This window comes from Bradyrhizobium sp. RP6 (genome assembly GCF_003837805.1).
GTDB lineage: Bacteria > Pseudomonadota > Alphaproteobacteria > Rhizobiales > Xanthobacteraceae > Bradyrhizobium.
In genome coordinates this window covers 55,984-169,567 of record NZ_RQIT01000016.1, presented here as the reverse complement: position 1 = coordinate 169,567, position 113,584 = coordinate 55,984, and the positions used below count along the sequence as shown (strand labels likewise).

The window sequence follows — 113,584 nt, the reverse complement described above, 5'->3', positions numbered from 1 at the left end:
CGTACTTTCACCTGTTTAAACGACAATTTCGGTTATCTGATCCACGACGTGGAAACCAAGGCGACCGCGTCGGTCGACGCGCCGGAGGCCGGCCCCATCCTTAAGGCCCTGGAGCGCGAGGGCTGGCAGCTCACCGACATCCTGATCACCCACCATCATGGCGATCATGTCGGCGGGGTTGCCGAACTCAAGCAGAAATACAATTGCCGCGTCGTGGCGCCGCACGACAAGACGACGAAGATCGCGAATGTCGACCTGCGCGTCGCCAACGCCGACGTGGTGAAGATCGGCAATTTGCTGGCGCGCGTCGTGGAGACGCCCGGCCACACGCTCGACCACATCTCCTACGTGTTCGACACCGAGAAGACGGTCTTCGCCGCCGACACGCTGTTCTCGATCGGCTGCGGCCGCGTCTTTGAGGGCACCTACCCGATGATGTGGGATTCGCTTCTGAAGCTGCGGGCGCTACCCGACGACTTCAAGCTCTATTGCGGCCACGAATACACCGCGTCCAACGTCAAGTTCGCGCTCACCATCGAGCCGGACAATGCGGCGCTCCAGGCCCGCGCCGCGGAAGTGACGAAGCTCCGGGCCGAGAACAAGCCGACCATCCCCTCGCTGCTTGGTGACGAGAAGCGCGCAAACGTATTCCTTCGCGCCGATGAACCGGCGGTCGCGGCCAAGCTGCACATGAAGGGCGCGGATCCGGCTGCCGTGTTCGGCGAGCTGCGCGAGCGCAAGAATAAATCCTGAAGCACAAGTCCCGAAGAACAAGTCCTGACGGGGATCGATGCCGACCGCAGCCGAGATCATCGCGCGCCTCGAACTCCGACCGCATCCCGAAGGCGGGCATTACCGCGAAACGTTTCGCGATCTGGCCACGGACGCCAACGGGCGCTCGCGCTCGACGCTGATCTATTTCCTGCTTGCGCGCGGCGAGCGTTCGCACTGGCATCGCGTCGATGCGGTCGAGACGTGGCACTATTACGCCGGCAGCCCCTTGTTGCTGCGCATCGCCCATGACGGCTGCTCACAGCACGAGGTACGGCTGGGCAACGACCTCGTCGGCGGCGAGCGGCCGCAGGCGATCGTGCCGGCGCAGGCCTGGCAGATGGCGGAAACCACGGGCGAATGGACGCTGGTCGGCTGCACCGTGGCGCCCGCGTTCGACTTCGCAGGCTTCGAGCTCGCACCAAAGGACTGGGAGCCTTAGCTTCCCACGTCACTCCTCCCGGCTCGCAAGCGGCGAACCCGGAATGACAATCATCGCTTCCGCAGCACCATGTCCTTCGCCGCGATCAGGCCGCCACCGGCGATCAGGATCGCGGCGAAGGCGATGCTGGCGCTGGCCTTGGCAAAACCGGCGGCGATGAGGAAGCCTGTCGAGAGCAGCGGCGTCGCATAGGAGGCGGCGCCGAGCACGCGGATGTCGCCGCGCTTCATGCCGATGTCCCAGGCGTAGAAGGCGGCGCCGACTGGGCCGATGCCGAGTGCAATCACGGAAAGCCATTGCAGCGTGCTCTCCGGCCACACGGTGGTCTCCAGCGCGACATGCATCACTGCGGCGAGCACGGCGGTGGCGAGGCAGAAGCCGGCGACCGCGTCGGTCGGCACCGCTTTCAACCGGCGTGACAGCACCGAATAGGTTGCCCAGACGAAAGCGGCGATGAACGCCGCGATCAGTCCCGGCACCGCGCCCGGCGCGAAGCCGGAGGTGTTGCCGGCGAACAGCAGCACTGTGCCGACGAGGCCGAGCACGGCGCCGATGATGTGGTGCAGGGCCAGCCGCTCGCCGGGCAGGAATGATGAGAACAGCACGATCAGCAGCGGCCATAGGTAATTCAGAAGGCCGGCTTCGGCCGGCGGCGCGAAGCGCAGCGCGAGAAAATACAGCGCATGGTAGCCGAACAGGCCACCGACGCCGACGACCCAAACGGCGAGCGGCTGGCGCAGGCTTTTCGCCGCCTCGCTCCGCCCGATCCAGGTGAGCAACCCGACGACACCGCCGATCGCAAACGTCATCGCGGCGAGCTGGAACGCCGGGATCTTTCCGGTCGCCACCGTCATCACCGACAGCAGCGACCACATCAGGATCGCGGTCAATCCGATCAGCGTCGCGGTACGGGGAGTCATTCCAGGGCCTCGTCGTTCCGGGGCGGCTCGAAGAGCCGAACCCGGAACCTCGAGATTCTCAGGTGCGCAATTGCGCACCATAGTTCGCCGCTATCTCAGCGCCCCGGCATGACAGTGCATAGACAGGTGCCCGGGACAAGCCCGGGCATGACGACGTGGAAAATATCAGTCCGCGTGATGCGATCGCATCACACCATGTACTGGCCGCCGTTGACGGTCAGCGTCGACCCGGTGATGAAACCGGACTCGTCGGCCGCGAGGAACACGACCGCGCGCGCAATCTCTTCGGGCTCGCCGAGCCGGCTGACCGGGATCTGCGGGATCACGTTCTTCTCCAGGACGTCCTTCGGCACCGCCTGCACCATTTCGGTGTTGATGTAGCCCGGGCAGATCGCATTGACGGTAATGCCGCCCTTGGCGTTCTCGAGCGCGAGCGCCTTGGTGAAGCCGATGTCGCCGGCCTTTGCCGCGGAATAGTTGACCTGACCGAACTGCCCCTTCTGGCCGTTGATCGACGAGATCGAGATGACGCGACCGAACTTGCGCGCGCGCATGCCCTCGATGACCTGGCGCGTCATGTTGAACAGCGAGCCCAGATTGGTGTTGATGACGGCGGTCCACTGCTCGAGCGTCATCTTGTGGAAGGCGGTATCGCGGGTAATGCCGGCATTGTTGACGAGCACTTCGATCGGCCCGAGATCGGCCTCGACCTTCTTCACGCCCGCCGCGCAGGCGTCGAAGCTGCTGACGTCCCATTTGTAGATCGGGATGCCGGTCTCGGTCTTGAACTTCTCCGCCGCCGCATCGTTGCCGGCATAGTTGGCCGCGACCTTGTAGCCAGCGGCCTTTAGCGCCTTGCTGATCGCAGCCCCGATGCCCCGCGTACCACCCGTGACCAATGCAACACGTGCCATGTCGTAATCCTTCCCTTGGGCTCTTCGGACGCTTTTGAGTGACCGTTTTTAGCGATGGATTATGCGATTGGTTTGACGGACATCAAGAACAAAACGCCCGGCGTCGAGCCGGGCGTTTCTCTTTAGTCGAGGCTTACGTGGTTGCGAAGAATATTTGATTTGCAACCGCTGCCTTTTTAGTCGCGTGCAACGCACGCGCTGACGTGTGCGGCGCACACGTCAGCTGCGTGCAAGATCGGCGTCAGTCGCGCGCCAGGCACATCGCGATGCCCATGCCGCCGCCGATACACAGCGTGACCAGGCCCTTCTTCGAATCACGCTTCTGCATCTCGTGCAGCAGCGTCACCAGCACGCGTGCGCCGGACGCGCCGACCGGATGGCCGATCGCGATCGCGCCGCCGTTGACGTTGACCTTGGAGGTGTCCCAGCCGAGATCCTTGTTGACGGCGCAGGCCTGCGCCGCGAAGGCCTCGTTGGCCTCGATCAGGTCGAGATCGCCGACGCTCCAGCCGGCCTTCTTCAGCGCGGCGCGCGAGGCCGGGATCGGGCCCGAGCCCATGATCTTCGGATCGACGCCGGCCTGCGCCCAGGACACGATGCGCGCCAGCGGCTTCTTGCCTTCCTTGGCCGCCTGCTTGGCGGTCATCAGCACCACGGCGGCAGCGCCGTCGTTGATGCCCGAGGCCGAGCCCGCGGTCACCGTGCCGTCCTTCTCGAAGGCGGGCTTGAGCTTGGCCATCGCGTCGAGCGTTGCGCCATGACGCGGATATTCGTCGGCGCTGACCACGACGTCGCCCTTGCGGGTCTTGATGGTGACGGGGACGATCTCGTCGTTGAACTTGCCGGCCTTCTGCGCCGCCTCGGCCTTCTGCTGCGAGGCGACCGCGAACTCGTCCTGCTGGGCGCGGGTGATCTGCCACTGCCGCGCGACGTTCTCGGCGGTGTTGCCCATGTGGTAGCCGTTGAAGGCATCCCACAGGCCGTCCTTGATCATGGTGTCGACCAGTTCGAGGCCGCCCATCTTGACGCCGCCGCGCAGATGCTGGGCGTGCGGGGCCATGCTCATGGATTCCTGGCCGCCGGCGACCACGATCTCGGAATCGCCGTTGAGCAGCGCCTGGTAGCCGAGTGCGACCGTGCGCAGGCCCGAGCCGCAAAGCTGGTTGACGCCCCAGGCCGGGCTCTCCACCGGGATGCCGGCGCCAATCGAGGCCTGACGGGCCGGGTTCTGGCCCTGGGCCGCGGTCAGGATCTGCCCCATGATGACTTCCGAGACCCGGCCGGGCTCGATGCCACCACGCTCCAGCGCGGCTTTGATGGCGATGGCGCCGAGATCATGGGCGGGAAGGGTTGCGAACGCTCCGTTGAAGCTTCCGACCGGGGTGCGGGCGGCGCTGACGATGACGACATCGTCTGACATGGGCATCTCCTGGGTTTGAAGGGGGCAGGCGGGGCTGGGGAAAAGGGCTCGCCAGTCTCGGACGGCATCCTGTTAACGTCGTTGAGGCATGTCAATCGGACGGTCTCCGAATTCATGCCGCATCGCATTCAAAATAGCGTTCTTGGCGTTTTCGCAAGCAGGATTTTGCTCTGCAATTAACCGTGCCGCACAAAACGGTAGCGTGAGCCCTTTGAAAATGCTTACTTTGTTGCGCTGCGTACTCTTCCCGCCCTGCGGCATTGCCCGACAGGTTCCCGTTCTCCGCGTTTTGCAAGTGAGAGCCCATGGCGAAATCAGACCAACCCACCACCATCAAGAAATACGCTAACCGCCGGCTCTATAACACCGGAACGAGTACCTACGTGACGCTGGAAGATCTCGCCGCCATGGTCAAGGACGGCGAAGATTTCCTGGTCTATGACGCCAAGACCGGCGACGACATCACCCGCTCCGTGCTCGCCCAGATCATCTTCGAGCAGGAGAACAAGGCCGGCCAGAACCTGCTGCCGACCACCTTCCTCCGCCAGCTCATCCGCTTCTATGGCGACAGCATGCAGATGGTGGTGCCGAAATATCTGGAGCAGTCGATTGCGACGCTGACCCAGGAGCAAGAGAAGTTCCGCAAGCAGATTGCCAATACGCTCTCCGGCACTCCTTTTGCTCCGTTGGAGGAGCAAGTCCGCCGCAACATGGAGCTGTTCCAGCAGACCTTCTCGATGTTCAAGCCGTTCGCTGCGCCCCGTCCGACCACCACTCCCGAGCCGGAGGCCAGTGCAAATACCGAGGAGCCGAAGGACAGCAACATCGATGATCTGCGCCAGCAGATGAAGGAAATGCAGGAACGCCTCGAGCGGATGTCGAAGAAGGACGAGTAGTCTCTCATTTGCACCGGCTCCCCAGCGGGCCGGGGGACGAGCCATGTCTGACCGAGCCACCCATTGGGACCATGTCTACGCCACCAAGGGCGAAGCCGAGGTCAGCTGGTTTCAGGACAGCCCTTCGACCTCGCTCGACCTGATCCGCGCGGCCAATCCGGATCATGGCGCAGCCATCATCGATATCGGCGGCGGCGCCTCGCGGCTGGTCGATGCGCTGCTGCAGGACGGGTATCGCAACGTCGCCGTGCTGGATCTCGCTGCCAACGCGCTTGATGCTGCGAAGAAGCGAATCGGCGGAGCCGCTTCGATCGTCGACTGGATCGTTGCCGACGCCACGACGTGGCGGCCGGCGAAGTCCTACGACGTCTGGCACGATCGCGCCGCGTTTCATTTCCTGACCGACCCGCGCGACAGGGCGGCCTATGTCGAGCGCCTGCGGTCGGCGCTTACCCCCGGCGGACAAGTCGTCATCGGCACGTTCGCGCCCGATGGTCCGGAGAAATGCAGCGGCCTGCCGGTTCAGCGACACGACAGCGCGAGCCTTGCAGCGGAGCTCGGGCCTGAGTTTGAGCTGGTCGAGACGCGCAGCGAAACGCATCGCACGCCATGGGATTCAACGCAGGCGTTTCAGTTCAGCCGGTTTCGGAGGAGCGGCTAACGCCTCTCAAGCCGCGAGCTTCACGGCGTGCGCAAAATCCCAATAGAGCTTTCGCGCGCGCGTGTAGAACGGGCCGGGCTTCAGCTCGCGCTCGTCGATGCGGATCACGGGCGCGACCTTGGCGAAATTGCCGGATGAAAAGATTTCGTCGGCGGCCAGGAAATCGGCATAGCACAGCGTCTTCTCGACCACGGTGACGCCGTCGGCGCGAAGCAGGCTGATGACGCGCTGGCGCGTGATGCCGTTCAGGAAAGTGCCGTTCGGCACCGGCGTGAACACCACGCCATCCCTCGCCATGAACACGTTGGAATTGCCGAACTCGGCGACGTTGCCCAGCATGTCGAGCATCAGCGCGTTGTTGAAGCCGCGCGCGGCGGCCTCGGCGAGCGCGCGCGAATTGTTCGGATAGAGGCAGGCCGCCTTGGCCTCGACCGGCGCGCATTCGGCGGTGGGCCTGCGGAACGGCGACAGCGTGATCGCGTTGCCGACAGGTCTTGGCATCGGCGCCTCGTAGATACACAGGCACCAATTGGTGGTCTCGGGGTCGAACAGCACGCCGCCGCCGCTCCCGTTCTGCGCCCAGTACATCGGACGAATATAGAGCTCGGCATCCCTCCCAAATCGGGCAATGCCCTCGTTTGCGAGCGCAAGCCAGGCGCCGGTATCGACCACCGGCTTCAGGCCAAAATTGATCGCTGACTGATTGACGCGGGCGACGTGCCGGTCAAGATCGGGCGCAACACCCTCGAACGCGCGTGCGCCGTCGAACACGATCGAGCCGAGCCAGGCCGCATGCGTGCGCGAGCCCATGATCGGCACATTGCCGTCGTGCCATTTGCCCTCGAAGAAGGTCCAGCTCGGCGAATAGTCGATGGGCTTTTTGATCTCGGCCATGACCGGCCTCCCCTTGGAAATATCCGGGCACTATTGCCCCAATTTCTAAAAGATTCCCTGCGGGGACTTGGTGAGTTACCCTCCTCTTCGTGGGAGAAAGGAAAGATCCATGCCGCTCGATCCGCTCGCCAAGCGTTTGTTGACCATGATGGCTGCGGCTGCGCCGCAGGCGCGGAGCCGGCCCAGCGTGGAGGCGCGACGGCAATCGCTGGAAAAGCTGATGCAGTTCGCGCGTGCCGAGGCGCCGGATGTGGCGACCTCCGATGGCACGCTGACCGGCCGCGCCGGCGAACTGCCTTTTCGGCTCTACACGCCGGCAAGCGCCGAGGAACTCGCACCGGGGTTCGTGTTCTTTCACGGCGGCGGGCTCGTCGCCGGCAGCATTGCCACGCATGACCGCATTGCGGCCGCGCTGGCGCATGCCACCGGCTGCCGCCTCGTGTCGGTCGACTACCGGCTCGCGCCCGAGCACAGATTCCCCGCCGCCGTCGACGACGCGATCGCTGCCACCGAATGGGTGGGGCGCGAGGCGGCATCGCTCGGCATCGACGCGGACCGTCTGGTGATCGGCGGCGATTCCGCCGGCGCCACGCTGGCTGCGATCGTGTGCCAAGAGGCGGCGCAGACTGCCGGCCTCTCCATTGCCGCGCAATGCCTGATCTGTCCGGTGCTGGATTTCGAGGAGACCTCGCCCTCGCGCGAGGCCTTTGCCGAGGGCCACCTGATCGACCGCGCCACGATCGAAGCCGATCTTTCCGACTATCTGCCCGAGGGCATCGACACGGCCGATCCCCGCGTCTCTCCGCTGCGCGCGACACGGCTGACGGGCTTGCCGACTGCGATCATCCACACCGCCGAATACGACCCGATGCGCGACGAAGGTAATGCCTATGCTCGCAAGCTGCTCGCCGCGGGCGTCGCCGTCGAGCATGTCTGCCACGACGGCATGGTCCACAATTTTCACGCCATGGGCGCAATCCTGCCGCAGGCCCGGCTCGTGTTGTCGCAGATCGGCGAACAGGTGCGAAGGGCGGTGAAGAAGTCTGAGTGAGAATCAGACCCTTGCGTCGAGAACGGCTCTGGCTGCCACGAGATATTCAGGCCAATGCGTATCCGCATAACGCTCCGCCTGCCGCGCGCAAGCGACGTCGGGCGCATGCGCGGCGGCGATCATGCGCGCAAAGCGTTCTTCGGCAACCGTCACATCGTCGACCACTGGCGCCGGCGCGGCCGCCACGGCGGTCGGAGCGAGGGCGAACCCCGCCATTCCGGCGAGCAGGATGCGGCGTGACGTGTTCATGGCTATCGTCCTCCGTTGTCCGGCCTGCACTCTAGCAGGCGAGAGTGTCGGTGCAGTCACGACAGGGTAGCCGCGCGCGTCGATACAGTCCATCGTTTGCGGATAGCGCTTGACCGCGGGAACGATCACGTTCCATCTAGCATGCGTTTTCCGCCACCAGAGCCTCACGCGTCGGATTGTCACGTGTCAACTCGCAACCCACCGCCTCGTCCGGCTTTGCGCGCGATCGCGCTGGGGCTGGCCTGCCTGACGGTTTCAGCGACCGCTGCCTTCGCCGCAGAGGCGGACGAGGACGCACCGGCAAAGCCGGCTGTTCCGAACATCTACCTCGATCTCCGCACCAGCTACGCGACGATCCCCGCAGGCACGCTCGGGCTCGGCTTCGGCACCACCTCGCTGTCGGCCGCGCTCCAAGCCCTGGCGGCGCGACGAAGCACGACCCTGCCGAACGGTTTGCCGGCGGCGAAGGCGATCGCCGTTGACCTGCCGCTGACCGTCGACGTCACCGACCGTGTCTCGCTCTATGGCGGCGTGTCCGGATCGACGACGGATATCGGCGGCGGCTGGTCGTCCTTTGATATCACCAGCTGGAACATCGGCGTGCAGGCCGACCTCCACCAGCAGAATGGCGGCAAGATCCCGACGATCACGCTGCAATCGACGCTGACGCAGTCGGTGCCCAACGAGCAGGGCATGGTGAATTCCTTCAACAACATCCTGGAATTCGATTACGCGCTCGACGAGGACGAGACGAGGGGCTGGTTGGCCGGCATGCAATACACCACCGCCACCATTGCCAGCCCGTTCGCCAGCATCCGGCCGAACACTGTCCTCTATGCCGGCGGCTATTACCAATGGCCGAGCAACTGGAAGTTCACCGGGCGCTTCGGCATGCAGTCCTTCGGTGGCGTACAGCTCGCGGGACGGACGATCGCGGAGTCCTTCACCCAGCCGATCCTGCGGCTCGACCTTGACCGCATGGACGACAATGACAACCGCCTGTTCGGCATCACCGCGCTGATCGCGTGGACGCCGAAGCCGGCCTACCAGCTGACGCTGCGCACGCCGCTCTATGCGGTGCACAATTAGCTGATGCTACTCCGGCACCGGCACGTCGAACGTATTGAGCGTAACCGAGACCATGCAGTAGACGCCGATCAGATAGGACAGCTCGGCCGCGCCGTGTTCGCCGAACTCCTTCACCGCCGCGCGATAGGTCAGCTCCGGCAGCACGCCGCCGCCGACAAGTGCCGAGGCCATGTCATAGGCGACCGCCTCCTGTCTGGTGAGGTCCACAGGCCGCTGCCCGGCGACGATGGTCGCCAGTTTCTCGTCGGACAGGCCGCGCTGCTCGGCGACCAGAACGTGGGCATAGAGCTCGTAACCTGACCGGAAATGCGAGCCGGTGACGAGGATCGCGACCTCACGCACCGGCGCGGGCAGCAGCGGGTTCGACGCGACCGCCTTGACCAGCTCCCACACCGGCTTGCCGAAGCGCGGCTCGCGGATCCAGGGATTCCAGGGCCCGAGCAGCGCGCCGTCGTCGCGCATGTTCACAAAGCCCTTGAAATGGCCCTTGATGCCGGCTCGCATGTCGTCATAGAGCGGCTTCTGCTCGTCGGTCAGATTCTTGGGATCGAGAATGGGAAGGCGCACGGGAGGATCTCCTCGTTGAGAAGACGCAAGCGTCACCTGCATGCGTGCGCAAGACAAGTGAAGTTGCCGTGACGATCGTGCAATTCCGCAAATGCAGGGCGATGCCGGCTATGACACCGCGGAGGTTCGCACGCTTTGGGGATTGACGACGTCGTCGACGTCCAGCGCCAGCGGCTCGCCTGTCGCCAGAAACGACGACAGGGCCTTCTCGACCGGTGCCGGATCGAGGTCGCGCGCTTTCAGCCATGCGGGCTCGTAATAGGTCTGCCGGTAGCGCTCGCCGGAATCGCAGATCAGCGTCACCAGCGAGCCCGCCACGTTCGCCTGGCGCATTTCCGAAGCGAGCCGGCATAGCGCCAGGAAGTTGGTGCCGGTGGAGCCGCCGACTGGGCGACGCAGCCGGCGCGACAGCACGTTCATCGCCGCGATCGTTGCCGCATCCGGGACCTTCATCATGCGGTCGACCACACCCGGCACGAAGGACGGTTCGCAGCGTGGCCGGCCGACCCCCTCGATCAGCGACGGCCGGTCGCAAACATGGGAGCGGTCCTGCGAGCGGAAGCAATCGAAGAAGGCGGAATGCTCGACGTCAGCGACGCACAGCCGTGTCGGATATTGCCGATAGCGCAAATAGCGCCCGATGGTCGCCGAGGTGCCGCCGGTGCCGGCACCCATCACGATCCAGTCCGGCAGCGGCCGCGGCTCGCCCTGCAATTGCGTGAAGATGGACTCGGCGATGTTGTTGTTGCCGCGCCAGTCGGTGGCACGCTCCGCGAAGGTGAACTGGTCCATGTAGTGCCCGTTCAGGCGGCCGGCGAGCGCGGCGGCTTCCGCGTAGAGGGCGCGGCCGTCGTCGATCAAATGGCAATTGCCGCCATAATGCTCGATCGCGGCGATCTTCTCCGCCGAGGTCGTCCGCGGCATCACGGCGTAGAAGGGCACGCCGATCATCTCTGCGAAATAGGCCTCCGACACCGCGGTCGATCCCGACGAGGCCTCGACCACGGGCGTACCTTCGCGGATGTGGCCGTTGCAGAGCGCATAGAGGAACAGCGAGCGCGCGAGGCGATGCTTCAGGCTGCCGGTCGGATGCGTGGACTCATCCTTGAGATAGATGTCGATGCCCGAAAGCGCCGGCACGATCAACCGGATCAGATGCGTGTCGGCGGTGCGGCACTGGTCGGCCTCGATCGCGGCGACGGCGTCGTCGACCCAGCCGCGCCGATAGGCCGGTCCGGCCCGATTGTACTGGCGGAAGGGGAATGTCTGCATCGCATGAATCTCTCATGATGCGGATCGCGCATCAATAGCTGACGGCTAGAACTCGAGCGGCGCGTTGTCGACGACTTCCTTCATCACGAAGAAGGTGCGGGTCTGGCGCACGCCGGGCAGCGCGATGAGCTGCTCGCCATGGATACGGTTGAAATCCTCCATGTCGCCGACGCGGATCTTGAGGAAGTAGTCGAAGTCGCCCGCGACGAGGTGGCAGTCGAGCACGAATTTCAGCTTGGCGATGGCTTCCTCGAAGGTGGCAAAACTCTCCGGCGTCGAGCGGTCGAGCACGACCCCGACCATCGCAAGCGTGCCCTTGGCCACCTTCTTCGGCGCGACCATGGCGCGCACGGTGGCGATGAAGCCGTCCTCGAACAAACGCTGGGTGCGGCGGTGGCAGGTGGCGGGGCTGATCGCGACCGTTTCGGCCAGCTCGGCATTGCTGAGCCGACCGTTATTCTGGAGCAATCTGAGGATCTTAAGGTCGGTGCGGTCGAGCCGGGCAGCCATGAAAGAAGCTTCCGTAAGTAGGTGTTGTTATGGAAGAAATATTAGCATCTAGCGCAGCTTCTGCAAGAAATGCCGCAAAATTGGCGTAATATTCGAGAGCACATTTTCCTAACGCGATGCTAGGGAGCCGCCAACACCAACGCCAATCGGGATTGACCCATGAAGCTAGACAAATTCCCGCGCTATCCTTTGACCTTCGGCCCGACGCCCATCGAGAAGCTGGAGCGCTTGTCGAAATATCTCGGCGGCCAGGTCGAGATCTATGCCAAGCGCGAGGACTGCAATTCCGGCCTCGCCTATGGCGGCAACAAGCTGCGCAAGCTCGAATACATCATCCCCGATGCGATCGCCTCCAACGCCGACACGCTGGTCTCGATCGGCGGCGTGCAGTCGAACCACACCCGCATGATCGCCGCGGTCGCCGCCAAGATCGGCATGAAGTGCCGCCTCGTGCAGGAAGCCTGGGTGCCGCACGAGGACGCCGTCTATGACCGCGTCGGCAACATCATGCTCTCGCGCATCATGGGCGCCGACGTCCGCCTGGTCGACGAGGGCTTCGATATCGGCATCCGCAAGAGCTGGGAGCAGGCGATCGAGGAAGTGAAGGCCGCGGGCGGCAAGCCCTACGCCATTCCCGCCGGTGCCTCCGTGCATAAATTCGGCGGCCTAGGCTATGTCGGCTTTGCCGAGGAGGTGCGCAAGCAGGAAGCCGAGCTCGGCTTCAAGTTCGACTACATCGTCGTCTGCACCGTCACCGGCTCCACCCATGCCGGGATGCTGGTCGGGTTTGCGGCGGACGGCCGTGCGCGAAAGGTGATCGGCATCGATGCTTCCTTCACGCCCGCCCAGACCAAGGCACAGGTGCTCGAGATCGCGCAGAACACGGCAAAGCTCGTGGAGCTCGGCAAAGATCTCGTCGCAGACGACGTCGTGCTGATCGAGGACTACGCCTATCCCGCCTATGGCGTGCCGTCGGAGGAGACCAAGGAGGCGATCCGCCTCACCGCGCGCCTCGAAGGCATGATCACCGACCCCGTCTACGAGGGCAAGTCGATGCAGGGCCTGATCGATCTCGCCAAGAAGGGCTATTTCGAGAAGGGGGCGAAGATCCTCTACGCCCATCTCGGCGGCGCGCCGGCGCTGAACGGCTATGCGTATGCCTTCAGGAATGGGTGAGTGAGGGCGTAGCTCTCGCCTCATACACAGCTGTCGTCCCGGACAAGCGTCAGCGCAGATCCGAGACCCATAGCCATCGCGTTTGGCGAAGACTCGTGGTTGACAGCTTGCCCCAACCACATCGGCCTGTGGTTATGGACCCCGGATCTGCGCGCGCTCGAGGCGCGCTTGTCCGGGATGACGTGTGGAGGGAGTTGAGCGCTCCAACAAGTTTAGCGCTCCCTACCGCGTCCTGACGATCTGCAGCAGCTCCTCGCCGTAATGCTCGAGCTTCTTGTCGCCGATCCCCGGCACGTTGCGAAGTTCGTCCAGCGTCGTCGGCCAGGCCCGGACGATGCCATCGATCGTTGCGTCGTGCAGCACGACGTAGGCCGGAACGCCGCGCTCGCGCGCCACGTTGGAACGCCATGAGCGCAGCCGCGCGCGCAGCTCGGGATCGACATCGCCCTGTGGTGCGCCGGCCGTCGGCGCGAGATCGCCGCGGCGGGATTTGGCGCGACTCGAACGGAGGCGGGTTCCCGGCGCTTCCTCGCGCAGCCACACCTCCGTCTCGCCGCGCAGCACGCCGCGCGCGGTCTCCGTCAGCTTCAGCGCGCCATAGGCCTCGCTGTCGCTCTGCAGATGCCCCATCGCCACCAATTGCCGCAGCACGGTGCGCCACTGCTTTTCGTTGAGCTCGCGTCCGATGCCGAACACCGACAGCTTGTCGTGGCCGAACTGCGTCACCTTCTCGGTCAGGCGTCCGACCAGCACGTCGATCAAATGCATCGCGCCAAAGCGCTGCCCGGTGCGATAGACGCAGGACAACAGCTTCTGGGCCAGCACCTTGCCGTCGCGCATCTTGGGCGGCGTCAGGCAATTGTCGCAATTGCCGCAGCTCTCGCCCATCGCGATCTCGCCGAAATAGGCGAGCAGCCGGCGGCGTCGGCAATGCGGCGTCTCGGCAAGGCCGACCAGCGCATCGAGCTTGCCGATCGAGACCCGCTTGAACTCATCGGAGGCGCTGGACTCGTCGATCATTCGGCGCTGCTGCACGATGTCCGAGAGGCCGTAGGCCATCCAGGCCGTCGACGGCTTGCCATCACGGCCGGCGCGCCCCGTCTCCTGGTAGTAGGCCTCGATGCTCTTGGGCAGGTCGAGATGGGCGACGAAGCGCACGTCGGGCTTGTCGATGCCCATGCCGAACGCCACGGTCGCGACGATGACGATGCCGTCCTCGTTGAGAAAGCGGTCCTGGTTGCGCGAGCGCACGCTGCCATCAAGCCCGGCGTGGTAGGGCAGCGCCGCAATGCCGGCGTCTTGAAGCGCGGCAGCGACCTCCTCGACCCGGTTGCGCGACAGGCAATAGACCACGCCGGCATCGCCCATGTGGCGATCGCGAATCAATTCCTTCAGCTGCGACACCGCGTTGCGCTTGTCGACGATCTCGTAGCGAATGTTGGGCCGGTCGAAGCTGGAGACGAATTGCGGCGCGCCCGTCAGCTGCAGCCGCTCGACGATCTCCCTGCGCGTCAGTTCGTCGGCGGTCGCGGTCAGCGCGATGCGCGGCACGTCGGGAAAGCGCTCGGCGATGACGGAAAGGCCGACATATTCGGGACGGAAGTCATGGCCCCATTGCGAGACGCAATGCGCCTCGTCGATCGCAAACAGCGACACCTTCGCCCGCGCCAGCTGCGACAGGCAGCGCGGCGTGACCAGGCGTTCCGGCGCGACATAGAGCAGGTCGAGATCGCCCGCGAGCAGGCGGCGCTCGATGTCGGAGGCCTCCTGCGGCGTCAGCGACGAGTTCAGCGCGGCGGCATTGACGCCGGCCTCGATCAGCCCGGCGACCTGGTCGCGCATCAAGGCGATCAGCGGCGACACCACGATGCCGCAGCCCTCGCGCAGCAAGGACGGAAGCTGATAGCATAGCGACTTACCGCCGCCGGTGGGCATCAACACGAGGCAATTGCCGCCGTCGGTGACATGCCGGATGATCTCGCCCTGCGCTCCGCGGAAGCCCGGCAGGCCGAACACCGAATGCAGTACCGACAGCGCGTCGCGGCCGTTGGCCGGCGAAGACAGCGAAGCGGTGGAGGGAACGGACATGGGCGTGTCGGGAACAGGGCCGTGAGATTCGTCACAAGGCCAGTCGCATGCCGGCACGAGCGTGGCAAGGCTGTTTGCGAAGCAAAGGCGCTGTCTCCCCCTCTCCCCTCACAGGGGAGAAGGGAAGAAGAAACTACGCCCCAATTTGCCGCAGTGCCTCTGCGACCGTCACGATCGGCATGTTGCGCATGCCGGCCGCTTCCAGCGCGTGGCGCATCAGGTGCGGGGTGCAGCCGTAGGGGCTTGGCGCGTTGGCTACGTCGTGGCCGTAGAAGATCAGCCAGCCGCCGCTTGCGACCGCCTCGTCGAAATAGCGATCGACGCCCGCCTCGTCGATCTCGCAATCGATCAAGGGCGAGGCGCGCAGGAATTGGAGATCGATGACATCGCTGTTGACGCCGGGAAGGATGCCCCGCGCGGAGCGGAAGGCTTTCGCGAGTTGCGGCTTGCGCCAAACAGAGGCGATCCCATAGGGGTAGGCGAAGTTCTCCAGCGTGATCGAGGAATCGATACCGCGGAAATGACTGCGGTTCCGCTCGATCTCGCGAGCCATCGCGGCCTCGTCGAGAGTGGCCGAACTCCGGTGCGAGAAGGTGTGGCAGGCTATCTCATGACCGGTCCTGTGAAGCCGCACGATCGCATCGTTCGACAGACCGTGCCAATGGTCCGACGGCTGATCGATCAAGCTGCCGGCAAGGTAGAACGTTCCCCGGCCGCCATGCTTCTCCAGAAGCTCGGCACCCTCGCCTGCGGCGCTATCGGGGGCATCGTCGAAGGTGAAGCTCACCATCGGCGTATGCGCGGGCAACCGGTGCGGCGCGGCATGGAAATGCCGGGCCAGCCGATTGTTCACGCGTCCCTGGAGTGCCGACCACACGCTGCGCTTCCCGTGATTCCCATTCCTCTACTGAAACATTCGTGCGCAGGTTGAGGCAAGCCTAACGCCTGGGTAATCCTAACGTGAGACCAAGACCGCTTCGGCTAGCGCGCTGCTGCCGAGGCGTCGGCGCCCGCGCCGAGATAGCGCAACCAGTTGCGGAATAGCACCGCTGCCGCGTTGCCGGCGCCGATATCGGCGCGCAAGTTCAGCCCGGGCAGCTCGTTGGCGAGTGCCGGGTGGCGCTGATGCGCCGCCTTCTTCTCGAAGCGAGCCAGCTTGTCTTCCGTCGCTGCGTCAAAATAGCTCACCGGCAGTCGCGGATAGGTCTCGCGCTCCCGCGCGAGATAGCGGCCGATGTCGCGCAGATATTCCCGCTGGAGCGATAGCGCGTCATATTCCGGATGGCCCTGAAAGAATACGAAGTGGCTGCCATATTGGCGGACGAAGACGTCGACGCCGGCTTGGGCCGAGCGCGTCAGCACCTGGTAACCGGCCTGCACGAGGTCACTCTCGGCGATCTCGTTCAGGCGTGAATGCGAGACCTTGAGCGACGCAGGCGCAGCACGGGTCAACGAATCGCTCGTCACGACGTCGCAATCGAAAATGCCGTGACATTTGAGCGGCAGCCGCCGCCGTTCGATACCGTCGAGGTGCAGGACCGCGGCATGCGCGGCGAGGCACGACCAGATCGTCGAGCGCGTGTTGGTCTTGGCCCAGTCGATGAGGTTCGTGAGATCCTGCCAGTATGGCTCCTGGTCGAGCTCGGGCGCGATCGGCTCTGCGCCGGTCACGATCAGCCCATCGAACTTGCCGCGCTCGAGATCGGAAAGGTCGGAATACTCGCTCTCGACATGCCACTTCGCTTCGGGCGACCGTTTCACGCTGGGAAGCGAGAAGCAGTGGAAGCGGATACGGCGCGGGCCTGCTGCGGCCTGGAGCAGCTTCATGAACTGCCGCTCGGTCGCCTTCAGCGCCGGATCCGGCATGTTGTTGATCAGTCCGATCGTGAGGTCGGCGCCGGCATGGTCGCGTACGAGATCGCTCTCGCCCGGCACCAGTGCCGGGCTCGATATCGCTTGATCCCTGTCGATCAAGGTCGTCATGGACGGCGTCGCCTACTCCGCAGCCTCGAGCTGCGCCGACGGGCAGGCCTTTTTCAGCGCCTGGTCGATGTCCTCGATAATGTCAGAGACATGCTCGATGCCGATCGACAAGCGGATCGTCTCCGGCAGCACGCCGGCAACGCGCTGCTGCTCCGCCGACATCTGCCGATGGGTCGTCGAGGCCGGATGGCAGGCCAGCGACTTGGCATCGCCGATATTGACGAGCCGCGTGATCAGTTTCAGCGCATCATAAAAGGTCTTGCCGGCCTCCATGCCGCCCTTGATGCCGAAGGTGAACAGCGAGGATGCGCTGCCATTCAGGTACTTCTGCACCAGCGGATAATAGGGACTGTCTGGAAAACCGGTGTAATTGACCCAGGCGACGCGCGGATCGCCGCGGAGGAATTCGGCGACCTTGCGCGCATTCTCGACATGGCGCTCCATGCGCAGCGCCACAGTCTCGATGCCCTGAAGCAGCAGGAAGGCGTTGAACGGCGACAGCACCGAGCCCATGGTGCGTTGATAGACGCTGCGCGCGCGCTCGATGTAGGCAGTCTTGCCGAAGCGCTCGGCATAGACGAGGCCGTGATAAGAAGCGTCGGGCTTGTTGTATGCCGGGAAGCGGTCGGCGTGCTCAGCCCAGGGGAAATTCCCGGAATCGACGATGGCGCCGCCGAGCGTGGTGCCGTGACCGCCCAGGAACTTGGTCAGCGAATGCACGGCAATGTCGGCACCGTAGTCGAACGGCTTGAGCAGGATCGGCGTGGCCACGGTGTTGTCCACGATCAGCGGCACGCCATGCGCATGCGCGATATTCGCCAGCGCCTCGATGTCGCAGACATTGCCGGCGGGATTACCGATGGTCTCGGCGAACACGGCGCGGGTGTTCTCGTCGATCAGCTTCTCGATCGCGTCAGGCCTGTCGCTCTCGGCGAAACGGCCGATAATGCCTTGGCGCGGCAGGATATGCGAGAGCAGCGTATGCGTGGTGCCGTAAAGCTGCGGCACGGAAACGATGTTGCCGCCATGATCGGCGACATTGACGAAGGCAAAATGCAAGGCAGCCTGACCGGTCGCGACCGCAAGCGCGCCGACCCCGCCTTCAAGCTGGGCGATACGCTTCTCCAGCACCGCACTGGTCGGATTGGCGATACGGCTGTAGCGAAAGCCTTCGGTCTCGAGATTGAACAGGGCGGCTCCGTGGTCGGCGCTGTCGAAGGCGTAGGCCGCAGTCTGGTAGATCGGCACGGCCACCGCATGCGTCGTGGCCTCGGGCTCATAGCCGGCGTGAATAGCGATCGTCTCGTTGCGCATCGTGCCACCTCCGCGTGGAGCGGGCCGCACTTATTGGCCTAGAATGAGGCATGTGCGTTGTCCGCCGTCCTCGTGTTAGAGGCGGGTGGTAAAGCGGACAATAATTCGCCTAGAGATCGAGGAAGTAACCCTAATGCTTGGCGGGGAATTGCCAAGGATTCGGGTTAAAGCGGATTAACGAATTGCTGATTTGATACGTCGCGCCGGGCGTCCACCCTCTCCCACGAAGGGAGAAGGTGGAGGTACGCGCCACTACCCCATTCTTTGCCACAGCCGATGTGCGAGCACGCCGGCGCGCTTCTCGATCGCGGCGGCGGCATCGAGCGCGAGGTCCTCGCGATAGCGGCCGGCAATGAGCTGCACACCGATCGGCTTGCCCTCGTGGACGGCCACCGGCACCACCGCGCCGGGCAGGCCCAGCACGTTGATCGCGGAGATGAAGCGGATCTCGCCCCAGAAGATCTCGCGCACACGCTCGGCGCTGACCGTGTCCTCGCGCGGGCCCGGCGTCGGCTTCACCGTGGTCGGCGCCAGCACGACCGGGTACTCCTCGAAGAACATCTGCCAGGCACGGATATGGCCGTTGCGCGCGGCGGTCGCCTGCATCCAGGCCGTGAGATCGAGCACATTGGCCTTGGCCTTCATGCCGCCCCAAGCCTTGTGGAAATCCTCCGAGGTGACCTTCAGCATGGCGGCTTCCTGCATCACCACGGTCTCGTTGGTGATGATGTCGCACCAGGTCTGCCAGACACCGTTGATGTCGGGCACCTCGACCTCGCTGACGCGGTAACCGGAGCGTTCGAGATGATCGGCGGCCTGGCGCAGCGCCGCGGTGACGGATGGATCGACCTCCATATCCTCGGGGATCTTGGCCAGCGCGACCTTGATCGGCCCCTTCGGCTTCTCGCCGACCAGCGGCGCCGGCACCCACCAGGGATCGCGCGGATCGCGCTGGCTCATCACCTCGAGCGCAAGGCGAACGTCCGCGACGTGGCGCGCGAGCGGCCCCTGCGCCGACATCAGATGCGCCAGCATCGGACGTTCGGCCGTTGCGCTTCCGTTGAAGGCGGGGATGCGGCCCTGCGTCGGCTTGATCGTGGCGACGCCGTTGCAATGCGCCGGCCAGCGCAGCGAGCCGCCGATGTCGTTGCCATGGGCGATGGTGCCGATGCCTGCCGCGACCGCCGAACCCGCTCCGCCCGAGGAGCCGCCACAGGTGATATCAGGATCCCAGGGGTTCAGCGTCAGCCCGTGCAGGGGATTGTCGGTGAAGCCGCGGAAGGAGAATTCCGGGGTGTTGGTGAGACCAAGGACGATGGCGCCGGCCTTCTTGAGGTTGCGGACGACAGGCGCATCCGACGGCGCGATGAGATCCTTGTTGGCGGGAACGCCGTTGAAGTTCGGCCGGCCTTCATAGTCGACATTTTCCTTGATGGTGATGGGCACACCGTGCAGGAGACCGAGCTCGCCGCCCTTGGCGCGCTGCTTGTCGGCGGCGTGCGCGGCCGCGAGCGCTTCTTCCGAGAGATCCACGACAACCGCATTGAGCCCTGGATTGAAGGCGCGCATCCGCTCGAGATGCGCTTCCACGACCTCGACCGCGGAGATTGCGCCGGAGCGTATCGCGGCCGCGGTATCGACCGCGGACCATTGCCAGGCCGGTCCCCTGGGCCGGCGCGCGGCGGCTGATTTGCGCGCGGCAGGCTTCTTGGCCGGCTTGACCATTTTCGCAGCGACGCCCTTCCGGACTGAGGTCTTCTTGCTCGATGCCTTCTTGCTCGTTTTCGTTGCCGCTTTCCTGGAAGTACTTTTCGTCTTGGTCGCCGTCTTCTTCGCCACGTCGCATCTCCTGAATTGTGCGGCGGAGGTTACGGACGACGATGAGGCGTGTACAGCCGCGTTTCTGCATGGCGCATTGCGATGGTACACCGATGCGACGAATTGCCTGCGTCCCCTGGCCTACACAAGCGGCGGACTCAGCCGGGCAAAACCCGGCTGGATGCGATAGGGATAATAGGGATAGGGCGGCGTCACCGTGCTGGCTTCGTCGAGACGCTTGACCTGATCCGCGCTCAGCGAGCAGCCTACTGCACCGAGATTGTCGCGCAGCTGCGCTTCGTCGCGAGCGCCGATGATCACGGAGGCGATGGTAGGGCGCCCCAGCAGCCAGGCGATCGCGACCTGCGGCACGGTACGGCCGGTTTCCAGGGCGATCGTGTCCAGCACGTCGATGATGGCGTAGAGCGTTTCCTCGCGCACCGGCGGACCGAACTGTGCGGTCGCGTGCAGGCGACTGTTCGGCGGCGGCGGCTGGCCGCGCCGGATTTTTCCGGTGAGCCGGCCCCAGCCGAGCGGACTCCAGACCAGCGCACCCACACCCTGATCGCGCGCGAGCGGCATCAGCTCCCATTCGTAGTCGCGGCCGAGCAGCGAGTAGTAGACCTGATGCGCGACATAGCGCGGCCAGCCATGCCGGTCCGCAATGGCGAGCGACTTCATCAGTTGCCAGCCGGCGAAATTGGAGACGCCGACATAGCGCAGCTTGCCCGCGCGCACGAGCATATCGAGCGTCGACAGCACCTCCTCGATCGGTGTGAAGGCGTCGAAAGCATGGAGTTGGAGCAGGTCGATGTGGTCAGTGCCAAGCCGGCGCAGCGCCGCGTCGACCGAGGCCAGGAGCCGCTGCCGCGACGAGCCCGCATCGTGCGGCCCCTCGCCCATCGGCAGGCTCATTTTGGTCGAGATCAGCACCTTGTCACGCCGGCCCCTGATCGCAGCACCAAGAATCTCCTCGGACGCGCCGTTGGAATAGACGTCGGCGCTGTCGAACAGATTGACGCCGGCATCGAGGCAGATATCGATCAGCCTGCGCGCTTCGTCCGCATCGCTGCGGCCCCAGGCCGAGAACAGGGGGCCCTGGCCGCCGAAGGTGCCGGTGCCGAAGCTGAGGACGGGGACCCTGAATCCGGAGGCGCCGAGATTGCGGTATTCCATGGTGGGTCTCCTCCGCTATTCCGCCGGACACGCCGCGGCGACGACCGGCGCGCGATCGAGCCGAACGCTCCACAGTGCCAACGCGAGACCGATCGCGGTGATGCCAGCCGCGACCAGCGGCAGCGCGGGAAGGCCGAACCCGCGGTCGATGGTGACGCCACCTGCCCAGGCGCCGAGCGCGTTGCCTAGATTGAACGCGGCGATGTTGAGGCTGGAGGCGAGCGTGCGACCGCCGGGGCCGGCTGCCTCCAATACGCGAAGCTGGAGCGGGGCGACGGTCGCGAAGGCGGCGATGCCGAGCAGCAGGATCAGCGCGATGGAAAGGATCTTGATCGACAGCACGGCTGCCAGCGCGAGCAGCACGATCGCGAGCGCCGCCAGCGTCCCGGTCAGGGCCCGTGCCAAGCCGCGGTCCGCAAGCTTGCCGCCGGCCACGTTGCCTATTGCGAGCCCGACGCCGAACACCAGCAGGATCGGCGAGACGGCGGCCTCCGGGAAGCCGGTGAAACGCGTCAGGATCGGCTGGATATAGGTGAAGACGACGAACAGGCCGGCGAAGCCGAACACGGTCATGGCAAGGCCGAGCAGCACCTGCGGACGGCCGAGCACGGCGACCTCTTCGGCGAGCGAGATCGGCTTGTCGCCATTGCCGACATTGCCAGGCACGAGCGCGGCGACCACCGCGAACGCAATCACACCGATGACCGTCACGGCCCAGAACGCGGCGCGCCAGCCGAGCATCAGGCCGAACCAGGCGCCGAAAGGCACGCCCAGGAGCGTGGCGACCGTCAGGCCGATGAACATGGTGGCGATCGCGGAGGCACGCTTGTCCTCGGCGACGAGGCTGGTGGCCACGACCGAGCCGACACCGAAGAACGTGCCGTGGGCGAGCGAGGTCAGCACGCGTGCAGCCATCAGCAGCTCGTAATTCGGCGCCAGCGCGCAAGCCGCATTGCCCAGCGTGAAGATCGCCATCAGCGCGAGCAACACTGTTTTCCGTGGCATCCGCCGCGTCGCCAGCGTGAGCACCGGCGCGCCGACGAACACGCCCAGCGCATAGCCTGAGATCAGCAGGCCCGCGACCGGCACGGAGACGTGCATGTCGGCGGCGACCTGGAGCAAGAGGCCCATGATGATGAATTCGGTGGTGCCGATGCCGAAGGCACCGGCGGTGAGCGCGAGGACGGCGGGAGGCATGCGTGGCTCCGATGGATGAGACGAGCCACGCAGATAGCGGCGCTGCGGCAAAACCATTAGAATGTCCGTAATCCAATCATTTATGACGTGAATTCAACATGGCCCGTTTCCACACGAACCGCTCTGCCGAGATGGAGGTTTTCGTCCGCATCGTCGACCTCGGCGGCTTCACCCAGGCCGCGCGAAAACTGCGGCTGACGCCGTCGGGCGTCAGCAAGCTGATGTCGCGGCTGGAGGCGCGGCTCGGTGCGCGGCTCGTCAACCGCACCACGCGCAAGCTGACGCTGACGGAGGAAGGCCAGGCCTTCTACGAGCGCTCGTTGCGCATCCTTGCCGAAATGGAGGAGGCCGAGCGCGAAGCGGCCTCAGGCGCGGCGCCGCGCGGCCGCCTCACAGTCAATTGCAACATTCCCTTCGGCATGCTGCATGTGGTGCCGTCGATCCCGCGCTTCCTGGAGCAGCATCCCGACGTCACGCTCGATCTCGTGCTGACCGACACGCTGATCGACCTGATGCAGGAGCGCGCCGACGTCGCCATCCGCGTCGGTCCACTGCACGCCTCGCGTCTCGTCGCGCGAAAGCTCGGCAGCAGTCGCATGGTCGTGGTCGGCGCGCCGGACTATCTCGCCCGCTGCGGCACGCCGAAGTCGCCCGCGGATCTCGCCGATCACCGCGGCATCGGCTGGACCTTTCCACGCAGTATCCGCGGCTGGCCGTTCAAGCGCGGCGACCACACCGAGGAGGCCGTGCCCCCGCCCGTCGCGCGCGCCAGCGACGGCGAAGCCGCCCGCCGCCTTGCGCTGGGCGGCGTCGGGCTTGCCCGGCTCGCCCTCTTCCATATCGGCCCCGACATCGAATCCGGCCGCCTCGTCCCGGTGCTGCAAGGCTACAATCCCGGAGACCGCGAAGACATCCACGCCGTCTATGTCGGCCACACCGCGCCCCTGCCCACGCGCGTGCGCGCGTTCATCGATTTCCTGGCCGAGCACGTGCGGGTGAGCGATCCGACATTGAAGCGGACGGGCGATGGGAGGTGGAAATTGGTGGGATGAAGTCGTGCGGTAACCGCCGGAAGCACGGAGCCGCCGCCACCTCCTGCTTCCTCGCTGCCATTGCGACGCTCAGCCGTTCGAGAACCACGAAGAACGGCGGCACGAGAGCACGGCGAGGAAGGTCGAAGCCAACATGCCGCTCACGACAGCCAGCCCGATCGAAACGCGGGCGCCGGCCCCGCTGGCGAACACCAGCGGGAGCATGCCGAGTATGAAGGCGCACGAGGTCATCAGGATCGGGCGCAGGCGCAGCCGCGCCGCCTCGATCGCCGCCTCGGCGATTTCCATGCCCTCGGCCCGTTTCTCGCGCGCATATTCGACCACCAGGATGGCATTCTTGGCGGAGAGCGCGATCAGCAGGACGATGCCGATCTGGGTGTAGAGGTTGTTCGGCATGCCCGTCGCATCCAGCGCGACGACCGTGCCGAGCAGGGCGAGCGGCACGGCGAGGATCACCGCGAGCGGCTGCAGCCAGCTCTCATATTGACCGGCGAGGATGAGGTAGACGAGCACCAATAACAGCCTTTGAGCGGCTGTTCCGCGAGCGCGGGCTGCCGCTTGCCATTCGCTCCGACAACGGCGTGCCCTTTGCCAGCCCCAACGCTCTGTTCAATCTGTCGAAGCTGTCGGTGTGGGGGCTCAGGCTCGGCATTGCCATCGAGCGCGTCAAACCAGGCCATCCACAGCAAAACGGCCGTCACGCGCGCATGCATCTCACCCTCAAAAAGGAAGCCACCAGGCCGCCGGGGCTGAACAGCCTGCAGCAGCAGGATCGCTTCGACAGCTTCCTACACGAGTTCAATGAGGAGCGGCCGCACGAGGCGCTCGATATGAAACGCCCCGCAGACCTCTACACAGCGTCAACACGTCGCTACGTTGGCTTGCCAGAACTGGCTTATCACTTCCATGATCGCGACGTGGTCGTCACCTCTTGCGGTCGCCTCTGCCTCTACCGCAAGAGAATCAACATCTCCCTCGCGCTGGCTGGCCAGAAGCTCGGCATCAAGGAAGTCGACAAGGGCATTTGGCTCGTCAGCTTCATGTACTATGATCTCGGATATTTCGACCTGGAGCAGAAGACCCTGCAACCGCTTGACAACCCCTTCGGCGCGAGGCTGTCACCCAGTCTTAGGTACGCTCCGTTACCCATGTCTTCGGGCTGGACACACAATCGGGCACTGGCGGAGGGAGAGAAACAGAGTTCGAACATTCTCCATCTGAAATCGCACCCCACAAACCAAAAACGCGTAAATTACAGCTACTTAGAATGGACAGGCAAAAACGCGTACGTCAGATCGCTTATCTGCCCGATCCAAGGGAACGAACCAGGTCGCTTAGGTCATGCAGTCAGCCAGGACCCACTATCTTTAAGGCCCTATCCCCAACATATGAGCCGCCGCCTAGCGGACCTTGTCGCCCGCTCGCTTCGCGCGGGCCGAGCACCCAGAGCGGGAGCTGTCCTGAGAGAAGCGACCGTAGGTGAACGTCGGCTAATGGACCGGAGGCGTAGCAACGCCACGACTCTCTGGAGTCTGCTCGTCGAGGCAGATCGGACCGGATTTGCTCGAGCTGAGTTCCTCGCATTTTGACCCAGAGCGACCATTTCCGTTCGCTCATGAATGCCGTGCGCGACCGCCGCCCATGCATTCCACAAGATAGTCGACGAATACCCGAACACGAGCAGGCATGTTCGCGCCGCCCACGAAGACGGCATGAAAGATTTCCTTGTCACCCGGATTGAACGGTTCGAGAAGCGGGACGAGGCGCCCCTTCGCAAGCGCGTCGCCCAGGCTAAAGTTGCCGACCCGGGCGATGCCAACGCCGTCGAGAGCCAATTGGCTCAGCGTGTCGCCACTGTTCGCCTCAATGGCGCCCTGGACCTTGAGGACGAAGTCGGCTCCGTCGCGGCGGAACGGCCAGACAGGCTCGGCCCGGCGAAAACTGAAGTTTAGGCAATTGTGGTTGTAAAGGTCTTCAGGCTTTTCGGGCACGCCCCAGCGCGTCAGATAGTGCGGCGAGGCTACGATCGTTCGGCCGTTATCACTGAGCCGGCGCACCGTGAGCGCACTGTCTGCCAGCGGCCCGCCGCGAACCGCCACATCCGCCTGCCCCGCAGCAACATCGACGATCCCGTCGCTGAGATTGATGTCGACCAGGATGTTGGGATAGCGCCGCACGAACTCGCCAAGCAGAGGCACGATGCAGAGACGCCCATGAGAGACCGCCGCACTGACCCGGATGCGGCCGCGGGGCGACCCCTGGTCGGAGATCGCCTGTTCGGCTTCATCGAGGTCGGCGAGAATGCGGCGGGCCGCGCCGAGATAGGCGCGACCTTCTGCGGTCGGGGTCAATGCGCGCGTCGTCCGTAACAGCAGGCGTGCGCCGAGCCGCTGCTCGATCCGGTCAAGGGTGCGGCTCACGGCCGATGGCGTGAGGCCAAGCGCCCGGCCCGCCGCCGAGAAGCTGCCGCCGTCGATTACGGCGCAGAACACTTCCAGTTCCCGGGCTCGATCCGCGGTCTCGGCTGCCACCTTTGCGCTCCGTTCAAAAATGCTTCGCCCAAGCCCTAGCTAATCCCAATGATCTTCCTCGTCTAGTTTTGCGTCTGCGAGAAAGACGACAAACACAGGAGATCACCCCATGACCGTCCCCACCCAGCTTCGCCGGTTTGCCCTGACCGGAGCCGCACTTGCCGCCCTGGCCGGTACCGCCGCATCGGCGGCCGACGTGCCCACGGGCTTTCCCAATACGTTCCGCACCGAGAAGATTGCGACCAACGGCACCACCCTGCACGTCCGGGTCGGCGGGGCCGGCCCGGCGGTCGTGCTGCTGCATGGCTATGGCGAGACCGGCGACATGTGGGCGCCGCTCGCGGCGAGCCTTGCGCGCAATCACACCGTCATCGTGCCCGACCTGCGGGGCATGGGCCTTTCGGCTCGCGCCGTCGATGGTTTTGATAAAGTCAATCAGGCGGAGGACATTGTCGGCGTGATGGACACGCTGCACGCGCCACGCGCCGACATCGTGGCGCACGACATTGGCAACATGGTCGCCTTTGCCGTGGCCTCGCGGCACGGCGAACGCGTGACGAAGCTGGTGCTGATGGATGCGCCGGTCCCGGGCGTCGGTCCGTGGGAAGACATCCTGAAGAACCCGTTGCTGTGGCACTTCCGGTTCGGCGGGCCGGATATGGAGCGCCTGGTGGCGGGCCGCGAGCGAATCTATCTCGACCGGTTCTGGAACGAGTTCGCAGCCAATCCGGCCAATTTTCCGGAGCCGGCCCGGGTTCATTACGCTCAGCTCTACGCTGCGCCGGGGCGAATGCACGCCGGCTTCCGCCAGTTCGCCGCCTTCGATCAGGACGCGATCGACAATCGCGCCTGGCTATCCGCTCATGGCAAGTTGCTCATGCCGGTTCTCGCGGTCGGGGGCGCAGCATCTTTCGGCCCTGCAATGGCGGCGGTTATGCAGGCTGGCGCAGTCGATGTGCAGGAGCGCGTCATCGCAGGCTCCGGTCACTGGCTGATGGAGGAGCAACCCGTAGCCACGGCAGCCGCGATTGAGAGCTTCCTCGACGAGGGACCCGGCGCCGCGGAGAGCGGGCACCTGAGGCAGACGGCCCTGACACTGGAACAGACGCAAACCATCCCGCAGTCCGGCGCGGGCGCCGGCACGTCCGGAGTTGGTGCCATCCGTACGGTGCTGCTATCCGGTGACCCGGCGAAGCCCGGCCCCTACGTACTCGAGATCCACGTTCCGCCGAATACCACGATCGCGGCTCATACCCACCGCGACGACCGCTTTGGCACGGTGATCTCCGGCACTTGGTACTTCGGCTACGGCAGCAAGGAGTCCGACGCCGTCGTCAAGTCATTGCGTGCAGGCGGCCTCTACACCGAGCCCAGCGGCGTGGCGCACTTTGCCTCAACCCGCGCCGAGGGCGCTGTCGTCCGCGTGACCGGCGTCGGGCCCAGCGACACCTCGCCTGTCCCCGCCACCGTGTCGCGCTGACGTGCTCCAGACAAGGGCCACTGATCATGATCGTGGAGACCGGCGACGCTGCGATCATCGCGCAAACCAACGCATCGCAAAAGCCGCCGGTCATCTTCATCCATGGCTTGTGGTCCAAGTCCACTATCTGGCGCGGCTGGAATGACGTGTTCGAAGCAGCCGGCTATGTTCCTTTGGCACCTGAATGGCCGGCGAGGCTGGGCGGCGCCGCGGGCCCGGAAACCATTGGCGAGGTCGCGGCGCATCTGGCCCGCATCGCCGGCGCGCTGGAGCGCCGCCCGGCGCTCATTGGCCATGCGTTCGGTGCACTGATCGCACAGATCCTGGCCGCGCGGGGGCTTTCTGCCGCGACCGTTGCAATCGAACCGGGCTCGTTCGGCGGGGGGCTGCCGCTCGACGCCTGGGCCGAAGCGCCGGTCGACGCCGCGGCTGCCGGGCGCGGACCGTTGCTGATGATCTCGTTCGCGCGCGATCACATCCTCTCGTCATCAGTCCGCCGCGGGGCCTATGACCAGCAGGGGTGCTACGGGCACGCCGTCACCGAATTTATCGAACTGCCGCGACGCGGTCGCTCTATGCCTGTAGAAAGCCGCTCGTCGGGGGTGGCCCAGACGGCGCTGACATTCCTGAAGCGCTTTCTTTAGCGTTCAGTCGCACGTGTTGCCGCCAACTTCCGCTTATGGCCGATATTGTTGCAAAAATCAGTTGAGACGAGCCAGCAAGCGTGATTCCGTTGTGTTGACGCGAATCGCGACGAGGTCGATCCATGATGGGCCGTCTGAAGAGTGACCAAGGTCAACTGTTCTACGAGTTTCGTCTCAGCGACGCGGTTCCCGAAGATCATCTGGTGCGGAGGATCGACACTGCTCTCGATCTGTCCTGGCTTCGCAGCGAACTTGCTCCTCATTATTCGTCATGGGGCGCCCGTCGATCGATCCGGAGCTGATGATCCGGATGCTGATCGTAGGGTATGTCTTTGCGATCCGTTCGGAGCGGCGCTCTGCCGCGAAGTGCAGGTGAACCTCGCTTATCGGTGGTTCTGCAAGCTCGGCATCGAGGATACCGTGCCGGATCATTCGGCGTTCTCGCGTGCCCGCAATGAGCGTTTTCGCGAGGGGGATGTTTTTCGTCGCGTGTTTGAACGAGTCGTCGAGGCGTGCATTGCGGTCGGTCTGGTTGGTGGCGAAGGCTTTGCAGTCGATGCGAGCCTGATTGCGGCTGACGCCAACAAGCAGCGCTCGATCGCAGGTCAGGATTGGCGCAGGGACCGTGATCCGGCGAGGTCAAGCCGCGCGGTGAAGGAGTATCTGGCGACCCTCGACGATACCGCGTGGGGCGCCGCCAGCGACGTTATCCCGAAGTTCGTTTCGCCCTCCGATCCTGCGGCTCAGTGGACCGGCGCTCACAAGGGAGCGGCATTCTTCGCTTACTCCGACAACTGTCTCATCGACGTGAAGTTCGGCGTCATCCTCGATGTCGAAGCAACCCGTGCCATTCGCCAGGCCGAGGTCGGCGCGGCAAAGACCATGATCGAGCGGACGGAGGAGCGCTTTGGTCTCAAGCCGGAGCGGCTTGTCGGGGATACCGCCTCCGGGGCAGCTCCGATGCTGAACTGGCTGGTCGAGGAGAAGGGCATCGCGCCATATCCCCGTATTCGACAAGTCGAAGCGGAATGACGGCACCTTCTCGCGCAGCGACTTTCGATATGATCCGACCAGCGACGTCTACCACTGCCCCAGCGGAAAGCAGCTCGGAACGAGCGGCACCGTGCACGAGGGCAAGACGCTTCTGTATCGTGCGAGTAAGCTCGACTGCGAGGTCTGCCCTCTCAAACCGCAGTGCTGCCCAAAGGAGCCATCGCGCAAGATCCCGCGCGACATCCATGAGCACGCCCGGGACGTTGCCCGCTCGTTTGTTGGCACCGAGGGCTTCGAGACGTCTCGACGTGAGCGGAAGAAGATCGAGATGCGGTTTGCACACCTGAAACGCATTCTCAGGCTCGGTCGGCTTCGACTGCGTGGACCACGAGGTGCACAGGATGAGTTTGTTCTGGCTGCCATCGCGCAAAATCTCAGGCGCCTCGCGTCGCTCATTGCACGACCTCCGCCCGCTCATGCTCTGTGCCTCGCGTAGCGTAGGAGTTGCGTAGAGCGTCAGGGTCGGCGGATCAAACCGGTCCACTTTGCCGAATGGCCGAAGGGCCATCCGTCGTCTACACCGACTTTTGCAACCAATCGGCTCTTAGCGGACCTTGTCGGAGAAGCCCCGCCGACTTCTGCTCTTGACTCACTGGCGACATTCCGGCCTCAAAGCAGGCGTGAGGTCGTGTGTGCTCGTCTGTTCAATCGGGATCGTGCGGCGCGGTTTGAAAATTCGAGCTGTAGCGTGACTCGCGTATCGGAAGTTGTGATATATGTCGGCCCCTGACCGACCACGCCACTCAGCCTTGCTTCGGGTCAATCACGTCGCAATACCGGCGTCGAACTGGCGGGACGAGGATGATGTCACAGCGGGGAGGTCGACCAGGTGCGCCTTTAGATCGCGGAGTCTGCCCCCTAGGCCGCCGAGACAGTGTGTCAGCGTCGTTGTCGTTGATGAAGCCAAGCGATCAGAATGCCAAGCTGCTAGCCATGCCGACGATGCACAAGAACATCGCTGCAGTGGCGACCCAGCCCAACCAATAGACCGGCCCCGAGATCACCAAATCGCCCATGACGGATTTCCGCCGGACTAGCAGCATCATGACGGTCATGATCGGGGCTGCCAGTACACCGTTGATGACCGCGCTCCAATAGAGCGCCTTGATGGGATCGAGCGCTGTGAAGTTGAGCCCGACGCCGAGTGCGACCGAGATTGCCAGTACGCTGTAGAAGGCAAGGGCTTCTTTCGGCTTTCGCGACAGTCCGACCGGCCACTTGCGACCTTCCCCGATCGCGTAGGCGGTCGAGCCGGCCAGCACCGGGATTGCAAGAAGGCCTGTCCCGATGATGCCAAGCGCGAAGATCAACTCGGCGATTGCCCCCGCGACAGGCCGTAAGGCTTCGGCGGCCTGAGCTGAGGATTCGATGTCGGTCTTGCCGGACGCGTGCAACGTTGCGGCCGTCATCATGATGATCGCGACGGCAATGACGTTCGACACTGCCATGCCGACAAGGGTGTCGATCCGGATTCGCTTGACTTCCTCATCCTCCTTCTCCGGCTCGCGCTTGAGCGGCTTCTTGTCGGGATCGATCCGCTGCTCCTCCGCTTCTTGGGAGGACTGCCAGATGAACAGATAGGGCGAGATCGTCGTCCCAAGGATCGCGACCAGGGTGGTCAGAAAGGGCCCACTCCATTGGAGCTTGGGAATGAGCAATCCCTTGAGAGCCTCGGCCCAAGGCACCTTTGCGAGAAAAAGCGCAATGACGTAGGCGAACAAGACCAGGGTCAGCCACTTCAGAATGGACACGTAACGCTCATACTTGAAGAAGATCTGCGCGACCACCGAGACCGCGCCGAAAAGCACAACGTAAAGCGTTCCGGGCCCACCTATCAGAAGCTTGAGAGCATCGCCCATCGCCCCAAGGTCCGCGGCGACATTGATCGTGTTGGCGACGAAAAGCAGCACGATCATTGACCAGACGACAGGCGCGGGAAAATTTCGGCAGACGTTTCCTGCGATGCCGTGGCCCGTGACGCGGCCGATGCGGCCCGAGATTTCTTGGATTGCGGCCATCAGCGGATAGGTGATCAGCATCGTCCAGCCGATGCCGAATCCGAGCTGAGCGCCCGCCTGACTGTAGGTACCGATGCCGGAAGGATCGTCGTCGGAAGCCCCCGTGATGAGACCAGGCCCGAGGCGCTGCAAGAAGCCGTCCTGATCGTCATTCTCGATCGGCTTCTTGCCCCTACTCGCCTTTGCCGCCACGTGAGACTCTCCGCTTGTTTCAGCCCGGAACCGTCAACGCGCCGGCCGTCGGAAGGGTCCGCACGGTCGCGCACGCGTCCATAACTGGGATTCGCTCTCCGCGATTCGGGAAAAACAAGCAAATTTCCTTCGCAATTTCGGAACCTTGCCATCATTCGCTGGTTCTCGCATGCCGCATCCTGCGGCCAGGAGAATCTCATGAAGAAGCTGATGCTGAAGTGCGCGGTTGCTGCCCTGATCTCGACCGGCGCGATGGCGCAGTCCACAGTCGTCACCACCACCACCGGCACGGGCCACGCTGCCGCTGTGCAGATCGAGCCGGAATACCGCACCAAGATCCGCACCTACGTCACCGAGCACAAGGTGCGTCCCGTGCAGACCCGTGAGAAAATCGTTGTTGGCCAACCGGTGCCCCGCGAGGTTGAGCTCGAGGCGGTGCCCGCCGATTGGGGTCCCTCGCTCACCAAGTATCGTTACGTCTACTCGGGCGAACGCGTAATGCTGGTCGATCCGTCGACGCGCACGGTCGTCCAGGAGATCGACTAACCCTTCCCGGCGGGTCGCTCAATCAAGCGACCCGCCTCCGGTCAATCCGGCCCGCCGATTTCTGAATCCTTCCTTGCGAGCGGCCGTCCATGCCGATCATCCGATACTTCGTCTTCGTCGGCGCGCTGCTGCTGGCGCTGCTCTTCGCTGCGGACCGGTACCTGCCGGCCCCTTTAGAGCGCGCGGGCCCGTCCGATCCGGATAGGACCATCATCCGGATCGCCTCGGCGAGAAGCCTTCCGGAGAAGATCGTGTTCGACACAGGGCCTCGCGCCGATGTGCCGATGTTCGCGCAGGCCGATTCAATCCCTGAAGCACCGCAGTACCAGGTGCGCGAAGCCATGGCCGCCATGCCTGCAGCACTTTCCGTGGAGGTCAGGAAAGAAGCGCCGGTGCGCGCCTCAGCAGCGGTCCGCCCGCATCCGAAGCGCTCGGCAAAGCTGCAGAAAAGGACGCCAGACCGACGTCTCGCCTTCGAGCGGCGCGACCCGTTTGCCGGCGCATGGTGGTGAGCGGAAAGCTCGACACTGGCCCAAAAGAAAAGGCCGCTCCTAGAGGCGCGGCCTTCGTGGCCTTCAGGTGTGCCCGTCCTCACCAGTGGCGGTGTTGCCGATGCCAGTGGTGGCGAACGACCGGATAGGCCCCCCGGTAATAGGCGTAGGCCGGCCGGACGGCACGGCGATAGCGATAACCGTAGGACACCGGCGCCGTGTAGTAGGTCGTGGTGTAGCCGCCTCCCCAGCGATAGGGCTCCTCGTATCCATAGTCGTAGGCGTAAGGACCGCCATAGTAGCCGGCCCCATAGTAGCCAGGACCGCCGTAGTAACCATAGCCGGGCCCCCAGCCATATGCCGAGGAGGCAATCCCGCCAATGACCGCGCCCGCAACTAGGCCTCCGGCGACGCCCGGTCCCCAGCCACCCCACCCGCCTCGCCAGTGGGCTTCGGCAGGAGATGTCGTGGCCACAGAGGCCAGACCAAGAGCGCCGACCATCAGCGCCGACATTGCAATCTTCTTCATCGAGGATCCTTTCACGTTGTTCGAGCGCCCCGCCGACAACGGGAAAACCTGGCAAGAGTTTCGCTGTCGCCGGTAGCGGGCAATGGGTGCCGGGTCAGCTTCACTCGAAAGGCACGAGCTTGAACCACAACACGACGGCTCTGGTTCGTTCAGTTCATGCTGCGCCGCGGAAGGCGCTCGACGGCGATCGCCAGGTGACCGCGTTAACTTTATTGATTCGCCCCAGGGCGTTTCCGCAGTAAGCTAACTCTTCTAGCGTGGGGGGTTCCCATGTTCGATGCGGCCACGACCGCGCTTCTGCGCGCCGTCCTCGATGAGGTCTGCGAGGACATCTCGCGTTGGGAAACCGGCGCGCGCACGCACGTCGCTTCGCGAATTCTAGAAGCCGCCGCAAAAGGCGACATCGCCGCAGAGAGCCTGAAACGGGTCGGCCGCGAAGCGCTTCACGACGCGCCCACCATGTGGCGATAGCACGGGACGTGGCGGCGTGAACTTCCAGGTCACGGTACTCAAGGTCCTGGTGAGCTATCCCAACGGATTCGCCATCATGGCGGATCTCAAGCGCGACATGGCCATCTTGGCGACGAGCGGGCGAGAATGGAGCGAGCGAACCAAGCGCCTCGCAGCGCGCGTGCCGGACCTCGATATCTTTCGCAGGCGCTGGTCGAGCGTCTGAACTGCGGATGGCGGATCACCGACAAGGGCCGAACGGTGTTCGACTTCATGGAAGCGAGGTCTTCAGGACCGCAGCCAGAACGGAATGCTCCGGTCGAAGATCTCGCGAGCGCAGAACCCGCGCCCAGACTCCTCGCCTCTACAAGAGCGGACCGCAGCCGGCGCCTCCAGCGGCGCCGCGCAGCGCGAGCGCGCGCGCGTGCCAAGGCGCCCTGAATCCTTCGTCTAAGGACCGGGAAAAATAGGAAACCTTCCGGAGCGCCTTGAGTTGGCAGCGACTGGGTTCAGTCTCCGCAGAGTGAGCATGGCCGACGACGTCGTCTTGAAGAACGCCACGGAGACCGCCTGGACCGTGTATCGGGCGCGGCACCCCGACGTCGACGCTCATGATGGCCGGCGCTGCCTCATGGAGCGCCATCTGCATCGGAGATGGGAAGAGCGACAGAGCGATACCGAAGAACTCGCCACCTTCGGGTTAGCCTACCTGCACAGGCTCTCCAGAGACGAATGTTGACGAGCATGAAAATGCTCGTCGCGCGCCTAGCCAACGGAAGCACAAGGCCCGTTTGGACGCTGCTTGCGATTTCGTTTCTGATCTCCGCGACCATCGTGATCGGCCTGCGCATCGCGTTCGGGGCCTAGCTCGATGCGGATCGCTCAGCTTGCCCCGTTGGCCGAAAGCGTTCCTCCGAAGCTGTACGGTGGTACCGAGCGGGTGATCGCCTGGCTGGTCGACGAACTGGTCGACCTCGGCCACGACGTCACCCTGTTCGCGAGCGGAGATTCCAGTACGAAAGCCAAGCTTCACGCGGTGTGGCCGCGCGCGCTGCGCCTGGGGCGGCGGGGTGTCGACACGAACGCCGCCTGTTCGCTGCTGATCGAGGCCGTCGCCGAGCGTGCACACGAATTCGACGTCATTCATTCCCATGTCGACTGGCTGCCGCTGCCGGTGCTGAGCCGGACGGGCGTGCCGTTTCTAACGACGATGCACGGCCGGCTCGACCTTCCGGGCTTGCCCGACGTGATCGGGGCTTTCCCCAAGGCGCCGTTCGTCTCCATCTCCGACAATCAGCGGCGTCCGCTCCCGGGTGCCAACTGGATCGCGACGATTCAGCACGGATTGCCGAAGGACCTGTTTCGCCCCTCCTACGAAGCCGGGTCGTACCTGGCCTTTCTTGGTCGGCTGACGGCGGAGAAGGGACCGGAAGCCGCGATACGCATCGCACGGGCGGTCCAGCTGCCGCTCCGCATCGCGGCCAAGATACCCCGGGCCGAGACGGCCTACTTCAAGAAGAAGCTCGAACCCGAGATCGACGGAGAGACGGTCCAGCTCATCGGCGAGGTGGATGAAATCCAGAAGCAACCTTTTCTCGCCGGCGCCGCGGCCTTGCTGTTTCCTATCGACTGGCCGGAGCCGTTCGGCCTCGTCATGATCGAGGCGATGGCGTGCGGGACACCCGTGATCGCCTACCGGTCCGGATCAGTGCCGGAGGTCGTCGAGGACGGTGTCACCGGCTTCATCGTGGAAGGCGCGGCGCAGGCGATCGAAGCGGTCAAGGAAGTCGTCCGGCTGGACAGAAGAAAGGTCCGCGCCCGCTTCGAGGAGCGCTTCGTCGCGAGTCGCATGGCGAAGGAATACGAAGCTCGGTATCGCGAATTGACCTCCCAAGCGCGACGCCCGCTTCACGCAGCGGGTAAGTGACGAATCCTTTGGCGTTAGTCCCCGGCGCCTCCTACCGGGAACAAGCGGAACTGCCGGGCGTTGTGGGCGCGGTATCCGATGGGATGCTGGTCCACTGGAGGATATGATCTATGAAAAGGATTCTTGCCGTCGCTCTGCTTGGCACTGCCATGATGGGCGGGGCTGCATTCGCGCAATCCACGCAACCGGCCGATCGCGCCGCGCCGGCCGCCACCGCCGCTCACACGACCGACGCGAAAATGGCGTTCAAGGGCAACTGGCGCGCCTCGAAGCTCATCGGCCTGAACGTCTACAACGAGAACAATGAGAAGCTCGGCGACATCAACGAGCTGCTCGTCGACAAGGGCGGCAAGATCAATGCGGTGGTGATCGGAATCGGCGGCTTCCTGGGAATGGGCGAGCACGACATCGCAGTCTCCATGGACAAGCTGAAGTTCGTCGAAGAGCCTGTCCGGACAAGCTCGACCAGCACCACCACCACTACTGCGCGCGACACGACCACCGGCGCGGCTTCGACCAACACCGCGAACCCCAACGCCAACGATTGGGTTCCCGACCACGCCGTCATGAGCGGCAGCAAGGAGCAGTTGAAGGCGCTCCCGCAGTTCAAGTATTCGGACTACAACTAAGGATACCAAGCGTTCTCGGATCAAGGGCCTCCGTTAGAGGCCCTTTTTCTTTGAGGTTCGATGACGCGGGCCCAAACGGAAACGGCCCGTCCGGGATGCCGTACGGGCCGTTCGTGCGAAAGCCACTAGCTCAGTGCATATGAACCAGGAAATAGCCGACGCCGCCAACAACGAGGACGGCAGGAACGACCCACAGAATCAATACAGGCATTTTCTCCTCCAATTGCTGTCAGTAGGTTGGCGGGCTTTCCTTCGGCCCGCGAATGATCGCTTACTGCTCGGTGCAGACCTTGGTGGTCTTCACGGCGGACTCGGCTTCCGTCTTGGTCTTGTAGACGCCGTTACCCACGACCGTGGTGGTGGTCGTCGTCGGCTTGGTGTCGACGACGGTGCACTTCTTGGTGGTCGCATCGCGCACGATGTAGAACTCGGCGGCGCTGGCCGCCTGGGTGCCGAGGGCGAAGGCGGCGAGCGCGCCGCACACGATCAACTTCTTCATGATGGCTCAGTCTTCGTAAGTAGCCAGTGCCAACGGGATTTGGTCGACGAAGTTCCGGTTGTTCCCGCCCGCGAAAACCGCCGTGCCATTTCGCTACACCAAGAATCCTCTCAGGCCCGAAGGAAACAAGAACGCTTTGCCAGATTTTCCCGGAATCGGATCCGCGCGCGCCGGCAAGGGTTGATCGACGTCCACATTTGGAGATTTCAGATGAACAAGCGTTTATTCTTGGCCACTTCCGCTGCAGTCGCCCTGGCGACTTCGGCCTTCGCGCAGTCCTCTCCGAGCACGTCAAGCTCGAATCCGCCCGCCACACTGCGTCAGCAGGATTCAACGTCGACAACGACGCCGTCGTCCTCGACGTCGGCCCCATCCACCAGCTCGTCTTCAGGATCCGCGCAGTCTTCGACGAATTCCGCCCAGACGCAGTCTCCGTCTCCGACGGGACAGAGTGCTGCAGGCCAGTCATCCAATTCCGGTACCGGGACCAATACTACGCAGGCGCCGACCTCGAACAACTCGAGCAACCAGCCCCAGACAAATCAACCGTCCGGCCAGAACACGACGCCGTCCAACCAGGCGCGGACCAACACTCCGTCGAACACGAGCCACCAGACGCAGAACGCCAACCCGCCGTCCTCCAGCACCGATCAGGCGCAGTCGCCGTCGGGTAGCGGCTCGACAAACACCGCCCAGCAGCCCAGCAATCAGCAGAACACCGCTGACCGCTCGTCGAACACGTCGGTGAACATCAACGACCAGCAGCGGACCCCCATCAGCGCGTCGATCTCTCATCTGAACGTGCAGCCGCTTACCAACGTGAACTTCTCCTTGTCGGTGGGCACGGTCGTCCCTCGCGACGTCCGCCTGCAGCCGCTGCCGGCCGAGGTCGTCGAGATCGCGCCGCAGTACCGCGGCTACAATTTCGTGCTGGTAAATGATGAGATCGTGATCGTCGAGCCGTCGACCTACAAGATCGTGACGGTCCTGCCGTACTCCGGCCGTTCGACGGCCGCCGCGCCGGCGCGGACGGAGCAGCGCAAGGCGACGTTCACTGACCGCGATCGCAAGGTCGTTCGCAAGCACGCCAAGGCGCGCCCGGTCGAGCGCGAGAAGCGGGTGACCACGGGCAGCTCGGTTCGGACCGAAATCCGCACAGGCGAGCGCGTGCCCGACGGCGTGGAGATCGCGGTCTTCCCGGAGGAGGTCTATCGGGAAGCTCCGACGCTTCGTGAATACCGGTACATCAATCGCGACAGCCGCACCTACATCGTCGAACCGGGCGATCGTCGCATCATCGAAAGATCGACTGAGTTCGCAACGAGGAGAAACGACCATGAAGACACTCGCACTTGGCGCCGCAGCCGCGGCCCTGCTGGGATCGGCGGCGCTCGCCGCTCCGCTGAATCCGACCGCCGTCGGCTCGGCCGAAGTCTCGGGCATCGACCAGGTCCGCCTGGTCTGCAACGAATACGGTCGCTGCTACCGCACCCGCGGCCCTCGCTACGTTCAGCGCTACTACGGTGACGATGACGGATACGTCGTCCGCCGCAGCTACGGCCACTACGGTGGGCCCGGTTATTACGATCGCGGCTACGGCTACTACGGCGGTGGTCCGAGCATCGGGTTCAGCTTCGGCACCCGGAGCTGGTGAACCAGAGAAAGGGCCGCTCTTCGAGCGGCCCTTTCTCTGGCAATCTTGGGTAAACCAATGTCCGCTCTTGCAAACCTGATCGTACAGAAAGAGCAATTGCTGGCACGACTCGAAGCTCATCCCGGCCCCAATGAGCGAGCTGAAATTCAGGCGCTGCTCGCCAAGATTGAAACCGCTCTCAAGCTACTAGAGCCAGAGGGCACTCCTCTAACGAGCGGCTAATATCGAGACTCACCCAGGGTTTGAGGCGATGACGATGCGATCTGTTGTTAACTTGACGGCGGGTTGTCTAACCCTCGCCTATGCCGGTTACGCCGAGGCGCGCTCCTATCCAATACACGCCTTCGATGGTGCGTGGCACCTGATCTTCGAGATGCGGTCCGGATCTTGCGATCCAAGCTACAATTTCGACGTGAACATCTCGAATGGCAACATCTCTCATCCAAACCTTGTCAGATTTCGGGGGCGTGTATCGAGAACCGGCGCAGTGCGCGCTTCTGTAACCGTTCAGGACAAGCATGCCGCGGGCGCCGGCAGATTGACACCGACCAGTGGAACGGGATCTTGGAGTGGCTATTCCGGTGCTGCCAGATGCAGCGGAGTCTGGAAGGCGACCAAGGTTTAGGAGAGTTGTTGCTTCCACTGGAAGAGGAACCTCCGATGCTCCACTTTTCTGCGCTCCGCTCCGCCTCAAACACGCGGGCGCGAAGCCTTTTCAATTCGGATAATTCAGACGTGAGCTGCTCAAGACGCGCATGCAGCACAGCAGCATCAACGGGACCATGGTGTTCACGCATGTCGTATGACCCCCAATCAAGCTTTGGAACAAACTTGAATCATAGCCCGTCGCTGGATCAATCGGGAAAATGATGCAATCACGACTCAGATCCGCCCGACATCGTTCCAGCATCTACATATGTGAATCGTACATTGCCTTACCCGAAACTTAGTCGGCGAACCAACAAGGTGCAGCGCGAACGTGCAGCTGAGCCAGCATCGTTCCGTGGCGGCGCGACCGCAGGACGTCACTCTGGTTAGACCTGGTTCCAAAAGGCACCACCTGTTCCGGCTCAATACAGTCGGAACTTGAGTTCTGCTGCTTGATCAGCAGTTCAATCTCAAGGGCCTCGATTGCAAGTTCCTCTGCCAAACGTCCGAACAGTTCTCGCTTGCCCGTGTCACCCGTCTGCCTGCTCGTGAGGGCGACTTCTGCAGCATTGGCGCGGAGATCTCGAATGTTTCCTTAGATCTTTCATTGCATTTGGCTCAAGTCTCGCCTCCCGCGCGGGTAGCGACAGGACGACGACAAGAACACGCCACCGGTTCATCGTTTCGTTGCTACTTGATGTGACGACGGGCCATGTCGAGATAAACCCCACGAACGCGGCTGAGCCAGTAGAGGTCGCGCGCAGCGCCTCCCCATCTCACCATTCCATCAACCCCCGCGCAAGACGCTTGCGCTCGAGCTGCTTGGCGTCCAGGATTCCGCCGCTGCCGGCGCAGACGACTAGCCCTCAATGAACCAAGAAGGCGTCCCCTCGAAGGGCTTTCTGCTCCGGATAAAGGCCCCAGCTCGGGGCTAGGGGGACTATGAGCTGGGGCCAGTTCGGGGTTCACCCTTGGGGCAGGGGCATCGGGAAAACTTGGCACTCGCCCTATCGTTCCTCTGTGCGCAACAGGTTCGGCGTTGCTCATCGACGACGTTCTTCTGGCCGACGCCTGCATGGGTGCGGAAGTTAAAATTAGCCGCAAGGATGCAATGCTCCCACAGCACATCGGTGCTAAGCTACCCCATGCGCTCGGGGGGTAACATTGGCCATCTATCGAATACTTCAGAACTCACCTCCAGGGCCGGAAGAGATCGCACGGCTTTCGAGGGCCTACGAAGAGGCGCTCCGCAGGATCGGCGTGCAGGATCGCAACGACCCTCTGACCGAACTGATCGCCAAGAAGATCATCGAGGTCGGTCAGACCGGCCTCAAGGATCCCGCTGAAATCTGCGGCCGGGCGGTCGAGGAATTAGGCCTGCCGAAAGGATGATTCCGAGGGAGCGGCCAGTGCCGCTGCCCTGAAGGATCGCAAGCGCGGCGGGCAAGCCAACTCTCGTCGACAGAAACGCGCCTTCGGGAGGCGAGGACAAGTAACTGGGTCCCCGCACCTTGCCAAAATCGAACGACGTTCGAGCCTATACCGAGGCCGATCCCGGACCACGGCCTAGCCGTCGTCAGCCTTCTTCCCTGCGTCCTGCTCCTCGGTGGGCAGGCTCGCCTCAAGCTCGGCAATGATGTCCTGCAGCAGCCGCACGGCAAGCGGATCCGTCGCTTCCGCGTGCAGCCTTCGGTATCGCTGCAGTTCTTCGAGTATCTTCGGCGATTGGGCGGCCATGGTCTGTCGCTCCAAACCGTCTACGCCAGAGCGGACCTCGGGTTGCAATCACCTTCGGCGAAATTGAGCGCTTGCGCCGCTCAGGCGTCGAGCGCGAGCGAGACCTGCACCTCGCACCCCTTCGGAAGCGGCCTTCTCATCACGGTCCCCTTCATCTGCGACGCCAACAGGCTGATCAACTGCGTGCCGAGTCCGCTCCTGACTTCGGTCGGACAGCCGACGCCGTCGTCCTGTACCGTTACGAGGATGCGGTCGTCCTTCGCGCACATCGACCTCCACCGTGCCGCGACGCCCCTCTGGAAAGGCGTACTTGAAACAGTTCGTCACCAGTTCGTTCACGATCAGCCCGATCGAAGCCGCTTGCGAGCTCCGCCCTTCAATGTCGTCGCAGCAGACCCCGATCGAGATCGTACGGACGCCACGATGGAAGTCGGCCAGGCCACCACAGAGGAATTGGATGTACGGCGCGAGCGCGATGCGGCTGCTGTCAGCGGTATCGCGCAAGCGGTCGTGGACCTTGGCGTACCGCATCCAGGAGCTGGCGTACGGTGGACTGTCAACCGACGCCGTGCGGCGGCTGGAAGCCTTGGCGGCCGACCTGCCAGGGCAGCAAGCGCGTCCGGCACAAAAATTCGGACCGCCCCGTCAGCGGCACCCGGCTCATCCGGGAGTGGAAGGGCGTCGAGCACCGGGTAACGGTCCGCGACGCCGACTTCGAGTACCAAGGCAGGCCGTACAAATCGCTTTCTGCGGTCGCCAGAGCCATCACGGGCACCCGGTGGAATGGCCTGGCCTTCTTTGGCCTGAAGAGCCAGCGGACGTCAGTATGAGCAAGCCGGTTGCGCGCAAGCTGCGCTGCGCGGTCTACACCCGCAAGTCCAGCGAGGAAGGCCCAGACGTGGAGTTTAACTCCCTCGAGGCCCAGCGAGAGTCATGCGAGGCCTATGTCGCAAGCCACAAGCAGGAAGGCTCGTTCCTGACCACTATGACGACGGCGGGTTCTCTGGTGGCACACTGGAGCGCCCCGCCCTCAAGCGCCTGCTGGCCGACATCGAGGCCGGCAAGGTCGACGTGGTCGTGGTCTACAAGATTGACCGGCTGTCGCGGTCCTTGATGGACTTTGCCAAGCTGGTGGAAGCGTTCGATCGACGCACGGTCACCTTTGTTTCGGTCACCCAGGCTTTCAACACCACGACGTCGATGGGGCGGCTGACGCTGAACATCTTGCTCTCCTTTGCTCAATTCGAGCGCGAGGTCACCGGAGAGCGCATCCGCGACAAGTTCGCTGCTTCTCGCAAGAAAAGCATGTGGATGGGCGGTTGGGCCCCTTCGGCTACGAGGTCAAAAATCGCAAGCTGGTGATCAATGCGCAGGATGCGGAGATCGTCCGCTGGATCTTTCGCAGGTTTGTGACGTTAGGCTCAGCCACCCTCCTAGCCCAAGAGCCCAAGCAGAAGGACGTCCGCAATCGCGATGGCTAGGCCATCGATAAGGGCGTGCTCTATAAGATGCTCAATAACCGGACCTACATTGGAGATGCCGTACACAAGGGTACCGCATATCCCGGCGAGCACGACGCGATCATCGAACGCAAACTTTGGGACAGTCGTCGCCTCTGCAAAGGTTGATGTGCACCTTCGGGTGGATGCTTCGCGTCGCTGATCGTCGAATTCAATGGCAAAGCCACGACTATGGAGGCGGCGTGACCACCAAAATCAAGCAGAATATGCGGCTGAGCCGTGACGGTTGTGAGCTAGTCGTTACCATCCCGGTCGATTTCCGGCAGAGCGGCGGCAGAAAGCAATTGTGGTCCCCCGCCGGCGTCGAGGCTTGGACCGCACCTCGGTCACGACCGAGCAACAGCCTGATTACTGCTCTAGCAAAGGCGTACCGATGGCGCCAATTGATCGAGACTGGATGCTACGCTTCTCGACAAAATTGAGGAAGCACACAAAGTGGACCCGGTCCGCGCAAGTTCTATCGTCGCCGATCTTGCGGACGCCCTTAAGTCCAATCGAATGCAGGATTTCGCCGTAAAGTACGCCCCCGCAAAATAACGTTCGAGCCGTAGGCCCCAAGTGTTACTTCAATCGAGATGCGCTGGGTGGCGCGGAAGACATTTGGCGGACTCCTGCACGACCGGAGAATCCTCACAGTCATGCGGCTCCGTTCCCCATGCAACTAGTCGAACGATGTCTTGAGACCGGCTGCCTTACAAACGGTAGCATTGGCTGCTCTTCGTTCCGGCCGTTCAGCAATCGGCATCGACATGAAGCCGACGTATTGCGCGCAGTCTGAAGACCGGAGGGACTGCCTCTGCTCAATTCAGGCAGCTAGGCTGCGAGCAATAAAGGCGCGAGCCGCTACAGCAAAGCGGCGATAGGCGTTCTTCAGCGCGTGCTATGCAAAACGGAAGCGCAGGGATTCCAAATCGCAGGGTTGTATAGAACTCAAACGGACCAACGGATTCTTGGCGATCTTGGGGGCCAATTGACAAACGAATTTTTTTGCTGTTCCGAGATGGAAATGCTTTGAATTTCAATGGCTTTTATCGTCCGTTACACATTAAAAAGTACAGAGGTTTGGAGAAAGCTGGGCAATGGAGATGGCGTCAGGGTGCAAACCTGATTCGCTGAGTACGGTTCAGCGTCAAAAAGCGCGGGAATCAGCGCCAACAAGCACTTAGATTTACACGGAGAGTATGTCCAAAAAGGAAACTGGCGGAGAGAGTGTCAGAATTAGCGTGTATCCCCCTCATTCGCACACGTTCGCCCAAGTTCAAGAAGCACTTACGCTACAGGCGCAAGCTGCTCGCCGGACCTCGCGCGCGTTCGCCCGAATTCGCGTGCAATCTTCGCGCACATATGGGCTGGAGTATGGGCGAGATCGTTCGAGGTTGGGGTTGGTCATCTGAGCCTCAATTTCGGTGCGGTCTCTATCGGTGCGCCGAAGCTTCGGTCTCTGGCAACCCTGGCTTCGCGAACCAGCCGCACCTTTTGTAGTGGTGAAGAGCGCCTGCGATCTGCCTCATCATGACCGCGACGGAATGCTGCTGTCCATCAAGCTATCGCCATTTGTCGATACGAACTGGCACTGGCAAACCTCCCTGTTTGCGGCGTTCGATCGGCGAACGGATAGTTTGATTGTTCCTCATTGCGCCAACGTGGCGACGTTCAGTGTAGACCCCCGGTCGATCTCTCTTGGGGTATGTCTCGCCCAAAGTGCCTGCGACAATTGGTAGCCGCGATCGTTTGCCGTAACCGTAGTTCGAATAGCCACTGAGAGCCTATGGCCGAGCGGGCGGGGTGCTCGATGGCGGAGCCCCGATTCCTGCCACTATCCGGCCGACGCAGTTCAACTACTCGTCGATATCCTGGGAAGTTGGCACGGCACCAAATATCGCTTCATTCAACGCTTCCGCTCCGGGTTCGCGGAGAACCTCGGCGAAGAGTTCGACCCCCCATTCGCCCGCCTCGATTGGGTTAGCCGTAATCGCTTCGACATCCAGTGGTACCGTCGCGCCAGAGAATGGTTCTACCTGCATCGCGGCCTTACCCTCGCCGAACCGATCGACACGCTAAGGTCCGACGGATTGCTCCATCCGCACTGAACTCGATGATCGGCTACCCCGCGGTACCTGCCGTACGGATACGTTGTTCATCCGGCGCGTTTACTTCAATGACTGTGACGGGATCGAAACGCTTTGGCGAGCCGCGACCCGCTCATTCATCCATATCGCCCCAATGGACCTCCGTTCCGAGGTATTCGTACAGAACAGTACGCACCGTCATGACCCCGCTCTGAACCGCCGAGTAACGATAAACACCACTTTGGACCTCGACCCATCCATGCTCGGTGAGATCACTTCCCGTGACGAATCGCGTGAGCATGCGGCTTCCTACCTCCGGCACCATGCCGCCCCAACTAACATTCTCGAACTCGTCCAAGTCGCTGCCCGATAGAGCGGACAAGGGAAATACATTCGCGTAGCTCGGCTTCTCAAGTCATCGGTTCTCCGATTTCGAAGAAGGCGTGTCCGCGGGCGTTCTTCAGGACGACTCGCTTAATGCGCTCCAAGTCCGGTTTCCAGATTTGCCGTTGGTCCCCGCCGACCGCGCTGAATACCATACGGCAGCGCTCAATGCTCGCACGAAGCTTGGAGTTCGACGCGAAGATTCGGCCAGCGCTCGGTATTTTCTGCGCCGCAGGATTGGTTGTGCCGGACAAGGCCGCGCTCAAGATCGCGACCATATACTCCTCGTCGCGTGAGAATCCAGAGTTGCACCGCCTGCAGACGGTCATCACCGGCAGGTTGGCGGGATAAGGCCGCAGCAGAAAGGCCTTTGAAGGCGCATGATCCCGATTACAGTGCAGATCCGACAGCCAGCCGCCGCAATGGATACACCAGCTCTTCAGCCTTCTATCCGAGAAGTCGTCGATCGAGCGCATCGGTCCTAGTTGTCGAGGAACTGCATGAGCTGGCGCTTCAATTTAGGGCCTTTCAATTCGCATTCCCAGACCGTCCCTAGCGGTTTGAGAGCCGTCACACCTATAGTATACCAAGCCTCGCAATGGGATCACGCCAGAGACCGCGGACAACATAATCTTGCATTTCTCATGAATTTGCATACGCCGAAGTGCAGACGTCTGCTATCACCTGCGCGACGGCTGGAGTTGTTTCGATGGCCCCTGCGAAGAAGACCCGACCCGTCCCGCTGAACCTCACCGAGCGTATGGCGCGCATCAAGAAGGTAAATACCAAGCCAGAGCTTTTGGTACGCAAAATCCTTTTCGCCCATGGATTTCGGTATCGGCTCCATCGGCGAGACCTACCCGGCAACCCTGACATCGTGTTCTCGAGGCAAAAGAAGGCCGTGCTTGTGCACGGATGCTTTTGGCATCGCCACGACTGCCCCGCGGGAAGGAAGCTGCCAATCTCGAAGCCCGAATACTGGGGGCCGAAACTTCGGCGCAACCGAGAGCGCGATGCGCGCAACAGTGCCCAGCTCGAGCGATTGGGATGGCGTTCATTGACCCTATGGGAGTGCGAACTATCCGACTTGGGCCGCGTCACGAAGCGCCTCATCAAGTTTCTGCGGACGGACAACGTGACCCGCGCACTCTGATTATCGTGGCACTTTTCAAGAGTCGCGTTGTCCTTTACTCAATAAAAGCGCATCTGATTCGAATCTGATACACTGGGTCCACGGCGTACCTCATATGCTCAAAGCGATCAGCCTGTTTACGGGAGCCGGCGGGCTCGATCTCGGATTCGAGGCAGCAGGCTTCAAGACACGCGTTGCCGTCGACATAGACCCGATCTGCTGCGAAACACTGCGCTGCAACCGGCGTTGGCCTGTAATTGAAGGCGACCTTAGCACGATAAGCTCTAGGCAATTGCTCAAGGCGGCTCGCCTCAAGCCCGGCGAAGCGGACGTGCTTATCGGCGGCCCACCATGCCAACCATTCTCGAAGAGCGGCTATTGGGCGCATGGAGATGCCCCTCGGCTTCGCGACCCCAACGCAAGCACTCTCAATGAATACCTGCGCGTAGTCCGGGACACGAGACCGAAGGCATTACTGCTGGAGAACGTGTACGGTCTTGCCTATGCCGGCAAGAGCGAAGGCCTCGACCGCATCCTCAAGGGCATCAAGAAGATCAACAAAGAAGCCAACACGAACTACGTGCCGGTCTGGAAGGTTCTCGATGCAGCGAATTACGGCGTCCCTCAACGGCGGGAGCGCATTTTCATAATCGCGAGCCGTGACGGGCGGCGGTTTCAATTCCCGGAACCCACACACGCTGATGGCGATGCGGAGGAGTTGCCGTCGGGCCTCAAGGCCTTTCATACCGCATGGGACGCGCTCGGCGATCTTCCGGCACGGCCAAACGATCCTGATCTCCAGCTGACAGGTAAATGGGCTGGGCTTTTGCCGAGCATACCGGAAGGGCAGAACTATCTATGGCATACGCCGCGCGGCGGCGGTTTGCCCTTGTTCGGCTGGCGCACGCGGTACTGGAGCTTCCTGTTGAAGCTCGCAAAGGACAAGCCGTCCTGGACAATTCAAGCTCAGCCCGGCCCAGCTACAGGCCCGTTCCATTGGACTAATAGGAAGTTGTCGCCGCGGGAGCTAGCGCGACTGCAGACGTTTCCGGAAGATTTCCGATTTGATACCGATCGCGCGCAAGTCCAGCGAATGCTCGGAAATGCCGTTCCGTCGCTATTGGCAGAGGTTCTTGCCAGAGAAATTCGTCGCCAGCTGCTCGACACGCCGTTGAGAAGCTCAAAACTTAAGCTGATGCCGCCACGACGCCGCACGGTGCCGCCTCCTCATGTGACCGCGCCGGTCTGCGTGAGCTATCACTCCTTGAAAGGAGCTCACCCTGATCACCCCGGAGAAGCCCTCGGACCCAGGGCGAAGCTACGCGAACTCGAAGTCGCGGAATGACCAACCTTCGCGGCTGATATCGGCAAGATTGTCGTTCATGCCGTTGGCAAAAGTCCTCGCTCCGCGCTCACGAGACTTTCGGTGAAATCGCCGACATTAAGCGGATCGCAGCCGCTTAGGTCAGAAACAAATCTGGCTGACGAGACATTGGGCGGAAGTGGCGGGCGGATAGCGGGAATATTGGCCACGTCAAAATAGCGCAATGAGCTTTCTGCGAGCTGCTTGTCGAAGCACCACGCCATTGCCTGAGGAAGCGTATCCCCTAGCGTACCAGCGACGATCGACCGCAAGCGCAAAACCTCATTCGATTGGCCTGCAATCCTCCTTTCTATTTGACCAAGAAGATCGAAGAGCGACATTCCGCCGCCGGCAGGCTCGATCCAAATCGAAGCGATCAATCCTGCTGTCTCGTCAGGCGGGTTGGCCTGCTCGAACGAAATTTCATGGACGCGCTGGCGATTGCTCGATGCCTTTACGTCTAAACGCACCTTTCCGGCGGCGAAATCGAATCGCTCATCTGGGTCCGATCTCCATGACCCGATGGCAACAGCGGCGTCGCGTGCAGCTTCGATCACGCATAGCTCTCCAAGCAATCCGACCATTGATCGGCGCGCGGGAGCGCGGAGCTTCTGGAATATGTCGACGAGCTGCCGCACCGTCTCCGCAACCTTCTCTGTAGACGGGTTCGGGCCGAGCAATGGGAGGAGCGACTCCATGATGTTCGCGAAGTACGCAACGACATCGCTTGCACGGCTCGTGCATATTATAGCCGTGAGTGTCTGCATCTCCGGCGGTTTGCCTGCCTCGACAATCTGGTAAGAGGTTGAGAACGTCGCTTCAAGACCTGAAAGCCGCAGCGGCACCGTCCGACCGGCATCCGAGCTGCCGATCAGGACCGCCGCAAAATCACGACTGTCGCGCCCGGCGTAATATGCCGGACCGTCACTCAGTCGTCTGACATTGAACACACCTTCCGCCGAAGGAGCGATGATTTCCCTCAGGAGTGCTGCCAGACGCCCGGTCATGAGGTTGCTTGCTGCCCGCTTTGCACCTGCACGAGCCAAGCGGCAGCGAGCGGTGCGGGCACATTGACCGTGATGAGCGGCACCGCGCTTGCGAACGGCCTATTGCTAAGGGTCAAGTCGTAGACATGGATTTGCAGAGACACCTTGTCGCGAGCAGCGAAGAACGCATCGCCGGGATAAGTCACGCCTCCGCGAGCCGTTGCCGTGCGTCCTTGCTGGAACTGGTCGATCTCTCCGCTAGCGTTCTTTACCTTGCGCGTGCCGACGGGCGCATTGGGGCGCATTCGATATATCGCGCACGTGGCGTCGGGATCCTGGCGAAGGCCTTCAGCAATCGTGATCAGCAAGCCCGTGAAGCTCGCCGTATCTCTTGGATCCTCGAAACGATACTCAACGAGCGCATCGAACAACCGTTGGAGCGGCGCGTCGCGATCGACCTGATGCTGTTGCGCGGTCGATCTCGCCGCGTAGGTGTCATCGTCCTGCAGGTTGAGCTCGCTCATCAGCGTCTGGAGAAGCTGCATGTTGGCGGATCGCGTGTCCGGATTGACTATGGTACCGATCTGCCTCGTCCATCCTCCGGTCATGCTCCCGCGTGTGTAGGGATCGGAGATCACGGATCGCCTGCAAGGATTCAGGCCTGGATCGAGAATGAAGCGGCGGCGCCACGTGCGCAGGCTCTCGCCCCTCTCGGCGACGCGCCGCAGTTCGCTGCGCATGAGTTCCTCATGCTCGACGTAGTCTTCGTATGCGTCCCTCATTTGTTGTTCCAGATAGACGCGGCAAATGCCGAAATACCCACGAGCCTGCGCGTACCCAAAGAAACGAGCGCGCTGCTGCAATGTGTCCGCATTTCCCATGCCCATTCCCCGAGGCATGTAGGTGACCGTCAGTGAATCCACGGTGAAACCTCGGTCGACTGCTTGCCCGCCGACGAGAATCCATCCTTCCGCATGCCTCCAGTTTATCTCCGGCGTTTTCGGTCTGCCGCGGGTATTGAACTCGATCACAGTGGTATTCCGGAGAGCGCGCGGCAGCTTCTGAATGATTTCATCGAAGCCAGGGAGGTTGCGCTCCGTCTTTTGCAGTTCTTCGTAGGCTCTTTTGAAATCGTCAATCACCTCAAGCCGATCCGGGTCCTGCTCGCCCGCGCCAAGCGCGTTCGCCCATTCATCTTTTGCCGCGCTCGCCCAGCCAGCCGCGACCTGATGCGCCGCCCGCTCGCGAGCAGGATGAATGAGCATCGAACGTCGGCCCGATCTCGCGATCAGGCTGGCAGCGAGACCCACATAGTAAACCCGCATCGCTTCGAGCAGGCTCTCCGGCGCCTCCGTGGGCAGCGCATTGGTCTGCAAAAGGTCCTGTTGCGGAATGACTTTGATGTAGCGGCTGTTCGGCGCGAAGAATGCGGCACCTCCGACGTACCCGTCTCCGGGCTCAAGCACATGCACGAAGTCCGGCGAGAGGTTGTCAGTAATATTGATAAGAAGAGGCGCCTGCGGTGTGGCTGTGTACTGCAAGAACGTGTGACATGGCAGAGCTTCGCGAAGTTCCCGCAGCCGCATGTATGTCGTGCTCTCCTCGCCACGCTGGACCTTCGTATTGAGACTCGCTTGGTCGGCCTCGTCGTCTATCAGCAAGGCCGGAACGCCGCGCATGCCCATTCTCCTGAGCAGCGCCGTGAGAGATGCCAAACGCTGGTTCTGCTTGAGGACCGTTAGCAGGAGCGTCGACTTCTCGTCCGGATCGCGCGTAGGATCTCGCCAATTGTCGATGGCCTGTCGTATCAGTTGCTCATATTGGCTATCTTGTCCACGCGGGTTCTTCTCCATCTTCCAGGCAGGAAGTCCCTCCCCGCCATCGACATCAAGGTCTCTCGCGAGCCGATCATGTGATTGCGTGAGCAGGTTATCCTTGTTGCCTGCGATGACGATGACGAGAGGAAAACCATTGTCACGCGCCAGCCCGATCGCGGTCGTGAAAGAGAGCGTCTTTCCGCTTTGCACGTAGCCAACGACCAGACCAGTCGCGGTTTCTGCCGCATCGCGCGGGTTTACGCCTTTGCCCAGTATCTCGGCGGATGATTGGATGAGCTTGTTCTGCGCATCGGCGTTCAGCTTGCTCCGCCGAGCGACGCCAGCCGCCTGCTCTCCTTCTACCGGCAGCCACCTCATTCCCGGCTTCAAAGCCGAACGCCCTGCAGATGTCACGACAATGTCGTTGTCTTGATCGGTCATAGGATTATGGCTGCGACAGCCCCTCTCGCAGTATTTGGTTCAGATTACGTCTCAAGGTTCCCGCTGATCTCACGCCCGCCCGACGAGCAAGCTTCTCGCCAAGCGCGAGCGCGGCTGCTACGCGCAGTAAAGCGTCGATGCTTTCCGGGTCGGTTTGCGCGAAGGCGACCATGAACGGATGTGCCATCGAGACCCGTATCTCGATCGTGTCGGCCTCCTCGCCGTCTTCGCTGCCGCGGTCGCTTATTGAGAGCCAATCGGACTCAGCCGGGTCGTCGGAGAGTTCGATCTTAATGCGCCACGGCGATCCGCGAAAACTAAAGTTCAACTGTTGCGTGGCGAGGGTTGGCTGCGGCCGGAGTGGAGTGGTCTGCGTCTCAGCAAGTGGCTGATCTGCTACCCGCGGGAGCACGTCCGACATCGATGCGGCGATGGCGTCGCTTGCTTGGGAGAGCCCCTGAGTGGCCGCCTTCACGCGATCCTTCTTTGAGGCCAACGACCGATAGTGCTCGCACTGACGAAGCAGGGGAAAACTGTCATCGTCCAGATATTCTTTCAGAAGCTCCAGGAACGGCTCCTCGTTCTCGTCCCAACGGAAGCCGTCCTTTGTATGGCTGACATCGAAGCCTTCCAGGTGGAGCTCGCCGAATAGGCGCAATCGCGCATAGCTGCTGCTGCCTGACGTGCCAAAGAGTATCGATGGCCGATAGCCATCCTCTCCACTTCCCTGTATCAGCCGACCGCGACGGAAAAGGGCGAATCCGGAGCGCGCGTAATTCCCGGGGTCCCGCAGCGCCGCGAACCCCCGCACCGAAAGGCCGTGGCCGAACTCGAACTCGATCGCCTTCCGCCAGACTTTGTCCGGTCCGTTCGGTTCTCTATAAAATGGAGCCGTCAGGACCGGCGGCTCCTCGTAGCTCAGGCTCTCGCCGTTGAAGCGCAGGTCCAATGTTCCATCCCGAAGAAACACTCGGTAGATGTCCGTCAGGTGCTCCTTGATCTTCCCCAGCGTTCTTCCGACGGGAATATGGTGAAGCTCTTCAAGAGATACCTCGGTGAAGTGATTCTCCGGCCGCGCTGGCCGCTCATCGATCTCCAGTTCCTCCAGTTCATCACGCACGATGGCGGCGATATCGAACCGCACGGTACGTTCCACCGGTTCGCCCAGGGCCTTTGTGCGCACCTGCCATTTCGGGGCGAACCAGCACGCGGCGCTTTTCATCCCCATCCCAAACTCGGATAACCCCGATCGATCTGGCGGGATAACCGCAGGACGAAATGCGCGCGGGAAGGCATCGCTGGCTATCCCGGCAGCATTATCCCTGATGGTGATGCGCCCCGGATGAGATGTATCGACGTCTATCGACACCTTGAGCTTCCATGACAGCCCGTGCAGCTCGTGGAGCCTCAGCCTCGCCTCGATGTAGCTCTGCATCGAGTTATCAACGAATTCGGCCAGCGCGAACCACGGGCTGTAGTTCAAATGCCTTAGGACCGAAAGCACGCTGACGCCCGGCCGGATATTGACCTTGTTGGCCGACATTCCTGATTCTCCCCGCCACATCAGGTACTAGACTAATTGCCCGCCGGACGCACGTGTGCGTTGTGTCGGCCCGACGATTGATTGAATCTAAGCGCGACAATTGCAATACCGACTATTGAACGATCTTAGCTAGAGGCATTTCCCCCAATGAGACAACGTACGGCTGAAAGACAGCAATCCCTGATCAAAAGCGCTTATAGGAACCCGCGTTGCGGTGACCAAAAGAGTGTTTCGGGCTTTCGCGATCGAGGCAACTTGCCAAGTAACGCCAAACCGTCTCGGAATTGGACAAAAGGGTAGCGGGAGTCTTCATCCCGGTCGCCGGGCTCTAGCTCCTTAGAGAGCCCTACCGGCTCAACCACCGGAAGGTCGAGCGCCAGGGGAGCTTGACCGGCTTCCCCACTAATCATTCCTGACAACGCGCGAAGGAATGAACCAGCCGCAAATTCATCCATAGCGTAGACGTTGGCCAAATCACTCCGAATCCGGAGCCGCCAGCTCTCGAATTCATCCCAACGCCACGGCAACTGCGGCAAATCGACTTCATCCAGCAGTCTCCATGGACGGATATAGGGAAAGAAATACTCAGCCGCGACCAAAAACTTCCGACCTACGATTTCGACTACAAAGAAGGTCGTTACCGTATCGTCCGCCGGGCGCCCTCCTACGCCGCGCAGCCAGTCAATCCAGGCAACAACTTGCGAGGCTCCCATCAAGAGAAAGTTAGATCTGTGCGCCGCTAGCGCGAGCCTAGCCGAAACACGGCCGCTAGCTATCGGTCCAGGTTGTTGAGACGGTAGGCTCGACTTTATTTTACTTCTCGAAATCCTCGTCTCCGCAACGTGGAGAAACGTGTCTTGATTCGCTGGGTTTGAACCAAACGCCACTGAATATCCGTGCACCACTTTCCCATGCACGCAACTAGTAGCAATATGGGGTTTGACTTGCCGCAAATACTTCCGGCGCGCCTCGCCCGCTATGCGCCCCTCAGCGACACTCTGGGCAAACGACCCGTGAGCTTCGGCCAACACAACGCCGTGGCCGGACACTGCTCCTCCAGCATAAACAAAGTCGGCGTGTGGATCGAGATTGCTCGACAGGCATGTCGCATTGTCTCGCCAGACATAGCCAAGCGCATTCATCAGAAGATCAGTCATGCCTGCGCCCACGCGCCCAGCAAATCCGGATCTCTCAGCGTCCGCGAGCGACGTGAGGAACGGCGAGAGCTCGAACCTGAAGCCGTCTTCGACCAAATATTCGATCTGGGCTAACTGAGATCTTGCCCATTGGGCCAGCAGAGCATCGGGCGCCGTGCGCAACGTCAGCGTACGCGCCATCGAGGCGGCGAGTGCATCGGGCCGAAACCTGATTTGCGCCGCCATGATGGGTGGCACAAACCCCTCCGATACCGGGCTTGGCTTTTGTGAATGGAGGCTATGTCCAGAAAGAACAACTGTCTTTTCAGTGCGCCATAGTGCGGGCGCTGTCGCTACTGTTGTCATCTTGCCCCCGAAGCGTGATGAATTACACGATCATCTCCCAATCGTAAGCTCTCGCTAACAATTCGCGATAATAGCCGCATCGTTCATCGCGCGACCTTGGCAGCTTGCTCTTCGGGAGATGGACGGTCCCATACATGGGCAGATTCGGAGTCCACAAAAGTATACTCAACTTTCGAGCCTGCCCTCTCCTTGTAGCGAGCCAGTTCGCCACTTACGGATTTTAATTTTTCATCGGTCGGTTGATAGATACAGAAATAGAGATGTGTAATCTTCGATCGGAAGAGCGCGCTGTAAATGTGCGCGTCGTTTGGATCGGCCGAGTGACCAAAGACGAAGAAGGGACCCATACTCGCACCGAGCTTTTCATAGCAGTGGCTGAGATAGTTGTTTGCTTTGATGCGCTGCATCTTGGCCGCAGATGTGCCCTCCGCGACGTAAAGCGGGAAACGCTTCGAGGTGGTGATGGTTTGCGCAATCGCATCGATGATGCCGCTTGCTCCGGCAATCCTCTTATCGACGTCAACGCCGTTTCGAAACAAATGCAAGCCGCCGTGAAGATTGTAGACTTTACAATGCGCTCCTATCTTGAACGGCCCAAGAAATCCGTTACGCCTTTCACCCAATCCGAAGCCGTCGGTTAGGTGCGCTTCGTCCGAAAGACTGACCCAATTCAAAAGCAAATCGTAATTGAGCGTGAAGACCTCATCGAACGAAGCGAGAAATGCGACGCAGCTTGGAATCACGTCCTCAATCTCTTCCCGATGGGTTGGGTGCGTACCGCGAATGGCGTGCACAAGCGCCTCACGAAGACGATTCGCATCCTTGATGAGCCCCTCGGCGTGCTCCTTATTTCCATAAGCCATCTCAACTTCAGAAGCGCCCTCCAGGGCTTTGACCACCCGCTCGAAATCAACCGTCTTGAGACGATCGAACAAGGCACGGACCGGATCGTCTGGCTTGAGATCAGCCTTATCGAGCAGTGAACGGTAACTGAAGTAGCTGGCAGAAAAGCCATTCCCCAGGAGCAGCGAGCAATCTTTGCTACCTGCGGCCTTCAATGCATCATCAAACGAAATTATCTTCGGCATGGCCAAGAGCTTCCGTTGGCAAACGGCGACGCCGCCGTCGCGTGTTACGGTAACAATCGATAAGACGGTCTTCGCTCGATTCCCCAACTACCCGCAGTGATTGATACTAGAGCCTCGCGCATGGCGCCAGTGCCAACCGACCTTTCGAATGCTGGGGCCCAGGAACCGTAACTCCGCAGGAGACGTCTGACCTGCCCTTGCGAACCTTAAACGAGAGACTCCCTGCCGCCTCCGCAATATCGCCGCCCCTCGACCGAATTCCACTTTCTATATGGGCTCGGACACGGCGCGGAAGTTTTTCGACATGGCTCGCATACGGGTGCTCACCGCACTCAAGATCAGACAGAACCTCAAACCCGGGATGTACGCCGATGGGCTTGGGCTCTACCTGAAGGTCCGCGTGGGCAACTCCAAAAGCTGGATTTTCCGTTATCGCACGGGCGGTAAGCTGCGGGATATGGGCCTTGGCCCATATCATACAGTGTCGCTCGCTCAGGCCCGTGAGAAGGCAGAGGTCTGCCGAGCCATGCGCCTCAAAGGCCTCGACCCGTTGGAGGAGCGCCTTAAGGAGCAGCAAGCCAAAATCGTCGAAGCGGCAGAAGCCGTCACCTTCGAAAAGTGTGCCGAGACTTATATCGCCACCCACAAAGTCGGCTGGAAGAACAGCAAGCATGCCGACCAGTGGACGACGACGCTCCAGACGTATGTCTATCCCATCTTCAAGGACCGGCCCGTTGCCGCCATCGATGACGATCTGGTTTTGAAGGTCTTGCAGCCGATCTGGAAGGAAAAGACCGAGACGGCTTCCCGCATCCGGGGCCGGATCGAACGCATTCTCGATTGGGCTCGCGTCAAGAAATACCGCACGGGAGACAACCCGGCGCGATGGAAGGGTCATCTCGATCATCTTCTGGCGAAGCGCTCACGAGTGGCGAGCATCAACCATCATGCCGCCCTGCCGATCGACGCGACGCCCGACTTCATTCAAGTTCTGCGTCGGGAGAAAACCGTCGTCGCTCGCGCCTTCGAATTCTGTATCCTCACCGCTACGCGTACCGGAGAAACGCTAGGCATGCAGTGGGGCGAGTATGACGAAAAGGCTCAGCTCTGGACGGTCCCCGGCGCCCGCATGAAGGCGGGACGTGATCACCGCATCCCACTCGCTAAACGAACTCAAGTCATTCTTGCCGAGATGCAGGAAATCCGCACAAGCAAATTTGTGTTTCCTGGCGGTGTCAAGGAACGCCCGCTCAGCTCCATGGCTTTCCTGATGTTATTGCGGCGGCTGGAACGCCACGACATCACGGCCCACGGTTTTCGTTCTACCTTTCGCGACTGGGCAGCTGAACGCACCGATTTCCCGAGCGAAGTCGTTGAAATGGCGCTCGCCCATACGATTAGCGACAAGGTTGAAGCTGCTTACCGACGCGGCGATCTGCTCGACAAGCGTCGCCAGCTTGCCGAGGCATGGGCCGCATTTTGCGACAAGACCTCTCTTTAAACCCTGATCATCCAGCCCCGAAACGCTATGGCTACGAGGCGTCAAGACAGTGCGCGCGCGGCCGCCCGCATGCGCATCGCATCTATATCCCTTTGGAAGACGAGATCTTCCAAACAACTCGGAGATTTAGATGTCGCTACAACCCGAAAAACCGAAGGGAGCAATGTCGGTCAACGACTTTGCTGTCTGGGCCGGTATTGGACGCACAACTGCATGGAAGGAAATCCGCGAGGGTCATCTTCGTGCGGTGAAGGTCAGCACCCGCACAATCATCCGCTTCTCGGACGCCGAGAGCTGGCTTGCCACACGACCCCACCTCGAATGCGGCGGTCAACCATCTGAGCGGTCCTTGGAGTCGTGACCATGAGCAAGCTCTTCCACGAACTGGACACACCTGAACAGCGTCGGCAGATCACTGAATTGGAACGTCGCGGATTTCCAGTGCGCCGAATGACCCGATATCACGTCAAGATTGGCAAGGTTAACTACTACATCACTAAGGGCACGATCACGATCGATCCCACTATTCGGCACGGAGAGAAGGGATTCGAGTCCTTACTGGAACTGCTGGACAGTACCCGCACGTGACTAGCGGCTGCGTGCCTTGAGAGTGCTGACGTCCGCCTCGCACCATAGGTGATGCGGACGCAGTTCTCGGGACAGTCGCTGATACAAAATCTCTGTTTTGGCGAAACGCTCTAGGTGAAGGGCCTCAAGGCTGTTGATTTGGGCATTGACATCCATTATTTCTAACGAGCTGTCTTTAAGACGTAAGTCGTTGGTATTGCATCGAACTTCCTATGCATCTTCGAAACGACTTGGCGTATTTTGCTCTCGAACATCCGATCGAACTGCCTCTCAAGCTCTTTCTCGCCAGTTTTACGCCCAAATTTTGGGTCGCGTCCGGCCGGGGCTAACCGCAACTAAGTCTCCGTAAGTCGCGACAATTCACGCTGCACAGTCCCCGACAATCTACGCTCACAACTTCATAAGTCGCAACATTTAGATAGCTAAGTCGCAACTATTCCCGGGCCAAGCCGTCCTTCTGCGCTCCGAACAGCCGTTCATACCCTCTATGAAAGCTCGCTTGGGCTGGAGTCAGCCGGTTCACTCCCCCCCAGAACTTCATCGCGTCTTCAATCAACGAGGTCACCGGCACTGAACGGCGCCGAGACAACTCCTCCCACCCTTCCAGAATTGGAAGCCAAGCTTCATCCGCAAGGCACTCAAGCGCGGGGCTTATTCCGAACGGCAAAGCCCCGATTGAACTACGAAAGTGAACGGCCGAAGCAAAAGATTGCATGGCACGCACACGACCTTCATCGTCCGAAGCGATACGCTCAAAATGTGATAGCGCTTCATCCAATCGGCCGCCCAGCTGTGCTAGCCAGCACTGGATCATTGTCTCTCCCCATTCAAGGTTCAATATTCTCCAAGCACTGGCCAACGTTACGTCACCAAGGCTCGCCACTTCGGCCAGTTTTGTCAGCGCCTCGCCGACCCGGCCGCCGGTCGCCTGAGCTATTACGCTCAAGGCGCGCTCTTCATAGATCAGCGATTCACGATTACAAACCATTTTAAGTCGGCTGACCAGCGCCTCCTGTTCTATAGACGTGACGCGAAACAGCTGGCAGCGCGAGCGAAGCGCACGCGGAAATTGGGAAATGTCGTTCACCACGAAGATGAAGCACGTATCTAGCTCTTTCTCTAACGTCTTTAGCATTACGTCGGCGGAAGCCACCTCAAGCCCCTCAGCATCATCGATCAAAAACACGCGCCAATCCGCAGTCTTCAGCCCCAGCTTCGTTTGTGCGACACATTCTCGAAAATATCGCTCGTCTCGAATTTGCCGTGCAGAGAATTCCACGTAACTGAAGCTCGAGCCGATCAGAACGCCCGTGCATTCATTGCAGCTATGGCATGGCGCCTCCTCGCCGGTCTTCTCGCAAAGGAGCGTTTGTGCATACAGGCGCGCTAACGACCGTCTACCGACACCAGGGCAACCGGTGAACACAAGGTGCGGCAAGCGCTCATCACCTCCACGGTCGATTTTTTCCCGCAATGATCCTAAAACCGCATCCTGGCCCAGAACGTCCTCGAACCTCCTCAGACGGAAACGATCCAATATCGCAGAGACGCCTGCCATATGTGCCTGCTCTAAATATCCGGTGGACTGCGTTGGGCTTGCGACACACCCACGGCCCTACTTCAACGGAATCCGTTCGTTTGCGTCATTCCCATTAAGAGCGGCCCACCACCCGTGCGAAGCACCAAGAAGAGCCGAGCACTCTCGCAAAGCATTGACGAGATCAAGCCGTGCGCTCTCCATTTTTCCCGGTTCCGCGTCCGCCGCTCGATCTGATTCAATTGCAATTCTTTGCCAACGATGCGTTTGCCGTAGCCAGACCTGGGGGTCGACAATGTTCATGAATTCGCGACAGATCCGTTCAAAGGCTACGAGAAAACCACCCCTACGATCATCCCTTGCGCTAGGCCAATCGCAAGACAGCATGAGCATGCCCCAGACATAGTAGCCCAAATTCGCCATAGCTCGGTTTTTATATCTCCTGTCTCGGCCGCCAACGATAGACGCCGCTGTCCTATATAGCCTTGCTGTCACGTCGGATGTGTCCAACATGTCGGAAAAGAGCAAGCTATCGACATGGATTAGAACTTCGCTTAGCGCAGCTTCGTTTCGCTGATCCAAGAAACTTCTGAGCGTTATATCGATCGTCTGACGCTTAGACGCAAAGCTGAGATTCGCCCCCTGGGAGGGAGCCTTTGCCCTTCGACGCAAAACGAAGCGATCGATTTCCATTGAGATCCCACTCAGTGTGCAGCCGCTCTCCGGGATGAAGCGCGAAAAGTGGTCACGAAACACTCTTGTACGCGCCAGTCGAGGCAGCTCGTTCCAATCACTGAGGGACGCAAGCGACTTCATCAGCCCCGTAAAATTCGCCTTGGTCACTATCGGCTCTTCGATGAATACAACATGTGACGCCGAGATTGCGCGCGACCAACTGTCCATGGCGACAACCGGATGATCCGTGGGGGCCATCAGGAAAATGCGTTTCTCTGCACGTCCTTCAGCAATCGCGCAGAGGCTTCCCTCAATATCATCGCTCTGCATCTGTCTCGCGCTGTCCTCTCCGATGTCGCAGAAGACGATTTGTTCAGCGCCGATGATCTCGAAGAGTGAGCTTCCATTGATGGCGGCCTGCAACCCCTCTTCCATAGGCGCCACTACCCATTTGCGATCCTGCGCAACGGCCAAGACATATCTTTTGACCTTATGCTTTAGTATCCAGGAATCTTTCCGATATAAATAGATTGCATGATCGAAAAAATCACGCGGTGGATTTGCCAAGAACTGAATATCGGTCAGCGGCATTAGTCGACCTCATCCGGCGGATGCCATGCATACCAGGATCTCGGTCGCCTATAGCGGTCGGGCCAACTCTTCAGCAGTTCGCCGTACTCGCGTTTTCGCTTTTCATCTTGCTCTTGGTCGCCCCGCGGATACTTCCGCGAAATCGCGTGTATGTCGGCTTGCCGCTGGCCTTTTTCCTTCTGGCGGTCGTGAAATTCTTGCAGTTCCCATCCGTTGTAAAGATGATCCCAAGCCTCATCGTCGAATGCGGACAATGGCTCCATTTCGTGCTGCATCGCGTCAGCCATGCCGCTCGGAGTGAGGGACTCTGATGCGCTGTGTCGCCGCCGTTTTGAACCGAGGTCTCCAGCTTGACGAGATTTGGGTAATACTAGGCGCTTGTAAATTGGCTCCGCGGGATTCATGCCCGCGCAGAGCCAACGCACGGAATCCCAATGAGATTTCATTTTCCGAGCTGATTTCTGAGTTGAGGTCAGGTCGGCTGTGATTGCCTGCTCCTCTTGCCCTGCCGTCCTCTCATTTTTCCTCCAATTGGAAAACCACTTTTGCATCATCTTGAACTCTCGTGAGTCGGGCTGCGGTCCAACCGCGATGATGCGACTGCAAACTGCCCCATCCTCGAATTCTTGAACGCAAAGCCAATGGCTATGACCAATCCATTTGTTCAATCGATCGGTAAAAGCATGTGCAAAACCGCTCAGCAGCTTCGATACTTCTGACTTGGTATCGCACCCGAACAGTCGCGACCGAACTGTCACTCGAATGTTGAACTGGCAGCCATACTCTTGCGTCAAGAACGATGCCGCGTTGAACAAGTCCTTAACCTGATCGTAGGTCAGGTACCGCGGATCTTTGCCAACCTCGGAACGGCCGCCTCTCCGTTGCTGCCGCGTCGTCATTTTGTCGACTGGCGGTCTCCAAGCAGCTTCTGTTGGCGAGAAGAAAGGCCCTTCAGGAGGCACGTGTTCTACAATTTCAGATGCAGCGCTGACACGCCGCTGGAAGTCAGTTATCAAGATGAACAGTGACTCTTCACTCAGATCGGATGTAATCACGGGCCACGCTTGAATGAGCCCTTCCCAAAACGACTTAAGGTTCGCCTCTTTCAACCGCTCTCGAAAAGCCGTTATGATCTGAGCCCGATCAGATGGGGCCATAGAGGCTATCACAGGATCAATGGTGAGACTTAGCCCGCAAAGTTCCTTATAATATAGGCTAAGCATTAGGACCTGGATCAACCTTACCTTCTCACGAGCATCTTCATTCCATTGGAAGAAGATTTCTGTCTGTCGCCGAAAGTCTCCCTGCCCCAGCGCAATGAAGTATCGCGTAAGGATTTCGGTGTAACCGAAGTTATAGATCTGACGTACACGATCCACCGTGACGTCGGCGTTCCGAGATACCACTTCGAGGACGTGAAGCATATTGCGAGGCTGCCCATCGCCCAGTGCGGCAATGAGCGCCAACGCATCGGGTGAAGTCTTGATGTTCTCTGCTTCGGCTATCCGCTCTAAGTACTTGATACAATCGGGAAGTATTAGCGGACGAATTTCAAGACAATGTAGGCGAGACCTTAGCGCCGGTGATATTTTTTCGAAAGCGGTGGTCGCAAAGCAATAAGATATACCTTCATTTGGCTCCTCCACCTTTTTCAACAGGTAGTCGAAGCTTTGGGGATATCTTGCTAGGCTCTGCGCTTCATCGATGAAGATAACACGTCGCCAGCCCTTGCTTGCGCCAAGCGCTAAGCTATCGATCTTGCTCTTTAGCTGGACAAAATTCTCGTATGATGGGGCATCGAGCTCATGAAAATTGGTCGCCTCTCCGGCTCCTATGTCTCTGCATGATTTGCAATCAAGACAGGGAGAGCCGCCGGGGAAGGGCTGCTGTTCACAAGTCAGCGCTTTTGCATAAATGCGAGCGAGCGTGGTTTTGCCCGACCCGATCGCGCCATAGAGCAAGATATTGCGACAGATCTGCCCCTCGATAATAAGCTGAGAGAGGAACTCTACCGCATGCCCTTGTCCCGCAACTCTTTCGAAGCCTTTGGGGCGATGCCGTATTGCCAGACTTTCCACTTGATTTCCTCAGTGTCTACTTGAATTCTCCTCGCGTTAACTCGCAAGTTTGTCAACCTAACGCGCAACATTTGCTGCAACGCCGGCTGTGCCTGGCAACATGGAACGCGGCAATTCACTTCTCGTTGCGTTATCGAGCGGACCTTTGCGACTTCGGCCCGCTGTTGCTGGAGCGCGGAAGAGCACACCGTGCGGTAAACATCGGTGCCTGCAATCTGAATCCCGCGTGCCATCATCATCGTGAGATTCTCATGCAAGCGAAGCCCACTGCCTTCACTAGCTCCGCGCTTCTCCCACGCGTTCCGCTCATTCCCGAACACATCGTTCGCCGCCATAACGTTCATTTCGAGATCGATACGCGCTTCCGCCGCGCTGCCCGTTTGCTGCAGTACCTCTGGCTAACTGATCACGGAATTCCGACCGGCATTCATATCCAGGGCACCGGCGAAGACGCCGTCACCATGGATATCGGCTCATGCCTCAGTGCTGAGGCCGCCGAAGCCGGTAAAAACTTCCTGTCGCCGGCCATTCATGGACTGGTCCGCCACGAACTGATCATGCGTGAGGAAGGAGCGATGATCGATGAGGATCGCCTCTTCAGAAATGCGCTGAGCTCAATGCCTTTGGTCTTCAATCTATTTGGCCCAATGGTCATCGATCTTCGTCTCGCAACAGCCGTGTTCCGCGCGCTTCTCCCTGATTTTGTCAATACCGTCGAAAGCATCCGCTTCGAGCACTCGCCGGGCCGCCACCAAGACCGCTTCCTTGCTGACGGTACCGCCTTTGATCTTGCTATGGCCGTCATAACCCCCGACGGTGAAGAAGCCACAATCTTCGTCGAGGTAAAATACTCAGAGGACATGACCGGCCCTGCAGCGCGATTTCGACCTCGCTACGATGAAGCATCGAGACAGGTTGGTCTTTTCAAGGATCCGGACAGCCAATTGCTGCGCTCCCTTGCCCTCGAACAGCTATGGCGAGAGGGAATGCTGTCCCAACTTGCAGTCGACCACGGCATTACGCCCAGAGCACTATTCATCACCATAGCTCCTCGTCTCAATCGCCGCGTAAATGCCGCGTGCCGCGTCTATCGCAATGAACTAATCGAATCCGATCAGAGGCAAAACAATCGCGTCGGCTTTCAGTCGTTCGAGCTGGAAACTGTAATCAGGGAGCTAGCCAAAACCGGCGCTTCTGAAATTGCTGGCAAACTCTGGGCTCGATACTGCGATTTCGAGCGGGTCTACCGCCTCGCGCTGAATGAATTTCCGGATACGGCGAGACTGAATACTGGCATCGCGAATCAAGTCACCAACGTATCAGCCCGCCGCCCCGCTTCAAAGACCACTGGTCCTTCACCAAACGCAACCAAGTGAGGAGCGGCCTGATGTCCAACATCGATCTCCTCACGGTCGCAGACCATGTCCAACTGCTGATCAACGCAATCAACGGCGGCGACCATATGCCGGTGGCAAAACTATTTACACCAGACGCACAGGCGACGTGGCTTATCACTGAAGTCGATCCAGACGACCCCGATCTTCTCTTCGGGCTATGCGACCTCGGTCTTGGATGCCCGGAACTCGGCTACGTTTCCCTTGCCGAACTCTCCAAGTTCCGCGGCCCGAATGGCCTAGCCGTCGAGCGCGACGCGTATTTCATCCCTGAAAAACCGTTGTCGGCGTACGCCGAAGACGCACGGTGTCAAGGTAGAGTCATTACATAGTCGTGCTCCCAGAGCGTTGCCTATGAGGGCTGCCTAGTTGCCCAGGCGCTTTCTATCTCTGTAAACAGCGCCATATTGACTGAATTTCCAGATTACCATTCTCGGAAGATCAATTCACCTTGGCTTTGTCATGTACGACCGTCAACGGCACCGCGCGGGACCGTCCTACTTACCAAGCGGTCTCCGAAGTAACCCAAACCGACCCGAGGCCGCCTCAGGCGCGGAGTGGTGGTTGCCTCGCAACAAAGGCATCCCCCTCAAGCAAGTCGATACACCTTCGCGCTTCTGGTACCGTAACTTCTAGCCCGCTTCTGGCGTCGCATCTTCATGTCCAGCGCCGTGCCATCCGTCATCGCCATAAACGGCCTTGGCTTCCGCCTCGAAAAGCTCACGTCGCGCCGGTCAGGCCCTCACTCTCGTCCTGCCCGCAAGTGCCCGCCGAACTCGAGTACTCTTCTCGAGGAGCAAAGAGATCAAGCGCTGCCATCCCTCAAGGCCTGATGTTCCGAAGCCGCCATCTCTCCCGCAAGTTGCGCACCGTCGACCTGAATAGTTGCACAAAGAGTGGGGGCACACATGGATTTCATCGCTTTCTTTCTGCGCGTCAAGGGAGCCATTTCGAAAAGGCTAGCGAGATATACACTCGATATTCCCGGCGCTCTGAGGACTGGCTTCGTCCGAGGCTGCATTGTCGTTGCCCTAACAGGGGCACTCTTCATAAGCTCTACGTTACTCCGTGACGACAGCGAACTCAAACCCGGCCGCATGCCACAATGCGATAGCACCTTCGCTCGGGACCTTCTCACGAAGGTGGTCAACGAGTCGATCGCCGGGCAGCGAGGCATTAGGCTGCTCCAGGTCGATGAAGTCGCAGATTTCGCCGTCCGAGCACCGGCAACATCCGGAGAGCCACAAGCCGACGCCAGGAACTGCAGCGCCTTCGTCCGCACCAACGCGGGCAAAGCCATACTGTTCTTCCAGTTGACATGGAGTAGCTCCAAAAAAGATGAGGTATGGTTAGAGATCACACAGTCATCTCTCTGAATTCGCCAGGCGGACCGGCTATATTCCATAGCTAGGAGCTTAATCAGCGACTGTAAGCGTTGCGGGGCGACTCGGATTCATGACGAACGGCCGGCCTAGGTTCCAGATGGCATAGAGCAGAAGACGCGGGTCCATTCATCGATAGGCGGCACCCGGTCCCGATTGGATTGATACCGGTCGAAAACGCAGTGAATCCTGATTTTGCGATACCTCATGGACTTGTGTTGTGCCAAACCGTCCCCAATACAGCCGAATCCTCGAGAACCTATGCTTCACGATACGCCTGGTCTCTCGGCCATGGCCGAGGCCTTGAGCCGATCGGCCGACTACCGGGTGCTGCGGCGCATAGTGCCCCGGGCCACTTGCCAGCCGGCGATCGGGCAGGATTGCAGGACCGGGATCCTGCCGGATACCGAGACGACTGGCCTCGACCACGCCAAAGACGAGATCATCGAGCTTGGGATGGTCAAGTTCGACTACACGCCGGACGGGCGGATCATCGGGGTCCGCGACACCTTCTCCGCCTTCAACGAGCCGAGCGCCCCGATCTCCGAGGAAGTGACGGCACTCACCGGCATCACCAACGAGATGGTGGCGGGTCAGAAATTCGACGAGGCGACCATAACGGCGTTCGTCGATGGTGCCGTCATCGTCATTGCCCATAACAGCGGCTTCGACAGAAAATTCGTCGAGCGCTACTGGCCACTGTTCGTGCACAAGGCCTGGGGCTGCAGCATGAGCGAGATCGACTGGCGCAAGGACGGCTTCGCGGGGGCTCAACTCGGCTATCTGCTGAACGGTGCCGGCTTCTTCCACCAGGCACACCGCGCCGTCGACGATTGCCACGCTTTGCTGGAGGTTCTCGCTTTCGAATTGCCCACGATGGGCTCGTCGGCGCTGGCGCTCTTGCTGGAGACCGCCCGTAAGCCGACGATGCGGGTCTGGGCGGAGCAGACCGCTTTCGAGCTCAAGGATACGCTGAAACGCAGGGGCTATCGCTGGAACGACGGAAGCGACGGAGACCCAAGTCCTGGTTCATCGACGTAGACGAGACCGCCCTGGACGACGCGATCGCGTTCCTGCGGACCCAGATCTACATGCAGGACGTCGAGCCCAGCGTGCGGAGGCTGACAGCGTTCACACGGTTCTCAAGTCGGGTTTAGCACTCTCGTCGCGGCGCTTTGGCGATCGAGAAGTTTCTCGTTCAAGCGCCGCGATTGGCAAGGCCGACTATCCCGGCAGTTCGGATCATCAGTAGTTGGACCGGGGGCCCGACTCCCTGCCCAGCGGCGATCACAGTGCTTCTGCTCTGCACCCACTTTGAGCAGTTCAGCCTCGGCTTCGTGCTGGTGCTGTGCTTCGGCCTCCGTCTCGCGATCACCATGGTTTCGGCCGGAGTCGCCGCCGCTCTCAGCTTCCGTCACATCGAGCGCAACTGGAGCGGGTTCGGCCGGTTCGCGCACTGTTTCCGCGGCTCTAATCGTGCTCGTCGGCCTCTACACAGGATGGTCCGGGGTGGCACGAGCTGATGGATCTGAGCAGCCCCCCGCGTCTATCCGCCGCCAGGCAGGCCGGTTGCCGGAACCGGTCGAGTGACGTATCCCCTCCAGGGGGATAGGATATTGAACATGAGCAAGCAGCACCTCCACGAAAGCCACCCGGATATCGTCAAGCGCCTGAAGCGCGCCGACGGCCATCTGCAGAAGGTCATCGCGATGCTCGCCGAGGGCCGTCCTTGCCTCGATCTGGCGCAGCAACTTCACGCCGTGGAGAAGGCGATCTCCGAGGCGAAGAAGGCCCTTATCCATGACCACGTCGACAATTGCCTGGACGGAGCTGCCAACGGCGGGTCCGGCAAATCGACTCGGAACGTGCTCGCCGAATTCAAGGCGATCTCGCGGTATCTTTAGGAGCTATGACGCCGGTGCGCATGGTAGTCCTGAGTGCCTTCTTCGCTGCGGCCACCGCCCTCGCCGGCGGGCACGCTGCGGCGCAGAAGCCGGCGGTCATCGCTATGGACGACGCCCAGATCAAGCTCGCCGGCATTGATTTGACGCAGGCTGGTGCGGCCCCGATCGCGCGGCGGGTGTCGGTGCCCGGTACGATCGTGCCAGACTCCGGCCGGGTTGCGCATGTCTCAGTGAAGCTCGCCGGCTCGGTCGCCGAGCTTCGAAAGAACATCGGTGATGACGTCGCCAAGGACGATATCCTCGCCGTGCTCGAAAGCCGCGAGGTCGCTGACGCCAAAAGCGAGTATCTCGCCGCGAAGCTCAACAATGAACTGCAACAGGACCTCACCGCTCGGGACAAGTCGCTTTGGGAGGGCCGCGCCGTTCCGGAGCAGCAGTACATCAAGTCACGGAACGCGGCGGCCCAGACCGAGATGCGCTTCGGCATCGCGCGCCAGAAGCTCATGGCGCTCGGCGTCACGAACGAGGAGATAGCGGGCTTGCCCCAGGCTCCCGACGGCACGCTGCGGAGCCAGAACGTACGAGCTCCCATCTCCGGACGCATCGCCGAGCGGAAGGTCGAACTCGGGACCGCCGTCGGCCGCGACAACTTGGAAACCGAGCTCTTCGTCATCGTTGATCTGAGCCGCGTCTGGGTCGAGCTTTCGGTATCTTCTGCCGACCTATCCTTCGTCAAAGAGGGGCAATCCGTGGACGTCGCGCTGCGCGGCCCCGCGGAAGCCGGTATAGGCAAGATCGTGTTCGTCGGCCCTCTCCTGGACAAGGAAACGCGTTCCGCTCGCGTCGTCGCTTCGCTGGACAACCCGGACGGCCGCTGGCGCCCCGGCTCGTTCGTGACGGCCTCCATCGCCGTCGAAAAGCGTGATGCGCCAGTCACAGTACCTTTCGCGGCGATCCAAACCGTCGATGGCCGCAAAGCCGTGTTCGTCCGGACGAAGGATGGGTTCGAGGCTCGCGACGTGAAGCTGGGCCGACGCGATGGCCTGACCGTCGAGATCCTCGCAGGGCTTGCCGCCGGCGAAACGATCGCGGCCTCGAACACGTTTTCCCTCAAGGCCGAGGTCGCCAAGCCCGGCGACGAGGATTGACCGATGATCGATCATATCGTCGCCTTCTCCGTTCGACGCCGGTGGCTTGTGCTGCTGGTGACGCTCGCCGCCGCCGCGACCGGTTTCTGGTCCCTGCGAAGCCTGCCTATCGACGCCGTACCTGACGTCACGAACGTCCAGGTGCAGGTCAACGCGGTCGCGCCGGCCCTGACCCCGACTGAGATCGAGAAGCAGGTCACTGTAACGCTCGAGACCGCCCTCGCTGGTATCCCGGGCCTGGAGTCGACGCGTTCGTTCTCGCGTAACGGCTTCGCTCAGATCACCGTCGTTTTCGCCGACCGGACCAACATCTACTTCGCCCGGCAACTGGTCTCCGAACGCCTGAGCGACGCCAGGACGAGCCTGCCACCGGGCGTCGACGTCCGAATGGGGCCGGTCTCGACCGGTCTCGGAGAGATCTACTGGTGGGCAGTCGAATACGAAAAGCCGGGCGCCTCCGCACCCGTGCGCAACGGTCAGCCAGGCTGGCAGAGCGACGGAAGCTACCTCACGCCCGAAGGCGAGCGCCTGGCCGACGATTTCCAGCGCACCGTGTACCTCCGGACCGTGCAGGACTGGATCGTTCGCCCCCAGATGAAGACCGTTCCGGGCGTCGCTGGCGCAGACGCGATCGGCGGCTTCGTCAAGCAGTTCCAGGTGCAGCCGGATCCGGCGAAGCTCGTCGGCTACGGCGTATCCTTCAAGCAGGTGATCGAAGCGATCGAGGCCAACAACGCTAGCCGCGGCGCCAACTACATCGAGCAGAACGGCGAGGGTTACGTGGTTCGCGCCGCGGGCCGCGTCGAAAATCTGGCCGACATCGAGAATATCGTCGTCGCGACCCGTGGCGCCGTGCCGGTCCGCGTCAAGGACGTCGCGGAGGTCGTCATCGGCAAGGAGCTCCGGACCGGCAGCGCCAGCGTCAACGGGCGCGAGGTGGTGCTCGGCACCGCGCTGATGCTGATCGGCGGCAACAGCCGGACGGTGGCGGCCGCCGCCGATGCCAAGATCAAGGACATCAGCAGGACCCTACCGCCCGGCATCTATGCACACACGGTCCTCAATCGCACCCAGCTCGTCGACGCCACTATCCACACGGTCGCCAAGAACCTCGCGGAAGGCGCGCTGCTGGTGATCGTGGTGCTGTTCGTCCTGCTCGGAAACTTCAGGGCAGCGTTAGTCACCGCCCTCGTCATCCCAATCACGATGCTGGTCTCGGCGAGCGGGATGCTGCAGGGAAAGATCAGCGCCAACCTCATGAGCCTCGGCGCCCTCGACTTCGGCCTGATCGTCGATGGCGCCGTCATCATCGCGGAGAACAGCTTGCGTCACCTGGCCAAGCGCCAGCGCGAACTCGGGCGTGCGCTGTCGCAGCAGGAACGTTTGGACACGGTGACCGCGTCGACCGCCGAGATGATCCGACCGTCCGTGTTCGGCCAAGTCATTATCATCCTCGTCTATACGCCGCTCCTGGCCTTTACCGGCGTCGAGGGCAAGACGTTCGAGCCGATGGCGCTCACGGTGATGATCGCGCTCGCCGTGGCATTCGTCCTTTCCCTGACTTTCGTTCCCGCGGCGGTCGCCGTTGCGATTCGCGGCCGGGTCCCCGAAGACGAGAACGTGCTCGTCCGGACGCTCAAGCGGTGGTACGCGCCCATCCTCCGGACTTCCATTGCCCGGCCTCTTCCCTTCATCGCGGCCGCCGCCCTGCTCTTTTTGGGCGCCGCCCTGCTGTTTAATCGTTTGGGGCAGGAGTTCACGCCGACCCTCGACGAGAAGAACATCGTAATGGAGGTGAAGCGGGTGCCATCGACGGCGCTCGCGCAGTCGCAGCGGATGCAGCTTCTCATCGAAAAGCAGATCAGCACGCTCGACGAGGTCTCGTTCGTGTTCTCCCGCACAGGCACTCCGGACCTGGCTGCCGACCCGATGCCACCGTCTTCGTCGGACACGTACATCATCGTTAAGCCTCAGGAGGAATGGCCCGATTCTTCGGCAACCAAGGAGGACCTGATCAAGAAGATCGAGGCCGTGACCGCTAAGCTCCCCGGCAACAAGGTCGGCTTCTCGCAGCCTATCGAGATGCGCTTCAACGAACTCATCGCGGGCGTCCGCGAGGATCTGGCGGTGAAGGTGTTCGGCGACGATTTCGGACAGATGCAGAAAACGGCCGGCCAGATCGCCGACGTCATCCGGAGGATCGATGGGGCCGAGAGCGTGAAGACGGAGGAAACCTCAGGCCTGCCTTTCCTTGAGATCAAAATCGACAAAGTCGAGATCGCGCGGCGCGGCCTCAGCCTCGCCGCCGTGCAGGACCTCATTGCCACCGCAATTGGGGGCACCGATGCCGGTCTGGTGTTCGAAGGCGATCGACGGTTTAAGATCGTGGTCCGGCTTCCGGACGCACTGCGGGACGATATCCCCGCGCTAGAGGAACTACCGGTCCCCCTGCCCCACGGAAATCCGAACACGCCCGCCGCGACCATCCCGCTGCGGACCATCGCCTCGTTCGAGCAGACGACCGGCTACAACCAGATCAGCCGCGAGAACGGCAAGCGGCGTGTGGTGGCCACCGCCGAAGTCCGGGGCCGCGACATCGGCTCGCTTGTCGCGGAGGCTCAGGCAAAGGTCTCCGAGCAGGTGAATCTTCCGTCCGGCAGCTATCTTGCTTGGGGCGGTCAGTTCGAGAACTTCGCGGTCGCGCGCCAGCGTCTCGTGTTCGTCGTGCCGGGGGTGTTCGCGCTGATATTCATGCTGCTGTTCGGCGCGCTCGGCTCGGTCCGCGATGCCGCGCTCGTCTTCAGTGCCGTGCCGCTGGCGCTGACGGGCGGGATCGCGGCGCTCTGGCTCCGTGGCATGCCGTTCTCGATCTCCGCCGCGGTCGGTTTCATCGCACTGTCCGGAGTCGCAGTCCTGAACGGCCTGGTCATGCTGACCCAGATCCGCTCGTCAATCGACGAGGGCGACGATCCCTTCCACGCCATCGCCGAGGGCGCGTTGACACGCTTCCGCCCCGTCGCAATGACCGCCTTGGTGGCCTCGCTCGGCTTCGTCCCCATGGCGCTGGCGACCGGGACCGGCGCGGAGGTCCAGAAACCGCTAGCCACCGTCGTCATCGGTGGGCTGCTCACCGCGACGCTTCTGACGCTCGTCGTGCTGCCAGCTCTCTACGCCAGGTTTGCGGTCCCGGCCGACCGGCTCCGTCGCGACGATGCCGTTTCGCCCTTTGTCCACGATCGCGCGGCGGAGTAGGCGCAGCATGCTTTCCGTGCAGCGACACCAAAGGTTTTGGCGGTCCAAGTAAGCCAGTCATCCCACTTGCTATCGCGCACTTCCATAGCTCGCAGCCTCCTCCAGTCCTCCCGCTCACCCGGCGCATTCCCGACCTGCCAGTGCCTTGTTCAGTTGCTGGCGGCTACGGTGTAGTCCGCGAAATACATGTGGCTGTCGGCCTTCGACCACAGACCGATCCGGCCGGAGACCGGCTGGGTCAGCGTGTGCTCCAAATAGAGCTTGCCATCGAGATAGCCTTCCACCTTCGTGCCGTTCACGCGAACCTTGAGGTCATGCCACTGCCGCGTCGCAGTCGGCGTATTGCGTACCCATTTAACGGAGGAGCGCTTGCCGTTCTCGAACTTCCACAGCACTATATTGTTTTCGAGACAGTTCGCGCGGATTGTCAGGTAGTTCCCGTTTGGCTTGAGGTTGAATAGGATGCCGGCGCCCTGATCGATGCGACCGGACAAGCCTTCGAAGCGCACCGAAATCTCGCCATCGGTGAAATTGTCGATCTTCGGCACAACCGCGTACGGATAGTAGGCATATGCTTGCACGCGATCGAGGAACTCTGCGTATCGTTCCCCGTAGAGCGCACGTGCCTTGTCCGCGATCCCCGCCGACGATTGTCCTTCCTTCCACTGGCGACCATCGACTGTGATCACCTTCTTGCCGCCCTCCTTCTCGACTCTCCAGACGCCCACCACTGGCACCAGTGTCTTTGGCTCCGCCCCGATGGCTTCACTCGATAGGTCAATCTTGATTGGTTCTGCGGCCAAGCCGGGCGCCGCAAATCCGATGGCCGAAAGGATCATTATTCCGATCTTCTTGCTGGTACTCATGGCTTAACTCCTTGACGAACGAGATATCCTTTGTCTGGTGGGACCCGGCGAATCTGTCGCCATGCGAGCGCGATCAGGAGCGGCAGTCCGCCGAAGAACCACAGCAGCGCCACGTCCGCGCTAACGACGAAAGGATAACCCGGGTAGTCTTCGCCAACGCTAGGCGCCGGCGGCTGCGTGCCCGCAAGCGCATAGAGCAGCGGCAGTATTTCCCTCGGACTTGTGGATCGGCTTACGTCGGTTCGATCATCGTAGACATATTCAATTTGGCCGTAGGCGTCTGATGGATCGGCAACCTTCGACCGCTCGCTCTGGAGAACGACGGTGACGTCAGGCATGACACGTTCGAGCTTCGCGAGAACGTTCCGTCTAAGATCGACATAGCGGGGGTCTTCAGCAGCGAGGTCGACCCTAATGACTAGTGGACGCCGAAGCGTCGCCAGCAGGCGTTCATCAGCAGACGAAAAGGAGTTGCGGCGATCCTCGCTAAGATCCACGGCCCCCCTAATCTGCGTCGCGGCACCGAACCCAGTCGCGATCACCAGCACCCATACCCCAGAGCGGATCATTTTTTCTCGGACGGGAGTACCAGGCGGAAGCCAAACGACTGTCAGCGCCGTGAGCCCACCAATGACGGCAGCTATGCCGAGCACCAGGCCGGATGAGAGAAGTCCCTGCTCGAAGGGACGCAGCGTCTGGGTCAGTGACAATTGCGCAAGCCAAGCCGACAGGCCCGAGCGGCCCGCGAGTGTGAAATCCAGTACCCATGACCCGATTGTGACTGCAAGCGCCGTAATGGCAGCCGTCGCCGGATTGTCGGAGATAACTGCGGCGAACAGCCCAATGCAGCCGACGAGAAGACCGTAGAGCAAATGACCGAACAAAAGGTTCAACGTCTCCGGTGCAGCCAGATGGCCGCCCAATACAGCCCATACGGCAAGCGAGGAAAGCGCAGGGATGCTCACCATCAGCCAAGCTGCAAGCACGGCACAGAACTTTGCGGCGATCAGCGTCGACGGTCGGTAAGGCAACTGAACCAACAAGCGCAATGCGCCACTTTCTTTTTCCTGGCTCAGTACCCGGATTGCCACGAAAGGAAACAACAGCGTCACCGCCACATAGAACGACCCAAATGTCGGAACCAAGATTCCGTCAAATGGTGACAGGCTCCTCGCCAGAACTGGCGACTGCAGGGCCGCGGCACTTGACTCGCTGTACAGCGACACCGCTTGGACGAAGCTGTACCCGACGAGCGGACAAACCAGCAGCAACATGGTCCAAAGCGCCCGCCCGGCCGTGACCTCGCGGAGCTCTTTTGCGAGCAGCGGAACGATCGGCGCGGTGTGCCGCGTGGATGCCTCACGTGAGTGCAAGGAAGATGTCCTCCAGTGAGGCGTTCGGCAGTCCCGTCTGCCCACGTAGCTCCGCAAGTCCTCCGGACCCGCGTACCTGCCCTGCCGAGAGCAGGATGAAGCGGTCACAGACCCGTTCGGCCTCCACCAACTGATGGATGGAGAGTATCAACGTGCGCCCGCGTGCCGTCTGGCGACGCAATACGCTCATGACGTCGCGCGTTTGTCGCAAGTCAAATCCGTCAAACGGCTCGTCCATCAGCAACAGGTCATGCGGCGCGAGCAGACCAATGGTCAGCATCAGGCGACGGGCATAGCCCTTTGACAGAGCGTATACACGCTTTCGAAGCACTGGCTGCAACCCGAGCGCTTCAATGGCCGATTTGATGTCTGCGTCAGATCGTCGGAAGACGTTGCCGATAAACGACACGACCTGCAGCGCCGATTGGTCTTGATATGGGCGAATGCCATCGGGCAGGTAGAACAGGACCTCGCGCCGACGGCCTGCGGGCAGCGGCACTCCGCACCAAAAGACGTCGCCTGAGTTTATCGGTAGCAGCCCAGCGACGGCCTCCAGTAGCGTCGTCTTGCCGGCGCCATTTGGACCAATGATACCGAGGATTTCGCCAGCGATAGCAGAGAACGTCACGCCGTTGATTGCGGCGCCGTCGCTGCCATAGCGCTTGGTCAGGTCTCTTACGCTGAGCAAAGACGCTGAACGATTTGGCGAAAAACCGTCGTTGACGAATAACATGCTGCGTCCTTCTCGGAAATCCGGACGCGATGCTTGGGCATGTCGCCTCATGGGGAGATCGCCATCCCCAAGCCGGCCACTCTGCCAAAGCCGAACTGCTTGTCAATTAGGAACCCCAAAAGGCCCCTGAAACGTCGCCGACCGGTCACTTCAGTTTGATCACGCCCGCGGCACACAGCGCTATGGGGCAACAGGCCATTCGCGTTCAGTCTGAAGCAGAGACGCGACCGACGAGCTGATCGAGACGTCAAAATGCTCGGTCAGATAGGCTGCCCCTTTGAATCCCGCCCGCTTCTAGCAGTCAGTCGCCTTTTTCTGTGACGGTGCGGGCTCGGCTGTACCGGCCGTTGCCTTCTTCGATTGCTCAGTAGGCGCGGGGCGGGTCTGCTCGACGGTGCCTGCTGTCCGATCCGGTTGCTGCGTGGAAGGTGCAGGCTTGGTCGCCGTTGACTGCTCTGCAGCGGTAGGCTGGTTCTGCATCTGGCGCTGCGCGTCTTCTGATGACGTCGCGGTATGCTCCGAGGCCTTGCTCATGGAGGATGTCGGAGGATGCTCCCCGGAATCAGGTGCTGTGGAACCCGTGGTTTGCCCCGTGTAGCCCGGCACGGTTCCTGATCCTGCATCGCGGCTCGCAGTATCGCAGGGACCCGCATGAGACTGAGGTGGTGCTGAAGGCGAGCACCGCTCCCAAGATCATAAGCTTGTTCGTAGTCATGGCCCTTCTCCTTTGTTGGACTCTTAACGTCTAAACAAAGCATTGGAGGGCTCCGTTCCGGTCTGTTGCAGCAGCCGCCAAACCATCTGAGTTCGTCGACCTAAAGATCGCAACGAGCGTCAACACAAGTGGTGCGATCTTTAATTACCACGGCTTCGTCTTCGAGGTCCCGACGACTGATTTGAGCTGACGCAGGTCGCCCGAGGCCTCATCGAGCAGCCAGTCACGAAAGGTCACGATCTTTGGCTGCGCTGCCGAGGCCTTCGGGCATACGATCCAGTAGGTTTTTGAGAGCGGCGTTGACTCCGAAAAGGCGAGTGCCAGCCGACCGTTGATCAAATCCCACGCCGCCAGCGTCGTGCGCGCAAGCGCGATGCCCTGCCCATTGATCGCGGCATCGATAACCATGCTCGCACGATTGAGCACTGGTCCGTGTGTCACATCGGCGTCATCGATACCTACACCACGCAGCCAATTCGCCCAGTCGGACCGGTTATCGAGATGAATCAGAGGAAATTTCAAGATATCACCGACCGCTCTGATCCGGTGGCGACCCGACAGCAGCTTCGGACTACACACGGCAAATAGTCGCTCCGAGGAAAGCCTTATGGCCTCGAGGCCTGGCCAATTGCCATCGCCGTGTCGCACCGCTAGGTCAACTTCTTCGCGGGCAAAATCGACGTGATGCATCGTGGCCGAAACACGCAGATCGATGCCGGAATGCGCCTCCGCGAAATGCCCGAGCCGATGCACCAGCCATTTCGCGGCAAAATCCGGTGAGGTACTGACGGTGAGAACGCCAGCGCTCTGCCGCTGCAACAGCCGCTCCGTTCCAACTGCAATACGGTCAAGCGCATCGCGGATGACGGCAAGATAGTCCCGCCCCGCTTCGGTGATGATCAGGCGCTGACGTTCGCGATTGAACAGCTTGACTGCGAGCTCAGATTCTAGCGCCTTCACCTGATGACTCACCGCGCGTTGGGTGACACAAAGCTCTTCAGCCGCACGCGTAAAGCTCTCGTGGCGCGCGGCGGCTTCGAAGGCCTTCAGGGCATTGAGCGGTGGCAGGTGTGGACGCATCGCACCGACTTCATGAGAAAAACTAGGGCAGGCACCAGAAACGATGCTTTGCGGGGAAGCATCCCGCCGGATTATTGAACAGCTCCAGTGCAGCATTTCAAGCGATTTGGAGTCCTCATGTCCGTCCATTTAACCGATACGTGGTCGATCCCGCCGGTGCACGCCGCTGACCCGGCCTCCCCACTTCATCAATCCAGTTCAGGTAGGCCACCGGGCGTCCCGCGACCCGAATGGCGGAGCTTGCTTGACCGGCCGTTTCAGCGCATGGCGTTGCGCGAAATCGCCGATGACCCGCATCTGCTTCGCGATGTCGGCCTTACGCGCGACGAGGCGTTGCGCGAGGCCGCAAAGCCCTTCTGGCGCTGAGAACGATCATAGGGAAGAACCAGGATGTCCGATCCGATTGTCTACGGCTTTCCGCGCAGCACATTCGTCAATATCATCCGCCTGATCCTGACTCACAAGGATGTGCCCTATAAATTCCATGACCTGGAGCCGGTGATGGGCAAGCCCGATCATCTGGCGCTGCACCCGTTCAACCGCGTGCCGGTCCTCAGGCATGACGATTTCACGATTTACGAGACCAGCGCGATCGCCGCGTATGTCGACGAAGCCTTCGGCGGCTCGTCGTTGACGCCAAAAGACATCAAGGCGCGGGCGCGCATGAACCAGTGGATCAGCGCGGTCAATTCCTACTACTATCCTTACATGATCTACCACGTGACGCACGAGCGTCTGGTTTTCCCGGAGCTCGGCATTGCCTCCGACGAAAAGGTCGTGGCGCATGCGCTGCCCCAGGTCGAGACGGGACTTTCGGTCGCCGAGCGCCAGCTTGCGCACGGCAAGGACTTCCTGCTCGGCGACGAACTCTCGATTGCGGATTTCTACCTGTTGCCGAGCACGTTTGCCTTCAGCCTCACGGCCGAAGGGCATTCGATGTACCCGAAATTTCCCGGGTTCTGCCGCTGGCGGGAGCGCATGGACAATTTGCCGGCGACGCAAAAGGTGCGCGCGTCCGTGCAACGCTTGCCGATCGAACACGCTCGCGAATGGGCCACCTCGCACCGGCCGAAATACTGATTATTTCGGCCGGCGCGTGGTGCCAACCATAGTTCGTCAACCAGAGCCTTCGCCGACTATGAAGGCCGGCTAGAAAGCTCCGAGTACTGCGGCGCTGGTCCGGCCCTCCTTAGCACGACCCACACCGAGTGGAGGTGAACGTTACGCGACCCTCGGGAGAGGCAGTTCGGCAACGCCCGGCACCACTTCCTTGATGCGAATATTGCGGAATTGGACCTTCGAACCATCATGATGGTTCTGCAGAGCGATATGGCCGCGGAGTGACCGCGGCTTGGGGTCCGTGTAGTCGTTCACAAGCACATCATTTAGGGTCACCTTGATGCGGTTGCCGATGGCTTCGATCATCAACGTGTTCCACTGCCATGGGCCCTTGGCAACATTTGTGCGGGTCGGGGCGCTGATGTTGTAGATCGCGCCGGTGCTCCGTAAGGGATCGTTCTCCTTCTGCGCCTCGGAATTGTACCCCCGAGGATCGATCTGGATTTCGTAGCTCTGGTCGATCGCCGCCATCCAATCGTTCGGATTCGAGCTGTTCAAGTTCGGCACGCGGATGAAAACACCGGAGTTGTCGGTGCGGCTCGCGTTCTGCCATTCGAGCTCGAGCACGAAGTCGGAGAAGCTTTCGCGCGTATACCACAGCAGCCCGGACCCGCCGACGGACTCGAGAATGTCGAACACCTGGAGGAAGCTGCCGACGCCCGACATCTGCCAATCGGCCAAACTCCCGGAGTAGAGCGATTTGAACTGCACCGACGGGGCCGGCGTCAGTGCGGCAACGACGGCAGCGCTGGTCTCACGCGCGAGCGTCAGGCCCGTCAAGGAAGGATTCGCCGACCCGACCGTCGGGAACAAGGCAGGACCGGCAACATAGGCGTTCGAGATGTGATGGAACCGTCCGGTGGAGTCCGTAATCGACATGGCCGGATCATCACCCATCCACAGCGTGCCCGCTTCATGATGGGTATTGCCCAACTGGTCCTTCGTGGCGGCAAACGGATCGGGTGGCGGAACGCCTTGCCAGCCGCCGTTGTACAAATATTGGACGTCGCCGGCGCTCTTGCCGAGGCGACCAGCCAATTCGACAGCCGCTGCAGCGAGCTTTCTCCAGGCGGCGTAGTCGTTCGGCGTGGGCGTGAAATTGACCCAAGCCCGCGCGCTCAGACCATCGTTCTGAGTCGGATCGGCTCCATTGGTGAGATTCACGAAGCTGGTCGTGCTGCCTGGGCCGCTGCGCTTGTCCCCATCCATTTCTCCGAGTCCCCGGAAGACGATTGCCACCCAATCCGGGTCCTCGTTGGAAAGCAGGTTCCGCAGGAGGTCAATGTCGGGCACCATCGTCCACATCGTCGCTTCGGGGTTCTGTCCCTTCTCCGCCGATGCGAGCACCTGAAAATGATAGCGGCGCTTGCTTCCGTCGGGATTGGTAATCTCGCCACGGACGATCGCGCCGCCCTGTTCGAGCGTCGTGGCGACGCTGAGCCCGAGGGCGCTGCGCTTGACGCGCACCGTGAGATTGGTGCGCAGATGGGCCATGAAATTGGCACCCATGCTGAACGGGCCGCGGATGACCGGAAACGACTCGAGCGCCAACCGCGTCGATTCGATGGTGCCCGCCGCCAGGACCACCTGACAATCGGGACTGAGATTGTTCGGAGCGGTCAGCGACCGGAACTGACCATTATAGGTCAGGTCGATTCCGCTGACCCTGCCTCCGCTGGTCTGCAGGCGTATGACGTGACACCTGGGAACGAGGAAGAAGCGGCGCCGCGAATTGTCGTTCAGGGTCCAGCGCTTGGCGATGTCGTCCCGGATGCTTTCGAGCAGCATGGGTCCGCTGCTGAACTTGTCGAACGAAAACAGCCCGGGGCCCGGAGAATTCGCCTGCACCGCGATCGGAGCTTCTTCGACCAGATCCAAGCTCACGTCAGGCAGAATCACGTTCGTACCTGCAGCAACGGCTCCCAATTGGGCATTGACCGCCGTGTTGAGAGGGCCGGACAGGTAATCCGCCTTGTCCTGTACGCCGATCTCGCGCTCGACATCCGGGTAGTTCGCGTTCAGGAAATCGCGTGCGCCTTTCGGCCACGCATCGAGGTCAGCCGGCATCAGCCGCGGCGACCAACCTCCCCAGAAGAGCGAGCGGCCACCCGGGCAGTAAGCCAGTCCGGTGAACGGCTCGTTGCTGTGCCAAGGAATGCCCCAAACTCCGTTTCGTGCCCCCGGGTCCTGGTTATTTGCCGTGACCAGCGCGCTATCCGGCGCATTCAGGCCGAGATGCGGCATGTTCTGCACATGCGTGGGCGCGAGATAGCCGCCCGCGTCCAGGAGCAGCACCCGTAGGTTCTGGTCGGCGCCGGCGCGATAGATTTTGCTGGCAGCGTACGCGCCGAACATCCCGGCGCCGATGACGACGACATCGAATGGACGCCCGCCGTTGTTCACAGCTTCGTCGTATGTGCTGCACACGTACCTGCCGAGCAGATCACGCGTGAATTCGGTGTCCTGGATATCGACTGGAGTGGAGGGATCATTTCGCAGAAAGGTCAGCATCGGAGAGCTCCTTTCGAGGCGTTGTTGAAGCAGCCATGAGGCGTATGCCGGGATGGCCGCAAAGACCTGGCCCGCAAGCGCGGCCAAGAACAACAATATGAGGAGCTGGCGGCCGATTATATGAGCCGGTTCACACGCAAAGCGCGAATTAGTTCGGCTTGACGGAGGCCGGGACGGCCTCTCGGAACTGCAGGTAATGCAGAAGACTATTTGACCTCGCCATAGGCCAGATCATCGAACAGGGTCACGCTGTCCGCCTTGGTCCACAAGCCAATCATCCCAGCGTCAGCGATCGTAGTGTCCTCCACCTCGAAGACCGGCTTTCCGTCATAGGTCACCTTGAACCGGCTTCCCACGAAATCACAACGCAGCGCATGCCATTGCCCGGACGCCACCGGCGTACTGACGCCATAGCCGCCCTTGCATCCGACGATGTCGAGCGAGGTTCGGACGCCTTTGATGGTCTTGTAGAGCACCACGTTGTCCTCCAGCGCGTTGGCCCGGACGACGTAGTAGTTGTCGGCATCTTTCGCGCGCCAGATGATCCCCGCTGCGCGATCCTCTGAGCCGGCGATGGCCTTGAATTTGACCTCGACGAAGCCGTTACGGATGCTGGTATCGCTCTTGATGGCCACGGGAAAGGTCGCCCGTCCGGATTGCTTGAGCACGTTCGGCTTGCTCGGCGCGGTCGCGTCGGCCTCGACGGTCCATTTCGGTTGCCCTTGGCCGGTCTTCGTCAAAGTCCATCCTTCGGGCGGCTTTCCGGCAGGAGTGCTGTCAAAGTTCAGGGTGTTGGCCACGGTTACCTCCCATCGACAAAACCAGCAAGAGAGCCGAGGCAAGCCCCGCCCGCGCAAAGCGTCCAGCGTGGGGACGACCGGGCTTATCGAACGTCCCATCGCCGCTATCCTGCTTTTTGCGCGCGGGCTCTACGAACAAAGCCCATTTGTGCGAGTTGGTGCACACCTCCAGCGAGGAAGGGAGACCATCATGAGAAACTCTGCACAGGCTGCTCTTTTGTCTTCTATCGTACTGGCCTTCGTATTCGGCGGAGGCGCGGCACAGGCGCAGTCCACCCCTGTCCAGCAACCTCAGTCTCCGCAGCAGGCGGAACAGTCCCGCGAGCAGGATCGCAGCCGCGCGGAGGACGTCACGATCGGACGCGACTGGAAGGCTCAGGGCGGCGAGGCTGATCACGCCGGTCAGACCGCGCCGAACGATGAGCATCAGACCGTCGGCCGCGACTGGCGCGCTCGCCCGGACGACAAGGATCGGCGATAGGCGACCTGGCAAGACTCGAGACGTTGGGCGTGCAGCGTAAGAAGCGATCGCCGCACGTCGCTCCACGGTCAGACCTTTCCCGAGCGCCACGCGCATGGTCACTCCTCACTTGAGCCCGATGAGCACCCAAGCCGGCTAAATCGGCCGACCAGCGCTACCGGACCGCCGAAGCCGAGAAAGCCCCGCAGGACATAGCGCACCAGCTCGCCCATGTTTCCGCCCTCGGCATTCGTCGTTGTCATCGTCGTCATGGCTTTTCCCGATCCCCGCGATATGCGGGCTCCAATATGCCGTCGATCGGACCGCCGGGCCCCGGCTTCAGCTCGAACCGTTTACCGCTTTGTGTCACGCGGTAGCAGTCGTCGCCCATGTCCGTGATATAGAGACAAATTTCATCCTTCTGGATGCGCCATTTTCCGACCTGCTTCACACCCATCGAGTAAGTTCGCAGCGTCCCGTCGCCGTCATAAACAAATCGATAGTGGACCTCGTCGGTCAGTTGCTTTCCCGTGAAGGCCGCTCGAATCTGTGCCCCGGTCAACGTCCGAACGCTCTCGGCCGCGACAAAGCCGGCATCGAGGGTGACCAGTCCCCCGATGCCGGTAGCGAGGGCCGCGATGAGACGCCTCGCAAGTTGACTCTTCGATTCCGCCAGCCTCACTTTTTGCACGCCTTCCGACACATCTGGTACTCTGTCTTGCATGCGGGCCCGGCGTAGTTCTTCATGCAGGCGGCTCGCTGGTCGGCGCAGACCTTGCAGCTTTGCGCCTGAGCTCCCTGAGCGCCTGCAAATAGGCCGACGAGCGCGAACACCGCGACGGCAAGGTTTCTCATCCTTCTCATCTCCTTCAGACTTCCTTCGCGTATCGATCGTAGAGCGCGGAGGCGTTTTCCCAGCGGATGGCCTCCATGTAGACGTCGACATAGCGGGCTGCCGCAGCGCCGAAGTCCATGTGATAGGCGTGCTCATACATGTCGAGCACTAGCACCGGGCGGCCGCCGGCGAGCGTCGTCGTGTGATCGGCAGCCCACTGGTCGACGAGCCGCTTGTCGCGGGGGGAATACGACAGGATAACCCAACCCGAACCACCGCCCTCCGCCTTGCCCATCGCAGCGAACTCCGACCGCCATCGATCGATGCTGCCGAAGTCTCGCACGATCGCTTCGGCCAGCGCTCCGCCCGGCCTGCTGGCGCCGCCGAGACCATCGAAGTAGATCTCATGCAGGATCATCGAGTTCGCCGCGATCAGCTCTTCGCGCTTCAGGCCGTTAATGACGAAGTTCGGTGCCTTGGCGAAGTCCAGCTCGGCGAGCTGCGCGCTGATCGCGTTGAGCCGCTTCACCGCGCCGCCGTAGTTGTTCTCATAGTGACTGACGAGGACCTTTTCAGAGATGCCGCTGATCGATTTTGGGTCGAACGGCAGCGGCTTGGTTTCGTAGAGCATCAGGCGATTCCTTCGTTAAAGCTTTGGCTCAACTCTTCGTACTTGCAGTCTTGTCGAGTGCCGCGCGCAGACCTTCGGCGAGCTTCACTGCGTCGTCGTTCGCCCAGAAGTGCATGAAGAACAGCCTGGGCTGCTCGTCGAGCATGTGGCTGTGAAGCGCGGTCACCTCGATGCCGTGTGTCCGCAGCGCCAGGATGACCGGGTTGACCTCGTCGCCGGTCAGGACGAAGTCGCCCGTGATGGCGGCCTTCCCGCCTCCCGTGGGCTGGAAGTTGATGGCGATCGCGACGCCCATCGGGCCGACCGGCGTCAGCGGCATGCCGTCCTGCGTGATGGGGTCTCGCCGCTTGACGTTGAACTGATAGACGCCGCCGTTCGGCTGGCCCTTCACGCCGATGATCTGGTCGAGCTTCGCCGTGTCGAGATCGACGGCCGGCGGCGGGCTCGCCGGCGCCGCGACGGTCAGCGGCGTCTTGCTCTCGGCCAGCGCATCGTGGATCGCCGATGCAAGCTTGACCGGGTCCCCATGGCCGGCGACGTGCATGTAGAAGGTCGCAGGGCTCGCCCGCAGCAGGTGATTGTGCACGGCCGTGATCTCGAGACCGCTCGCGATCATCTTCGCCATCACAGGGTTGATCTCGGTCTCGAGCAGCACCAGGTCGCCCATGACCATGGCGCCGCCGTGCGCAGGCTTGAACGCGACCCATCCGCCTAGGGCGAGCGCCGGCTTAATCGCCACCCCGTCCAAGGTCACGGAGAGATCGCTGCGGGGAAAGCCGTAGCGGCGGACGTCGTCCGAGACCGCCGGCTTACGGCCAAGCGCCTCGTCTACCTTCTGCCATTCGGCATCTTGAGCATACGCCGGGAAAAAGGGCGTGAAGCGGATTGCGAAAAAGCAGACGGCGAGGCCGACCAGAGCCAAGATGGTCCTTTTCATGGTGCTGCTCCTCGCGCTCAATTGCGCTCTTTGATCTGGCCACTGCTGTCGACGAGCAGCTTCACGGGCTTGCCGTCTTTCACCGCATTGGCGGTGATGCCTTCGGCCGTCGATTTGACGTCTTGCACCTGCGAGTAGCCGGCCGCCTGGATCTTGGCGATCAGCTCGTCCTGGCTCAGGGCGTGAGCGGGCGTCCATCCGCTTGCCATCGCGAGCAAGATGGCTGCTTCAAGGATTGCACGTGTACGCATGTTGGCTCTCCTGGTGTTGCCCCTGCCCCAGGTGAAGGCTGTGCGTAGCAGTGTTCCTAGATGACGCCTCCCAATCGAAGCAGAATGCCCGAGACGCAGGAAGCGGCTAGAACGACGAGCATTCCAATGTTGAACCGGAAGATCGCGGTGGCCGCGGCTACTGACAAGGCGAGCGCTGGCAGGTCAATGCTGGTCAGCACTGGTGCGTCGAACGACAAGCCGAATCCCTGGACCGGAAACGTCTGCCGGAACAGCGTGTGGAGCGCGAACCAGATCGACAGGTTTAGGATCACGCCGACCACGGCGGCGGTGATTGCCGAGAGCGCGCCGGCAAGTGCCTTGTTGCCTCGCAGCGCCTCGATGTAGGGCGCCCCGACGAAGATCCAGAGGAAGCAGGGCGCGAAGGTGACCCACGTCGCCAACAGTCCGCCGAGCGTTCCCGCTACCATCGGGGAGAGCCCCGTCGCCTCGCGGAAAGCGGCCATGAAGCCCACGAACTGAACGACCATGATCAGGGGCCCGGGAGTCGTCTCGGCCATGCCGAGGCCGTCGAGCATCTCTCGCGGAGTAACCCAGTGGTAATAGTCCGCGGCCTGCTGCGCGACATAAGCCAGTACCGCGTAGGCACCGCCGAACGTCACCATCGCCATCTTGCTGAAGAAGATCGCGATCTGGCTGAAGACCTCGTTCGGACCGAACATGATCAGAAGTGCGAAGACGGGAACGAGCCAGATAGCGAGCCATACGGCCAGGACCCGCAGCGTGCGCGCCGTGTTCGGCCGAACGTGGTCCGGAATCCCTTCACCCAGCATGCTGTCGATCACGGCGGAGTTCTTTCCGCCATGCTCCAGCGCCGCGAACTCCGGCCGGCCAAGCCGGGCTCCGACAAAGCCGATCACGGCTGCCGCAACGATGATCAGCGGAAACGGCGCTCCAAAGAAGAAGATCGCGACGAAGGCGATTGCCGCCAGCGCGACCATGATTGGATTGCGAAGTGCACGTTTGCCGACGCGGACCACTGCCTGAATCACGATGGCGAGCACGGCCGCCTTGAGGCCGAAGAACAATGCCTCGACGAAGCCTACATTGCCGTAGGCAGCGTAGATGTAGCTGAGCCCCATGATGGCGAAAATGCCGGGCACGATGAACAATCCGCCCGCGACCAGGCCACCGATAGTCCGGTGGAGGAGCCAACCGATGTAGGTGGCAAGCTGCTGCGCTTCGGGTCCCGGCAAGAGCATGCAGTAGTTCAAGGCATGCAGGAAACGGCTCTCCGAAATCCAATTCTTCTCCTCGACCAGAATACGATGCATGACAGCGATCTGTCCCGCTGGCCCACCGAAGCTCAAAATAGCCACTCGCATCCACACAAGGAGCGCTTCGTTGAAGGTGATGCCGTGGGCCGGCGCATCTGCGCCGACCTTCTGGGTTGCAGCGAAATCGGTCATGCCTTCACCTTGTTCGTCGGCCAGTTATGCGTCTCCTTCGTCGCATCGCGGCACCACCGATGGTTCGCTTCCTTCCAGGCGACTTGACCACCTTCAAGGTTCTCGGCGGCAACGTTGCAGCAACGGAGCCAAGCCGCGGTCCCTTCGCTGAGCTTCTTGCCCTTGTGGCAGACCACGACGACGGACTGGCCCGTCAGGTGGACGTCAAGATGCGAGCGCCGCACCGCGCCCGGGATCAGGCGCGGATCGGCCGAGAAATCCTCGTCGATGCGTACATCGATGAGCGTCGGCGCGGCCGCGGTTCCGACCAATCGAGACAATTTATCGGGTGAAATGGAGGAGTACGATGCTGACATGCTGCGCCCTTGGTGATCAGGACGCGATTCTTGGGCATGACGCCTCGCGGGGAGATCGCACATCCCCGAGCTGCGAATAAAAGCCCAGTTGACCGGGCTGTCAACCCGCGGGGCAGCGAAGGATTCCAGAAATTATCAGAAGAGCGTTACGGTGATTTCATCCGAACTAAGGAACTAGGCCGTCACCTTAAGCCTCAATGAAGTTTCCGACCTAGCTTCTTGATGATTTCCCGGAGATCTTTCGCATACTCTTCGATGATCTTTACGGCTTCCTCCAGACGCCAAGGCTTGGGCTCCGGAACTTCTCTATCTCGTTCTGGTCGGTCCGTATCTTTCATGCTCCCACGGTTCAACTGGGGAGGACAAACGTTGTTGAGCCAGATCAAGGTCTGCTTGCTACGATCTTGAAACGTCCGGAGCAGTTCATGTAGGCTGCCGGTCCGGGACCAGGCAGACTCCCGGCGAGACTTCGGTCCAAGTTCTGCGCAGCACGCAACACGTGGAGCTTGCGCATGGATACCGAACGAAAACCCTCTCCCCGACGTACCATCGCCATTCTCTCGCGCGGAGACGCCGCCGCGCGTCGAGACGCGACCTCAAAAAACGGCCGCTTCGTTGACGTCTTCGAGGCGCTCGCCGCCGTCGGCGTCGAGGGACGCCCAGCGATCTACGACGAAAGCTTTGCCGACGCGGTCTGTGAACAACTGCTCGCAGTTGACGGCGTGCTCGTCTGGGTTAACCCAATTCAAGACGGCCGAAACCGCGCCGGTCTCGACGCCCTGCTGCGCGACGTCGGGGCGCAGGGCGTGTGGGTGAGCGCCCATCCCGACGTCATCCTCAAGATGGGCACCAAGGAGGTTCTCTATCGCACCCGCTCGATGGGCTGGGGGTCAGACACGGCGCTCTATCAAACCGCCGCGGCGATGCGCGCCGAGCTGCCGGCGCGGCTCGCTGGCGGTCCGCGCGTCATCAAGCGCAACCGGGGCAACGGCGGCCAAGGTGTCTGGAAGGTCGAGAAGCTGCCTATCTCCTCCATGGTCAGGGTGCTGGACGCGACCAAGGACGCGCCCGAGGAACTGACCCTGGATGATTTCGTGCGTCGCTGCGGGGAGTATTTCGAAAACGGCAGTGTGATCGACCAGGCGTTCCAGCCTCGCCTGAGCGAGGGCGTGGTGCGCTGCTACATGGCAGGCGACCGCTGCGCAGGCTTCGGCCACCACAAAGTCAAAGCCCTTGTCGACTCGCCCGCCGCGCGTTCAGAGGTCGGACCGCGGCTCTACAGTTCGAACGCAGACCCGCGCTTTCAGCGGCTGCGACGGTTGATGGAGGACGAGTGGACGCCGCAGCTAACTTCGCTGCTGGACATCGCGCCAGATGACCTTCCCGCGATTTGGGACGCCGACTTCATGCTCGGTCCCGTCCAGGCCGACGGGAGCGACAGCTACGTGCTCGGCGAGATCAATGTCAGCTCGGTGCATCCTTACCCGAACGAGGCGCCGGCGGAGATCGCCAGGCGGGTTGCCGACCGGCTGCAGCTCAAGCTTTGACGCATGCTGACGGTCAGCGGGCTCAAGCGCCTGCACATCTTCGTGTCATTCGACTTGCAGGACGGCGAATGCGTCGCCCTGCAAGGGCCCTCCGGGGTCGGAAAGACGTTGCTGCTCCGCTCCATCGCGGATCTCGATCCCAACGAGGGAACGGTCAGGCTGGACGGAACGCTCCGAGAAGCGATGCCGGCCCCCGCCTGGCGAAAGCGAGTGACCTACCTCGCCGCCGAGCCGGGTTGGTGGTCCGACACCGTGCAGGAACACTTCACGGCCTGGGGGGATGCCCTCCCGCTGGTCGCGCGACTGGGCTTGCCGGACGACTGCGGAGCGTGGTCCATCCAAAGACTTTCGACCGGCGAGAGACTGCGGTTGGGACTTGCGCGGGCGCTCATGCTGAGATCGCGGGTGCTTCTGCTGGACGAGCCGACTTCGGCCCTCGACCCGGCAGCCGCTGCGGCCGTGGAAGGTGTGATTGCCGAGCGCATCTCGGATGGAGCGAGTGTCCTCTGGAGTACCCACGACGACGCCCAAGCCCGCCGCGTCGGGTCAAGGATTCTTGCAATGAGGCCCGACGGCAGCATCGAGGAAAGCCTGCCGTGACCTATATCCAGCTCTCGTACGGCAATCTGGTCCTGCCGGCGCTCCTTGTCGTCATGGACGGCGTCTTCTCGCTTGTTCTCCGGCTCAAGCTAGAGAGGCAGCTGGCCATTGCGACCGTGCGCATGGTGGTGCAGCTCGTCCTCGTCGGATACGTGCTGACATTCCTGTTTGCTGCCGTGTCCCCGCTCTGGACCGCTCTCGCCGCCCTGATCATGGTTCTCTTCGCCTCGCGAGAGATCGTCGCGCGGCAGAAGCGGCGCCTTCAGGGCGTTTGGAAGTACGGCCTCGGCACCGGATGCACGCTGCTCGCTGCGGGTACGGTCACGATGTTCGCACTCCTGACGGAGCTACGCCCCGATCCTTGGTATCATCCGCGATACGCGCTGCCTTTGCTGGGCATGATGCTGGGCAACACCATGACCGGAATAAGCCTCGGCCTAGACGTGCTGACGAACAGCCTGGTTCGCGAGCGGGCCGCCGTAGAAGCGTGTCTCGCGCTCGGCGGCACCCGACACGAAGCCCTGCTGCCTCTCATACGGGACGCGTTGAGAAGCGGCTTCATGCCGATCATGAACAGTATGGCGGCGATCGGCCTCGTTTCCCTGCCGGGAATGATGACTGGCCAGATCCTTGCGGGTGTCGAGCCAGTCGATGCAGTAAAATATCAATTGCTGATCATGTTCCTGATCGCTGGTGGCACGGGGCTCGGAACGCTGGCCGCTGTGCTGGGTGGTGCTCGACTGCTGACCGACCATCGGCACCGTCTACGCCTCGACCGCATTGAGGCGTCTGGGTAGAATCCCGCACCGGGCAGCCGGCAGCTTCTTTAAGTATGGGCCAGCATATGGGCTGACAAACAGCTAACTTCACTACGAGCTGGAAACTAAGGACTTTTCGGCCTGTTTGGCGGAGAGAGTGGGATTCGAACCCACGGTACGGTTTCCCGCACACACGCTTTCCAAGCGTGCGCCTTAAGCCACTCGGCCATCTCTCCGGAGCGCCCTCTCTTGAAGGGGCGCCAATGATTTTGCAAGGGATCGCGGGGCAAATCGGGCGATTTTCCGCAATTTATTGTATTTACAGGATAATATCTGGCGCGCTACGTGTCCCTTGGCCCGCCAATCGGCTGAACCGCAGGCGGGTTTGGCGCGACGATTCACGAGAAGCCGCCAAACACGATCGGGGACGCCATGACCATCTGCAGGACCATCGCCGCCCTTGGCCTGATTTCGGCCATCGGCTCCGCCCTCGCCGTGCCCGCCGCCGCGCAGGTGTGCACCCGGCAAGGAGTCGACGTCAGCTGCGACGACGGCCGGCGCGGGGTGCTTTCGGGCGATGCCATCCTCTGGCCGGACGGCACGCGTTCGAGCTCGACACCGCATCAGAGCGTGATCGTCGGCAACAAAAGCTCGGTCCATGTCGGGCCCGGCGTGTTCGTCGGGCAGGGCAAGGGCGTGGTGCCGCTGGACGATCCCAACGCGCCGAACAAGCGGCAATGCGCGATTCTGGACGGCGTGTCGTATTGCTATTGAGGTTCGCGCCATTCGCCGTCGGCCCTTATGCCGGGCTCGTCCTGACTCGTCACGGGCATCCACGTTCCCGGATCAGCATAGCAGGACGCGATGGCCGAGGAATGCCCGGCCATCACGCGTGGATAGAGCCTGCGAAAATCCTAAATCAACCGCACGCCTGATATCGCGGACTTCAGCCAGCGCAGCGCCTGCGGCGGCTGGGCTGCGAGCGGGGCGGCCGCCGCCTTCTCCGTCCGGCACTTCTCGAGCTCAGCGACGAAGTCGGCGGACCATTGCTGGATGGTGTGGCCACGCAGCTTCTTCATCATCGCATCCCAGCGCATCCTGCGCTCGGTGAGCGGCATGGCGGCCGCGACCGCGATCGCACGCGCCATACCGTCGATGTCGTGCGGATTGACCAGCAATGCGGCGTCGAGCTCGTTGGCGGCGCCTGCGAATTTCGACAGCACCAGCACGCCGGGGTCGGCCGCGTTTTGCGCGGCGACATATTCCTTGGCGACGAGGTTCATGCCGTCGTGCAGCGGCGTCACCACGCCGATCTGCGCCGTGCGGTAGAGGCCCGCGAGCACGGCCTGGCTGAAGCCCTTGTTCAGATAACGGATCGGCGTCCAGTCGACTTCGCCATGACGGCCGTTGACGTCGGTCACGAGGCGCGCGACGTCGTTCTGGAGAGTGCCATAAGCTTCGATGCCGCCGCGCGAGGGATTGGCGATCTGGAGCAGCGAGATGCTGCGCGCAAACTGCGGCTGCTCGGTCCAGAGCCGGTCGAACGCGCTGATGCGGTTGACGAGCCCCTTCGAATAGTCGATCCGGTCGACGCCGATCGCGAGCCGCTCGCCGTTGAGGCTGCGCCGCAACCGCGACACATCGGGATGCGAGGCGGACTTCGCAGCGTATTGCGCAAACTTCTCCGCATCGATTCCGATCGGAAACACTTCGCAGCGCGTGCGCCCATGCTGCGAGATCGCAACGCCATCCTCGATGGCGAAACCGAGCTCACCGCCGACATAACCGAGAAAATTCTGGCGATCTTCCTCGGTCTGGAAGCCGAGCAGATCGTAGGCAAGCATCGCCGTGATCAGTTCGCGATGGTTGGGCACGCCCTGCACGACCGCGGCGACGGGCCACGGCGTATGGAGAAAGAAGCCGATCGGATCATCGACGCCGAGGTCGCGCAGCTCAGCGCCAAGCGCGAGGAAATGATAGTCCTGCACCCAGAACGCTGTCTTGGCTTTTCGGAAGCGCAGCAGAGCGCGCGCCATGAAGGCGTTGACCTCGCGATAGCTGACATAATCCTCTCGCGAGACGCGGATCAGATCGCTGCGCGAATGCAATGCCGGCCACAGGGCCGAATTGGCAAAGCCTTCGTAATAGCCGCCATAATGCGCCGCCGGCAGGTCCAGCGTCGCAATCGCACCCGTTCCGAGCGCCTCGATCTCTGCGAAGGGTTCCTTCTGATGACCATCACGCACCCGGCCGGAGGAACCGACCCAGATCGCACCAGAATGTTCCACCACGGGAAGCAGTGCCGCGGCAAGGCCGCCCGTCATGGGCTCGTTGGGTTTGCCGCGCGCGACGCGATTTGAAACGACAACTAAGTTCACAGGTCGTCCCCTCCTGTTCATTCCACCCCGTTTAACTGCCGTTCATCAATATGGTTCCTGATCATCGTTTCAACCAAAATCGGGCGCGCGCGTTGGAACTGGTTTCGCTTGCGGAACCCTGGAATTTCGTTGCAAAGACAGCATTTCCGATCCTGCTGCGCAGCAGGCATCGCGGCGCGCAGTGGGCTGCGCTAGAGATATTCATGTCCGCGAAGTGGCGCTGCCTTGGTTTCACCTCGGATCAAGCAGTCGCGCGAGAAATGCGCGCACGTCGCTCGGCGCATCGAAGTGTCCGTTCACACCGATGGCGCGGCGACCGACCGAGAAGGCGAGTCCGTCCATGTCGGGCATGATCGCGAATACCGTCTCGTCGGTGACGTCATCGCCGATGAACAATGGGCGCCGTCCCCTGAACGGCTCGTGCTTCATCAATTCGCGCACGCCGCTCGCCTTGGTGAAGCCGGAATGCTTGATCTCGCAGACGAACTTTCCGGGCAACACCTCGATCGGCGCATTGGGCAGGTCGGCGCGGATCAACGAGACGGATTCGTAGATCGCCTTCTCCGCATGCGGCGCCAGACGGTAATGCAGCGCGAGCGAGTAGCCCTTGTCCTCGAGCAGAATACCGGGGCTGAGCTTGGCAATGGCGGCCAGGCGCCGCTTCAGCTCCTTGTCGAGCGGCGGCGCGTGCACATCATCCGCTTCGTTGTCCACCGACAGCCGCATCTCCGCGCCGTGGCCGGCAACGGCGCGGAACACGTCCGGCGCGAAGATCAGGTCGATGTCGTTGAGCGACCGGCCGCTGACCAGCGCCAGCGCTCCGGACGTGCGCTCGGTCAGCCTGCCCAGCGTTTCCGACAGGCCCGGCGGCACCCACACCTCGCGCGGTGTCGGCATCAGGTCGAGCAACGTGCCGTCGATGTCGAGCAGGATGGCGATCTCGTCGAGATGCGGCATCAGCGCATGCGGCACCGGCACCGCTTCGGGCGCATCGTCATCCAGCATGGTACGCTTCTGGTCCAAGGCCATCTCCGCAAGTTCCGATTTCATCAGTCTACTCCATAAAGGCGAGCGGCCGCGCGATTTGTTCGAGCGATTTGCGCTCCGCGGAGACGGCGTAGCGCCACGCCACGATCGCAGCCGCGATCATCAGGGCTGCCCCCAGCAAATAGCCGGCGAACACGCTATTGCGTGATCCCGTGTCGATCAATGCGCCGAACAGCGCCGGCCCGATCACACCGCCGATGCCGGTCCCGACCGCATAGAACACCGCGATCGCCAGCGCGCGAACCTCCAACGGAAACGTTTCGCTGACGGTCAGATAGGCCGCGCTCGCAGCGGGCGAGGCAAAGAAGAAGATCACCATCCAGGCCGCGGTCTGCCCTTGCGCGCTCAGCACGCCGATCGAGAACAGATAACCCGATAGCGCCAGTAGCACGCCCGATGCGCCATAGGTGAACATGATCATGGTGCGGCGTCCGAGCGTATCGAACAGACGGCCGAGCAGCAGGGGCCCGAGGAAATTGCCGGCGGCGAAAGGCAGCAGGTACCAGCCGACGTGATCGGCACTGATGCCGTAGAAGTCGGTCAGCACCAGCGCGAAGGTGAAGAAGATGGCGTTGTAGAAGAACGCCTGGGCGCTCATCAGCACGAGGCCGACCACCGCGCGCTGGCGATAGGCCGAGAACAACGTATGCACGACCTCGCTGATCGGCGTGTGATCACGCATCCTCAGGCGCATCTTCGTGAAGCGCCCGTCCGTCAGGTCCTGATCATGCCCAATCACCGAGCGTTCGATCCCGTCGACGATGGCATGGGCTTCGTCGGGACGGCCATGGATCATCAGCCAGCGCGGACTTTCCGGAATCCACATTCGCATCAACAGCACGATGAGGCCGAGGGTCGCGCCGATGAGATAAGCCAGGCGCCAGCCGAGATCGGGCCCGATCATCGCGGGATCGAGCAGTACGATGGCCGCCACGGCGCCCATGGCGGCCCCGATCCAGAAGCTTCCGTTGATGACGAGATCGGTCCAGCCGCGATAGCGCGCCGGCACCAATTCCTGGATGGTCGAATTGATCGCGGTGTACTCGCCGCCGATGCCGGCGCCGGTGAGGAAACGAAACAGCGCGTAGCTCGCGACATCCCATGACAGAGCGGTCGCGGCCGTTGCCGAGAGATAGAGTGCAAGCGTGATGAAGAACAGCTTCTTGCGGCCGATGCGATCAGTCAACCAGCCGAAGCCGAGTGCGCCGAGCACGGCACCCGCCAGATAGGCGGAGTTGGCGATGCCGATGTCGAGATTGGAGAAGTGCAGCGACGAGCTCTGCTTCAGCGCACCGGAGAGTGCACCGGCCAGAGTCACCTCGAGCCCGTCGAGAATCCAGGTGATGCCCAGCGCGAGCACGACACGGGTGTGGAAGCCGCTCCACGGCAGCGCGTCCAGCCGCGAGGGAATGCTGGTCTCGACGATACGGTCGGTCGCGGTCGCCGCCGGGACTACGGGTGCATAGTTCAGCGCTGGGCTTTGCTGCAATTCCATCGGGTTGTTGCGTCTGATCAATGGAAAGGACCCCTCTCACGCGATGTGGACGGGTCGATCCGATCATCGGGGTGCGGCAATTCGCCTGCCACCTTGCGACAACGCCTGCGGCGAGGCCAGGTTCCCATGGGAACGCCCGTTGGCACCGCTCGTTTCCGATGGAGCCGCAAGGAGTTGACGCATGGCTCACGTCAGAAAGACGACACATTCAAGGAAGACAGGCGCGCGCAACACCGCGCGTCGCAAGGCGAGCACGACGCGCAAGAGGTCAAATCGCCGTGCAGCACCGAAGCGCTGGTCGCAACGGGTAACGCAGGAGAGCGACGCGCTCGATCTCAAGCGCGGAGTGTTCAAGCTTAGGGATCCCCGGAAGATCGCAGCCTCCCTGAAACGCTCGGCGGAGCACAGCTCGCGTCGCAAGACCGGCGCCTATCGCTCGGCGCTGTCGATGCTGACATTCTACATCAACCGCGCCGGCAAGACGCTGCCGAAGACGCAGCAAACGCGACTGGAGCGCGCGAAGGTCGAGTTGAAGCGGGCCTTCGGGAAGGAGTGAGGCCCGAATGGCGTCCCCTGACTGCTCCGCTGTCGTCCGGGACCGGCGAGCCTCCTGACAGCGCGCAGCGCTGCGCGGAAGCGAAGCGCTGATCCAAGACCCATACCGGAGTTGCGGCAGCGCGGACCTCGGAGGCCGCGAACCTATGCCGCCCGGATATTCGCCATGAAGCGGTCGAGCTCGGCGCGAAGACGGGTGCTTTCGCTCGACAGGGTCTTGGCCGAATTCAGCACCTCTTCCGAGGCCGAGCCGGTCTCGGCGGCGCCGCGGTTGACCTGGCCGATATCGGTGGCCGCGGTCTGAGTGCCCTGCGCCACGGTCTGGACGCTGCGGGCGATCTCCTGGGTGGCGGCGCCCTGCTGCTCGACCGCGCTCGCGATCGAGGTCGAGATCGACGAGATCTGGCCGATGGTCGCGCCGATCTCCTTGATCGCGGCGACCGATTCGGCGGTGGCGCCCTGCATGCCCGCGATGTGCGAGGAGATCTCGTCCGTTGCCTTCGCCGTCTGGCTCGCCAGCGATTTCACTTCGCTCGCAACCACCGCAAAGCCGCGGCCGGCTTCGCCCGCGCGGGCCGCCTCGATGGTGGCGTTAAGCGCGAGAAGGTTGGTCTGCTCGGCAATCGCCGTGATCAGCTTGACCACCTCGCCGATCTGCTGGGCGGCATGCGACAGCTTGCCGATGCGCCCGTCGGTCTCCTTGGCCTGCACCACGGCAGCCTCGGCGATGCGGCTGGAATCGCGGACCTGGCGGCCGATCTCCTCGACCGAGGCCGAGAGCTCTTCCGTCGCGGTCGCGACCGACTGCATGTTGCTGGACGCCTGCTCGGAGACGCCGGCGACCTGGCTCGACAGGCTCTGCGTGGTCTCGGCGGTGCGGGTCAGCGTCGAAGCCGCCGATTCCAGCTGCACGGCCGAGGCCGAGACGTTGGAGACGATGGCGCCGACCGCGCTCTCGAAATCGTCGGCGAAGCGGATCAGCTCGGCGCGGCGACTTGCGGCCTGCTCCCGATTCTGGACCTCGCTGGCGGTAGCGTCGCGTTCGGCCTTGGCGACTGCCTGAACCTTGAACTCCTCGACCGCGCCGGCCATCTCGCCGATCTCGTCCTTGCGGCCGAGGCCGGGCAGCACCACGTCGAAATTGCCCGACGCAAGCTCGCGCATCGCCTTGCACATCGCAATCATCGGACGCGAGATGCCGTTGCCGAGCCATAAGGCCAGCACGGTGCCGACGGCCAGCCCGCCCAGCGCCAGCATCAGCATCAGCTGCTCGGTTTCCACGATGGTGGAATTGGCGCTCGCCTCGATGCGTTGCTGGTCGGCGGTCAGATCCGAACGCAGCTCCGCCGAGAGCTTGAGGATGGTCGCAGCCGTCTTGGTCATCTCGCCGTTCAGCTTGATGATGACCTTCACGTTCTCATTCAGCTTTGCGAACGAGGTGCGGTACTGCTTCAGGAGATCGCCGATCTCCTTGACGCGGTCCGTGATCTTCTGGTCATTCGCGTAGATGGAGACCAGCAGCGTCTCGAGGAACTTGATGCGGGCGATCACGCCGTCGGCGGTCTTCGGCTCCGGCTTGGCCACGAAGGCGCCGACCGAGGTGGAGACCGCCAGATATTGCGAGGTGACGTCCTTGGCCGTGGTCTGGACCGAGTTCAGGCCCGCCAGAGCCGCGGTGTCGGCGAGATCGTCGAATTTGAAGCGGATCTTGTTGCCGACACTGTTGAGCTCGTCGGCCGCGATCTTGTTGTTCTCGCGCGTCAGAGTGATGATCTCGCCGAAGACTTTCGTAAAATTCTGGAACTCGGCCTCGAGCTTGCCGACCTGCTCACGGCGGGCGGCGCCGATCGTCGCCGCCATCGACTTGGCGATCGCGCCTTTCAGATTGCCTTCAGCGGCCTTGGCTGCGGTCTCATCATCCGCCGCGCCGGTCAGGGTATAGGCCCTTGCCAGCCCCTGATAGGCGACCAGTTCGCGATCGACCGTTCGCGCCAAGTCGGCTTCGGATACGCTGGTGCGGTAGGACGCCACGGCACCTGCGATTCGTTCGAAGCCGAAATAGGCGAACGCCATGCTGACGGCGAGGATGGCTAGCACCGCCACAAAGCCGAGGATGATTTTTGCGCGAAAGCGCAACGTTGGCAGCTTCGATTTGCTCGACTTCGACGTAGCAGACATTCCCCCACCCCATTCCATTCGCGGAAAACCAGGCGCAACCCGGAAGCAGCCCGCTTCCCGGCTCTTCTGCACGTTACGGGGCAAAGGATAAGCTGTAGTAAATTTGTGGCGCCGCAACTGGCGGTTAGGCGACGAAGGGAATTGTTAAGGCGCGCTTTCTCCCGCCGTTACAGATTGACGGCCGCCATCCTCTGCTGTCGTCCGGGACCGGCGAGCCTCCTGACAGCGCGCAGCGCTGCGCGGAAGCGAAGCGCTGATCCAAGACCCATACCGGAGTTGCGGCAGCGCGGACCTCGGAGGCCGCGAACCTATGCCGCCCGGATATTCGCCATGAAGCGGTCGAGCTCGGCGCGAAGACGGGTGCTTTCGCTCGACAGGGTCTTGGCCGAATTCAGCACCTCTTCCGAGGCCGAGCCGGTCTCGGCGGCGCCGCGGTTAACCTGGCCGATATCGGTGGCCGCGGTCTGAGTGCCCTGCGCCACGGTCTGGACGCTGCGGGCGATCTCCTGGGTGGCGGCGCCCTGCTGCTCGACCGCGCTCGCGATCGAGGTCGAGATCGACGAGATCTGGCCGATGGTCGCGCCGATCTCCTTGATCGCGGCGACCGATTCGGCGGTGGCGCCCTGCATGCCCGCGATGTGCGAGGAGATCTCGTCCGTTGCCTTCGCCGTCTGGCTCGCCAGCGATTTCACTTCGCTCGCAACCACCGCAAAGCCGCGGCCGGCTTCGCCCGCGCGGGCCGCCTCGATGGTGGCGTTAAGCGCGAGAAGGTTGGTCTGCTCGGCAATCGCCGTGATCAGCTTGACCACCTCGCCGATCTGCTGGGCGGCATGCGACAGCTTGCCGATGCGCCCGTCGGTCTCCTTGGCCTGCACCACGGCAGCCTCGGCGATGCGGCTGGAATCGCGGACCTGGCGGCCGATCTCCTCGACCGAGGCCGAGAGCTCTTCCGTCGCGGTCGCGACCGACTGCATGTTGCTGGACGCCTGCTCGGAGACGCCGGCGACCTGGCTCGACAGGCTCTGCGTGGTCTCGGCGGTGCGGGTCAGCGTCGAAGCCGCCGATTCCAGCTGCACGGCCGAGGCCGAGACGTTGGAGACGATGGCGCCGACCGCGCTCTCGAAATCGTCGGCGAAGCGGATCAGCTCGGCGCGGCGACTTGCGGCCTGCTCCCGATTCTGGACCTCGCTGGCGGTAGCGTCGCGTTCGGCCTTGGCGACTGCCTGAACCTTGAACTCCTCGACCGCGCCGGCCATCTCGCCGATCTCGTCCTTGCGGCCGAGGCCGGGCAGCACCACGTCGAAATTGCCCGACGCAAGCTCGCGCATCGCCTTGCACATCGCAATCATCGGACGCGAGATGCCGGTGCCGAGCAGGAAGGCCAGTACCATCCCAACCAGGGTGCCGCCAACGGCCAGCATCAGCACCATTTGCTCGGTCTGTCCGATGGTCGCTTCCGACTCCGAATCCAGCCGCTGCTGTTCGGCGAGGAGCTCCGCCTTCATGGTGGTCGCTCCTTGCTGGATCGTACCGGCGAAGCCGTTCATCTCGGTGACGAGATCATCGACCAGCTTGGCATTGGCGATCAGCTTCTCCAGCGCTTCGCGATAGGCCCCCAGCAGCGCCTTGGCATCCTTCAGGCCGGCGACGACCTTGTCGTCCATGGAATAGATCGCACCGAGCGAGTTCTCGACGAATTTCAGCCGCGCCAGCGCGCTGGTGGCAATCGACTGGTCGGAGGTCAGCACGAAATTGGTCGCCGCCGCACTCGCCGTCTGGAACTGGGCGTTGACCTGCTTGGTGCCGAACTCGATCGCCTGCGCTTCGGAGTCGGAGGCGTTGTTGCCGATATCGTCGAGCTTGTATTTCAAGAGATTGGCGTTGCGACTGAGCTGGTTCTGCACCAGCAGCGCACTGTCGCGCTTGGCCTGGAGCACCTTTGCGAAGGTCGCGGAGAAGTTGGAAAACTCCTTGGCGAGCTTGTCGAGGCTCTCCTGCCGCGCCGGTGTCTTGGCGCCCTTCACCGCCTGGTCGATGGCGTTCTTCAGGCTGCCCTCAGTATCCAGCGCCGCCTTGGCGTCGTCTTCCTTGCCGGTCACCACGAAATAACGGGCGGCCGAACGATAGGCCAGCAGCTCGCGATCGATGTTGCGGGCGAGATCGGCCTCGGAAACGCTGCTGCGGTACGACCCGACCCCGGAGGCGACCCGCTCGAAGCCGAGATAGGAGAAAGCCATGCTGCCGGCGGAAATCACCAGCACGGCGGCGAAGCCGAGAATGATCTTTGCGCGGAACCTGAGGGTCGGAAACAATGTGCGCTTGGACGGCGACGCGATACGCCCGGACATTCCCAACCCCCAGCTCATGTTCTTGCAGCGATTCTGCGGCCCGGAAGCAGCCCCTTCCGAACCGTACGGGAAATTAGGGCAGAATCGTCAAGGGGTGGTAAATCCGTCCGGCCCGCACCCTCGACGAGAGCTCCGCCACACGCTTGTCCGGAATTGCAAGGGGTCGGGGGCCATGTTGCAGCTGACCGGAAAACGCCTTACTCTTGAATACTTATCAGGCACTTGGCGTTAGACCGAGCTGGTCCTCGAGGAGAGAAACGGAGTGGGGCAAACCGACTTTCGGTTTGGCGGTGCGTCTGGCGTTGCCGTGGCCAAGTCGAAGGCTGCGAGCGTCGATGAAGCCGTGGCCGAGCTGGCCGCCCAGCTCCCCTCCGACGAGTTGGCACTGATCCTGGTGTTCCTCTCTCCGAGCTACGATCCTCATCACTTCATCGCCGAGATCACCCGACGGTTCGACGACACCCGGGTCTGCGGTTGTACCACCGCGGGCGAGCTTGCCCCCGATGGCTGGGACGAGAACAGCGTCGTGGCGCTGGCGTTCAACCGCGCCGACTTCTCCGCGGTGGTGCGGCCCATCCTCAACCTCGACAGTTTCCAGGTCGAGGACGGCCGCCGGATCGGCGTCGAGCTCCGGCACGAGCTGTTGCGCGCGACGCCGCAGGTCGGCCGAGGCAATCCGTTCGGACTGGTCCTGATCGACGGCCTGTGCCGGCGCGAGGAAGCGCTGATGTCCGCGATCTATGCATCGCTGGACGACATTCCTGTTGTCGGCGGGTCCGCAGGGGATGGGCTGCGCTTCGAGAGAACCTGGGTGTTCTTCGACGGCGAGGCACACACCAATGCCGCCCTGCTGATTCTGCTGAACACCTCGCTGCCGTTCCGCGTCTTCAAGTGCGACAATTTCGAGCCGAGCCCGCAGAAGATGGTGGTCACCGAAGCCGACATCGAAAGCCGGACGGTCCGGGAGCTGAACGCCGAGCCTGCGGCCCAGGAATATTCGCGCGTAGTCGGGATCATGGACGCCAAGCTCGATCCGTTCTCCTTTGCCTCGCATCCGGTGCTGGTCCGCGTCGGCGGCTCCTATTACGCGCGCTCGATCCAGCGCGTCGAGCCGGACGGCTCGCTGCATTTCTTCTGCGCCATCGACGAGGGCATGGTGCTGACGGCGGCGACATCGCGAAGCCTGGTCGGCGCGACCCGCGAGACCTTCGCCGAAATCCACGACGAGATCGGAGACGTCTCGCTCTACATCGGCTTCGAGTGCCTGTTCCGGCGGCTCGACGCCGAGCAGCATCAGCTCGCCCGCGACATGTCCGAACTCTACCGGCAGAATCGGGTCGTCGGCTTTCACACCTATGGCGAGCAGTTCGGCTCCATGCATGTGAACCAGACCTTCACGGGGGTTGCGATCGGAAGGCGCCCATCGTGACGGACATGTGGCAAGGCCCCGAAACGGTCGACCAGCTGCGTCGCGAGGCCGCCAAGCTGAGGAAGATCAATGCCGCACTGATGTCCCGCGTCGAGCGCTCGATGGACCAGCAGCTCAACGCCTTTTCATTGTTCGAAACCGCGATTGCGCTCGACCACAAGGTTCGCGACCGGACGCACCAGTTGCGCGAGGCGCTGCATTCGGTCGAGCTTGCGAATGAGGGTCTCTACCGTGCCAAGCAGCAGGCGGAGGCGGCGAGCTCGCTGAAGTCCTCGGTGCTGATCTCGGTCACCCACGACCTGTTGCAGCCGCTCAACGCGGCGCGCCTGACGCTGTCCGCGCTGACCGAGTTGATGGAATCGCAGGAGGCGGGCGTGCTGATCGACCAGGCCAGCCGCTCGCTGGTGATGCTGGAGGACCTGCTGCGCTCGCTGCTGGAGATCGCCAAGCTCGACGCCGGCGCGCTGAAGCCCGATGTGCGCGCGATCGCGCTGGCGCCGCTGTTCGAGCAGCTCCGCAACGAATTCGAGCCGGTCGCCGCGCGGCAAGGCCTGTCCTTGCGCATCCGCACCTCACAGCTGGCGGTGAGGTCGGATGCGATGATGCTGCGGCGGATCCTGCAGAACCTGCTCGCCAATGCCATTCGCTATACCCGCAGCGGCGGTGTCGTGATGGGATGCCGGCCGCGCGGCGACCGGATCTGCGTCCAGGTCTCCGACACCGGGCCCGGCATTGCGCAGGCGCAGCAGGAGGCGATCTTCCGCGAGTTCCAGCGCGGCGAGGCGATTGCGACCGACCAGGCCGGCTTCGGGCTCGGCCTCTCGATCGTGCGCCGTTTCGCAACCGTGCTCGGGCACGAGGTGCGGCTGTCGTCGCAGCTCGGCAGGGGATCGACCTTCACCCTGGAGCTGCAGCGCGCCGACCTCGCCGAGGTCGACGACGAGGTGCAGGAGGTCAACCTCGCCGAGCGGCCCTACGACTATAGCGGGCTCGAAGGCGCCAAGATCCTGCTGATCGAAAACGATCCGAACGGCTCGGAGGCGATGGCCGCGTTGCTGGAGGGATGGGGCTGCGATGTCGCGACCACGCGTTCGGCCGCGGACGCGCTGGTACGCCTCAGCGAGCTCGGCGCGCCGGATGTCGTGATTGCCGACCTCCATCTCGACCATGGCGAGAGCGGCCTGTCGGCCATCGCCGACGTCCGGGAGCATTTGAAGCTCGACACGCCCGCCATGATCATCACCGCCGACTATTCCGAGCAGGCGGCGAAGCAGGCGAGCCTGCAGGGCCTCGAAGTGCTGAAGAAGCCGATCAAGCCCGCCGAGATGCGGGCGCTGCTGTCGTTCCTGCTGAGCTGAAGCGTGCGGCTCACATCAAAGTCGCAAAACAACCCCCTGCACAGTACCGGTAACATTTTACATCATTCTATGGCTTTGACATGTGGACGAATTGCCTGCCCGCTGTGACGCATCCCGCATGGCAAGAAGCGACGAATCAGATCACTGCCGATCCGGCGGTGCATGCTCGCGCCTTGCCGGAGCGCCTTCGCCGGCCAGCGTCGCGAAATCAATCCGGGACATTTCGACGATGGCCTTGGTGCGGCTCAGCACGTTGAGCTTGCGCAGGATGTCGGAGACGTGGACCTTCACGGTGGTCTCGGAAATCTTCAGCTCGTAGGCAATCTGCTTGTTCTGCAGGCCGCGCTTGAGCATTTCGAGCACGCGCAGTTGCTGCGGCGTCAGCTCGTGCAGGCGCCTGATGAGATCCTGCGCGGGCCCGGCGGCGCGTTGCGGGCGGACCAGCCCGCGAGAGGCGGCAGGGACACAGACTGCGCCCCGCAGCACCTCGCCGATCGACTGCGCCAGCTCCTGCTTCGAGGACGATTTGAGGATGTAGCCGGAGACGCCGAGCGACAAGGCGCCAGATATGATCTGCGGATCCTGATGCCCGGACACGATGACGACGGGAATTTTGGGAAAGGCCTTGCGGATGCGGATGATGCCCGAAAGACCCGTGGTGCCCGGCATCGACAGATCGAGCAGGATGAGATCGAGTTCGGTGGTCGCCGCGACCTGTTCGAGCGCGCCGTCGATCGACGTCGCCTGAAGGATCTCGGCCGCGGGCGCCACCATCTGGAGCGCGCCCTCGAGCGCCTCGCGAAACAGCGGATGGTCTTCGACAATCAGAAATCGCATCACGCGCGAGCCGTTCCCTGATGGTTGCCCCGATGATTGCCCCGATTATTGTCCAGACGATCGTCCGGTCCGAAGTCGGAACGAGAATGTCCCGGCCGGGTCGGACCGGCTTGATCCAGGTCAAGCGCGGCGACAAGCACGATGTCAAGCGCGAGATCGCGCGTCATTGCGGCCGCCCGCGATCAGCCCGCGCGTGGGGCCGGGCCTTCGGATCGGGCAAGTCCACCTTGCCGATCTCGATGATCGCCTTGTTGCGGCTGAACAGGCCGAGCTTGCGCAGGATCTCGGTGATGTGCGCCTTCACCGTGGATTCGGCGAGCTGAAGCTCCTGGGCGATCTGCCGGTTCGGATAGCCGCGCCGCAGGAGATCGAGCACGCGAAGCTGCTGTGGCGTGAGCTCGCGCAGCTTGACCTCGAGCGCCTTGCTGGCCTCGGCCCGGCGCCGCTGCGGCGCAGCCACGAAATCCTTCGGCACCGACACCGATCCATTCAGCACGCCCTCGATCGATTGCGCCAGCTCGCGCTTCGACATCGATTTCGGCAGATAGCCGGCGGCCCCGAGCTCCAGCGCCTCGCGGACGACGCGCTGGTCCTCGTCGCTCGAGACGATGGCGACGGGAAGGCGCGGATAGGCTTCGCGCAAACGCAGAAAGCCGGAGAAGCCGGTCGCATCCGGCAGCAGGAGGTCGAGCAGCGCGAGGTCGATGCCCTTGCCCTGCTCGGCCGTCAGGATGTGAAGGGCATCCGCGATCGACATCGCCTCGAAGATCCGCGCCTCCGGCAAGGCCAGCCGCACCGCATTGCCGAGCGCCTCGCGGAACAGCGGATGGTCGTCGATGATCAGGAAGCAGGTCATGGCGACTTCACAGGACTGCACCGCCGAATGCTGCACCGGACAGGCCTCCGCCGTCGCAACAGAAGAGGCAGAACCATCCGGCACCCGTCCGGCGCCGGGATGGCGCTGGATGCACGCTACCACATTCTCCCGATCCGGTTCGGTCAAGATCGTTCAGTCGTTCGATTCGGTCTGGACCGTCAGCAGGAAGGCATAGATGCTGTCGAACTGGTCGTCGGTATAGACCTCCTTCCAGGCCGGCATTCCCTTGTTCGGCCGTCCCTCATGAACGGTGGTCCAGAATTTCTCGCGCATCTCGTCGCCATAGCGGTGACGCAGCAGTCGCAGATCGATCTTCCGCTCGCTCTGGATCGCGTCGGGACCGTGGCAATGCGCACAGGTTCCGTTGAAGATCTCCTTGCCCGCGCCGACAGCCTGGGCGCCTGGCGCGACCGCGTCGCCCTTGGTCTCGGTCGCCACGACATTGGCGACCTGGGCGACGCCCGCGCCGGCTCCAGTCCCAATGGTCGTTCCCGCCGTCGCCGCGCCGAAGCGGACCGGCGCGCCGGTCGGCAGGCCGTATTTCACCGCGAGATCGCCGATCGTGCCCTGAAGCTGCGGCAACACGGCATCGACGCGGTCACGCAGCTCGATCGAGGTCTTCGCAAAGCCGATGGCCGCATCCCACGACAGGCCTTCGCCTTCGGTAAGCTCGATTTCATAGCGGTCATTGTAGCTGGTCTTGTTCAGCCAGCCGGCGACCGGTCCCCAGATGAAGGCGACGTCGGCCCTGCCCTGGTCGAGCGCCTGCATGCCTTCCTCGGGCGACAGCACCGTCACCTTCTGGATGTCGTCGCGGCTCGCGAGCAGGTTTTGCGGCGTGCTGGCGAACTGCACGGCAACCCGCTTGCCCCTGAGGGCGTCGATGCCGCCGAGCGCCTGGCCCTTGGCGGCCACGAGAGCATAGCCCTCCTTCGCGAAGCTGTTAGAGAAGATCACGGCCGGTCCCATGAAATCCTCGGACCGGGGCAGCCCGATCATGGCGTCGCATTGCCTGCCGAGCAGCGTGACGCGCACGGTGCGCTTGCCGAAATAGGATTTGTACCAGTCATAGGCGATCGGCCGGCCAAGCGCCCGCGCCAGGGCCTGCCCGATCTCGACATAGAAGCCCGGCCTGGACGGGCTGTCGCTCGAGAATGGAAGGTTGGTCGGATCGGCGCAGAGACGGAACGGTTGCGCCTCTTCGGCGTGCAGCGGCGAGGCTGCAACAACCAGCGCCGCGGTGGCGCATGCGAGCAGGCCTGCGATGGTGCGATGTCGGCTCGCACCGATGCCAGAACGATTCGGACGCATCCTCGTCTCCCTTCGCGTTTTGCGTTTTCTTGGCATTTCCCTTGGCGGTGTTGGGCCGCAGCTCGTCGCCAGGCGCGGCGGCGCCAAGCCTCGGCCGATGCCGCGACTCCGGTCTGGAGAAAGCGCGCGCGTATCCCGTCACCTCGGGGATACGCACGCGAGTGGTCACTGGACGGAGAACACGAAGAGCGAACCGCCCTCGGGAGCTGCGGCCGTCATCTTCTTTCCTACCTCGCCCAGGAACGCGGGCAGCGCAGCCGTGCGGCCGACGACGATCGCGACATATTGCTTGCCGTCGACCTGGTAGGTCACCGGCCCTGCACCGATGCCGGAGCCGAGATTCTTGCTCCACAGCACCTTGCCGGACTTCGCGTCGATGGCGCGGAAGTCACCATGGATGTTGCCGGCAAACACGAGGCCGCCGCCGGTGGTCAGCGTGCCGCCGTTGAACGGCAGGTCTTCCTTGATCGACCAGACCTTCTTCTGCGCGACCGGATCCCAGGCCACGAGTTCGCCGAGGAAGCCGCCGGGACCTTCCTTGGTCGGGAATTCGGCGCCGAGATAGAACACACCGCGCTTGTAGGCGACATCACTCACCGACCAGTCCATGCAGACATTGTTGGACGGGATGTAGACGAGGCCGGTTTGCGGATTGAACGACATCGGCTGCCAATTCTTGCCGCCGATCAGGTTCGGGCAGATGTCCTTGGCCGGATGATTCGGCCCGGGACGCTTGTCGGGATCCTCGACCGCGCGCATCGTGGCAACGTCCCACTTCTTGGCCCAGTTGGAGAAGACGTATTTCTCCGCCGACAACACCTTGCCGGTCTCACGGTTGGCGACGAAGAAGAAGCCGTTGCGGTCGGCCTTCATGAGCGCCGGAACGGTGCTGCCGCCGATCTTCAGATCCGCGAGCACCGCTTCGTTGACGCCGTCATAGTCCCAGGCGTCGGCCGGCGTGGTCTGGATATGCCACTTGATCTTGCCGGTGTTGGGATCGAGCGCGAGCGTCGAGGCGGTGTAGAGGTTGGTCAGCTTGCCGAAATTGCCATCGCCGGTCGAACGCACCGCCGTGTTCCAGGGGCCGGGATTGCTGGTGCCCCAATAGACCGTGTCGGTCTTCGGATCGTAGGAGCCGACCAGCCAGGCCGCACCGCCGCCATGCTGGGCGGAGTCGCCCTTCCAGGTGTCGCCACCGGGCTCGTCCGGCGAGGGAACGGTGTAGGTCTGCCACACCTGCTTGCCGGTGTTGATGTCGAACGCGTGCAGTGCGCCGCGCACGCCGTATTCGCCGCCGCCGAAACCGGTGATGACCTTGTCGCGCACGACGAGCGGCGGCGAGGTGATGACCGAACCCTGCTTGTAGTCGACCACCTTCGCCGTCCACAGCGACTTTCCGGTCGCGGCATCGAGTGCGGTCAGCTTGCCGTCGAGGCGGCCGACGAAGATCTTGCCGTCCGCATAGGAGACGCCGCGATTGTTGACGTCGCAGCAGGCATATTGCAGCACGTCCTCGGGAATATCGGGCTCCCAGGTCCATTTCCGCGCGCCGGTGGCCGCATCGAGCGCATAGACGTATTTCGGCCCCCACGAGCTCGACACGTACAGCGTGTTGCCGACGACGATCGGGGAGGATTCGTTCGAACGCAGCGACGCCAGCGAGAAGGAATAAGCGAGCGTCAGCTTGCCGGCGTTCTCGGTGTTTATCTGCTCGAGCGGACTGAAGCGGGTGTTGGCATAGTCGTGGCCCGCAACCGCCCACTGGTTCGAATCCGATTGCGCCTTGAGCAGGGAGTCGTTGGCGTGAACGCCCGGTGCAACGGCCGCAAGCATCGCCATCATGGAGATGCCGGCCAAGAAGCCTTTCGTTCCAAAGGTCATGTATTTCCTCCGCGATGTTGTTGTGCACGCCCCGTTGGGTGCCTGAGCGCGTTGCGCTCGTGATGCGCAGTTGGCCTGCGAACTATCGTTCGAATTACAGCATCGCCTTTTCGCGCTTAGTATAGGCGGAAGGTAGTAGTGCAAATCATTGGCGGTTTTCGCCGCTCATCTCGTTGTGCCGATTTACGTCTTGCCGTTGTTTTGCAGCTCGAAATGCGCACTCGAATTCAGGCGGCATCGCGCTTCGATCATCATGATGGCGCTACCAAACTTGCGAAGTTGTCGAAGAAGTTTGCGGCGAGTTTGCGCGACGTCGAATCGATCAGCCGCGCGCCGAGCTGCGCCAGCTTGCCGCCGATCTGCGCGTCGGCCTCGTAGTGCAGGATGGTGACGTCGGGCGATTCTTCTTCCAGCCTGACCTTCGCGCCGCCCTTGGCAAAGCCGGCGACGCCTCCGGCGCCTTCGCCGACGATGCGATAGCCATTGGGCGCATCGATGTCGGTCAGCGTCACCTTGCCGCTGAACGTTGCCTTCACCGGGCCGACCTTCAGCACCACGGTCGCCGTCATCTCGGTCGGCGATGCCATCTCGAGCGATTGGCAGCCGGGAATGCAGCGCCTGAGAATATCGGGATCGTTGAGCGCAGCCCACACCGTTTGCTTGGACGCCGGGATCCGCTGACTGTCGTTCATCTGCATCGCTTCCACCCTTGTTGCCGTTGCTTGTAGGGCTCGACTAGGGGGACAGGCGGCTGCGTTCAATCGCCAGGAAGTACTAGTGCTGCTTTCCTGACCTCTCATCACTCGACGTCATTCCGGGGCGCGCCTTCCGGCACGAACCCGGAATCCATTTCCCCGCGGATTCTGCGGCCGGATGGATTCCGAGCTCCCTCGCTCCGCTCGGGCCCCGGAATGAGGGAGTAGGCTGTCCTGGCCGGCGCGACCTGGCAGCGGCACTTCGCTGCATTGCCATAAGCAAAATCAATGACTTAAGTCGTGCCGCCCTACTACCAAGATCGCGATTACAAAGGCGGCGGCGCATGCTCCTATTCGCGCAACGAGCAAGCCATGCGAGGGAGGAACGACGCACGACCGGGACCGAAGTCCAGGGGCAAGCGGCAAGGATGATCACGGCACGCGCGACCAGGTCACGCGCCTATTCTGCTGGCCGCCGAGCACGCCATCGCAGATTCAGCGGCGATGTGTATCGCCCGCAATGTCGCAGCACATGATGGCTGCGGCACGAGAGGTCGTAGCCGAATCGCACATCAGCGACCGTCACCACGATGACCCTTCCATGACCGCGGTCAGTAAAAACCCAGTTGCAAAGTTTCGTTGGCGCTGTCTCTAATTAGAACCAATCAAAATCACTTTGGGAGGACTTCAAGTGTCTACAGTCAAACTGACGGTCAACGGCAAGGCCGTTGCTGTCGATGTCGAGGACCGCACGCTGCTGGTCCAGCTCCTGCGCGATCACCTCAACCTCACAGGAACCCATGTCGGCTGCGACACCAGCCAGTGCGGCGCCTGCGTCGTGCACATGGATGGCCGTGCGGTGAAATCCTGCACCATGCTGGCAGGACAGGCCGATGGCGCCAGCATCACCACGATCGAGGGCATCGCCAAGGGCGACGAGCTGCACCCGATGCAGGCTGCCTTCCGCGACAATCACGGCCTCCAATGCGGCTATTGCACGCCGGGCATGATCATGTCCGCGATCGACATCGTGCAACGCCATGGTGGCCAGCTCGACGAGGCGACCGTCCGCCACGAGCTCGAGGGCAATATCTGCCGCTGCACCGGCTACCACAACATCGTGAAAGCCGTGCTGGATGCGGCCGGACGCATGAAGGTCGCGCAGGCCGCCGAGTAGAGCGGCCGTCGCGAAGCAAGAAACCACCGCTGCCGCTTTCGAGGGAAGCGCGGGTCAACAAAATTCCGGTCGGGAGGACCAGACATGGGTGTTGAAGGCATCGGCGCACGCGTCGTGCGCAAGGAAGACAAGCGTTTCATTACCGGCAAGGGCCGTTACGTCGACGACATCAAGCTGACGGGCATGACCCATGCCTATTTCGTCCGCAGCCCGCACGCGCACGCCAAGGTGAAGGGGATCGACTCCTCCGCCGCGCTGAAGATGCCGGGCGTGGTCGCGGTGCTCACCGGCAAGCAGCTCGTCGACGACAAGGTCGGCAACCTCATTTGCGGCTGGGCCATCACCTCCAAGGACGGCAGCCCGATGAAGATGGGCGCATGGCCGGCAATGGCGCCCGAGACGGTGCGCTTCGTCGGCCAGGCCGTTGCCGTCGTGATCGCCGAAAGCAAGAATCTCGCACGCGACGCGGCGGAAGCCGTCGTCGTCGATTACGAGGAGCTTCCCGCAGTCGCCGACATGCAGGCGGCGATCAAGGCCGGCGCGCCGCAGCTTCATCCCGAGGCTCCGGGCAACCAGGTCTACGACTGGGTGATCGGCGACGAGAGCGCCACCGATGCGGCCTTCGCCAAGGCCGCCAATGTGGTGAAGCTCGACGTCACCAACAACCGTCTCGCCCCCAACGCGATGGAGCCACGCGCGGCGATCGCCGATTACGACGCAGCGGAAGAGCACTTCACGCTCTACACGACCTCGCAGAACCCGCACGTCGCCCGCCTCGTGCTGTCGGCGTTCTACAACATCGCCCCCGAGCACAAGCTGCGCGTGATCGCCCCCGACGTCGGCGGCGGCTTCGGCTCCAAGATCTTCATCTATCCCGAGGAGATGGTGGCGCTGTGGGCCTCGAAAAAGGTCGGCCGTCCCGTCAAATGGACCGGCGACCGCACCGAGGCCTTCCTCACCGACGCGCATGGCCGCGACCACATCACGCATGCCGAGATGGCGTTCGACGCCAACAACAAGATCACCGGCCTCAAGGTGAAGACCTACGCCAATTTCGGCGCCTATATGTCGCTGTTCTCGTCCTCGGTGCCGACCTATCTCTACGCGACGCTGCTGTCGGGCCAGTACAACATCCCCGCGATCCATGCCGAGGTGATCGGCGTCTACACCAACACCACGCCGGTCGACGCCTATCGCGGCGCGGGCCGCCCGGAGGCGAGCTATTTGATCGAACGTCTCATGGAAACGGCGGCGCGGCAGCTCAACGTCGATCCGGCCCAATTGCGCCGGACCAATTTCATCACCCAGTTCCCGCACCAGACGCCTGTCATCATGGCCTACGACACCGGGGACTTCAACGCCTCGCTCGATGCGGCGATGAAAGCGATCGACTATGCCGGCTTCCCCGCCCGCAAGGCCAAGGCGAAGGCCGACGGCAAGCTGCGCGGCATCGGCGTGTCCTGCTATATCGAGGCCTGCGGCATCGCGCCGTCGAAGGCGGTCGGCAGCCTGGGCGCCGGCGTCGGCCTGTGGGAATCGGCCGAGGTGCGCGTCAATCCGGTCGGGACCATCGAGATCCTCACGGGATCACACAGCCACGGCCAGGGTCACGAGACCACGTTCTGCCAGCTCGTGGCAGACCGTCTCGGCGTTCCCATCAGCCAGGTTTCGATCGTCCATGGCGACACCGACAAGGTGCAGTTCGGCATGGGCACCTACGGCTCGCGCTCGGCGGCCGTCGGCCTTACCGCGATCCTGAAGGCCATGGAGAAGATGGAATCCAAGGCCAAGAAGATCGCGGCGCATGCGCTCGAAGCCTCGGAAGCCGACATCGTCATCGAGAACGGCGAGTTCAAGGTGACCGGCACCGACAAAGCCATCGCCTTCCCGATGGTCGCGCTTGCGGCCTACACCGCGCACAATCTGCCTGAAGGCATGGAGCCGGGCCTGAAGGAGAGCGCCTTCTACGACCCGACCAACTTCACCTTCCCGGCCGGCGCCTATATCTGCGAGCTCGAGGTCGATCCCGGCACCGGCAAGACCTCCTTCGTCAACTTCGTCGCGGCCGACGATTTCGGCCGGCTGATCAACCCGATGATCGTCGAAGGCCAGGTCCATGGCGGCCTCGTGCAGGGCATCGGACAGGCGTTGCTGGAGCATGCGATCTACGATGCCAACGGCCAGCCGGTCACGGCCTCGTTCATGGATTACGCCATGCCACGCGCCGACGACGTGCCGTCATTCAATCTGTCTCACACCACGACGCTGTGCCCGGGCAATCCGCTCGGCATCAAGGGTTGCGGTGAGGCCGGCGCGATCGGGGCATCGGCGGCCGTGATCAACGCGATCACGGATGCGATCGGCAAGAACAACCTGGAAATGCCCGCAACCCCGGACCGGGTGTGGCGCACCATCCACGCGGCTTAAGGGAGGACCGAAGATGTACCAGACCACCTATCATCGCGCCTCCTCGGTCTACGAGGCCGCCAGCCTGTTCGCCAAGGGCAGCGAGTCGAAGTTCCTCGCCGGCGGTCAAACGCTGCTGCCGGTCATGAAGCAGCGGCTCGCAGGTCCATCCGACGTCATCGACCTCGGCAGGATCAAGGAGCTGCAGGGCGTCGATCTGTCGGGCGACACGCTGACCATCAAGGCCGCGACGACCTATTACGACATCATGACGAATGCCGATGTGAAGCAGGCGATCCCCGCGATCGCCTATCTCACCTCGGTGCTCGGCGACCCCGCGGTGCGTTATCGCGGCACGATCGGCGGCTCGATCGCCAACAACGATCCGGCTGCGGATTTCCCGGCGGCACTGCTCGCGCTCGGCGCCACCGTGAAGACCAACAAGCGGTCGATCGCGGCGGATGATTTCTTCCAGGGCCTGTTCACGACGGCGCTCGAAGACGGCGAGATCATCACCGCCGTGTCATTCCCGGTGCCGGCAAAGGCAGGCTACGAGAAGATGCGGCATCCGGCGTCGCGCTTCGCGCTCACCGGCGTGTTCGTGGCGCAGACCAAATCGGGCGAGGTTCGGGTCGCCGCCACCGGCGCCTCGCAAACCGGCGTGATGCGGGTGGGCGCGATCGAGGCGGCGCTGAAGGCGAACTGGTCGCCATCGGCGATCGACAGCGTCAGCATCTCGGCGAGCGGATTGCTGGCCGACATCCACGGCACGGCGGAGTATCGCGCCAACCTCGTCAAGGTGATGGCGCAGCGCGCGGTGGCCGCTGCGGGCTGATAGCGTCTCCACGCAAATTTTCCGCGGCGCGCACTTCGGTGCGCGCCGTTTTTATTTGGCCGTGCGGCATGAAAACCGCTTGCCTCGCTGGCGTGAAGGCGAGAAAAGTTAATCGGCCGATTAACTCGCCCCACAGAAGAATGTCGGAGACGATGCCGGGCTACAGGCATCCGCTCGCGACCCGAGGAAACAACAACGTGCTCGACAAACCAGCCCCCACCTCCTCCGTCCGCACCTCCGGCCCGCTCTCGGGCTTCCGCATCGTCGAGTTCGCCGGCATCGGGCCGGGCCCGTTCGCCTGCATGATGCTGGCCGACATGGGCGCCGATGTCGTCACGCTCGACCGCGTCGGCGCCAAGAAGAGCATGAAGTCGGTGGCGGGGCGCGGCCGCAAGGTGATCGAGCTCGACCTCAAGGACAAGGCGGCGATCGCGCAAGTGCTGGACCTGCTCGCGAGCGCGGACGCGCTGGTCGAGGGTTTTCGCCCCGGCGTGATGGAGCGGCTCGGGCTCGGGCCCGAAATCGTGCTCGCGCGCAACCCGAAACTGGTCTATGGCCGCATGACCGGCTGGGGCCAGGAAGGTCCGCTCGCCAACGCCGCCGGCCATGACATCAACTACATCTCCATCACCGGCGCGCTCGCCGCGATCGGCACGAAGGAGGCGCCGGTGCCGCCGCTCAACCTGGTCGGCGATTTCGGCGGCGGTGCGCTCTATCTCGTCGTCGGCGTGCTCGCGGCGCTCCTGGAAGCGCAGAAGTCCGGCAAGGGCCAGGTGGTCGATGCCGCCATGTGCGACGGCGCGGCATCGCTGATGTCCTTCTTCTTCGACATGACCGCGATGGGACGCTGGACCGAAGGGCGCAACCGGAACTTCCTCGACGGCGGCGCGCATTTCTACGGCGTCTACGAATGCGCCTGCGGCCATTTCGTCTCGATCGGCTCGATCGAGCCGCAATTCTATGCGCTGCTGCGCGAGCACGCCGGTCTCACCGACGCCGATTTCGACGCGCAGATGGATCCCAAGGCCTGGCCCGCGCTGAAGGAGAAGCTCAAGGCCGTGTTCAAGAGCAAGACGCGCGAGGACTGGTGCAAGATCATGGAAGGCACCGACATCTGCTTCGCGCCGGTGCTGACCATGTCGGAGGCCACGCAGCATCCGCACATGGTCGCGCGAAAGGTCTTCATCGAGCGCCACGGGGTGAAGCAGCCGGCACCGGCGCCGCGCTTCTCGCGCACGCCCTCGGCGGTGCGCGAGCCGGAAGCGGCGGAGATCGCGGCGGTGATGCAGGCGTGGAAAGGCTGACGTCATTCCGGGGCGCTCGCGTCGCGAGCGAACCCGGAATCTGGAGATTATCACATCGAGATTCCGGGTTCGCGCTGACGCGCGCCCCGGAATGACGGTCAGGCCGCGCTATCCACCTTCAACACCCCGCGGCGGATCTGGTCCTCCTCGATCGATTCGAACAGGGCCTTGAAATTGCCCTCGCCGAAGCCGTCGTCGCCCTTGCGCTGGATGAACTCGAAGAAGATCGGGCCGATCGCATTGGCCGAGAAGATCTGCAGCAGCACCTTGGTCTGGCCGCCCTCGACCACGCCCTCGCCGTCGATCAGGATGCCGTTCTTCCGGAGCCGCGCGACATCCTCGCCATGCTTGGGCAGGCGCATATCGATCTTCTCGAAATAGGTGTCGGGCGGCGACGGCATGAAGGGCAGTCCGGCCTCGCGCAGACCCTCGATCGTGCGGTAGATGTCGCGGCAGCCGCAGGCGATGTGCTGGATGCCTTCGCCGCGATAGGTCTGCAGATATTCCTCGATCTGCCCGGACTCGCCGGCGTCCTCGTTGATCGGAATCCGGATCTTGCCGTCAGGGCTCGTCAGCGCGCGCGAGAACAGGCCGGATGCGCGGCCCTCGATGTCGAAGAAGCGGATCTGGCGGAAGTTGAACAGCTTCTCATAGAAGCCGGCCCAGACGTTCATGCGGCCGCGATGGACGTTGTGGGTGAGATGGTCGAGATAGAACAGGCCGGCGCCGACCGGCTTGGGATCGCGCGCGCCGAGCCATTCGAACTCGGCATCATAGGCCGAGCCATTGGCGCCGTAACGATCGACGAAATAAAGCAGGCTGCCGCCGATCCCCTTGATGGCGGGCACGTCCAGCGTCTTCTGTGCGGATGATACATCGGCCGGCTCGGCGCCGAGCGAAATCGCGCGGTCATAAGCCGCCTTGGCATCGACGACTCGGAACGCCATCGACGGCGCGCAGGGGCCGTGTGCGGCGACGAACTCGTAGCCGTGAGTGCCGGGCTCCTCGTTGACGAGATAGTTGATGTCGCCCTGGCGGTAGACCGTGATCTTCTTGATCTTGTGGCGCGCGACGGGCGCATAGCCCATCAGCTTGAACAGCGCGTGCAGCTCTTCCGGATTGGGATGCGCGTATTCGACGAACTCGAACCCGTCGGTGCCCATAGGATTGTCAGCGCTGATAGTGGCCGGCGGTGCATCGTGCGGAAACGGACCCATGCTGTTCTCCCAATTTGCTGCCGGGAGGAACTATCCTTCATAGGGTGCGCAAGGAGCGTGCAAACGGGACGCGATTTCGCTAACCTATGCACGGCTTGTGCAAGAAATCGACGATTGACGCATGATTCCTGTGGACGCCTTTGACCTCAAGATCCTGGGTGCACTCCAGGACAACGGCCGCCTCACCAACCAGGAGCTCGCCGAGCTCGCGGGCCTCTCCGCCTCGCAATGCTCGCGCCGGCGGATGCGGCTGGAGGAGGAGAAGGTGATCGCGGGCTACCATGCCGACCTCTCCAGCGAGGCGCTCGGCTTCGGCGTGATCGCCTTCATCCAGGTGGGCCTTGCGACCCACTCCCCGGACAATTCCAAGCGCTTTCGCGCGCTGGTGAACCGGATCGACGAGATCCAGGAGGCGTATTCGCTCACGGGCGACGCCGACTATGTGCTGAAGGCCGTGCTGCGCGACCTCAAGGGCCTCTCCAACCTCGTCAACGACATCTTGATGCCGCACCAAAGCGTGGCACATGTGCGCTCCTCGATCGTGCTCGACAGGCTCAAGGAAAGCTCACGGCTGCCGCTCAAGGAAATCAGAGCCGGCTGAAATCGAGGGAACTATGGCATTCGCGCTGGCTACGCGATCTGCGATGATCGCAGCTCCACGTGCGGAGATTCGACATGGCCCTCCAGCTTCGGCCGAACTGCGAATATTGCGACCGCGACCTGCCGCCGAACGCAACGGACGCGCGGATCTGCTCCTATGAATGCACGTTCTGTGCGGATTGCGTCGAGACGAAGCTATTCAACGTCTGCCCGAATTGCGGCGGCGGTTTTGCCCCGCGCCCGATCAGGCCGA

The 113,584-nt window shown here is 62.3% G+C and carries 103 protein-coding genes, 1 tRNA gene and 8 pseudogenes (2 of these 112 running past the window's edge); 55 read left to right on the top strand and 57 right to left on the bottom strand.

Annotation, left to right across the window (positions count from 1 at the left end; genetic code table 11):
- Together gloB and EHH60_RS25785 are read left to right on the top strand one after the other, a co-directional pair.
- Positions 1-753: the 3' portion of a hydroxyacylglutathione hydrolase gene (gene gloB, locus EHH60_RS25790; RefSeq protein WP_124162206.1), read on the top strand. It extends 15 nt beyond the left edge of the window; 753 of the gene's 768 nt are visible here — the last part of the coding sequence; its start codon lies beyond the left edge, outside the window; the stop codon is at positions 751-753.
- Positions 754-790: 37 nt separating this feature from the next.
- Positions 791-1,213 carry a cupin domain-containing protein gene (locus EHH60_RS25785; RefSeq protein WP_124162205.1) on the top strand — a complete coding sequence of 141 codons (423 nt, stop codon included), beginning with the start codon at positions 791-793 and terminating at the stop codon, positions 1,211-1,213.
- A 50-nt stretch (positions 1,214-1,263) separates the two neighbouring features.
- Here the strand turns inward: EHH60_RS25785 and yddG are convergent, their stop codons facing one another.
- From yddG to EHH60_RS25770, 3 genes are all read right to left on the bottom strand, one after another.
- The gene (yddG, locus tag EHH60_RS25780; RefSeq protein WP_124162204.1) at positions 1,264-2,133 is read right to left on the bottom strand and encodes an aromatic amino acid exporter YddG; all 870 of its coding nucleotides are present in this window, start codon (positions 2,131-2,133) and stop codon (positions 1,264-1,266) included.
- A 188-nt stretch (positions 2,134-2,321) separates the two neighbouring features.
- Entirely contained in the window at positions 2,322-3,047 is a 726-nt protein-coding gene (phbB, locus tag EHH60_RS25775; RefSeq protein ID WP_124162203.1) for an acetoacetyl-CoA reductase, read from the bottom strand.
- A 241-nt stretch (positions 3,048-3,288) separates the two neighbouring features.
- On the bottom strand, positions 3,289-4,467 hold the full coding sequence (locus EHH60_RS25770) for an acetyl-CoA C-acetyltransferase (RefSeq protein WP_124162202.1): 1,179 nt from the start codon (positions 4,465-4,467) through the stop codon (positions 3,289-3,291).
- Between the two features lie 305 nt (positions 4,468-4,772).
- Between EHH60_RS25770 and phaR the strand changes: the two genes are divergently transcribed.
- Positions 4,773-5,363 (top strand): polyhydroxyalkanoate synthesis repressor PhaR, encoded by a 591-nt coding sequence (gene phaR, locus EHH60_RS25765; RefSeq protein ID WP_124162201.1) that lies wholly within the window; start codon positions 4,773-4,775, stop codon positions 5,361-5,363.
- Between the two features lie 43 nt (positions 5,364-5,406).
- Entirely contained in the window at positions 5,407-6,024 is a 618-nt protein-coding gene (locus EHH60_RS25760; RefSeq protein WP_124162200.1) for a class I SAM-dependent methyltransferase, read from the top strand.
- A 6-nt stretch (positions 6,025-6,030) separates the two neighbouring features.
- On the opposite strand, the gene EHH60_RS25755 is transcribed toward EHH60_RS25760, so the two are convergent.
- On the bottom strand, positions 6,031-6,918 hold the full coding sequence (locus EHH60_RS25755) for a branched-chain amino acid aminotransferase (RefSeq protein WP_124162199.1): 888 nt from the start codon (positions 6,916-6,918) through the stop codon (positions 6,031-6,033).
- 109 nt (positions 6,919-7,027) lie between these two features.
- On the opposite strand from EHH60_RS25755, the gene EHH60_RS25750 reads away from it, so the two are divergent.
- Positions 7,028-7,969: an alpha/beta hydrolase gene (locus EHH60_RS25750; RefSeq protein WP_124162198.1), complete on the top strand. Its 942-nt coding sequence runs from the start codon at positions 7,028-7,030 to the stop codon at positions 7,967-7,969.
- Between the two features lie 3 nt (positions 7,970-7,972).
- Here the strand turns inward: EHH60_RS25750 and EHH60_RS25745 are convergent, their stop codons facing one another.
- Positions 7,973-8,218 (bottom strand): hypothetical protein, encoded by a 246-nt coding sequence (locus EHH60_RS25745; protein ID WP_124162221.1) that lies wholly within the window; start codon positions 8,216-8,218, stop codon positions 7,973-7,975.
- 216 nt (positions 8,219-8,434) lie between these two features.
- Here EHH60_RS25745 and EHH60_RS25740 point away from each other — a divergent pair, with 216 nt between their 5' ends.
- Positions 8,435-9,307, top strand: a complete 873-nt coding sequence (locus EHH60_RS25740) for a hypothetical protein (protein ID WP_124162220.1) — start codon at positions 8,435-8,437, stop codon at positions 9,305-9,307.
- A gap of 6 nt (positions 9,308-9,313) precedes the next feature.
- Here the strand turns inward: EHH60_RS25740 and EHH60_RS25735 are convergent, their stop codons facing one another.
- The 3 genes from EHH60_RS25735 to EHH60_RS25725 all read right to left on the bottom strand — a co-directional run bounded on the left by EHH60_RS25735 (position 9,314) and on the right by EHH60_RS25725 (position 11,656).
- Positions 9,314-9,874, bottom strand: coding sequence for a carboxymuconolactone decarboxylase family protein (locus EHH60_RS25735; RefSeq protein WP_199752006.1), 561 nt, complete (start codon positions 9,872-9,874; stop codon positions 9,314-9,316).
- Between the two features lie 108 nt (positions 9,875-9,982).
- Entirely contained in the window at positions 9,983-11,146 is a 1,164-nt protein-coding gene (locus EHH60_RS25730; protein WP_124162196.1) for a PLP-dependent cysteine synthase family protein, read from the bottom strand.
- Positions 11,147-11,191: 45 nt separating this feature from the next.
- Positions 11,192-11,656 carry an Lrp/AsnC family transcriptional regulator gene (locus EHH60_RS25725; protein WP_124162195.1) on the bottom strand — a complete coding sequence of 155 codons (465 nt, stop codon included), beginning with the start codon at positions 11,654-11,656 and terminating at the stop codon, positions 11,192-11,194.
- Between the two features lie 159 nt (positions 11,657-11,815).
- On the opposite strand from EHH60_RS25725, the gene EHH60_RS25720 reads away from it, so the two are divergent.
- A complete protein-coding gene (locus tag EHH60_RS25720; protein WP_124162194.1) occupies positions 11,816-12,832 on the top strand; it encodes a 1-aminocyclopropane-1-carboxylate deaminase in 1,017 nt (338 codons plus the stop codon).
- Positions 12,833-13,054: 222 nt separating this feature from the next.
- On the opposite strand, the gene recQ is transcribed toward EHH60_RS25720, so the two are convergent.
- The 7 genes from recQ to EHH60_RS25685 form a co-directional block, all read right to left on the bottom strand.
- A complete protein-coding gene (gene recQ / locus EHH60_RS25715; RefSeq protein WP_124162193.1) occupies positions 13,055-14,920 on the bottom strand; it encodes a DNA helicase RecQ in 1,866 nt (621 codons plus the stop codon).
- Positions 14,921-15,053: 133 nt separating this feature from the next.
- Positions 15,054-15,797, bottom strand: coding sequence for a polysaccharide deacetylase family protein (locus EHH60_RS25710; protein WP_124162192.1), 744 nt, complete (start codon positions 15,795-15,797; stop codon positions 15,054-15,056).
- Between the two features lie 104 nt (positions 15,798-15,901).
- The gene (gene metA, locus EHH60_RS25705) at positions 15,902-16,903 is read right to left on the bottom strand and encodes a homoserine O-succinyltransferase MetA (protein WP_124162191.1); all 1,002 of its coding nucleotides are present in this window, start codon (positions 16,901-16,903) and stop codon (positions 15,902-15,904) included.
- 12 nt (positions 16,904-16,915) lie between these two features.
- The gene (locus EHH60_RS25700) at positions 16,916-18,217 is read right to left on the bottom strand and encodes an O-acetylhomoserine aminocarboxypropyltransferase/cysteine synthase family protein (RefSeq protein WP_124162190.1); all 1,302 of its coding nucleotides are present in this window, start codon (positions 18,215-18,217) and stop codon (positions 16,916-16,918) included.
- Positions 18,218-18,469: 252 nt separating this feature from the next.
- The gene (locus EHH60_RS25695) at positions 18,470-20,056 is read right to left on the bottom strand and encodes an amidase family protein (RefSeq protein ID WP_124162189.1); all 1,587 of its coding nucleotides are present in this window, start codon (positions 20,054-20,056) and stop codon (positions 18,470-18,472) included.
- Positions 20,057-20,176: 120 nt separating this feature from the next.
- Positions 20,177-21,211: an aldo/keto reductase gene (locus tag EHH60_RS25690; RefSeq protein ID WP_124162188.1), complete on the bottom strand. Its 1,035-nt coding sequence runs from the start codon at positions 21,209-21,211 to the stop codon at positions 20,177-20,179.
- 15 nt (positions 21,212-21,226) lie between these two features.
- Positions 21,227-22,408: an MFS transporter gene (locus EHH60_RS25685; protein WP_199752004.1), complete on the bottom strand. Its 1,182-nt coding sequence runs from the start codon at positions 22,406-22,408 to the stop codon at positions 21,227-21,229.
- 98 nt (positions 22,409-22,506) lie between these two features.
- Here EHH60_RS25685 and EHH60_RS25680 point away from each other — a divergent pair, with 98 nt between their 5' ends.
- A complete protein-coding gene (locus EHH60_RS25680; RefSeq protein WP_124162186.1) occupies positions 22,507-23,460 on the top strand; it encodes a LysR family transcriptional regulator in 954 nt (317 codons plus the stop codon).
- Here the strand turns inward: EHH60_RS25680 and EHH60_RS25675 are convergent.
- Positions 23,375-23,982: pseudogene (locus EHH60_RS25675) on the bottom strand (efflux RND transporter permease subunit); the annotation flags it as partial. The gene EHH60_RS25680 and the pseudogene EHH60_RS25675 sit on opposite strands and share 86 nt — an antisense overlap.
- Here EHH60_RS25675 and EHH60_RS25670 point away from each other — a divergent pair.
- A pseudogene (locus tag EHH60_RS25670) lies at positions 23,979-24,584 on the top strand (integrase core domain-containing protein); the annotation flags it as partial. The pseudogenes EHH60_RS25675 and EHH60_RS25670 sit on opposite strands and share 4 nt — an antisense overlap.
- A gap of 489 nt (positions 24,585-25,073) precedes the next feature.
- On the opposite strand, the gene EHH60_RS25665 reads toward EHH60_RS25670, so the two are convergent.
- Entirely contained in the window at positions 25,074-25,991 is a 918-nt protein-coding gene (locus EHH60_RS25665) for a LysR family transcriptional regulator (RefSeq protein WP_124162185.1), read from the bottom strand.
- Between the two features lie 109 nt (positions 25,992-26,100).
- On the opposite strand from EHH60_RS25665, the pseudogene EHH60_RS25660 reads away from it, so the two are divergent.
- The 3 genes and pseudogenes from EHH60_RS25660 to EHH60_RS25650 all read left to right on the top strand — a co-directional run.
- Positions 26,101-27,045, top strand: a pseudogene (locus EHH60_RS25660) (alpha/beta fold hydrolase); the annotation flags it as partial.
- Positions 27,046-27,497: 452 nt separating this feature from the next.
- Positions 27,498-28,115, top strand: a complete 618-nt coding sequence (locus tag EHH60_RS25655; protein ID WP_124162183.1) for an esterase/lipase family protein — start codon at positions 27,498-27,500, stop codon at positions 28,113-28,115.
- 122 nt (positions 28,116-28,237) lie between these two features.
- Positions 28,238-29,604, top strand: a pseudogene (locus tag EHH60_RS25650) (transposase).
- A 475-nt stretch (positions 29,605-30,079) separates the two neighbouring features.
- On the opposite strand, the gene EHH60_RS25645 reads toward EHH60_RS25650, so the two are convergent.
- Positions 30,080-31,378 (bottom strand): Nramp family divalent metal transporter, encoded by a 1,299-nt coding sequence (locus EHH60_RS25645; RefSeq protein WP_124162182.1) that lies wholly within the window; start codon positions 31,376-31,378, stop codon positions 30,080-30,082.
- A gap of 198 nt (positions 31,379-31,576) precedes the next feature.
- Between EHH60_RS25645 and EHH60_RS25640 the strand changes: the two genes are divergently transcribed.
- Both EHH60_RS25640 and EHH60_RS25635 read left to right on the top strand, forming a co-directional pair.
- The gene (locus tag EHH60_RS25640) at positions 31,577-31,924 is read left to right on the top strand and encodes a DUF1236 domain-containing protein (RefSeq protein ID WP_124162181.1); all 348 of its coding nucleotides are present in this window, start codon (positions 31,577-31,579) and stop codon (positions 31,922-31,924) included.
- Positions 31,925-32,013: 89 nt separating this feature from the next.
- On the top strand, positions 32,014-32,436 hold the full coding sequence (locus EHH60_RS25635) for a hypothetical protein (protein WP_124162180.1): 423 nt from the start codon (positions 32,014-32,016) through the stop codon (positions 32,434-32,436).
- Positions 32,437-32,515: 79 nt separating this feature from the next.
- On the opposite strand, the gene EHH60_RS25630 is transcribed toward EHH60_RS25635, so the two are convergent.
- Complete coding sequence (locus tag EHH60_RS25630) at positions 32,516-32,944, bottom strand: hypothetical protein (protein WP_124162179.1); 429 nt, start codon at positions 32,942-32,944, stop codon at positions 32,516-32,518.
- 270 nt (positions 32,945-33,214) lie between these two features.
- Here EHH60_RS25630 and EHH60_RS25625 point away from each other — a divergent pair, with 270 nt between their 5' ends.
- From EHH60_RS25625 to EHH60_RS25605, 6 genes and pseudogenes are all read left to right on the top strand, one after another.
- Positions 33,215-33,415: a hypothetical protein gene (locus EHH60_RS25625; RefSeq protein ID WP_124162178.1), complete on the top strand. Its 201-nt coding sequence runs from the start codon at positions 33,215-33,217 to the stop codon at positions 33,413-33,415.
- Positions 33,416-33,431: 16 nt separating this feature from the next.
- A pseudogene (locus EHH60_RS25620) lies at positions 33,432-33,835 on the top strand (hypothetical protein).
- Positions 33,836-33,923: 88 nt separating this feature from the next.
- Positions 33,924-34,133 (top strand): hypothetical protein, encoded by a 210-nt coding sequence (locus EHH60_RS25615; RefSeq protein ID WP_124162177.1) that lies wholly within the window; start codon positions 33,924-33,926, stop codon positions 34,131-34,133.
- Positions 34,134-34,138: 5 nt separating this feature from the next.
- A complete protein-coding gene (locus EHH60_RS38595) occupies positions 34,139-34,261 on the top strand; it encodes a hypothetical protein (protein WP_283811851.1) in 123 nt (40 codons plus the stop codon).
- A gap of 4 nt (positions 34,262-34,265) precedes the next feature.
- Positions 34,266-35,321, top strand: coding sequence for a glycosyltransferase family 4 protein (locus EHH60_RS25610; RefSeq protein WP_124162176.1), 1,056 nt, complete (start codon positions 34,266-34,268; stop codon positions 35,319-35,321).
- Between the two features lie 110 nt (positions 35,322-35,431).
- Positions 35,432-35,950: a PRC-barrel domain-containing protein gene (locus EHH60_RS25605; protein WP_124162175.1), complete on the top strand. Its 519-nt coding sequence runs from the start codon at positions 35,432-35,434 to the stop codon at positions 35,948-35,950.
- 271 nt (positions 35,951-36,221) lie between these two features.
- Here EHH60_RS25605 and EHH60_RS25600 read toward each other — a convergent pair whose 3' ends face one another.
- Positions 36,222-36,449 (bottom strand): hypothetical protein, encoded by a 228-nt coding sequence (locus EHH60_RS25600; RefSeq protein ID WP_124162174.1) that lies wholly within the window; start codon positions 36,447-36,449, stop codon positions 36,222-36,224.
- 210 nt (positions 36,450-36,659) lie between these two features.
- Between EHH60_RS25600 and EHH60_RS25595 the strand changes: the two are divergent.
- From EHH60_RS25595 to EHH60_RS25580, 4 genes and pseudogenes are all read left to right on the top strand, one after another.
- Positions 36,660-37,739 (top strand): annotated as a pseudogene (locus tag EHH60_RS25595) (DUF1236 domain-containing protein); the annotation flags it as partial.
- Between the two features lie 46 nt (positions 37,740-37,785).
- Positions 37,786-38,103: a hypothetical protein gene (locus EHH60_RS38145; protein WP_124162173.1), complete on the top strand. Its 318-nt coding sequence runs from the start codon at positions 37,786-37,788 to the stop codon at positions 38,101-38,103.
- Between the two features lie 57 nt (positions 38,104-38,160).
- Positions 38,161-38,325 (top strand): hypothetical protein, encoded by a 165-nt coding sequence (locus tag EHH60_RS37685; protein WP_199752002.1) that lies wholly within the window; start codon positions 38,161-38,163, stop codon positions 38,323-38,325.
- A gap of 1,590 nt (positions 38,326-39,915) precedes the next feature.
- A complete protein-coding gene (locus tag EHH60_RS25580) occupies positions 39,916-40,143 on the top strand; it encodes a hypothetical protein (protein WP_124162171.1) in 228 nt (75 codons plus the stop codon).
- Positions 40,144-40,317: 174 nt separating this feature from the next.
- Here the strand turns inward: EHH60_RS25580 and EHH60_RS37680 are convergent, their stop codons facing one another.
- Complete coding sequence (locus tag EHH60_RS37680) at positions 40,318-40,488, bottom strand: hypothetical protein (protein WP_199752001.1); 171 nt, start codon at positions 40,486-40,488, stop codon at positions 40,318-40,320.
- Between the two features lie 80 nt (positions 40,489-40,568).
- On the bottom strand, positions 40,569-40,757 hold the full coding sequence (locus tag EHH60_RS25575; RefSeq protein WP_124162170.1) for a hypothetical protein: 189 nt from the start codon (positions 40,755-40,757) through the stop codon (positions 40,569-40,571).
- A gap of 279 nt (positions 40,758-41,036) precedes the next feature.
- On the opposite strand from EHH60_RS25575, the gene EHH60_RS25570 reads away from it, so the two are divergent.
- The 3 genes and pseudogenes from EHH60_RS25570 (at position 41,037) to EHH60_RS38820 (ending at position 44,098) form a co-directional block, all read left to right on the top strand.
- Entirely contained in the window at positions 41,037-41,318 is a 282-nt protein-coding gene (locus EHH60_RS25570) for a DUF2924 domain-containing protein (RefSeq protein WP_245454589.1), read from the top strand.
- Positions 41,315-42,092 (top strand): annotated as a pseudogene (locus EHH60_RS25565) (recombinase family protein); the annotation flags it as partial. The gene EHH60_RS25570 and the pseudogene EHH60_RS25565, both read left to right, overlap by 4 nt.
- Before the next feature lie 1,667 nt (positions 42,093-43,759).
- Positions 43,760-44,098: a DUF3024 domain-containing protein gene (locus EHH60_RS38820; protein WP_502697424.1), complete on the top strand. Its 339-nt coding sequence runs from the start codon at positions 43,760-43,762 to the stop codon at positions 44,096-44,098.
- 112 nt (positions 44,099-44,210) lie between these two features.
- Here the strand turns inward: EHH60_RS38820 and EHH60_RS25555 are convergent, their stop codons facing one another.
- Together EHH60_RS25555 and EHH60_RS25550 are read right to left on the bottom strand one after the other, a co-directional pair.
- Positions 44,211-44,435 (bottom strand): hypothetical protein, encoded by a 225-nt coding sequence (locus EHH60_RS25555; RefSeq protein WP_124162168.1) that lies wholly within the window; start codon positions 44,433-44,435, stop codon positions 44,211-44,213.
- A 52-nt stretch (positions 44,436-44,487) separates the two neighbouring features.
- Entirely contained in the window at positions 44,488-44,937 is a 450-nt protein-coding gene (locus EHH60_RS25550; RefSeq protein ID WP_124162167.1) for a hypothetical protein, read from the bottom strand.
- 233 nt (positions 44,938-45,170) lie between these two features.
- Between EHH60_RS25550 and EHH60_RS25545 the strand changes: the two genes are divergently transcribed.
- Positions 45,171-45,614 carry a very short patch repair endonuclease gene (locus EHH60_RS25545; RefSeq protein ID WP_245454588.1) on the top strand — a complete coding sequence of 148 codons (444 nt, stop codon included), beginning with the start codon at positions 45,171-45,173 and terminating at the stop codon, positions 45,612-45,614.
- 94 nt (positions 45,615-45,708) lie between these two features.
- Positions 45,709-46,938 carry a DNA cytosine methyltransferase gene (locus tag EHH60_RS25540; protein WP_124162166.1) on the top strand — a complete coding sequence of 410 codons (1,230 nt, stop codon included), beginning with the start codon at positions 45,709-45,711 and terminating at the stop codon, positions 46,936-46,938.
- Between the two features lie 35 nt (positions 46,939-46,973).
- On the opposite strand, the gene EHH60_RS25535 is transcribed toward EHH60_RS25540, so the two are convergent.
- From EHH60_RS25535 to EHH60_RS25515, 5 genes are all read right to left on the bottom strand, one after another.
- Positions 46,974-47,963 carry a PD-(D/E)XK motif protein gene (locus EHH60_RS25535; protein WP_124162165.1) on the bottom strand — a complete coding sequence of 330 codons (990 nt, stop codon included), beginning with the start codon at positions 47,961-47,963 and terminating at the stop codon, positions 46,974-46,976.
- Positions 47,960-50,200 (bottom strand): Z1 domain-containing protein, encoded by a 2,241-nt coding sequence (locus EHH60_RS25530; protein ID WP_124162164.1) that lies wholly within the window; start codon positions 50,198-50,200, stop codon positions 47,960-47,962. Before EHH60_RS25530 ends, EHH60_RS25535 begins: the two co-directional genes overlap by 4 nt.
- A gap of 4 nt (positions 50,201-50,204) precedes the next feature.
- Positions 50,205-51,743, bottom strand: coding sequence for an ATP-binding protein (locus EHH60_RS25525; RefSeq protein WP_158626771.1), 1,539 nt, complete (start codon positions 51,741-51,743; stop codon positions 50,205-50,207).
- A 194-nt stretch (positions 51,744-51,937) separates the two neighbouring features.
- Positions 51,938-53,137, bottom strand: a complete 1,200-nt coding sequence (locus EHH60_RS25520) for a hypothetical protein (RefSeq protein WP_124162162.1) — start codon at positions 53,135-53,137, stop codon at positions 51,938-51,940.
- A 191-nt stretch (positions 53,138-53,328) separates the two neighbouring features.
- Positions 53,329-54,333: a DUF4917 family protein gene (locus EHH60_RS25515; protein WP_124162161.1), complete on the bottom strand. Its 1,005-nt coding sequence runs from the start codon at positions 54,331-54,333 to the stop codon at positions 53,329-53,331.
- Between the two features lie 304 nt (positions 54,334-54,637).
- Between EHH60_RS25515 and EHH60_RS25510 the strand changes: the two genes are divergently transcribed.
- The 3 genes from EHH60_RS25510 (at position 54,638) to EHH60_RS25500 (ending at position 56,422) form a co-directional block, all read left to right on the top strand.
- Positions 54,638-55,834, top strand: coding sequence for a tyrosine-type recombinase/integrase (locus EHH60_RS25510; protein ID WP_124162160.1), 1,197 nt, complete (start codon positions 54,638-54,640; stop codon positions 55,832-55,834).
- Between the two features lie 130 nt (positions 55,835-55,964).
- Positions 55,965-56,195, top strand: a complete 231-nt coding sequence (locus EHH60_RS25505; protein WP_124162159.1) for a helix-turn-helix domain-containing protein — start codon at positions 55,965-55,967, stop codon at positions 56,193-56,195.
- Positions 56,196-56,197: 2 nt separating this feature from the next.
- On the top strand, positions 56,198-56,422 hold the full coding sequence (locus tag EHH60_RS25500; protein ID WP_124162158.1) for a hypothetical protein: 225 nt from the start codon (positions 56,198-56,200) through the stop codon (positions 56,420-56,422).
- A 433-nt stretch (positions 56,423-56,855) separates the two neighbouring features.
- Here EHH60_RS25500 and EHH60_RS25495 read toward each other — a convergent pair whose 3' ends face one another.
- Genes EHH60_RS25495 through EHH60_RS25485 form a run of 3 tightly spaced genes read right to left on the bottom strand, consistent with a single transcriptional unit; the run spans position 56,856 to position 61,303 of the window.
- Complete coding sequence (locus tag EHH60_RS25495; RefSeq protein WP_124162157.1) at positions 56,856-57,980, bottom strand: DNA polymerase III subunit; 1,125 nt, start codon at positions 57,978-57,980, stop codon at positions 56,856-56,858.
- 57 nt (positions 57,981-58,037) lie between these two features.
- Positions 58,038-59,225 carry a hypothetical protein gene (locus tag EHH60_RS25490; protein ID WP_124162156.1) on the bottom strand — a complete coding sequence of 396 codons (1,188 nt, stop codon included), beginning with the start codon at positions 59,223-59,225 and terminating at the stop codon, positions 58,038-58,040.
- Positions 59,225-61,303 (bottom strand): DNA polymerase III subunit, encoded by a 2,079-nt coding sequence (locus EHH60_RS25485; protein ID WP_124162155.1) that lies wholly within the window; start codon positions 61,301-61,303, stop codon positions 59,225-59,227. The genes EHH60_RS25490 and EHH60_RS25485 overlap by 1 nt, the downstream gene beginning before the upstream one ends.
- 71 nt (positions 61,304-61,374) lie before the next feature.
- On the opposite strand from EHH60_RS25485, the gene EHH60_RS25480 reads away from it, so the two are divergent.
- The 7 genes and pseudogenes from EHH60_RS25480 (at position 61,375) to EHH60_RS25445 (ending at position 70,383) form a co-directional block, all read left to right on the top strand.
- A complete protein-coding gene (locus tag EHH60_RS25480) occupies positions 61,375-62,679 on the top strand; it encodes a PGN_0703 family putative restriction endonuclease (RefSeq protein ID WP_124162154.1) in 1,305 nt (434 codons plus the stop codon).
- Between the two features lie 11 nt (positions 62,680-62,690).
- Positions 62,691-63,029, top strand: coding sequence for a DUF2958 domain-containing protein (locus EHH60_RS25475; protein ID WP_124162153.1), 339 nt, complete (start codon positions 62,691-62,693; stop codon positions 63,027-63,029).
- Between the two features lie 576 nt (positions 63,030-63,605).
- Positions 63,606-64,073 carry a hypothetical protein gene (locus tag EHH60_RS25470; RefSeq protein ID WP_124162152.1) on the top strand — a complete coding sequence of 156 codons (468 nt, stop codon included), beginning with the start codon at positions 63,606-63,608 and terminating at the stop codon, positions 64,071-64,073.
- 267 nt (positions 64,074-64,340) lie between these two features.
- Positions 64,341-65,236, top strand: a pseudogene (locus tag EHH60_RS25465) (3'-5' exonuclease).
- Between the two features lie 465 nt (positions 65,237-65,701).
- Positions 65,702-65,983 carry a metal-sensing transcriptional repressor gene (locus tag EHH60_RS25455; protein ID WP_124162151.1) on the top strand — a complete coding sequence of 94 codons (282 nt, stop codon included), beginning with the start codon at positions 65,702-65,704 and terminating at the stop codon, positions 65,981-65,983.
- Positions 65,984-65,988: 5 nt separating this feature from the next.
- Positions 65,989-67,131, top strand: coding sequence for an efflux RND transporter periplasmic adaptor subunit (locus EHH60_RS25450; protein ID WP_124162150.1), 1,143 nt, complete (start codon positions 65,989-65,991; stop codon positions 67,129-67,131).
- Between the two features lie 3 nt (positions 67,132-67,134).
- On the top strand, positions 67,135-70,383 hold the full coding sequence (locus tag EHH60_RS25445) for an efflux RND transporter permease subunit (RefSeq protein WP_124162149.1): 3,249 nt from the start codon (positions 67,135-67,137) through the stop codon (positions 70,381-70,383).
- Positions 70,384-70,532: 149 nt separating this feature from the next.
- On the opposite strand, the gene EHH60_RS25440 is transcribed toward EHH60_RS25445, so the two are convergent.
- From EHH60_RS25440 to EHH60_RS25420, 4 genes are all read right to left on the bottom strand, one after another.
- Positions 70,533-71,249, bottom strand: a complete 717-nt coding sequence (locus tag EHH60_RS25440) for a LamG domain-containing protein (RefSeq protein ID WP_199751999.1) — start codon at positions 71,247-71,249, stop codon at positions 70,533-70,535.
- Entirely contained in the window at positions 71,246-72,622 is a 1,377-nt protein-coding gene (locus EHH60_RS25435) for an ABC transporter permease (protein WP_124162148.1), read from the bottom strand. The genes EHH60_RS25440 and EHH60_RS25435 overlap by 4 nt, the downstream gene beginning before the upstream one ends.
- Positions 72,609-73,355 carry an ABC transporter ATP-binding protein gene (locus EHH60_RS25430; protein WP_124162147.1) on the bottom strand — a complete coding sequence of 249 codons (747 nt, stop codon included), beginning with the start codon at positions 73,353-73,355 and terminating at the stop codon, positions 72,609-72,611. Before EHH60_RS25430 ends, EHH60_RS25435 begins: the two co-directional genes overlap by 14 nt.
- An 859-nt stretch (positions 73,356-74,214) precedes the next feature.
- On the bottom strand, positions 74,215-75,279 hold the full coding sequence (locus EHH60_RS25420; RefSeq protein WP_245454587.1) for a transcriptional regulator GcvA: 1,065 nt from the start codon (positions 75,277-75,279) through the stop codon (positions 74,215-74,217).
- Between the two features lie 135 nt (positions 75,280-75,414).
- Here EHH60_RS25420 and EHH60_RS38815 point away from each other — a divergent pair, with 135 nt between their 5' ends.
- Both EHH60_RS38815 and EHH60_RS25415 read left to right on the top strand, forming a co-directional pair.
- Positions 75,415-75,516 carry a DUF1127 domain-containing protein gene (locus EHH60_RS38815; RefSeq protein ID WP_502697423.1) on the top strand — a complete coding sequence of 34 codons (102 nt, stop codon included), beginning with the start codon at positions 75,415-75,417 and terminating at the stop codon, positions 75,514-75,516.
- 24 nt (positions 75,517-75,540) lie between these two features.
- Positions 75,541-76,230: a glutathione S-transferase family protein gene (locus tag EHH60_RS25415; protein ID WP_124162146.1), complete on the top strand. Its 690-nt coding sequence runs from the start codon at positions 75,541-75,543 to the stop codon at positions 76,228-76,230.
- Between the two features lie 141 nt (positions 76,231-76,371).
- On the opposite strand, the gene EHH60_RS25410 is transcribed toward EHH60_RS25415, so the two are convergent.
- Entirely contained in the window at positions 76,372-78,780 is a 2,409-nt protein-coding gene (locus EHH60_RS25410; protein ID WP_124162145.1) for a 3-keto-alpha-glucoside-1,2-lyase-like domain-containing protein, read from the bottom strand.
- Positions 78,781-78,986: 206 nt separating this feature from the next.
- Complete coding sequence (locus EHH60_RS25405) at positions 78,987-79,580, bottom strand: 3-keto-alpha-glucoside-1,2-lyase-like domain-containing protein (RefSeq protein ID WP_124162144.1); 594 nt, start codon at positions 79,578-79,580, stop codon at positions 78,987-78,989.
- Positions 79,581-79,770: 190 nt separating this feature from the next.
- On the opposite strand from EHH60_RS25405, the gene EHH60_RS25400 reads away from it, so the two are divergent.
- Entirely contained in the window at positions 79,771-80,061 is a 291-nt protein-coding gene (locus EHH60_RS25400) for a hypothetical protein (RefSeq protein ID WP_245454586.1), read from the top strand.
- A gap of 98 nt (positions 80,062-80,159) precedes the next feature.
- On the opposite strand, the gene EHH60_RS37210 is transcribed toward EHH60_RS25400, so the two are convergent.
- The 7 genes from EHH60_RS37210 to EHH60_RS25370 all read right to left on the bottom strand — a co-directional run bounded on the left by EHH60_RS37210 (position 80,160) and on the right by EHH60_RS25370 (position 84,561).
- On the bottom strand, positions 80,160-80,312 hold the full coding sequence (locus EHH60_RS37210) for a hypothetical protein (RefSeq protein WP_158626770.1): 153 nt from the start codon (positions 80,310-80,312) through the stop codon (positions 80,160-80,162).
- Complete coding sequence (locus EHH60_RS25395; protein WP_124162143.1) at positions 80,309-80,743, bottom strand: hypothetical protein; 435 nt, start codon at positions 80,741-80,743, stop codon at positions 80,309-80,311. The genes EHH60_RS37210 and EHH60_RS25395 overlap by 4 nt, the downstream gene beginning before the upstream one ends.
- A 166-nt stretch (positions 80,744-80,909) precedes the next feature.
- Positions 80,910-81,506, bottom strand: coding sequence for a superoxide dismutase (locus tag EHH60_RS25390; RefSeq protein WP_124162142.1), 597 nt, complete (start codon positions 81,504-81,506; stop codon positions 80,910-80,912).
- A 28-nt stretch (positions 81,507-81,534) separates the two neighbouring features.
- A complete protein-coding gene (locus EHH60_RS25385; RefSeq protein WP_158626769.1) occupies positions 81,535-82,443 on the bottom strand; it encodes a DUF1259 domain-containing protein in 909 nt (302 codons plus the stop codon).
- A gap of 17 nt (positions 82,444-82,460) precedes the next feature.
- Positions 82,461-82,694: a PepSY domain-containing protein gene (locus EHH60_RS25380; RefSeq protein ID WP_124162140.1), complete on the bottom strand. Its 234-nt coding sequence runs from the start codon at positions 82,692-82,694 to the stop codon at positions 82,461-82,463.
- Positions 82,695-82,750: 56 nt separating this feature from the next.
- Positions 82,751-84,142 carry a chromate efflux transporter gene (gene chrA, locus EHH60_RS25375; protein WP_124162139.1) on the bottom strand — a complete coding sequence of 464 codons (1,392 nt, stop codon included), beginning with the start codon at positions 84,140-84,142 and terminating at the stop codon, positions 82,751-82,753.
- The gene (locus EHH60_RS25370) at positions 84,139-84,561 is read right to left on the bottom strand and encodes a rhodanese-like domain-containing protein (RefSeq protein ID WP_502697422.1); all 423 of its coding nucleotides are present in this window, start codon (positions 84,559-84,561) and stop codon (positions 84,139-84,141) included. The genes chrA and EHH60_RS25370 overlap by 4 nt, the downstream gene beginning before the upstream one ends.
- Positions 84,562-85,010: 449 nt before the next feature.
- On the opposite strand from EHH60_RS25370, the gene EHH60_RS25365 reads away from it, so the two are divergent.
- The 3 genes from EHH60_RS25365 to EHH60_RS25355 are packed head-to-tail and all read left to right on the top strand — an operon-like array spanning position 85,011 to position 87,442.
- Complete coding sequence (locus EHH60_RS25365) at positions 85,011-86,045, top strand: Cj0069 family protein (RefSeq protein ID WP_124162138.1); 1,035 nt, start codon at positions 85,011-85,013, stop codon at positions 86,043-86,045.
- Positions 86,046-86,048: 3 nt separating this feature from the next.
- Entirely contained in the window at positions 86,049-86,645 is a 597-nt protein-coding gene (locus EHH60_RS25360; RefSeq protein ID WP_124162137.1) for an ABC transporter ATP-binding protein, read from the top strand.
- Positions 86,642-87,442 (top strand): ABC transporter permease, encoded by an 801-nt coding sequence (locus EHH60_RS25355; protein WP_124162136.1) that lies wholly within the window; start codon positions 86,642-86,644, stop codon positions 87,440-87,442. Before EHH60_RS25360 ends, EHH60_RS25355 begins: the two co-directional genes overlap by 4 nt.
- Before the next feature lie 107 nt (positions 87,443-87,549).
- Here EHH60_RS25355 and EHH60_RS25350 read toward each other — a convergent pair.
- Positions 87,550-87,639, bottom strand: a tRNA-Ser gene (locus EHH60_RS25350).
- Positions 87,640-87,835: 196 nt separating this feature from the next.
- Here EHH60_RS25350 and EHH60_RS25345 point away from each other — a divergent pair.
- The gene (locus EHH60_RS25345) at positions 87,836-88,177 is read left to right on the top strand and encodes a hypothetical protein (protein WP_124162135.1); all 342 of its coding nucleotides are present in this window, start codon (positions 87,836-87,838) and stop codon (positions 88,175-88,177) included.
- 140 nt (positions 88,178-88,317) lie between these two features.
- On the opposite strand, the gene EHH60_RS25340 is transcribed toward EHH60_RS25345, so the two are convergent.
- The 3 genes from EHH60_RS25340 to EHH60_RS25330 all read right to left on the bottom strand — a co-directional run bounded on the left by EHH60_RS25340 (position 88,318) and on the right by EHH60_RS25330 (position 92,323).
- Positions 88,318-89,781: a trehalose-6-phosphate synthase gene (locus EHH60_RS25340; RefSeq protein WP_199751996.1), complete on the bottom strand. Its 1,464-nt coding sequence runs from the start codon at positions 89,779-89,781 to the stop codon at positions 88,318-88,320.
- 231 nt (positions 89,782-90,012) lie between these two features.
- Positions 90,013-90,831 carry a trehalose-phosphatase gene (gene otsB / locus EHH60_RS25335; RefSeq protein ID WP_124162133.1) on the bottom strand — a complete coding sequence of 273 codons (819 nt, stop codon included), beginning with the start codon at positions 90,829-90,831 and terminating at the stop codon, positions 90,013-90,015.
- Between the two features lie 4 nt (positions 90,832-90,835).
- On the bottom strand, positions 90,836-92,323 hold the full coding sequence (locus EHH60_RS25330) for an MFS transporter (RefSeq protein WP_124162215.1): 1,488 nt from the start codon (positions 92,321-92,323) through the stop codon (positions 90,836-90,838).
- A gap of 181 nt (positions 92,324-92,504) precedes the next feature.
- Between EHH60_RS25330 and EHH60_RS25325 the strand changes: the two genes are divergently transcribed.
- The gene (locus EHH60_RS25325; RefSeq protein ID WP_124162132.1) at positions 92,505-92,879 is read left to right on the top strand and encodes a DUF3175 domain-containing protein; all 375 of its coding nucleotides are present in this window, start codon (positions 92,505-92,507) and stop codon (positions 92,877-92,879) included.
- A gap of 143 nt (positions 92,880-93,022) precedes the next feature.
- Here the strand turns inward: EHH60_RS25325 and EHH60_RS25320 are convergent, their stop codons facing one another.
- Together EHH60_RS25320 and EHH60_RS25315 are read right to left on the bottom strand one after the other, a co-directional pair.
- A complete protein-coding gene (locus EHH60_RS25320) occupies positions 93,023-95,056 on the bottom strand; it encodes a methyl-accepting chemotaxis protein (RefSeq protein ID WP_245454585.1) in 2,034 nt (677 codons plus the stop codon).
- A gap of 308 nt (positions 95,057-95,364) precedes the next feature.
- Positions 95,365-97,404 carry a methyl-accepting chemotaxis protein gene (locus EHH60_RS25315; RefSeq protein WP_124162130.1) on the bottom strand — a complete coding sequence of 680 codons (2,040 nt, stop codon included), beginning with the start codon at positions 97,402-97,404 and terminating at the stop codon, positions 95,365-95,367.
- Positions 97,405-97,666: 262 nt separating this feature from the next.
- On the opposite strand from EHH60_RS25315, the gene EHH60_RS25310 reads away from it, so the two are divergent.
- Together EHH60_RS25310 and EHH60_RS25305 are read left to right on the top strand one after the other, a co-directional pair.
- Positions 97,667-98,833: an FIST N-terminal domain-containing protein gene (locus EHH60_RS25310; protein ID WP_124162129.1), complete on the top strand. Its 1,167-nt coding sequence runs from the start codon at positions 97,667-97,669 to the stop codon at positions 98,831-98,833.
- A 5-nt stretch (positions 98,834-98,838) separates the two neighbouring features.
- On the top strand, positions 98,839-100,191 hold the full coding sequence (locus tag EHH60_RS25305; RefSeq protein ID WP_199752010.1) for a hybrid sensor histidine kinase/response regulator: 1,353 nt from the start codon (positions 98,839-98,841) through the stop codon (positions 100,189-100,191).
- Between the two features lie 141 nt (positions 100,192-100,332).
- On the opposite strand, the gene EHH60_RS25300 is transcribed toward EHH60_RS25305, so the two are convergent.
- The 5 genes from EHH60_RS25300 to EHH60_RS25280 all read right to left on the bottom strand — a co-directional run bounded on the left by EHH60_RS25300 (position 100,333) and on the right by EHH60_RS25280 (position 105,795).
- Positions 100,333-101,028 (bottom strand): response regulator, encoded by a 696-nt coding sequence (locus tag EHH60_RS25300; RefSeq protein ID WP_199751990.1) that lies wholly within the window; start codon positions 101,026-101,028, stop codon positions 100,333-100,335.
- Positions 101,029-101,191: 163 nt separating this feature from the next.
- Positions 101,192-101,884: a response regulator gene (locus EHH60_RS25295; RefSeq protein WP_124162214.1), complete on the bottom strand. Its 693-nt coding sequence runs from the start codon at positions 101,882-101,884 to the stop codon at positions 101,192-101,194.
- A 153-nt stretch (positions 101,885-102,037) separates the two neighbouring features.
- On the bottom strand, positions 102,038-103,216 hold the full coding sequence (locus EHH60_RS25290) for a c-type cytochrome (protein WP_199751987.1): 1,179 nt from the start codon (positions 103,214-103,216) through the stop codon (positions 102,038-102,040).
- 165 nt (positions 103,217-103,381) lie between these two features.
- Positions 103,382-105,097 carry a PQQ-dependent methanol/ethanol family dehydrogenase gene (locus tag EHH60_RS25285; protein WP_124162126.1) on the bottom strand — a complete coding sequence of 572 codons (1,716 nt, stop codon included), beginning with the start codon at positions 105,095-105,097 and terminating at the stop codon, positions 103,382-103,384.
- A 251-nt stretch (positions 105,098-105,348) separates the two neighbouring features.
- Complete coding sequence (locus EHH60_RS25280; RefSeq protein ID WP_124162125.1) at positions 105,349-105,795, bottom strand: SRPBCC family protein; 447 nt, start codon at positions 105,793-105,795, stop codon at positions 105,349-105,351.
- Between the two features lie 688 nt (positions 105,796-106,483).
- Here EHH60_RS25280 and EHH60_RS25275 point away from each other — a divergent pair.
- The 4 genes from EHH60_RS25275 to EHH60_RS25260 all read left to right on the top strand — a co-directional run bounded on the left by EHH60_RS25275 (position 106,484) and on the right by EHH60_RS25260 (position 111,514).
- Positions 106,484-106,969, top strand: coding sequence for a (2Fe-2S)-binding protein (locus EHH60_RS25275; RefSeq protein ID WP_061880337.1), 486 nt, complete (start codon positions 106,484-106,486; stop codon positions 106,967-106,969).
- An 84-nt stretch (positions 106,970-107,053) separates the two neighbouring features.
- On the top strand, positions 107,054-109,396 hold the full coding sequence (locus tag EHH60_RS25270; RefSeq protein ID WP_124162124.1) for a xanthine dehydrogenase family protein molybdopterin-binding subunit: 2,343 nt from the start codon (positions 107,054-107,056) through the stop codon (positions 109,394-109,396).
- A 13-nt stretch (positions 109,397-109,409) separates the two neighbouring features.
- Positions 109,410-110,210 carry an FAD binding domain-containing protein gene (locus EHH60_RS25265; RefSeq protein ID WP_124162123.1) on the top strand — a complete coding sequence of 267 codons (801 nt, stop codon included), beginning with the start codon at positions 109,410-109,412 and terminating at the stop codon, positions 110,208-110,210.
- Between the two features lie 197 nt (positions 110,211-110,407).
- Positions 110,408-111,514 carry a CaiB/BaiF CoA transferase family protein gene (locus EHH60_RS25260; RefSeq protein ID WP_199751984.1) on the top strand — a complete coding sequence of 369 codons (1,107 nt, stop codon included), beginning with the start codon at positions 110,408-110,410 and terminating at the stop codon, positions 111,512-111,514.
- Positions 111,515-111,612: 98 nt separating this feature from the next.
- Here the strand turns inward: EHH60_RS25260 and hppD are convergent, their stop codons facing one another.
- Positions 111,613-112,731, bottom strand: a complete 1,119-nt coding sequence (gene hppD, locus EHH60_RS25255) for a 4-hydroxyphenylpyruvate dioxygenase (RefSeq protein ID WP_124162121.1) — start codon at positions 112,729-112,731, stop codon at positions 111,613-111,615.
- A gap of 121 nt (positions 112,732-112,852) precedes the next feature.
- On the opposite strand from hppD, the gene EHH60_RS25250 reads away from it, so the two are divergent.
- Both EHH60_RS25250 and EHH60_RS25245 read left to right on the top strand, forming a co-directional pair.
- Positions 112,853-113,332, top strand: a complete 480-nt coding sequence (locus tag EHH60_RS25250) for an Lrp/AsnC family transcriptional regulator (protein ID WP_124162120.1) — start codon at positions 112,853-112,855, stop codon at positions 113,330-113,332.
- A 74-nt stretch (positions 113,333-113,406) separates the two neighbouring features.
- Positions 113,407-113,584 carry the 5' portion of a DUF1272 domain-containing protein gene (locus EHH60_RS25245; protein ID WP_124162119.1) on the top strand. The gene runs 134 nt beyond the window's last position, so only the first 178 of its 312 coding nucleotides appear in the window; it begins with the start codon at positions 113,407-113,409; the stop codon falls past the right edge of the window.

What these genes read in the sequence shown, in the direction of transcription:
- EHH60_RS25750 (WP_124162198.1), top strand. Translation starts at nt 7,028, where the DNA reads ATGCCGCTCGATCCGCTCGCCAAGCGTTTGTTGACCATGATGGCTGCG.
- EHH60_RS25725 (WP_124162195.1), bottom strand. Translation starts at nt 11,656, where the DNA reads ATGGCTGCCCGGCTCGACCGCACCGACCTTAAGATCCTCAGATTGCTC.
- EHH60_RS25655 (WP_124162183.1), top strand. Translation starts at nt 27,498, where the DNA reads ATGATCGTGGAGACCGGCGACGCTGCGATCATCGCGCAAACCAACGCA.
- EHH60_RS25730 (WP_124162196.1), bottom strand. Translation starts at nt 11,146, where the DNA reads ATGCAGACATTCCCCTTCCGCCAGTACAATCGGGCCGGACCGGCCTAT.
- EHH60_RS25430 (WP_124162147.1), bottom strand. Translation starts at nt 73,355, where the DNA reads ATGTTATTCGTCAACGACGGTTTTTCGCCAAATCGTTCAGCGTCTTTG.
- EHH60_RS25495 (WP_124162157.1), bottom strand. Translation starts at nt 57,980, where the DNA reads ATGGCAGGCGTCTCTGCGATATTGGATCGTTTCCGTCTGAGGAGGTTC.
- EHH60_RS37680 (WP_199752001.1), bottom strand. Translation starts at nt 40,488, where the DNA reads ATGGCCGCCCAATCGCCGAAGATACTCGAAGAACTGCAGCGATACCGA.
- recQ (WP_124162193.1), bottom strand. Translation starts at nt 14,920, where the DNA reads ATGTCCGTTCCCTCCACCGCTTCGCTGTCTTCGCCGGCCAACGGCCGC.
- EHH60_RS25370 (WP_502697422.1), bottom strand. Translation starts at nt 84,561, where the DNA reads ATGTGCGATCTCCCCGCGAGGCGTCATGCCCAAGAATCGCGTCCTGAT.
- EHH60_RS25470 (WP_124162152.1), top strand. Translation starts at nt 63,606, where the DNA reads ATGGATTTCATCGCTTTCTTTCTGCGCGTCAAGGGAGCCATTTCGAAA.
- chrA (WP_124162139.1), bottom strand. Translation starts at nt 84,142, where the DNA reads ATGACCGATTTCGCTGCAACCCAGAAGGTCGGCGCAGATGCGCCGGCC.
- EHH60_RS25545 (WP_245454588.1), top strand. Translation starts at nt 45,171, where the DNA reads ATGGCCCCTGCGAAGAAGACCCGACCCGTCCCGCTGAACCTCACCGAG.
- EHH60_RS25450 (WP_124162150.1), top strand. Translation starts at nt 65,989, where the DNA reads ATGACGCCGGTGCGCATGGTAGTCCTGAGTGCCTTCTTCGCTGCGGCC.
- EHH60_RS25360 (WP_124162137.1), top strand. Translation starts at nt 86,049, where the DNA reads ATGCTGACGGTCAGCGGGCTCAAGCGCCTGCACATCTTCGTGTCATTC.
- EHH60_RS25380 (WP_124162140.1), bottom strand. Translation starts at nt 82,694, where the DNA reads ATGCGTACACGTGCAATCCTTGAAGCAGCCATCTTGCTCGCGATGGCA.
- EHH60_RS25515 (WP_124162161.1), bottom strand. Translation starts at nt 54,333, where the DNA reads ATGCCGAAGATAATTTCGTTTGATGATGCATTGAAGGCCGCAGGTAGC.
- EHH60_RS25635 (WP_124162180.1), top strand. Translation starts at nt 32,014, where the DNA reads ATGCCGATCATCCGATACTTCGTCTTCGTCGGCGCGCTGCTGCTGGCG.
- EHH60_RS25530 (WP_124162164.1), bottom strand. Translation starts at nt 50,200, where the DNA reads ATGACCGATCAAGACAACGACATTGTCGTGACATCTGCAGGGCGTTCG.
- EHH60_RS38595 (WP_283811851.1), top strand. Translation starts at nt 34,139, where the DNA reads ATGAAAATGCTCGTCGCGCGCCTAGCCAACGGAAGCACAAGGCCCGTT.
- phbB (WP_124162203.1), bottom strand. Translation starts at nt 3,047, where the DNA reads ATGGCACGTGTTGCATTGGTCACGGGTGGTACGCGGGGCATCGGGGCT.
- EHH60_RS25265 (WP_124162123.1), top strand. Translation starts at nt 109,410, where the DNA reads ATGTACCAGACCACCTATCATCGCGCCTCCTCGGTCTACGAGGCCGCC.
- EHH60_RS37210 (WP_158626770.1), bottom strand. Translation starts at nt 80,312, where the DNA reads ATGACGACGATGACAACGACGAATGCCGAGGGCGGAAACATGGGCGAG.
- metA (WP_124162191.1), bottom strand. Translation starts at nt 16,903, where the DNA reads ATGACGACCTTGATCGACAGGGATCAAGCGATATCGAGCCCGGCACTG.
- EHH60_RS25305 (WP_199752010.1), top strand. Translation starts at nt 98,839, where the DNA reads ATGTGGCAAGGCCCCGAAACGGTCGACCAGCTGCGTCGCGAGGCCGCC.
- otsB (WP_124162133.1), bottom strand. Translation starts at nt 90,831, where the DNA reads ATGAAATCGGAACTTGCGGAGATGGCCTTGGACCAGAAGCGTACCATG.
- EHH60_RS25345 (WP_124162135.1), top strand. Translation starts at nt 87,836, where the DNA reads ATGACCATCTGCAGGACCATCGCCGCCCTTGGCCTGATTTCGGCCATC.
- EHH60_RS38815 (WP_502697423.1), top strand. Translation starts at nt 75,415, where the DNA reads ATGGCGTTGCGCGAAATCGCCGATGACCCGCATCTGCTTCGCGATGTC.
- EHH60_RS38145 (WP_124162173.1), top strand. Translation starts at nt 37,786, where the DNA reads ATGAAGACACTCGCACTTGGCGCCGCAGCCGCGGCCCTGCTGGGATCG.
- EHH60_RS25625 (WP_124162178.1), top strand. Translation starts at nt 33,215, where the DNA reads ATGTTCGATGCGGCCACGACCGCGCTTCTGCGCGCCGTCCTCGATGAG.
- EHH60_RS25400 (WP_245454586.1), top strand. Translation starts at nt 79,771, where the DNA reads ATGAGAAACTCTGCACAGGCTGCTCTTTTGTCTTCTATCGTACTGGCC.
- EHH60_RS25610 (WP_124162176.1), top strand. Translation starts at nt 34,266, where the DNA reads ATGCGGATCGCTCAGCTTGCCCCGTTGGCCGAAAGCGTTCCTCCGAAG.
- EHH60_RS25295 (WP_124162214.1), bottom strand. Translation starts at nt 101,884, where the DNA reads ATGACCTGCTTCCTGATCATCGACGACCATCCGCTGTTCCGCGAGGCG.
- EHH60_RS25525 (WP_158626771.1), bottom strand. Translation starts at nt 51,743, where the DNA reads ATGTCGGCCAACAAGGTCAATATCCGGCCGGGCGTCAGCGTGCTTTCG.
- EHH60_RS25250 (WP_124162120.1), top strand. Translation starts at nt 112,853, where the DNA reads ATGATTCCTGTGGACGCCTTTGACCTCAAGATCCTGGGTGCACTCCAG.
- EHH60_RS25445 (WP_124162149.1), top strand. Translation starts at nt 67,135, where the DNA reads ATGATCGATCATATCGTCGCCTTCTCCGTTCGACGCCGGTGGCTTGTG.
- EHH60_RS25600 (WP_124162174.1), bottom strand. Translation starts at nt 36,449, where the DNA reads ATGAAGAAGTTGATCGTGTGCGGCGCGCTCGCCGCCTTCGCCCTCGGC.
- EHH60_RS25690 (WP_124162188.1), bottom strand. Translation starts at nt 21,211, where the DNA reads ATGGAATACCGCAATCTCGGCGCCTCCGGATTCAGGGTCCCCGTCCTC.
- EHH60_RS25540 (WP_124162166.1), top strand. Translation starts at nt 45,709, where the DNA reads ATGCTCAAAGCGATCAGCCTGTTTACGGGAGCCGGCGGGCTCGATCTC.
- EHH60_RS25390 (WP_124162142.1), bottom strand. Translation starts at nt 81,506, where the DNA reads ATGCTCTACGAAACCAAGCCGCTGCCGTTCGACCCAAAATCGATCAGC.
- EHH60_RS25785 (WP_124162205.1), top strand. Translation starts at nt 791, where the DNA reads ATGCCGACCGCAGCCGAGATCATCGCGCGCCTCGAACTCCGACCGCAT.
- EHH60_RS25325 (WP_124162132.1), top strand. Translation starts at nt 92,505, where the DNA reads ATGGCTCACGTCAGAAAGACGACACATTCAAGGAAGACAGGCGCGCGC.
- EHH60_RS25365 (WP_124162138.1), top strand. Translation starts at nt 85,011, where the DNA reads ATGGATACCGAACGAAAACCCTCTCCCCGACGTACCATCGCCATTCTC.
- EHH60_RS25420 (WP_245454587.1), bottom strand. Translation starts at nt 75,279, where the DNA reads ATGGACGGACATGAGGACTCCAAATCGCTTGAAATGCTGCACTGGAGC.
- phaR (WP_124162201.1), top strand. Translation starts at nt 4,773, where the DNA reads ATGGCGAAATCAGACCAACCCACCACCATCAAGAAATACGCTAACCGC.
- EHH60_RS25685 (WP_199752004.1), bottom strand. Translation starts at nt 22,408, where the DNA reads ATGCCTCCCGCCGTCCTCGCGCTCACCGCCGGTGCCTTCGGCATCGGC.
- EHH60_RS25505 (WP_124162159.1), top strand. Translation starts at nt 55,965, where the DNA reads ATGTCGCTACAACCCGAAAAACCGAAGGGAGCAATGTCGGTCAACGAC.
- EHH60_RS25490 (WP_124162156.1), bottom strand. Translation starts at nt 59,225, where the DNA reads ATGCCGCTGACCGATATTCAGTTCTTGGCAAATCCACCGCGTGATTTT.
- EHH60_RS25630 (WP_124162179.1), bottom strand. Translation starts at nt 32,944, where the DNA reads ATGAAGAAGATTGCAATGTCGGCGCTGATGGTCGGCGCTCTTGGTCTG.
- EHH60_RS25535 (WP_124162165.1), bottom strand. Translation starts at nt 47,963, where the DNA reads ATGACCGGGCGTCTGGCAGCACTCCTGAGGGAAATCATCGCTCCTTCG.
- EHH60_RS25475 (WP_124162153.1), top strand. Translation starts at nt 62,691, where the DNA reads ATGTCCAACATCGATCTCCTCACGGTCGCAGACCATGTCCAACTGCTG.
- EHH60_RS25615 (WP_124162177.1), top strand. Translation starts at nt 33,924, where the DNA reads ATGGCCGACGACGTCGTCTTGAAGAACGCCACGGAGACCGCCTGGACC.
- EHH60_RS25290 (WP_199751987.1), bottom strand. Translation starts at nt 103,216, where the DNA reads ATGCGTCCGAATCGTTCTGGCATCGGTGCGAGCCGACATCGCACCATC.
- EHH60_RS25640 (WP_124162181.1), top strand. Translation starts at nt 31,577, where the DNA reads ATGAAGAAGCTGATGCTGAAGTGCGCGGTTGCTGCCCTGATCTCGACC.
- EHH60_RS25510 (WP_124162160.1), top strand. Translation starts at nt 54,638, where the DNA reads ATGGCTCGCATACGGGTGCTCACCGCACTCAAGATCAGACAGAACCTC.
- EHH60_RS25680 (WP_124162186.1), top strand. Translation starts at nt 22,507, where the DNA reads ATGGCCCGTTTCCACACGAACCGCTCTGCCGAGATGGAGGTTTTCGTC.
- EHH60_RS25500 (WP_124162158.1), top strand. Translation starts at nt 56,198, where the DNA reads ATGAGCAAGCTCTTCCACGAACTGGACACACCTGAACAGCGTCGGCAG.
- EHH60_RS25745 (WP_124162221.1), bottom strand. Translation starts at nt 8,218, where the DNA reads ATGAACACGTCACGCCGCATCCTGCTCGCCGGAATGGCGGGGTTCGCC.
- EHH60_RS25300 (WP_199751990.1), bottom strand. Translation starts at nt 101,028, where the DNA reads ATGCGATTTCTGATTGTCGAAGACCATCCGCTGTTTCGCGAGGCGCTC.
- EHH60_RS25320 (WP_245454585.1), bottom strand. Translation starts at nt 95,056, where the DNA reads ATGTCTGCTACGTCGAAGTCGAGCAAATCGAAGCTGCCAACGTTGCGC.
- EHH60_RS25770 (WP_124162202.1), bottom strand. Translation starts at nt 4,467, where the DNA reads ATGTCAGACGATGTCGTCATCGTCAGCGCCGCCCGCACCCCGGTCGGA.
- EHH60_RS25285 (WP_124162126.1), bottom strand. Translation starts at nt 105,097, where the DNA reads ATGACCTTTGGAACGAAAGGCTTCTTGGCCGGCATCTCCATGATGGCG.
- EHH60_RS25575 (WP_124162170.1), bottom strand. Translation starts at nt 40,757, where the DNA reads ATGTGCGCGAAGGACGACCGCATCCTCGTAACGGTACAGGACGACGGC.
- EHH60_RS25605 (WP_124162175.1), top strand. Translation starts at nt 35,432, where the DNA reads ATGAAAAGGATTCTTGCCGTCGCTCTGCTTGGCACTGCCATGATGGGC.
- EHH60_RS25315 (WP_124162130.1), bottom strand. Translation starts at nt 97,404, where the DNA reads ATGTCCGGGCGTATCGCGTCGCCGTCCAAGCGCACATTGTTTCCGACC.
- EHH60_RS25280 (WP_124162125.1), bottom strand. Translation starts at nt 105,795, where the DNA reads ATGCAGATGAACGACAGTCAGCGGATCCCGGCGTCCAAGCAAACGGTG.
- EHH60_RS25760 (WP_124162200.1), top strand. Translation starts at nt 5,407, where the DNA reads ATGTCTGACCGAGCCACCCATTGGGACCATGTCTACGCCACCAAGGGC.
- hppD (WP_124162121.1), bottom strand. Translation starts at nt 112,731, where the DNA reads ATGGGTCCGTTTCCGCACGATGCACCGCCGGCCACTATCAGCGCTGAC.
- EHH60_RS25700 (WP_124162190.1), bottom strand. Translation starts at nt 18,217, where the DNA reads ATGCGCAACGAGACGATCGCTATTCACGCCGGCTATGAGCCCGAGGCC.
- yddG (WP_124162204.1), bottom strand. Translation starts at nt 2,133, where the DNA reads ATGACTCCCCGTACCGCGACGCTGATCGGATTGACCGCGATCCTGATG.
- EHH60_RS25440 (WP_199751999.1), bottom strand. Translation starts at nt 71,249, where the DNA reads ATGAGTACCAGCAAGAAGATCGGAATAATGATCCTTTCGGCCATCGGA.
- EHH60_RS25455 (WP_124162151.1), top strand. Translation starts at nt 65,702, where the DNA reads ATGAGCAAGCAGCACCTCCACGAAAGCCACCCGGATATCGTCAAGCGC.
- EHH60_RS25755 (WP_124162199.1), bottom strand. Translation starts at nt 6,918, where the DNA reads ATGGCCGAGATCAAAAAGCCCATCGACTATTCGCCGAGCTGGACCTTC.
- EHH60_RS37685 (WP_199752002.1), top strand. Translation starts at nt 38,161, where the DNA reads ATGTCCGCTCTTGCAAACCTGATCGTACAGAAAGAGCAATTGCTGGCA.
- EHH60_RS25330 (WP_124162215.1), bottom strand. Translation starts at nt 92,323, where the DNA reads ATGGAATTGCAGCAAAGCCCAGCGCTGAACTATGCACCCGTAGTCCCG.
- EHH60_RS25410 (WP_124162145.1), bottom strand. Translation starts at nt 78,780, where the DNA reads ATGCTGACCTTTCTGCGAAATGATCCCTCCACTCCAGTCGATATCCAG.
- EHH60_RS25385 (WP_158626769.1), bottom strand. Translation starts at nt 82,443, where the DNA reads ATGAAAAGGACCATCTTGGCTCTGGTCGGCCTCGCCGTCTGCTTTTTC.
- EHH60_RS25550 (WP_124162167.1), bottom strand. Translation starts at nt 44,937, where the DNA reads ATGCGCTCGATCGACGACTTCTCGGATAGAAGGCTGAAGAGCTGGTGT.
- EHH60_RS25415 (WP_124162146.1), top strand. Translation starts at nt 75,541, where the DNA reads ATGTCCGATCCGATTGTCTACGGCTTTCCGCGCAGCACATTCGTCAAT.
- EHH60_RS25720 (WP_124162194.1), top strand. Translation starts at nt 11,816, where the DNA reads ATGAAGCTAGACAAATTCCCGCGCTATCCTTTGACCTTCGGCCCGACG.
- EHH60_RS25270 (WP_124162124.1), top strand. Translation starts at nt 107,054, where the DNA reads ATGGGTGTTGAAGGCATCGGCGCACGCGTCGTGCGCAAGGAAGACAAG.